The organism is Pseudomonas sp. EA_5y_Pfl2_R50 (assembly GCF_963970475.1).
In the GTDB taxonomy this organism is placed as follows: Bacteria; Pseudomonadota; Gammaproteobacteria; order Pseudomonadales; family Pseudomonadaceae; genus Aquipseudomonas.
In genome coordinates, this window is the sequence record NZ_CAXAPT010000006.1 from 55164 (window position 1) to 168813 (window position 113650).

The following is a 113650-nucleotide window of genomic DNA, read 5'->3' on the forward strand; positions in this document are numbered from 1 at the left end:
GCGACACGCATCTGGCCGAGCTGCCTGACGGGCCGTTGGTGCTGATTGCCGCCGGCACAGGCATGGGTCAGATTCACGCCTTGATCGAACACTGCCGCGCCAATGGCTTCAAACACCCGGTGCATCTGTACTGGGGCGTGCGTCGTCCGGAAGATTTCTATGAGATCGAACATTGGGACGAATGGCTGAAGTTGCCCAACCTGTTCCTGCACAAAGTCGTCAGCGATCAATGCGGCTGGGAAGGGCGCTGCGGCATGCTGCACGAGGCGGTCTGTGAAGACTTTCCCGATCTGAAACCCTTGCACGTCTACGCCAGCGGCTCACCGGCCATGGTCTACGGCACCCTCGACGCCCTGGTCGAAGCCGGGATGGACGCCCATCAAATGCGTGCCGACGTGTTCGCCTACGCCCCGCGCTCTTGAGCCGCGCTCTTGAGTCTCGTGCTGAATCCGTTATAACTCCGTATATAGCTGAACGGTATTTATGTAATTGCATAAATACCGCTAGGTTATATATCAATCAGGCTTTCAATTAAGAACCGTGCCATGGCACTTAAATTGCCTTAAAACATATGTGCCTTATTGTTACAGCGGTGCGTTCTATTAAGTAATTCTTCACCCGCGGGGAGCTGAACGCTATTCGCCATGAGCGCCATTGAAAACGCTTTTTTGAATCTGAATTACCCTCCGCGGCTCGATCTTGGGCCGCAGCTGACGCACGAACAACTGCTCGCTTCCATGCAATCGACTATGGCGCGCCACAAGGGCGGGCCGGTGTGGCTGTTCGCTTATGGTTCGCTGATCTGGCGGCCGGAGTGTTCGGCGGTGGAGCGGGTGCGCGGACGCGTGCATGGCTACCATCGCGGCCTCTACCTGTGGTCGCACGAGCATCGCGGCACACCGGAAATGCCGGGGCTGGTGTTTGGTCTGGATCGTGGCGGTTCGTGCAGTGGCTTCGCTTATCGCTTGCCGGAAGACAATCTCGACGCGGCGCTCTACGCCTTGTGGAAGCGCGAGATGCCGGTGCCCTCCTATCGGCCACACTGGCTCAACTGCCGTCTCGCCGACGGTAGCCAGGTGCAGGCCTTGGGATTTGTGCTGGAGCGACACCTGCCCAGCTATGCCGGCAACTTGCCGGATCATGTGCTGAGCCAGGTGTTCGAAAGCGCCAGTGGGCGTTACGGCACCACTCGCGATTATGTCGAGCAGACCGCTCACGCCCTGCGCAGCCACGCCATGCCAGACCGCAATCTGGAGGCGCGGCTCAAGCGCTGCAAGTCACAAAGCGATCAGGCGACCGCTTCACGGCTCTGACTGGCGACTTGCTTGTGCCACAAGGTCGGGGCCAGGAAGGCCATCGCCAACAGGCAGGCGCCGACCAGCAGCACAAAACCACCGTCCCAGCCGAAGTGGTCAACGGTATAGCCCATCGCGGCACTGGCCGCGACCGAACCACCCAGATAACCGAACAGACCGGTGAAGCCCGCCGCCGTACCGGCGGCTTTTTTCGGCGCCAGCTCCAGCGCCTGCAGGCCGATCAGCATCACCGGGCCGTAGATCAGGAAGCCGATCGACAGCAGGGCGATCATGTCGACCATCGGGTTGCCGGCCGGGTTCAGCCAGTAAACCAGGGTGGCGACAGTTACCAGCGCCATGAACACCATGCCGGTCAGGCCGCGATTGCCACGGAAGATCTTGTCCGACATCCAGCCGCACAGCAGCGTGCCTGGAATACCCGCCCACTCGTAGAAGAAATAGGCCCACGAGGTTTTATCCACGGTGAAACCCTTGGCCTCTTTCAGGTAGGTCGGCGCCCAGTCCAGCACGCCGTAGCGCAGCAGGTAGACGAAGACGTTAGCCAGCGCGATGTACCAGAGCATTTTGTTGCGCAGCACGTATTTGACGAAGATTTCCTTGGCGCTGAATTCGTCTTCGTGGCTGGAGTCGTAGCCTTCCGGGTAATCGTTCTTGTACTTCTCGATAGGCGGCAAGCCGACCGATTGCGGCGTGTCGCGCATGGTGATGAACGCGAACACTGCCACGCCCAACGCTACGGCGGCCGGTACATAGAACGCCGCGTGCCAGTCGTTGAACAGGCCCATGCCGATCAAGAACAGCGGGCCAATCAGGCCGCCGCCGACGTTATGCGCCACGTTCCACACAGAGACAACGCCACCGCGTTCCTTCTGCGACCACCAGTGCACCATGGTCCGTCCACTTGGCGGCCAACCCATGCCCTGGGCCCAGCCGTTGATGAACAACAGGATGAACATCATGGTCACGCTGGAGGTTGCCCAAGGCGCGAAACCGAACACGAACATCACCCCTGCCGAGACCAGCAGGCCGAACGGCAGGAAGAAGCGCGGATTGGAACGGTCGGACACCAGGCCCATGAGGAATTTCGACAAGCCATACGCGATGGCGATGGCCGACATCGCCAGCCCCAGATCACCGCGGCTGTAGCCTTCGTCGATCAGGTAAGGCATGGCCAGGGAGAAGTTTTTGCGCAGCAGGTAGTAACCCGCATAACCGATGAAAATACCGGCGAAGATCTGCCAGCGCAGGCGTCGGTACGTGCTGTCTATTTTTTCTTCAGGCAATGGAGCCTGATGTGCGGCAGGACGAAAGAAAGCAAACATTCAAGAGCTCCAGATTTCTTGTTTTGACTGCGGATGCGAATGTTACAGTTTCGTTACCGAAAATAGCACCGGTTCGCATCGACCAAATAGCGGAAATGTTGGAAGTCGCGCGTTCTTTTACGAACCTGTCGCTCAGCTGTAAGAACAGGGCGTTTTTGTAGCGGTCGAGGCGTTGTGTCTTAGACTCGCGATCAATCCACCGACTGATCGCGCAGAGATACAGGATGGCCCCGATGATTCGCAGGTTGGTACCACGACTGTTGATGGTGGTCGCCGTTACCGTTTCTGTTCTGGCATTGAGTTTTGCCCAGGGATCTGCGGCGCCAGGACTGCGTAATGTCACGGTATTGATCGTCCGCCATGCGGAAAAACCGGACGTCGGCCGTGAACTCAACGCTCAAGGCCAACGACGCGCCATGGCCTACGCCGACTATTTCGTTGCGCTCAAACTGCGCGACGAAACACTGACCCCGCAACGCCTGATCGCCACCGCGGACAGCGCGCAAAGCATCCGCCCCCGTCAGACGTTGATTCCGTTGTCGCAACGCCTGCAGTTGCCCATCGAACAGCCATTCGCCAATAACGACGTCGACAAACTGGTCTGTCTGCTGCGCAAGAGCAATCAAGCGAAAACCGTGCTGATTGCCTGGCACCACGGGCACATCAATAAGCTCATTGCCGCATTCGGCGGCAATGGCCCGGCATTGATCGGCCAGCCGAAATGGCCGGTGGGTATTTACGACTGGCTGATTGTTTTGCGTTTCGATGACAAGGGCCAGCTTGTTGAATCGCGTAGCGAGAAGGTTCAGGAGCAACTGATGCCGGGCGACATGGCTGCGTCGCCCGGTCGTTGAAGCGTCTCAGCGCACTTGCACGACCACTTTGCCTACAGCCTTGCGCTGCCCGAGGTCATTGATCGCCTGTGCTGCGTTGCTCAGCGGATAGACCTGCGACACCAGCGGCTTCAACTTGCCCTCGGCAAACCAGCCGAACAACTGCTGGAAGTTGGCGGCATTGTCCTGCGGCTGGCGCTGGGCAAATGAGCCCCAGAACACGCCGAGTACCGCCGCGCCTTTCAGCAGCGCGAGGTTGACCGGCAGTTCCGGGATGCGCCCACTGGCGAAACCGACCACCAGCAGACGACCGTTCCAGGCGATGGCGCGAATGGCCTGGTCGAACAGGTCACCACCGACCGGGTCGTAGATCACGTCGGCGCCCTGGCCGTCGGTGAGGCGTTTGATTTCGTCCTTGAGACCGGTTTCGCTGTAGTTGATCAGCTCATCGGCGCCGGCAGCCTTGGCCACTGCGAGTTTTTCCGCGCTGCTGGCGGCAGCGATGACGCGGGCACCCATGGCCTTGCCGATTTCTACGGCAGCCAGGCCGACACCGCCGGACGCACCGAGCACCAGCAGGGTTTCGCCCGGTTGCAGGTTGGCGCGTTGCTTGAGCGCGTGCATCGACGTGCCGTAAGTCATGCTGAAGGCGGCAGCGATGTTGAAGTCCATCGACGACGGAATCGGCAGCACGTTATAGCCCGGTACCGCGACCTGCTCGGCGAAACTGCCCCAGCCGGTCAGGGCCATGACCCGGTCGCCGACTTTCAGGTGACTGACCTTTTCCCCGACTTCGCGAACCACACCGGCTGCCTCACCGCCCGGCGAGAAAGGGAAGGGCGGCTTGAACTGGTATTTGCCCTCGATGATCAGCGTGTCGGGAAAGTTGACCCCGGCGGCGTGCACGTCCAGCAGGATTTCGTTCTTCTTCAGGGCGGGGCTGGCGACGTCTTCCAGCACCAGCGATTCGGCAGGGCCGAAGGCTTTGCACAGCACGGCTTTCATCAGGGCTATTCCTTTGGGAGTGATGGCCGATAAGTGTAGGTGTGTCAGTCATCGGGTCAACGAGCATGCCCGGCCCTGATAGTCAGCCATAAGCTTGTGCTTGCGCGGCGGGTCGTTATGCTAGGCCGCAAACCGGATAAGGAGCGAATTGTGAAAGCGTGGATCATGTTGTTGCTGGCCCTGTCTCTGCCTGTGGCAGCGCTGGCCGAAGAAGCCAAAGAAGGCGAAGCGCCGAAGGTCAATTACATCACCCTGAGCCCGCCGTTCGTGGGCAACTATGGGCTCGACGGCACGCCGAAGCTCAAAGTCTACAAGGCCGATGTCGCGTTGCGCGTGACCGGCGAAGAAGCGACCAAACTGGTCAAGGCCAACGAGCCGCTGATCCGCAATCAACTGGTGGCGCTGTTCACCCAGCAGACCACCGAGGCGATGGGCAGCATCGAAGGCAAGGAAAAGCTGCGTCAGGAAGCGTTGAAGCAAACGCAGCAAGTGATGAATGATGAGACCGGCAAGCCGGTGGTTGAGGATCTGCTGTTCAACAACCTGATCATTCAGTAAGACTACTGCTGTCCGGGCGGACCCTTCGCGAGCCTGCTCGCGAAGGCATTTTGTCAGGCGAAGGATAATTCAGGGTTTCAGCGCCATCACCGTAGCCCATTGTTCGGGCGTCACCGGCATCACCGACAGCCGCGACCCTTTCTGCACCAGCGGCATTTCGGCCAGCGCGGTCTGCTGCTTCAGGTAATCCAGCTTCAGCACCCGCGCAAACGTCTCGAGGTGTTCAACGTCAATCGCGCTCCAGGCGTTTTTCTCCGGGGTGGCCTTGGGATCGAAGTAATGACTGTCCGGCGCCAGTGCGGTGGGATCGGGGTAGGCGGCCTGAATAATTTTTCCGATACCGGCAATCCCCGGCTCCGGGCAGCTGGAGTGGTAGAAAAAGAACTCGTCGCCCACCGCCATCGCCCTCAGAAAGTTGCGTGCCTGATAGTTGCGAACCCCGTCCCAGCGCGCTTTGCCAAGCTTTTCCAGGCCTTTGATCGAGAGTTCATCGGGCTCGGACTTCATCAGCCAATAGGCCATGGTTTTTTGCTCCTGAAACGGTCATTGGGCAGGTTGTCGGGCAATTTTATGACAAACCGACGGTCGGTTGACGTCAGCGTTTGCGCAGAGGTTCACGTTGTCGCAAAATGCCGGCCTTTAAAGCTTGACGCTGCTGCACGGCCTACGAATGGAAACCGCTGCTGTCATCGTGATGATGTGCCTTGAGGGGGGCAATCGATGAAACGCAAACCGGATTTGCTATGGACATTGGTCATTTTGTTTGGCCTGGGCGTTGTGACCACCGGTTACGCGCAGAGCCTGTGGGCCAACAAGGCCGACGCGCCGATTGAAATCGCGCAACAGGTTCAACAGTCGACAGCCTTCAAACGCTGAAACTGCCTTCCCGACGCCGCTGATCTGCGCGGCGTCTATCTCGCGAAATACCATGCCTTGTCGGTGACCGTGCCTTGCAGCGGAACATCCCAACTCGCCTGCGCCAGGCGTTCGACCTTCTGACATTCATGGGCCAGGCCCAATAGGGTCGGCTTACGCCAGCATTGCCGGCGCGCCAGATAGGCAAGGCTGCGATCATAGAAACCGCCGCCCATCCCCAAACGTCCACCGACGTCGTCGAAGCCCACCAGCGGCAACAGCACCAGATCCAGAGTCCAGAGCCTGCGCTGCTGTGCGAGGTTAGCCCGTGGCTCGAGAATGCGAAAACGATTGGGTTTGAGCTTTTCCCCCGGACGAATGCGTTGGAAAACCATTTTGGTTCGCGGCCAGGCGCTGAGCACCGGCAGATAGGTGGCCTTGCCCCGACGCTGTGCTTCGCGCAGCAGCAGGCGCGGATCGATTTCACCGTCGTTGGGCAGATACAGAGAGATATGTTTGGCCCGGCGAAAATGCGGGTCTTGCGCCAGTTGCCGGAACAGGCCTTTGGCGGCCTGGCGTTGCTCGCTTTTGCTCAGTGAGCGGCGAGCCTTGCGCAGGAGGCGGCGGAGTTGCGGGCGGGGCAGCAGCGCGGGTTCGGTCATGGTTCGGCTTCGGCAGGTTGGACGAAAACGCACACATAAAAAATCCGATGTCGGTTTTCACCGACATCGGATTCGAATCAGGCTCCCCGGATGAACCGCTGTCAACTTAGCCCTTGAACCCGAAAGTTCAAGGTGGAAGATGCAGTAGACTTTAAGGCTTTCCGTCTAGCGGACATGCACACCAGCCCAACGTGCAACTTCCAGGGTAGTGCGAATCGGCTCAGGGACATCGTCAACTGGCAAGCACCCCAGGGAGTGCCGCGAGTATACCGCAAGCGGCCTGCCGAATCAGCCCTTGGTGGTGTTCTGATCGTCGGCGAGGACCAGATCGACACGATCAAGCAAGTCGCGCACCTGTTCACGGGTCGAGCCGCTGGCCTGAATGTCCGGGCGCTCTTCTTTGTGCAAGAGGTCGTGAGTGATGTTCAGCGCGGCCATTACGGCAATACGATCGGCGCCGATGACTTTGCCGCTGCTGCGGATCTCGCGCATCTTGCCGTCCAGGTAACGTGCGGCACTGACCAGATTGCTGCGTTCTTCCTGCGGGCAGATGATCGAATATTCTTTGTCGAGGATCTGCACGGTAACGCTATTGCTTGAACTCATGAGTCTTGCTCCAGGGCCTTGAGGCGCGAAATCATCGATTCGACCTTACGCCGGGCGATTTCGTTTTTTTCAATGAGGTGAGCGCGTTCCTCGCGCCAGGTCTTTTCCTGAGCTAGTAAGAGTGCGTTTTGACTCTTTAGTTGCTCGACTCGACCAATCAGCAGTTCGAGTCTGGCCATCAGCGCTTGCAGGTCGGTGTCTTCCATTGTGTCCACATGTTCGTCTGATGGGTGGTAGCTGGCGGACAGCCTTTAATAGTCTTGGCGAGTCTGTCGATGTAGGATACAAGGCCTTCATTCTAGACATAGCGCCGTCTGGCGCCTAGCTGCCCATGACCATTGCGAATTCCCCGTACCAAGCCTTTGCCACCCTGCTGACCTCCAGCGGCCACAACGTCTCGCCTGCAGAACTGCATGGCGTGCTGCTCGGACGCAGCTGCGCCGGTGCCGGCTTCGATCACGAAGGCTGGTTGATCGACGCCGCCGAACTGCTCGAAGGCGACATTCAGGACAACGTCCGCAACGCCCTGATCGGCCTGCAGGAAATGGTCAAAGGCGAACTGACCGGCGACGACGTGACTGTCGTTCTGCTGCTGCCGACCGATGACGCACCGCTGACCGACCGCGCCGCTGCGCTGGGCGAATGGTGCCAGGGTTTCCTCAGCGGTTTCGGCCTGAACTGCCGCGACAGCAGCATGCTCAGCACTGAAGCCACCGAAGTGCTGCAGGATCTGGCCGCGATTTCCCAAGTGCAAGACGCTCTGGAAGAGTCCGAAGACGGCGAAACCGACTACATGGAAGTCATGGAGTACCTGCGCGTCGCACCGCTGCTGCTGTTCTCGGAAACCCGCAAAGCCGACGTACCGCCAGCCGCCAAGCCGTCGCTGCATTAATCGCGTGCCAGGGAAAGCCATCTGCCCATGACCCATATCCCGAAAGCGGAATACAGCCGTCGCCGCAAGGCCCTGATGGCGCAGATGGAACCCAACAGCATCGCGATCCTGCCCGCCGCCGCGGTGGCTATTCGCAACCGCGACGTCGAGCACGTTTACCGTCAGGACAGCGATTTCCAGTACCTCAGCGGGTTTCCCGAGCCGCAGGCCGTCATCGTCCTGATGCCCGGCCGCGAGCATGGCGAGTACGTACTGTTCTGCCGTGAACGCAACGCCGAACGCGAATTGTGGGATGGCTTGCGTGCCGGCCAGGAAGGCGCGATTCGCGATTTCGGCGCCGACGACGCCTTCCCGATCACGGACATCGATGACATCCTGCCGGGCCTGATCGAAGGTCGCGACCGGGTGTATTCGGCGATGGGCAGCAACCCGGAATTCGACCGTCACCTGATGGACTGGATCAACGTGATCCGCTCCAAGGCGCACCTCGGCGCCCAGCCACCGAACGAATTCGTTGCCCTGGATCATCTGCTGCACGACATGCGCCTGTATAAATCGGCGGCAGAAGTGAAGGTGATGCGCGCAGCCGCACGGATCTCGGCACAAGCCCACATCCGCGCCATGCAAGCCAGTCGGGCCGGGCTCTACGAGTACAGCCTCGAAGCCGAACTCGATTACGAATTCCGCAAGGGCGGGGCGAAGATGCCGGCCTACGGTTCGATTGTCGCCGCCGGGCGCAACAGCTGCATCCTGCATTACCAGCAGAATGACGCGCTGCTCAAGGACGGCGATCTGGTGTTGATCGACGCCGGTTGCGAGATTGATTGCTACGCCAGCGACATCACCCGCACCTGGCCGGTCAACGGCAGGTTTTCGCCGGAGCAGAAAGCGATCTACGAACTGGTACTCGCCTCGCAGGAAGCCGCGTTCGCCGAAATCGCTCCGAACAAGCACTGGAATCAGGCGCACGAGGCGACGGTTCGGGTGATCACCTCCGGGCTGGTGAAACTGGGACTGTTGCAGGGCGAGGTCGACGAATTGATCGCCAGCGAAGCCTATAAAGCGTTTTACATGCACCGTGCCGGGCACTGGCTGGGCATGGATGTACACGACGTCGGCGAATACAAGGTCGGCGGCGAATGGCGTGTGCTGGAAGTCGGCATGGCGCTGACCGTGGAACCGGGCATTTACATCGCCCCGGACAATCAGAACGTAGCGAAGAAATGGCGTGGCATCGGCGTGCGCATCGAGGACGACGTGGTAGTGACAAAGACTGGCTGTGAAATCCTCACCAACGGCGTACCGAAAACCGTCGCTGAAATCGAAGCGCTGATGGCGCAAGCACGGACACACGCGGCATGAGTCGAGTCAATCTGGCAATCATCGGAGGCGGTCTGGTCGGCGCCAGTCTGGCGTTGGCTTTGCAGGCCGGGGCCAAGGCCCGGGGCTGGAAGATTGTCCTGATCGAACCGTTCGCCCCCGGTGACAGTTGGCAGCCGAGCTACGACGCACGTTCGTCGGCGCTGTCCTTCGGTTCACGGCAGATTTATCAACGGGTGGGCGTGTGGCAGGAAATCTCCCGCCGCGCCGAACCGATCAAACAGATTCACGTCTCCGACCGGGGCCGTTTCTCCACCGCGCGTTTATCGGCGATGGAAGAGGGCGTGCCAGCGCTCGGGTACGTTGTGGAAAATGCCTGGCTCGGCCAGTGCCTGTGGCAGCACCTCGACAAAGACGTGATCACTTGGCGCTGCCCGGCGGAAGTCACGCGCATGGAGCCGCTGCCCGACGGCTATCGCCTGACCTTGAATGATGAAACCACCCTTGAATGCGACCTCGCCGTGCTCGCCGATGGCGGGCGGTCCGGCCTGCGCGAACAACTGGGCATCAACGTGCGCAAGCGCCCGTACAACCAGAGTGCGCTGATCGCCAACATCAGCCCGAGCGAAGCGCACAACGGCATGGCCTTCGAGCGCTTTACCGACGAAGGGCCGATGGCGCTGCTGCCGCTGCCGGACAACCGCTGCGCCCTGGTCTGGACCCGTCTGGGCATGGATGCGCAGCGTTTGGCTGACGTGAGCGAACGCGAGTTCCTCAGCGAATTGCAGGGCGTGTTCGGTTACCGCCTCGGCACGCTGAAGCAGGTTGGCGCACGGCATCTGTATCCGCTGACGCTGGTCGAGGCTGAAGAGCAAGTGCGTTCGCATCTGGCCGTGCTCGGCAATGCGGCACACAGCCTGCACCCGATTGCCGGGCAAGGCTTCAACTTGTCCCTGCGTGACGCCGATGCCTTGGCTGCGGCGCTGTTGGCGAGCGACAAACCGCTGGGCGATTTCGCCACGCTGCAGGCCTATCGCGAGCGTCAGCGTCTCGATCAGGACCTCACCGTCGGTTTCTCCGATCAGGTCACGCGCCTGTTCGGCAGCACCCAGCCGCTGGTTTCGCTGGGGCGTAACATCGGCCTGCTCGGTCTCGATCTGTTGCCGCCGGCCAAGCGCTGGTTTGCCCGTCAGGCGATGGGTTTGGGAACGCGTCCGGATGCTTAAGTGGCTGACCGCTAAATTCGGCAAGGCGCGGCTGATGCGCTGGATCATGACGTTCTATCCGCCATACCTCGGCGCCGGGGTACGGGTTCGGCACATCAGCGATGACTTCCGCGACGTTCAGGTGTCGATGGGCCTTGGCTGGTACAACCGCAATTACGTCGGCACGCAGTTCGGCGGCAGCCTGTATTCGATGGTCGATCCGTTCTTCATGCTGATGCTCATGGAGAACCTCGGTTCGAAGTACATCGTCTGGGACAAAGCCGCCGACATCGATTTCATTGCGCCGGGCAAAGGCCCGGTGTTCGCCCGGTTCAGCATCGACGAGACGTTGCTCGCCGAGATCCGCCGGCAGACCGCCAATGGCGAAAAGTACCTGCCGCAGTTGCAGGTCGACATTCATGACGGCGCCGGCAATCTGGTGGCGCGGGTCGGTAAAACCCTTTACGTGCGGCTCAAGCCGCAAGCGAGACAGGCCTAAAGCATGGAAATGCGCGCAGATCTGCTGATAGTCGGAGCCGGAATGGTCGGCAGCGCCCTGGCGTTGGCGTTGCAGGACAGCGGGCTGGAAGTCCTGCTGCTGGACGGCAGCCCGCTGAGCGTCAAACCGTTCGACGCGCAAGCCGCGTTTGAACCGCGCGTGAGCGCCCTGTCAGCGGCGAGCCAGCGGATTCTCGAACGCCTCGGCGTGTGGGACGGCATCGCCAAACGCCGCAGCAGCCCCTACACCGACATGCACGTGTGGGACGGCAGTGGCACCGGGCAGATTCATTTCTCGGCGAGCAGCGTGCACGCCGAAGTGCTGGGGCATATCGTCGAAAACCGCGTGGTGCAGGATGCCTTGCTAGATCGTTTGCACGATTGTGATCTGGGCATGCTCGCCAATGCACGACTGGAACAGATGCGCCGCTCGGGCGATGACTGGTTGCTGACGCTGGCCGATGGTCGTCAGTTGCGCGCGCCACTGGTGATTGCCGCTGATGGTGCCAATTCGGCGGTTCGTCGCCTGACCGGTGTGGCGACACGAGAGTGGGATTATCTGCATCACGCCATCGTCACCAGCGTGCGCAGCAGCAAACCGCACCAGATGACTGCGTGGCAGCGCTTCACCGATCACGGGCCGTTGGCGTTCCTGCCGCTGGAGCGTGACGGTCAGCAGGATTGGTGTTCGATCGTCTGGTCGACTACGCCGAGCGAAGCCGAGCGCCTGATGGCGCTGGATGAGGCGGATTTCTGTCGGGCGCTGGAGCGCGCCTTTGAAGGTCGTCTCGGTGAAGTCATCAGTGCCGATCCGCGACTGTGCGTGCCGCTGCGTCAGCGCCACGCCAAGCGTTACGTGGCGCAAGGCCTGGCGTTGATCGGTGATGCGGCGCACACCATTCACCCGTTGGCGGGGCAGGGTGTGAACCTGGGTTTCCTCGATGCAGCGGTGCTGGCGCAGGTGCTGCTGCAGGCGGCGGAGCGCGGCGAACGCCTGGCGGATGTGAAAGTGCTGAGCCGTTACGAACGCCGGCGTATGCCGCATAACCTGGCGCTGATGGCGGCGATGGAAGGCTTTGAGCGGTTGTTCCAGGCCGATCCGTTGCCGGTGCGCTGGTTGCGCAATACCGGGTTGAAGCTGGTGGAGCAGATGCCGGAGGCGAAGGCGTTGTTTGTGCGCGAGGCGCTCGGGTTGACCGGTGATCTCCCGGCTTTAGCCAGGATTTGAGTTCAATATTGAGGCTGATGGCCTCTTCGCGAGCAAGCCCGCTCCCACAGTGGTCGGTGTGAAACATCAATTTTGTGAACACTTCAAACCCTGTGGGAGCGGGCTTGCTCGCGAAGGTGCCAGAACCGCCACGCCGGATTCCAGCCTGCGCAACATCTGGTAACTTCTTTCAAAAGAGTTCGATTGAGGTGGTAAATGTGAGTCCTTATCATTTGGCCCTCATTTCCCGACCGAGAGACTACTCCCATGTTGGCACCCAAGCGTCTTCTGACCGCACTGGCCCTGACCCTGATCGGTAGCACCACGGCCCAGGCCGCTGATGAGGTGGTGGTTTACTCGTCGCGCATCGATGAACTGATCAAACCGGTCTTCGATGCCTATACCGCCAAGACCGGGGTGAAGATCAAGTTCATCACCGACAAGGAAGCGCCGCTGATGCAGCGCATCAAGGCGGAAGGCGAAAACGCCACTGCCGACCTGCTGCTCACCGTCGACGCCGGCAACCTCTGGCAGGCCGAGCAGATGGGCATTCTCCAGCCGTTCACCTCGAAAACCATCGACGCCAATATCCCGCTGCAATATCGCTCGTCCACCCACGCCTGGACCGGCCTGAGCCTGCGCGCGCGGACTATCGCGTACTCCACCGAACGCGTGAAACCGGGCGAACTGACTACCTACGAAGCGCTCGCCGACAAGAACTGGGAAGGGCGCCTGTGCCTGCGCACGGCGAAAAAGGTCTACAACCAGTCGCTGACCGCGACCATGATCGAAGTCCACGGCGCCGAGAAGACTGAAAAGATCCTCAAGGGCTGGGTCAACAACCTGTCCACCGACGTGTTCTCCGATGACGTTGCTGTGCTTGAAGCGATCAATGCCGGCCAGTGTGACGTTGGCATCGTCAACACTTACTACTACGGTCGTCTGCACAAGCAGAAACCGGAGCTGCCGGTGAAACTGTTCTGGCCGAACCAGGCCGATCGCGGCGTGCACGTGAACCTGTCGGGCATCGGCCTGACCAAACATGCGCCGCATCCGGAAGCGGCCAAGGCGCTGGTCGAGTGGATGACCACACCTGAAGCGCAGAAGATTTTTGCTGACGTGAACCAGGAATTCCCGGCCAACCCGGCGGTGGCGCCTTCAGAAGAAGTGGCGGCGTGGGGCAAGTTCATCGCCGATACGTTGCCGGTGGAAGTCGCGGGCAAGCGTCAGGCAGAGGCAATCCGGATGATGGATCGGGCGGGCTGGAACTGAGTCGTTTCGAAAGATTCGTGTGATTTAAAATCCAGCCCCTCACCCCAGCCCTCTCCCAAGGGAGAGGGAGCCGATCTGAGTTGGCTTCGAAACCTGAGTTCGGCTCGGTGGTTCAGGTCGGCGTAATTCTCATAAACTACGCGGTCAATCCCCTCTCCCCTTGGGAGAGGGCCAGGGAGAGGGCCAGGGTGAGGGCAACAATCTCAACCTGAAACACTCAATCCAAGAACACCCCAATCCCCCAGAGACCCAAAAGTGGCCCATCCCGCCCAACGCCGCTGGTACCCCATCGTCTTCGCCATCGCCGCGCTGGTGCTGTTGCCCCTGAGCGTTCTGCTGCTCTCCTGGCAAACCATCGATCAACAGATCTGGTCTCACCTGTGGGAAACCCAGATGCCGCGTCTGCTCGGCAATACCCTGACGCTGATCCTTGGCGTCGGTGTCGGCGTGACGTTGCTCGGGGTCAGTCTGGCCTGGCTCACCAGCCTCTGCGAATTTCCCGGTCGGCGCTGGCTCGACTGGGCGTTGATGCTGCCCTTTGCCATCCCGGCCTACGTACTGGCGTTCGTCTTCGTCGGCCTGCTCGACTTCGCCGGCCCGGTGCAAACGCTGCTGCGCGAATGGTTCGGCAGCGGGCTGCGCCTGCCGCGCGTGCGTTCCACTGGCGGGGTGATTCTGGTGTTGGTGCTGGTCTTTTATCCCTACGTTTACCTGCTGGCACGCACGGCGTTCCTCGCCCAGGGCAAAGGCCTGATGGAAGCTGCGCGGGTGCTCGGCCAGTCGCCGTGGCAAGCCTTCTGGCGCGTAGCACTGCCGATGGCACGTCCGGCGATTGGCGCCGGTGTGGCGTTGGCCTTGATGGAAACCCTGGCGGATTTCGGCGCAGTCTCGGTGTTCAACTTCGACACGTTCACCACCGCGATCTACAAAACCTGGTACGGCTTCTTCAGTCTGCCGAGCGCCGCGCAACTGGCAAGCCTGTTGTTGTTGGTGGTGATGCTGGTGTTGTACGGCGAACGTCGCGCGCGCGGGGCGAATCGGGCAAGTAACGAGCGGCCACGGGTCAAAGCCCTGTATCACTTGCGCGGGTTCAAGGCCCTCGCGGCGATGAGCTGGTGCGGGTTGGTGTTTGCCTGCGCGTTCGTCATTCCGGTACTGCAACTGATCGTCTGGTTCTGGCAGCGCGGCCGTTTCGATCTAGATGAGCGCTACGCCGGGCTGATCCTGCACACCCTGTATCTGGGCGGCATGGCCGCGTTGATCACGGTCTGCGTCGCGCTACTGCTGGCCTTCGCCCGGCGTTTGGCGCCGACGCCGGCAATCAACTCGGGAGTGGGGCTGGCCAACCTCGGCTATGCCTTGCCGGGGTCGGTGCTGGCGGTGTCGATCATGCTGGCGTTCAGTTATCTGGATCGCGAACTGGTGATTCCGCTGTCCGCCTGGCTCGGAGGCGCCGGCAAGCCGTTGCTGCTCGGCAGTCTGGCGGCGTTGCTGATGGCCTATCTGGTGCGCTTCGTGGCTGTCGCCTACGGCCCGCTGGAAAACAGTCTGGCGCGTATACGGCCATCTTTGCCCGAAGCAGCACGAAGCCTGGGTGTCAGTGGGCCGCGACTGTTTTTCAAAGTGTATCTGCCATTGTTGCTGCCCGGCACCCTGAGCGCGGCGCTGCTGGTGTTCGTCGATGTGCTCAAGGAAATGCCCGCGACCCTGCTGATGCGCCCGTTTGGCTGGGATACGCTGGCGGTGCGGATCTTTGAAATGACCAGCGAAGGCGAATGGGCGCGGGCATCTTTGCCGGCGCTGAGCCTGGTTCTGGTCGGACTGCTACCGGTCATCGGCCTGATCCGTCGCTCGGCGCACCGAAACACTTAGTAGTGAGTCCCGAATCATGCGGCTACAATGCGCGGCATTCGGTGCGGTTAGTCTGACAGACCTGTTCGCTGGAATCGGCTGAGAACCTTCTATTTCAAGGCTTTCATTCGTGCAGCGACTGTCCGCACCTTCGCCACGCCCGGAAGGAGAAACCCATGGGACAGCGCACGCCTCTGTATGACCTGCATCTCGCCCTTGGCGCGAAAATGGTCGATTTTGGCGGTTGGGACATGCCACTGCATTACGGCTCGCAAGTCGAGGAGCACCACGAAGTGCGCCGCGATTGCGGGGTGTTCGATGTTTCTCACATGACCGTGATCGATGTCACCGGCACTCAGGCCAAGGCCTGGCTCCAGCATTTGCTGGCCAATGATGTCGACCGCCTGCACCGCCCCGGCCGTGCGTTGTACAGCACCATGCTCAATGAGCGCGGCGGCATCGTCGACGACATGATCGTCTACCGTCTCGACGACGCTTATCGACTGGTGGTCAACGCCTCCACCCGCGATCAGGATCTGGCCTGGATGCACGCCCAGCTCGGCGGCTTCGATGTGCAACTGCACGAACGTTCCGAACTGGCGATGCTCGCCATTCAAGGTCCGCAGGCCCGGCACAAGATTGCCGAGCTGGTGACTCAGTCACGCGCCACGCTGATCCAGCACCTCAAACCCTTCGAAGGCTATACCGACGGCGACTGGTTCATCGCCCGTACCGGCTATACCGGTGAAGATGGCTTGGAGATTTGCCTGCCGGCCAATCAAGCGCCGGGTTTCTTCAACGATCTGGTTGGCGCCGGCATTTCCCCGATTGGTCTGGGCGCCCGCGACACGCTTCGCGTTGAAGCCGGTATGAACCTCTACGGTCAGGACATTGATCAGCATGTTTCGCCGCTGGCCTCGAACATGGCCTGGAGCATCGCCTGGGAGCCAGCCTCGCGTCAGTTCATCGGTCGTCGTGCGCTGGAGGCGGAAAAAGCCGCTGGCGTTGCGCACAAACTGGTCGGCCTGGTACTGGAAGAACGCGGGGTTTTGCGCGCTCATCAAGTGGTTCGGATCGCCGATGTTGGCGAAGGGGAGATCACCAGTGGTAGTTTCTCTCCTACGCTAAGCAAATCGATTGCCCTGGCGCGTGTTCCGATGGCGACCGCCGACCGCGCCGAAGTGGAAATCCGTGGCAAGTGGTATCCGGTGCGGGTGGTCAAACCGACCTTCGTGCGCCATGGTAAAACGTTGATCTAACCTTTTTTTGGCGGGCACGACCGCTGACCTATTTCCTGAGGACACCGAAGATGAGCAATATCCCCGCTGAACTGCGTTATGCCGTGAGTCATGAGTGGGCACGTCTGGAAGCGGACGGCACCGTCACCGTGGGCATCAGCGATCACGCGCAGGAAGCGCTGGGCGACGTGGTGTTTGTCGAACTGACCGAAGTGGGCAAGGTATTCGCTGCAGGCGATATGGCAGGCGTCGTCGAATCCGTGAAAGCGGCGTCCGACATCTATTCGCCGGTCAGCGGTGAAGTCATCGCGATCAACGAAGAGCTGGGTGCCTCCCCGGAGCTGCTGAACTCCGATCCGTATGGTGCGTGGATCTTCAAGCTCAAGCCAAGCGACAAGGCTGAGCTGGACAAACTGCTGGATGCGGCGAAGTACCAGGCTGTCAGCGAAGAGTAAGTCGCCTGCCACACTGCAAAGCCCCGATCCGTCGGGGCTTTTTTGTGGGTGATGATTTCCCCCCCGTGGGAGCGGGCTTGCTCGCGAATACCTTGTGTCAGACACACTTGAATTGACTGACGCACCGCTTTCGCGAGCAAGCCCGCTCCCACAGGGTCAGTGTTGATCTGCAGAATTTGACCGGGGCACGGGCTGCTATGCTGGTTTGACCGTGTTGCATTGACGCCGAGCGCCAGCCAAGAGAGAGCCCGTCATGTCCCCATTGCCTTCCCTCAGCCAGTTACGCGACCCCGATGCCTTCCTGCGCCGTCACCTCGGCCCGGATGCCGCCGAACAGCAGGCGATGCTCGACAGCCTTGGCCTTGGCAGCCGGGCCGAGCTGATTGAACAGACCGTGCCGCCGGGCATCCGCCTTAATCGCGCACTGGATCTGCCGCCCGCGCTGGATGAGCAGGCGGCACTGGCCAGACTGCGCGGTTACGCCGAGCAGAATCAGGTCTGGACCAGCCTGATCGGCATGGGTTACTACGGCACACTGACGCCGGCGGTGATTTTGCGCAACGTGCTGGAAAATCCTGGCTGGTACACGGCCTACACGCCGTATCAACCGGAGATTGCCCAAGGCCGACTCGAAGCACTGCTGAATTTCCAGCAACTGACCATCGACCTCACCGGCCTTGAACTGGCGAATGCCTCCTTGCTCGACGAAGCCACCGCTGCGGCCGAAGCCATGGCTCTGGCGAAACGCGTTGCCAAGTCGAAAAGCAATCTGTTCTTTGTCGACGAGAACTGTCATCCGCAAACCATTTCCGTGGTGCAGACCCGCGCCGAAGGTTTCGGCTTCGAACTGGTCGTCGACGCTGTGGATAACCTCAAGCAACACCAGGTGTTCGGTGCGCTGCTGCAATATCCCGACACCCACGGCGAGATCCGCGACCTGCGGCCATTGATCGATCATCTGCACGCACAACAGGCACTGGCCTGCGTGGCCACGGATCTACTCAGTCTGTTGCTACTGACGCCGCCGGGTGAACTGGGAGCGGACGTGGTGTTCGGCTCGTCCCAGCGTTTCGGCGTGCCGATGGGTTACGGCGGCCCACACGCGGCGTTCTTTGCCAGTCGCGAGGAATACAAACGGGCGATTCCCGGGCGGATCATCGGCGTGTCGAAAGATACCCGGGGCAATATCGCCTTGCGCATGGCCCTGCAAACCCGCGAGCAACATATCCGTCGCGAGAAGGCCAATTCGAATATCTGCACGGCGCAAGTGCTGTTGGCCAATATCGCCAGTTTCTACGCGGTGTATCACGGGCCGGAGGGGCTGAAGCGCATAGCCCAACGCGTGCATCGACTGACCTGCATACTGGTGCTGGGGCTGGAGCGTCACGGCATCAAACGGCTCAATGCGCAGTTTTTCGACACCCTGACGCTGGACGTCGGCGGTGCACAAACCGCGATCATCGAAAGCGCTCGGTCGGCGCAGATCAACCTGAGGATTTTGGGGCGTGGTCGGTTGGGGCTGAGCCTCGACGAGAGCTGTGATGAAACCACCGTGGCGCGTCTGTTTGATGTCCTGCTCGGTTCCGATCATGGGCTGAACGTCGACGAACTCGATGAGGAAACCATCGTATCGGGCATTCCCGACAACCTTCAGCGCAAGACACCCTACCTGCTCCACCCGGTCTTCAATGCTCATCACAGCGAGACCGAGATGCTGCGCTACCTCAAGCAACTGGAGAACAAGGATCTGGCCCTCAATCAGTCGATGATCCCGCTGGGTTCCTGCACCATGAAACTCAACGCCACCAGCGAGATGATCCCGATCACCTGGCCGCAGTTCGCCAACCTGCACCCCTTTGTGCCGCGCGAACAGGCAGTCGGCTACACGTTGATGATCGAGGAACTGGAGCGCTGGCTGTGTGCGATCACCGGGTTTGATGCGATCTGCATGCAGCCCAACTCCGGTGCGCAAGGCGAGTACGCCGGATTGCTGGCGATCCGTAAATATCATGAGAGTCGTCAGCAGGGCGCGCGGGATATCTGCCTGATTCCGTCCTCGGCCCACGGCACCAACCCGGCCTCGGCACAGATGGCCGGGATGCGTGTGGTCATCGTCGAGTGTGACGAGGCAGGCAACGTCGATCTGGAAGATCTGAAGGCGAAAGCGGCGGAGGCGGGTGCAAGGTTGTCGTGCCTGATGGCGACGTACCCATCGACCCACGGTGTGTACGAAGAGGGCATCAGCGAGATTTGCGACATTGTCCACAAGCACGGCGGCCAGGTGTACATGGACGGCGCCAACCTCAACGCGCAGGTCGGGCTGGCGCGGCCGGCGGACATCGGCGCCGACGTGTCACACATGAACCTGCACAAGACCTTCTGCATTCCTCACGGCGGCGGTGGCCCCGGCATGGGGCCCATCGGCATTCGCGCGCACCTGGCGCCGTTTGTCGCCAATCATCCGGTGGTGCCGATTGACGGGCCGCTGGCGCAGAATGGCGCAGTCAGCGCAGCGCCGTGGGGGAGTGCGAGTATCTTGCCGATCAGTTGGATGTACATCGCCATGATGGGCCCACAACTGGCCGATGCCAGCGAGGTGGCGATTCTTGCGGCGAATTATCTGGCCCGGCATCTGGCTGGCGCGTTTCCCGTGCTGTACACCGGGCGTAACGAGCGGGTGGCCCACGAATGCATTCTCGACTTGCGGCCATTGAAGGTGCAGACCGGGATCAGTGAGGAGGACGTTGCCAAGCGTCTGATGGATTACGGCTTTCATGCGCCGACCATGTCCTTCCCGGTGCCGGGAACCCTGATGGTCGAACCGACCGAGAGCGAGTCCAAGGCTGAGCTGGACCGGTTTATCGGCGCCATGTTGAGCATTCGCGCGGAAATCACCGAAGTTCAGAACGGCAACTGGCCGGCTGAGGACAATCCCCTCAAACGCGCGCCGCATACGCTGGCGGATGTTACCGGGGTGTGGGAGCGGCCTTACAGCATTGAGCAGGCCATCACCCCGGATACGCACACCAAGGCGCACAAGTATTGGCCGGCAGTGAATCGGGTGGATAACGTTTACGGCGATCGCAACCTGTTTTGCGCGTGCGTGCCGGTGGACGATTACCGCTGATTTCCCGGCAAGCACACCTTCCCCTGTGGGACTGAAATCCAGGCAAAAAAATGCCGCTCGATTGAGCGGCATTTTTTGTTATTCGGAAGCCACCGCGTTCTTCGCCAGAATCGCGTTCGCCAGCTCCATGTCCGTGGCCTGCAGGCCCGGATTGTCGGCGCGGACTTTCTGCATCGCGGCTTCCAGGTATGGCCCGCGAATGCCGCCGTCACTGGCAACGAAACTGCCGGCATCGTCCTGCGCGGCAATGATCAGCTTGTGATCCTTGAAGGTCAGGTAGGTCGAGCCGGTGGTGGCGCCGGAGGAAATGACGTTACGCCAAAAGCTGTCCGCCATCGCCGAACCAACGGGAAGAGACAGCAAGGCCAGGGTGGCGACAGCAAGTTTGAGACGCATGATTGAGTGACTCCTGGGGGTTAACTACGGCGTTGGATCGTCATTTCCCCGATCCGGTTCCATACGCCGTTATTCGGCCCGCTCCACCAGCAGCACCGCGCCTTGCTGGCCGGTCACGCGCACGCGTTCGCCGAGCGGCGTGTCCGGTCCGCGCGCGATCCACACGCCGTCGGCGACCTTGATCTTGCCGTGCCCGTCGACAATCGCTTCGCTGACCACGAAGACTTTGCCGATCAACTCCTGCCCCCGCAGATTCAACAGCGGTTGATCGCTGCGGCGCACGGCGGTGCGTTGGCGGCGCCACCAATACAGCGCCGTCAGGATCGAGAACAGCGCGAACAGCAGCAGCTGGATTTCCCATGGCAGGCCGGGTGCCACAAATGTCGTGACGCCGACAGCGGCCGCCGCCATGCCGATCCACAACAGGTAGCCGCCTGCGCCGAACACTTCGAGGATCAGCAATACGGTGCCCAGCCCCAGCCAGCTCCAGAAGTTGAAGAGTTCGGTCGGCATGGCTCAGGCCTTCTTGCCGTCGAAAGTCGCTTTGACGATTTCGCCGATGCCGCCCACCGCACCGATCATCGAACTGGCTTCGAGCGGCATGAGGATCACTTTGCTGTTGTTGGCCGAGGCCAGTTTGCCCAGCGCATCGATGTATTTTTGCGCGACGAAGTAGTTGACCGCCTGCACGTTGCCGCCGGCGATGGCTTCGGACACCACTTTGGTTGCCTGGGCTTCGGCTTCGGCCTGACGCTCACGGGCCTCGGCTTCCAGAAATGCCGCCTGCCGGCTGCCTTCGGCTTCGAGAATCTGCGCCTGCTTTTTGCCTTCTGCAGTGAGGATCGCCGACGCGCGCAGGCCTTCGGCTTCGAGGATTTGCGCGCGCTTGATCCGCTCGGCTTTCATCTGCCCGGACATGGCGGCCATCAGATCGGTGGGTGGGCTGATGTCCTTGATCTCGATGCGGGTGATCTTGATGCCCCAAGGCGCGGTGGCTTCGTCGACGGTGCGCAGCAGGCGCTCGTTGATGTTGTCACGCTGGCTGAGCATGGCATCGAGCTCCATGGAGCCGAGCACGGTGCGGATGTTGGTTTGCAGCAGATTGCGAATGGCGTGCTCGAGGTTGTTCACCTCGTAGGCGGCCTGCGCGGTGTTGACCACCTGAAAGAAGCACACGGCATCGATCTGCACTGTGGCGTTGTCGGCGGTGATGACTTCCTGCGGTGGAATATCCAGCACGCTTTCCATCACGTTGATCTTGCGCCCGATGCGATCCATCACCGGAATAATGAGATTGAGGCCTGGCTTCAGGGTGTTGGTGTAGCGGCCAAAGCGCTCGACCGTCCACTCGAACCCTTGCGGCACGACTTTGAAACCCATGAACAGAATGGCGATGGCCAGGGCCACAAACAGTAAAAGCACACTTGCGGTCTGCATAACGATTCCTTGTTGGTTGGCGCATGAAGTTGTGATGGCCGAAGTGTACCGGCGTGGCCCGCGGTTAAACACAGATTGATGGCAATCTGGTTATTTCTGTTCGCTCTGCGGTGTCACTCGCAGCACCTCCTCAACGGTTGTCAGCCCCGCCGCGACTTTCTGCGCGCCGGACAAACGCAAGCTGCGCATGCCTTCCTTGAACGCCTGGCGGCGGATCGCCGTGAGGTCGGTGTCCGGGGTGATGAACCCCTTGAGGCTGTCACTCAGTTGCATGATTTCGTAGACCCCGGCGCGGCCGCGATAACCGGTGTCACGGCATTCCAGGCAGCCGATGGCGCGCTGGGCATTGCTTGGCATCGCTGCCTGCCACGGGCGGGTCAGGGTTTGCCAGTCGGCCTCTTCCAGAGTCAGGGGCGCCTTGCAGTGCGGGCACAAGGTACGCACCAGTCGTTGCGCCATCACGCCGAGCACGGTGGCCTTGATCAGGTAATGCGGCACGCCGAGTTCGAGCAGGCGACTGATCGCGCTGGGTGCGTCGTTGGTGTGCAGGGTCGAAAGCACCAGGTGCCCGGTCAGCGCGGCCTGAATCGCCATTTCTGCGGTTTCGAGGTCGCGGATCTCGCCGATCATGATGATGTCCGGGTCCTGTCGCATCAGCGCACGCACCCCGGCGGCGAAGCTCAGGTCGATGTTGTGCTGGACCTGCATCTGGTTGAATGCCGGCTCGACCATCTCGATAGGGTCTTCGATGGTGCAGAGGTTGACCTCCGGCGTCGCCAGTTTTTTCAGCGTGGTGTAAAGCGTGGTGGTCTTGCCTGACCCCGTTGGCCCGGTGACCAGAATGATGCCGTTGGGCTGGCGGGTCATGTCTTGCCAGCGCCGCAGGTCGTCGGCGGAGAAGCCCAGTTGATCGAAATCCTTGAGCAGCACGTCCGGGTCGAAGATCCGCATGACCATTTTTTCGCCAAACGCGGTCGGCAAAGTGGATAGGCGCAGTTCCACTTCGCCGCCGTCCGGGGTCTTGGTCTTGACCCGGCCGTCCTGGGGTTTGCGCTTTTCGGCGACATTCATGCGGCCAAGGCTTTTCAGGCGGCTGACAATCGCCATCGTCACCTGGGGCGGGAACTGATAGACGTTGTGCAGCACGCCATCGATGCGAAAACGCACCGTGCCTTGCTCGCGACGCGGTTCGATGTGGATATCGCTGGCGCGCTGCTGGAAAGCGTACTGGAACAGCCAGTCGACGATATTGACGATGTGCGCATCGTTGGCGTCCGGCTCCTGATCGCTGGCGCCGAGGTTGAGCAGTTGTTCGAAATTGCCGAGGTTGCCGCCCTGGGCGTCGGCAGTGCTGGCGCCGCTGACGGATTTTGCCAGGCGGAAAAACTCGACGCTGAAGCGCTGGATGTCCGCCGGGTTGGCCACCACCCGTTTGACTGGCAGCTTCAGCACGTGGGTCAGGTCGGCTTCCCATCCGGTGACGTAAGGCTGGGCGCTGGCCACGGTCACCGCATCGTGATCGATGGCTACGGCGAGAATCCTGTGGCGTTGCGCGAAGGCATAGGACATCAGCGGTGTGATGGCGGCAACGTTGATCTTCAGCGGATCGATGCGCAGGTACTGCTGTCCGGCCTGCTGCGCCAACCACAGCGTCAGGCTTTCCAGATCAAGATGTTTGCCCGGACGGCTGAGGTCGTCGAGTTGCTGACTGGCGATGAATTCCAGCGGATGCATCTGGCCGTGGGCTGCATGACGACGGCGCGCGTTCAGCGCCTGCTCCGCCGAGTCCTGGCAGATAAAACCTTGGGCGACCAGTTCACGCAATACGTCGTTGAGTTCCAGCCAGCGGTCCTGAGTGGCGAATTGAGCGGACATGCAGGCTTCCTTTTGAGCGACAGTGCGCAAAAGGATAGTCGCGGCCCCGCAGACCGTTGGGCCACTATCCGACAAAGGCGTTTCCGGATTTCTCAGCCGGCGGCTTGCGCGGGGGCATCCCAATCACTGTCGGCGTTTTGCAGGTTCACCGAGCAGACGCTGATCAGGTTACGAAGTTTTTCCGCGATCACTTGCGCCCGATGCCAGCTGAAACCACCCATGACGATGTCGATCGACATCAAGTCGTCCATCCGCTGCACGTTGACCTGCTCGGGCGTTAGAAATTGCAGTGCGAACAGGTTGAGCACCCGCACCAGCAGATCCGGCTCGGCCTCGGCGAGGATCTGATACTGCGCCAGGCAGTGGGCATTGCTGACGTTCCAGACATCGGTGCGGGTCGGGGCGTTATTGACGGCTTCAAGGTGGGGCATGGCAAGTCTCCAGAATTTCTGGAGAAATTTTTACATTCGGTGCCGGGTATTTCTTGGCTATGATCGGCGTTATGGGCGATTGATCGACTTGATCAATTTGCAGGATGTCCAATTAGAGGTTTTTCTATGCACAGCGAGCTGGACAGTTACGACCGCAAGATTCTCGCCCTGCTGCAAGAGGACGCTTCGCTGTCCAGCGCGCAGATCGCCGAGCAGGTGGGGCTGTCGCAATCGCCGTGCTGGCGGCGGATTCAGCGAATGAAGGAGGAGGGGATCATTCGTGGCCAAGTGACCTTGCTGGATCGCAAGAAGATCGGCCTGAACACGCAGATCTTTGCCGAGATCAAACTCAACGCCCACGGGCGTTCGAACTTCACCGAGTTCACCGAAGCGATTCGCGGCTTTCCGGAAGTGCTGGAGTGTTATGTGCTGATGGGGGCGGTGGATTTTTTGCTGCGGATTGTCGCGGCGGACATCGAAGCCTATGAGCGGTTCTTCTTCGAGAAGCTGTCGCTGGTACCGGGGATTCAGGAAGTGAACTCGATTGTGGCGCTGTCGGAGATCAAGTCCACTACAAGCCTGCCGGTCTGAGGCCAGGCAACCGGCCTCTTCGCGAGCAGGCTCGCTCCCACAGGAAATTGCATTCCAATGGATGAGCGAGCCTGCTCGTCAAAGCGGTTTTACATGCGCAGGAGCATTTTCCACGCGCGATTCTGGTAAACCGCAATCGCCTGATGCTTGCGAGCATCGAGCAGTTCGTCAGTGATCGTCGGCTCGCTGGCCAGTTGTGCCAGTTTGTTCAGTTCACCGTACAGGCGATCCATTTCCGGGATGTCCAACACGTTGCGGGCGTGGTGCAGCCAGACCTGAATGCGCTCGATACGCGGCAGTTGTTCGGCGAGATCTTCCGGCTGCTGCTGATAACGCTGCAGTTGCAAGGCCGTGGCTTCTTCACCGAGCAGGCGCGGCAACCAGCTGTGCAACTGCGCGTCGCCTTGACGGTTGCCCCGCACGTTGCGCTCGGCAGTCCAGCTGCGAGCCAGCAACCAGCGTGAAGCGCTTAGCGAGAACAGGCCCCAGCGCGGGTCTTCGAGTTCTTCGAGAAACTGTTCCGGCGCGGCTTTGCGCACGTCTTCGTCTTCGATACCGACCTGAACCAGCGGACGCCAGTCTTCCAGCAAGGCATCCAGGGCAACACGCAAGTCGTGGGTCGACTGACGCGGGGCAGCCTGGCCGAGGCTGCTGAGCAGGGCGCGCATTTCCGCGAGGTTCTCGACCCAGTCGAGCAACAGGCGCCAGTGGCCGTTGAAACGGTACTGTTCCGCCAGACGCTGGCTGCTGCCGAGCAAGTGCCAGCCCAACGCGGCAAAGGCGTCGTCGAGTTTCGTTTCGGGGGTCAGCTCCGGCGCCGGCAGGCTCAGCGAGTAGCTGTTGGCGTCGTACAGACGATAACCGCGCTCAGCCTTGCTGATGTCGCACGGCATCAGTGCCAGGGTTTCAGCCAGTTCGGCGGCCAGCTCCAGCAGTGCGGCTGGCTCGCCTTCGCGCAATTCCAGTTCCAGCTCGCAGATTTCTTCTTTCTGCTTGCCGACGACAACGTGACCGAGATCCAGAGCGGCTTCGATGACCACTTTGCTCTTGCCACGACCCCAGGCGATTTCGGCGTGCTCGCGGACGAAATCGGTGGTGAAGATGGGTTTCAGGGTTTTCTTGTCCAGCTCGGCCAGCGACTCGGGCCAGCATTCGCCGTCGAGTTTCTTCACGTCGAGCTTGGCTTTCGGCAATTTCCAGTCGTACTCGTTACGCTCGGACAGGCCGGCGACGCTCTGGCCACGGGTCTTGAGCGTTTGAATGACTTCGTCACCGTCCTTGCGCAGGCGCAGAGCGACTTTGGCGTGGGCCAGATCGCGCTCAAGGGTGTCGAAATACTGGTTCATCAACTCACGGCGTTCCCAGCCATTTTTGTTGCGTTTCTTCAATAACGGGTGCTCGCGCAGAGCCGCGAGGGTTTCGCGGCTGACGCGGAGTTTGATTTCGGTTTCTTTCTGCATGGCCGGAAAATCCAGGATCGGGAGCGCAGCCGGGGAAATGTGTGGCTGCCAAGGTCGTGCAGTGTACAGGACTGATTCGTCCTACGCCCTGCGGCGGTTTATTCCTGACGCCGGATGGCTCTATGATGGACTTCAAATCGGGAGTTGGAGTCAGCGATGCCTTTGCCGTCCATGCAAGACCAGTTCGCTGCGCTGATTGCCGCGCCGTCGGTCAGCTGTACCCAACCGAACCTCGATCAGTCCAATCGGGCGGTGATCGATTTGCTCGCCGGCTGGCTGGGTGATCTGGGTTTCAGCTGCGACATCCAGCAGGTCAGCCCCGGTAAATTCAATCTGCTCGCCAGTTTCGGCTCCGGCCCCGGTGGCCTGGTGCTGGCGGGACACAGCGACACCGTTCCTTACGACGATGCGCTGTGGCAGACCGACCCGTTGAAGCTCACCGAGGTCGATGGCCGCTGGGTTGGCCTGGGCAGTTGCGACATGAAGGGTTTCTTCGCGCTGATCATCGAAGCCGTGCAGCCGCTGCTCGACCAGCCGTTCAAACAACCCTTGCTGATTCTCGCCACCTGCGATGAAGAAAGCTCGATGTCCGGTGCCCGTGCGTTGGCCGAGGCTGGCCGTCCGCTGGGGCGCGCGGCGGTGATTGGAGAGCCGACCGGGCTCAAGCCGATCCGCATGCACAAGGGCATCATGATGGAGCGCATCGACATTCTCGGGCAGAGCGGTCACTCGTCGGACCCGCGTCTGGGCCATAGCGCTCTTGAAGCGATGCACGATGCGATGGGCGAACTGCGCGGTCTGCGCCTGCTGTGGCAACGCGAATTCAACAATCCGCAATTCAGCGTGCCGCAGCCGACGATGAACTTCGGTTGCATCCATGGCGGCGACAACCCGAATCGTATCTGCGGCCAGTGTTCGCTGGAATTCGACCTGCGGCCGTTGCCGGGCATGGACCCGAAAGTCCTGCGCGCGGAGATTCTGCGCAAGCTCAACCCGGTCGCCGAGCGGCATCAGGTAAAGATCGACTACAAGCCGTTGTTCCCGGAAGTGCCGTCGTTCGAGCAGGCCGAAGACGCCGAACTGGTGCGCGTCGCTGAAAGGCTTACGGGTCATAGGGCCGAAGCAGTAGCGTTCGGCACCGAAGCGCCTTATCTTCAGCGCCTTGGCTGCGAAACCATCGTGCTCGGCCCTGGCGACATCGCCTGCGCGCACCAGCCCGGCGAGTACCTTGAAATGTCACGTTTGCAGCCTACCGTGCATCTATTACGGCAGTTGATTGAACATTACTGCCTGAGCACAGACGAACGATGATGCCCTTTGTGGGAGCGAGCCTGCTCCCACAAGGGAAGTGTGTTTTGCTTGATCAAACGCTGTAAATTGCCAGCATTCCAACCCGTATTCATGAGGAGAGCGCGCGTGTCGCCAAGCCTGTTCCGACGATAACCATCAGCCCGCTGTGCGTTTTTCGTTTCGCCCCTTTTTAGGCTGCTATTTATTACAGGCCCAGGTACATGCCCGAATACGTCAATTGGCTTCGCCACGCGTCCCCTTACATCAATGCCCACCGCGATTGCACCTTTGTCGTCATGCTCCCCGGCGACGGCGTGGAGCACCCGAATTTCGGCAACATCGTCCACGACATCGTCCTGCTGCACAGCCTCGGTGTGCGTCTGGTGCTGGTGCACGGTTCGCGTCCGCAGATTGAAACCCGCCTCGCTGCGCGTGGCCTGACCCCGCATTACCACCACGGCATGCGCATCACTGATGCCGCGACCCTGGAATGCGTGATCGACGCCGTCGGCCAGTTGCGCATCGCCATCGAAGCACGCCTGTCCATGGACATGGCGTCGTCGCCGATGCAGGGCTCGCGTCTGCGCGTGGCCAGCGGCAACCTTGTTACTGCGCGGCCGATCGGCGTGCTCGAAGGCGTCGACTATCACCACACCGGCGAAGTGCGCCGGGTCGACCGCAAGGGCATCAACCGGTTGCTCGACGAGCGCTCGATTGTCCTGCTGTCGCCGTTGGGCTACTCGCCGACCGGTGAAATCTTCAACCTCGCCTGCGAAGACGTCGCGACTCGTGCCGCCATCGATCTGGGCGCCGACAAGCTGCTGCTGTTTGGCGCTGAACTCGGCCTTATCGACGAAAACGGCAAACTGGTGCGTGAACTGCGCCCGCAACAGGTGCCGACGCATCTTCAGCGTCTGGGCAGCAATTATCAGGCGGAACTGCTGGATGCCGCTGCCCAAGCCTGCCGTGGCGGCGTAGCGCGCAGCCATATCGTCAGTTACGCCGAAGACGGCGCGCTGTTGACCGAGCTGTTCACCCGTGACGGTGGCGGTACGCTGGTCGCGCAAGAGCAATTCGAACTGGTGCGCGAAGCGGCGATTGAAGACGTCGGCGGTTTGCTCGACTTGATCAGCCCGCTGGAAGAGCAGGGGATTCTGGTGCGGCGTTCGCGCGAAGTGCTGGAGCGCGAGATCGAGCAGTTCAGCGTGGTCGAGCGTGAAGGCATGATCATCGCGTGCGCGGCGCTGTATCAGATTGCCGATTCCGACGCCGGTGAACTGGCGTGCCTGGCGGTGAACCCGGAGTACCGCCATGGCGGTCGCGGTGATGAACTGCTGGAACGCATCGAAACCCGTGCGCGGGCACAGGGCCTGAAGACGCTGTTCGTCCTCACCACCCGTACCGCGCACTGGTTCCGCGAGCGTGGTTTCGAGCCGAGCAGCGTTGAACGCCTGCCGGCGGCGCGGGCGTCGCTTTACAACTATCAGCGTAATTCGAAGATCTTCGAAAAAACTCTCTGATTCAGCAGGGTGTGGCGAGTGGGGGCAGGCTGCAAAGCCCCCACATTGCTGCACCTGTTGTGCATTCCAGTCTGAACCTCTCGTTCCTGTTCCCCACCGCTGATTCCACGGTTGAAATGACGTAGTGCATGCCGGTTGGGACGGCGGCTGCGCCGTGCTCGAAAAAATACTGCTGACACACAAACTGTAACAATTGATCTGGATAGTGCGCTGGGCTGACTGCCGGGTGATGGAACTGTTACAGGATTGCTTCAGGGCAAATCAGTCTAAACAGGGCAGTTTAATACTCTTCAGGAATTAGCCGGCGCGTTGTAGTGGGGAGCACCAGGACGTGCAAATACGGGGTTGAAATTCCTAAAGGGTATTAGAAAAGAAGGTATTCATTCTTTTCAGATTCATGACGAACTCATGAACCTGCATGGACCAAAAAACCAGAGCTTAGACTATGGTCGTAGACACACAAAGTTACGATTGACTTGTGGGTCACGCTCTGGCGCTAATCGCATACCTTTGGAACCCGGGCGTCGATCCGGGCCAGGCAAACAAGAATTAGAAACGAGAGGAGCTTAACAATGAATAAGTCCACCTTGGCCGTGGCTGTGGCCTTTGGGGTATTGGCGCAGCAGGCAGGTGCCGCGGGTTTCATCGAAGACAGCAAGGCTTCCGTTAGTTCCCGCACCATGTATTTCAACAGCGATAACCGTGATGGCGGTGCAGATCAGAGAGAGACTGCCGAGGGGCTGAAGTTCGATTATCTGTCGGGCTTTACTCAAGGCACCGTCGGTTTCGGTTTCGATGCGCAGGCACTGGTGGGCATTCACCTTGATGGTGGCAAGGGGCATCACCCGGATTCCAACACATTCTTCCCGAGCGACAGCGACGGTTCGGCCGTTGACGAGTGGAGCCGCGTGGCAGGTAACGTCAAGGCGCGTTTCTCGAAGACCGAGGCTCACTACGGTGGTGCCTTGCAGCCAAGCATGCCGATTCTCGTTGCCAACGATAGCCGTCTGCTACCGCAGACTTTTGAAGGCGGGACCATCACTTCGAAGGAAATCGACAACGTCACCTTCAACGCAGGTCAATTGGAACATGCCGCAGGTCGCGCTTCTTCCAATACCACCGGCCTGGCGGTCGCAGGTGGTACCGAGGACAGCAACAAGTTCCGTTATGCCGGTGCAGACTGGAAAGTCACTAAAGACCTGACGCTGCAGTACTACTACGCGAACCTGGAAGACTATTACAAACAGAACTTCCTCGGTCTGGTACACGTCTTCCCGATCAGCTCGAACCAGTCGTTCAAGACCGACATTCGCTATTTCGACAGCAGCTCCGATGGCAAGAACGGCGACGCAGGCTATCGCTTCAATAATAACGGTGGTTATGCCAAGAACCCGGGCGAGGTCGATAACAAGACCTGGAGCGCCATGTTCACCTACACCTTGGGTGGCAATGCCTTCTTGCTTGGTCATCAACGCGTCAACGATGACGGTGGTTTCGTCTACCTGAACCAAGGCAACGTGGTCGATGGCAACGGTCGCCCTGAAGGTGCCGGTGGCGCCAGTTTCTACCTGTTCACCGACTCCATGATTAACGGTTTCGTTCGTGCCGGTGAAAACACCACCTTCGGCCAATATTCCTATGACTTCGCAGGGCTGGGTGTACCGGGCCTTAAAGCCTCGGTTGCTTATCTGTATGGCGACAACATCAAGGCAACGAACGGTTCCGGTAGCGATATGTCCGAGTGGGAACGAGACATGCGTATCGACTACACCGTTCAACAGGGCGCACTCAAAGGCTTTGGTGTGACACTGCGCAATGGTGTTTATCGCGGCAGCGAAATCAACATTGCCGATCAGGATCAGACCCGCCTGATCTTCAACTACACCTACAGCTTCCTGTAAGACGTCCTGAAAAAAAACCTTGCCGCCCGGCAGGGTTTTTTTTGCGTGTTTTTTGATATTCCAAAATATTAGCTTAAGAGATTTTTTTATTCTTTTTACGTTTTATGACGAAAGCCTAAAGTGGGCCTGTCCAGCGTTCAAAAACGCTGCGGTGTTTTGGCATTTTTGTCCCTCGACAATCTGAAGGGTTCAGGAATTGGCGTTGAAGCCGATACCTCCAGTCTGCACTGCCTTTATATATCTCTAGGCTCTGAAAAAGAGTGAAATAATTCTTTTAAGAACTATGCAGGGGTATCCTTTCGCGGCTTCGACAGGGGTAGTTGGCCGTCGCGATCAAGCAATCAAGCGTTCAGGATTTCGGGCAACAGACCCGGAACCGACAGTAAGAAAGCAAAAAATTAGAAACGAGAGGAGCGATACATGAACAAGTCCACCTTGGCCCTGGCTGTGGCCGTAGGGGTTATGGCGCAGCAGGCAGGCGCCGCCGGTTTTATCGAAGACAGCAAGGCAACTTTGGGGCTGCGTAACTTCTACATCAATAACGACAACCGTGACTCCGGTGCTCACTCCACTCAGAGCAAAGCTGAAGAGTGGGGCCAAGGCTTCGATCTTCGCTTCATCTCCGGTTATACCCAAGGTACCGTCGGTTTCGGTATCGATGCGATCGGCCTGCTGGGCGTGCGTCTGGACACTGGTGGCGGCACCAACGGTGCAACCAGCGCCACTTCGTATGGCGGCACGATTTTCCCGAGCAAATCCAATGGCGAAGCTGTTGATAACTACTCCAGCCTGGGCCTGACTGCCAAAGCCAAAATTTCTCAAACCGAATTGAAGCTGGGTACGCTGCAGCCAAAACTGCCGGTTATCGTCACCAACGACGGCCGTTTGTTGCCACAAACCTGGCAGGGTGGTCAGATCACTTCCGGCGAGATCAAGGACCTGACTCTGGTCGGCGGTCAGATCGAAGCAGTGAAAGGTCGTAACTCCAGCAACAACGAGAACCTGTCTATCAGCGGCGCTGCACCGCGTGCCGTTAACAGCAACAAGTTCATCTACGCCGGTGGTGACTACAAAATCACCAAAGACCTGACTGCCCAGTACTACTACGGCAACCTGGAAGATTTCTACAAGCAACACTTTCTGGGCCTGGTTCACAACTGGGCAATCGGTCCGGGCGTGCTGAAGTCTGACTTCCGTTACTTCAACAGCTCCGATGACGGCGCAAACGGCGACACCCCTGCTTACTACAGCACCGGGAGCTACGCCGGTTTCGCCAACGGTCGCGGTAAAGTCGACAACAACCTGTACAGCGGCTTGTTCCTGTACACCGTTGCCGGTCACACCTTTGGTGGTGGTTACCAGGTCAGCAACGGCAGCAGCGACTTCCCTTGGCTGAACCAGGGCGACGGTTCGTCGAACTACACCATCACCGACATGCAAATCCAGAAGTTCGGCCGTGCCGGTGAGCGCACCTGGCAAGCACGCTACTCCTATGACTTCGCCAAGGTGGGCGTACCTGGCTTGACCGCTGGTATGGTTTACCTGCGTGGCGACAACATCGATACCTACAACGCAGGTCGCGTGCAAACCTCCAACGGCGCCTCCGAGTGGGAACGCGATTTGACCGTAGCGTATGTGATCCCGGAAGGCCCGTTGAAGAACGTTGGCTTCATGTGGAAAAACGCTTCGTGGCGCAACGACATTGCTGGTCAGCGTGACCAGGACGAAAACCGCCTGATCGTCAGCTACTCGATCCCGCTGCTGTAATCGCGCGTCTCGATTCGTTGATGTAAAAAAAGCCCCGTCCGGCATCGCGCCGGACGGGGCTTTTGCGTTATCGAGTCAGGCTCACCCCCGTAAGCCCTCCCCGAAATTTCCCTCTTTACAGCAACTCAAGGCCTTCTCGAACCTTGCGGCCGATGTTCGTCGGGATGGCGTCCAGCGTCCAGTGAACAGATGTTTAATATTCTATTTGGTTCTAGATATCTTGTTATTTATTCTTTTTCATGAAGGCAAATCCCGAGCTACAGTTGAGGTCTCCAATACCTCATCAGGAGCAGCATCATGAGCCTCAGACTCGGCGACATCGCCCCCGATTTCGAACAGGATTCCAGCGCCGGCAAGATCCGTTTCCACGAGTGGCTGGGCGATAGCTGGGGCGTGCTGTTTTCCCACCCAGCGGATTTCACGCCGGTATGCACCACTGAACTGGGCTTCACCGCCAAGCTCAAGGATGAATTCTCCAAGCGTGGCGTCAAAGCCATCGCCCTGTCGGTCGACCCGGTGGATTCGCACCACAAGTGGATCGAAGACATCAATGAAACCCAGAACACTATCGTCAACTTCCCGATCCTGGCTGATGCCGATCGCAAGGTTTCCGACCTGTATGACCTGATCCACCCGAACGCCAGTGACACGCTGACCGTGCGTTCGCTGTTCGTGATCGATCCGAACAAGAAGATTCGCCTGACCATTACCTACCCGGCGAGCACCGGTCGCAACTTCCACGAGATTCTGCGGGTGATCGATTCGCTGCAACTCACCGACAACTACAAGGTGGCCACCCCGGCCAACTGGCAGGACGGTGAAGAGGTGGTGATTGTGCCGTCGCTGAAAGATGAAGAAGAGATCAAGCAGCGCTTTCCGAAGGGGTATCGCGCGGTAAAACCGTATCTGCGCCTGACGCCACAGCCGAACAAATGATCAGTGAGATATTTGTTGTAGCTGCCGGCGCTTTCGCGAGCAAGCCCGCTCCCACAGGGGGAACACATTCCAAAATGTGGGAGCGGGCTTGCTCGCGAAGGCGTTAGCGCTGGCAACCCGGAATTCAGCTTTCGGAACCAAGATGCAGGGGATTTCAGGCCGTCACGACGGCCTTTTTTTCGTCCCGGACAAAGCAATTTCTATATCTCCATAACGCATAACCAAATGAATAAATATGATTTATGGATATATAAATGAGCTGGTAAGGTCACTCCATTGAAGCGAGATCGCAATCCGCGAATCGCCTTGTGCTTAAGGAATTACCTGAATGCTGGTCGTCTCACTCGGTGGCAGTCCCAGCCTGCGTTCCCGTTCCGGGGTGTTGCTGGAACGCTCGCAACGCTGGTTACAGCAGCAAGGGGTGGAAGTGGTGAGTTATCAGGTGCGGGACTTCCCGGCTGAAGACCTGCTCCACGCCCGCTTCGACAGCCCGAAAGTGCTCGACCTGCTGCAGCAGATCGAAAACGCCGACGGTCTGCTGATCGCCACCCCGGTTTACAAGGCCTCGTTTTCCGGCGCGTTGAAGACGCTGCTGGATCTGCTGCCCGAGCGCGCCCTGAACCACAAGGTCGTTTTGCCGATGGCTACTGGCGGCAGCATCGCCCACATGTTGGTGGTCGATTACGCCCTCAAGCCCGTGCTGTCGGCGCTCAAAGCCCAGGAAATGCTCCAGGGGATTTTCGCCGAGGACAGCCAGATCGCCTACGGCGAGAGCAGTGCAGCGGCGCAACTGGCACCGGCGCTGGAGCAGCGTCTGCATGAAGCACTGGATCAGTTTTTCGGCGCCATGGCGCGCCGGCCGAAACCGCTGGAACCCGGCTTGTTGAATGAACGTTTGTTGAGTGCTCGCTGGAGCATTTAAGGCACACCCCAACTTGATGTAACTCACCTTACTTTGCCGCTAACGGCCAAGCAGGTGCAGCCAAAACCCAACAGCAAAAAAGGAGAGCGCTATGCGCACTGTATTTTTGCGTCGTGGTCTGGTCGCTCTGTTTGCTGCGGCTGTCACCTTCGGCGCCATCACTCAAGCTCAAGCCGAGACATTGCGGATCGGTTATCAGAAGTACGGCACGCTGGTGCTGCTCAAAGCCAAGGGCACGCTGGAAAAACGTCTGGCCGCCCAAGGCGTCGACGTGCAATGGACTGAATTCCCCGGCGGCCCGCAGCTGCTGGAAGGCTTGAACGTCGGCTCGATCGACTTCGGTGTCACCGGCGAAACCCCGCCGGTTTTCGCTCAGGCAGCCGGCGCCGATCTGCTCTACGTCGCCTATGAGCCGCCAGCGCCGAACAGCGAAGCGATCCTTGTACCGAAAGACTCGCCGATCAAATCGGTGGCCGATCTCAAGGGCAAGAAAGTCGTGCTGAACAAAGGCTCCAACGTCCACTACCTGCTGGTGCGCGCACTGGAAGATTCCGGTCTCAAGTACAGCGACATTCAAACCGTATTCCTGCCGCCCGCCGATGCCCGCGCCGCGTTCGAACGTGGCAGCGTCGATGCCTGGGTCATCTGGGACCCGTATCAGGCCGCCGCCGAGAAGCAACTGCAAGCCCACACCCTGCGCGACGGCAAAGGCATCGTCGACAACCACCAGTTCTACCTCGCGACCAAGCCTTACGCCGAGAAAAATCCTCAGGTGATCAAAACCCTTGTCGAGGAAGTGCGCGCGGTCGGCGAGTGGTCCAAAGCCAATCCTGAAGAGGTGACCCAACAAGTCGCGCCACTGCTCGGCCTGCCGGCGGACATCACCCGGACCTCGGTCAAACGCCAGGGCTACGGCGCGCTGTTCCTGACCCCGGAAGTGGTCGCCGCGCAACAGAAAATCGCTGACACGTTCTTCCAGCTCAAGCTGATTCCCAAGCCGCTGAGCATCAAGGATGTGATCTGGACACCACCGGCCGCTGTGGCCCAAAGCTCGGCCACCCAAGCCCGGTAACTCGAATTCGCAAGGAGACCACTCCATGAGCCTCAATATCTTCTGGTTCCTGCCTACCCACGGCGATGGCCATTACCTTGGCACCGCCGAAGGCGCTCGCGCCGTCGACCACGGTTATCTGCAACAGGTCGCGCAAGCGGCGGATCGTCTGGGTTTCGGCGGCGTGCTGATTCCTACCGGCCGCTCCTGCGAAGACTCGTGGCTGGTGGCAGCATCGCTGATCCCGGTGACCCAGCGCCTGAAATTCCTCGTTGCCCTGCGCCCCGGGATCATTTCACCGACGGTCGCGGCGCGGCAGGCTGCGACGCTGGATCGTCTGTCCGGCGGTCGTGCGCTGTTCAATCTGGTCACCGGCGGTGACCCGGAAGAACTGGCTGGCGACGGTTTGTTCCTCAGCCACGAAGAACGCTATCAGGCCTCGGTGGAATTCACCCGCATCTGGCGTCGTGTGCTGGAAGGCGAAACCGTGGACTACGACGGCCAGCACATCAGCGTGAAAGGCGCGAAGTTGCTCTATCCGCCGATCCAGCAACCGCGTCCGCCGCTGTATTTCGGTGGCTCGTCGGAAGCGGCGCAGGATCTGGCTGCCGAACAAGTGGAAATGGTCCTGACCTGGGGCGAGCCCCCGGCGGCGGTGGCAGAAAAGATCGCACAGGTGCGCGCCAAAGCCGCGAAGCTTGGCCGCACTGTGCGCTTCGGTATTCGTCTGCACGTCATCGTCCGCGAAACCAATGCTCAAGCGTGGCAAGCAGCGGATCGGCTGATCTCGCATCTGGACGACGACACCATCGCTCGCGCTCAGGCTTCACTGGCGCGGTTCGATTCGGTCGGCCAGCAACGCATGGCCGCACTGCACGGCGGCAGCCGCGACAACCTCGAAGTTAGCCCGAACCTCTGGGCTGGCGTCGGTCTGGTACGCGGCGGTGCCGGTACGGCGCTGGTCGGCGATGGCCCGACCGTGGCTGCGCGGGTCAAGGAATACGCCGATCTGGGCATCGACACCTTCATCTTCTCCGGTTATCCACACCTTGAAGAGTCGTATCGCGTCGCTGAGCTGCTGTTCCCGCACCTCGACGTCGAACGCCCGGAACTGCCGAAAAGCGCCGGTTATGTCAGTCCGTTCGGCGAGATGGTCGCCAACGACATTCTTCCCAAAGCCGCGTCGCAGAGCTGAGGCGCGTCATGAAGAAAATCATCCATAGCCTCGCGCCCTGGGCGCTGCCGGTGTTGTTGCTGACGGTGTGGCAGTTGTCGGTGTCGGCGGGTTGGTTGTCGACACGGATTCTGCCGGCTCCGGTGGCGGTGATCGAGGCCGGCGTGAGCCTGGTGCGCAGCGGCGAAATCTGGACACACCTGGCGATCAGCGGCTGGCGCGCGGCCCTCGGTTTCACTATCGGTGGCAGCATCGGTCTGGTCTTGGGGTTCATCACCGGCCTGTCGAAATGGGGCGAGCGCCTGCTCGACAGCTCGGTGCAGATGATCCGTAACGTGCCGCACCTGGCGCTGATTCCGCTGGTGATCCTGTGGTTCGGCATCGACGAGTCGGCGAAGATTTTTCTGGTGGCACTGGGCACGTTATTCCCGATCTACCTCAACACTTATCACGGCATCCGCAACGTCGACCCGGCGCTGGTGGAGATGGCGCGCAGTTATGGCTTGGGTGGTTTCAGCCTGTTCTGGCAGGTGATTCTGCCGGGGGCGCTGCCTTCGATTCTGGTCGGCGTGCGCTTCGCCCTGGGCTTTATGTGGTTGACGCTGATCGTTGCCGAAACCATCTCCGCCAGCTCGGGCATCGGCTATCTGGCGATGAATGCTCGCGAGTTCCTGCAGACCGATGTGGTGGTGCTGGCGATCCTGCTTTACGCGGTGCTTGGCAAACTCGCTGACCTCGCCGCCCGTGGACTTGAGCGTGTGTGGTTGCGCAGGCATCCGGCTTATCAGGTGGCCAAAGGAGGTGCGGCATGACCGCTCAACAACCTCCACGCCTGCTGCGCGGGAGTCCTCTGGTGGTGCGCAACCTGCAGAAAACCTTCGGTGCGCGGCAGGTACTGCGCGACATCGATCTGCACATTCCGGCGGGGCAATTCGTCGCCGTGGTCGGGCGCAGCGGTTGCGGCAAAAGTACCCTGCTGCGCTTGCTCGCCGGCCTCGATCAACCGACTGGCGGCGACCTGCTGGCGGGTGCTGCGCCGCTCAGCGAAGCGCGGCAAGACACGCGACTGATGTTCCAGGAAGCACGTCTGCTGCCGTGGAAAAAGATCATCGACAACGTCGGCCTCGGCCTCAAAGGCAACTGGCGCCCACAAGCGTTAGCCGCACTGGAAGCAGTGGGGCTGGCGGATCGCGCCCATGAGTGGCCGGCAGCGTTGTCCGGTGGACAGAAGCAGCGTGTCGCGCTGGCGCGGGCACTGATCCATCAACCGCGCCTGCTGTTGCTCGACGAACCCCTTGGCGCACTGGACGCGCTGACCCGCATTGAAATGCAGCAACTGATCGAACGTCTCTGGCAGCAACACGGCTTCACCGTGCTGCTGGTGACCCACGACGTCAGCGAAGCGGTAGCGATTGCCGACCGGGTGATTCTGATCGAGGACGGCGAAATCGGCCTTGATCTGCACGTCGAGCTGCCGCGCCCACGGGCGCGTGGCTCGCATCGCCTGGCAGCGCTGGAAACCGAAGTGCTCAACCGTGTTCTGTCCCTGCCCGGCGAGCCGCCGGCGCCGGAACCTGTTTCACCACTGCCTGCGCAACTGCGTTGTGCGCAATGAAGCCGCTGCGAGCCTCAAGCTACAAGCTACAAGTAGAAGCGCTGTGCTTTTGCTTGCCGCTTCAAGCTTGCCACTTGCCGCTTATTTCGATCTCAGGAGAAATATCATGACTATCAAAGCCATCAACGTCCGTAACCAGTTCAAAGGCTCGATCAAGGAAATCGTCCTCGGCGACGTGCTGTCGGAAATCGACGTGCAGACCGCTTCCGGCATCGTTACTTCGGTGATCACTACCCGTTCGGTCAAGGAGCTGGAGCTGGTTGTGGGCAGCGAAGTGATCGCCTTTGTGAAATCCACCGAGGTGTCGATTGCCAAGTTGTAATCCGGTGAGTAAAAACAACCCCGGAGGGCGTGAGCCCTTCGGGGTTTTTTGTGCCTGGCCTGAAATTGGCGGCGCGGCCTTCGCGAGCAAGCCCGCTCCCACATTGGAATGCGATCCCCTGTGGGAGCGGGCTTGCTCGCGAAGGGGCCGGTAAGGGCGCTAGAGAATTCTCTTGGGTAGATACGGCGGCAGATACAACCCGATATAGGCATCAAACACGCGCATCCCTTCCTCCGCCATGCGCGGCGTGATCTGCCCGTGCTGCTGCACCGAGCGTGCATACACCCGGTCGCCCAGTTCCATCGCCAAGGCAAACACGTCGACATCCTCCGGCAGTCTCGGCAACTCGAAGTGATGGTCGAACAGCTTGTGCATCAGGTCGCCCAGCTCGATATCGTGCTGACGGTCAGCCTGGGTCACTTCGGTCAAGCCGTGTTGAGCGAGTATCAACTGGCGCGCCGCCGCGTCTTCGTCGTAGATCTCCAGCATCCGTTGTTCGACCAGCCGCGACAGATCACGCCAGTCTCGCAGGGCTTCGTGATCGATCGGCGCTTGCAGGCAAGCGCGAAACGCGGCGTGCACGTCCGCCGTCAACGCTTCGAGCAGCGCGGGTACGCTGGCGAAGAAGTGGTACACGGAGGATGGCGGAATCTGCGCGCGCTCGGCGACGCTGTAGATCGACAGACTGGCCACACCCTCGGCAGCCAGCAGCGTGCGGGCGGCATCGAGTATCGAATCGATCCGCGCCTGACTGCGGGCACGGGGTTTGCGAACGGGGGCGGGACGCGTCATGGAAGTCTCCTGCGGGGCAGCGGGCATTGTACGAGCCGGCTCTTGTGTTGTCTTGTCGGCCGTCTTCGGGAGCAAGCCCCCTCCCACAAGGGATCTCCAGTGAATATGAATCATGCGTACACAGGCGTTTTATTGTGGGAGGGGGCTTGCTCCCGAACCGCCGCAGGCGGCCATAAAAAAACGCCGTCGGCTGCGCTAGCCAACGGCGTTTTCATGCAGCTGCAATCCGCTTAAACGGTGTGCAGATACCAGTTGTACTCAAGGTCGGAGATGGAGTGTTCAAACTCCTCCAGCTCACTTTCCTTGCAGGCGACGAAGATATCGATGTACTTCGGATCGATGTACTTGGCCATCACCTCGCTGTCGTCCAGCTCGCGCAGGGCATCGCGCAAGTTGTTCGGCAGGCTTTGCTCGTTCTGCTCGTAGCTGTTGCCTTCAACGGGCGCGCCCGGCTCGATCTTGTTGGTCAGACCGTGGTGCACGCCGGCCAGAACCGAAGCCATCAGCAGGTACGGGTTGGCGTCGGCACCGGCCACGCGGTGTTCGATACGCACGGCATCGGACGAACCGGTCGGTACGCGAATCGCTACGGTGCGGTTGTCCAGACCCCAGCTTGGCGAGTTTGGTACATAGAACTGTGCGCCGAAACGACGGTACGAGTTGACGTTCGGGCAGAGGAAAGCCATCTGCGCCGGCAGGGTCTCGAGCACACCGCCGATCGCGTGACGCAGCGCGGCGTTCTGCTCGGGATCCTCGCTGGCAAAAATGTTTTTGCCATCTTTGTCGAGTACCGAAATGTGTACATGCAGACCATTGCCCGCCTGGCCCGGATACGGCTTGGCCATGAAGGTGGTGTCCATTTCATGGTCGTAGGCGATGTTTTTGATCAGGCGCTTGAGCAGTACCGCGTAGTCGCAGGCCTTGATCGGGTCGGCGACGTGGTGCAGGTTCACTTCGAACTGCGCCGGGGCACTTTCCTTGACGATGGCGTCGGCCGGGATGCCTTGCTCTTTGGCGCCTTCCAGAATGTCCTGGAGGCAGTCGACGTATTCGTCGAGGTCGTCGATCAGGTAGACCTGAGTCGAGTGCGGACGTTTGCCGGAGATCGGCGAGCGTGGCGGCTGTGGACGGCCGTTCACGTTTTCCTGGTCGATCAGGTAGAACTCGAGTTCGAAGGCCGCGCAGATGGTCAGGCCCAGCTCGTCAAACTTTGCAACAACTTGACGAAGCACTTCACGGGGATCGGCGAAGAAAGGGTCGCCTTCGAGTTCGTGCATGGTCATCAGCAGTTGCGCGGTCGGGCGCTTCTGCCATGGCTCGTTGCACAGGGTATCGGGGATCGGATAGCAGATGCGGTCGGCGTCGCCGATGTCCAGGCCCAGGCCGGTGCTTTCCACCGTCGAACCATTGATATCCAGAGCAAATAGAGAGGCCGGAAGGTTGATGCCTTTCTCGTAAACCTTGTGGAGGCTGGTGCGTTCAATGCGCTTGCCGCGCACCACACCATTCATATCCGCAATCAGAAGGTCAACGTACAGAACCTCAGGATGTTCCTTAAGGAACGCGTTCGCTTCGTTAAGCTGAACGGCACGCGGGGGTACCGACATGATGCAACACCTTTGTTGTTAAAAATATCAATCATTGATCTTTTCTGGTTTCAGTCAACCCGAACGGCCTGCCGAAGTCAAGCGAGGCCTTTTTTGCCCTAAAAAAGCGCCGTGAGGGCATTTATGGGGCACTTTGGGGCGGTTTTTGCTCCCTGGGACGCTTGGCACCCGCAGGCTTGAGCAGGCCGTGTTGTATTTTTTACGGGGGTGTTGTGTAAAAAAATGAACAAGGCTAAGCTCGGTTCAAACCCATAACAGCAATAATACCGGGGTGCTTCATGTCTCGCCTGCCGTTAATCGGCATCACCGACTGCTCGCAACAGTCCGGTCTGCATGCTCATCACATCAGTGGCGAAAAATCCGTCCTTAGCGCAGCCAGCCTGCCTTGCGGATTGTTTACGACATTCTCGTCAGCGCCAGCCGAAACGGCAACGTCCGATATTCTGGACACACGGCACAGCACTCTGTTTATGGCGTCTCCTTTCAATATAGATCTCTTTCACTCTCAAAGCCTGTACCGCTCCGCACACCGTGCTCGTGATTCTGCACGGGCGCAATGTGCACAGGAAATGCAACGCCAGCGTAAAGGGCAGGTAAGCTCCTCTTTCATTGTCTATGCGCGGTGCCAGGCGTAAGCCGGCACTGCGCGAGCAAGCCCCCTTTAACGCGACGCAGCCGCGTCAAACTTTGCCTGACACCCTGTCAGGAGACTCAGCCCAGAGGCATTTATGAGTAACAACCTCGACCAGCTCACCGATTGGTTGAAAGACCACAAGATCACAGAAGTCGAATGCATGATCGCCGACTTGACCGGGATCACCCGTGGCAAAATTTCGCCGACCAACAAATTCATCGCCGAAAAAGGCATGCGCCTGCCAGAGAGCGTGCTGTTGCAGACCGTGACCGGCGATTACGTCGAAGACGACATCTATTACGAACTGCTCGACCCGGCCGACATCGACATGATCTGCCGTCCCGACCAGAACGCCGTGTACATGGTGCCGTGGGCCATCGAGCCGACTGCTCAGGTGATCCACGACACCTACGACAAGCAAGGCAACCCGATTGAGCTGTCGCCGCGCAACGTCCTCAAGAAAGTTCTCAAACTCTATGCCGACAAAGGCTGGCAGCCCATCGTCGCGCCGGAGATGGAGTTCTACCTGACCAAGCGCAGCGACGACCCTGACTATCCGTTGCAGCCGCCGATTGGCCGCTCGGGCCGTCCGGAAATCGGTCGTCAGTCGTTCTCGATCGAGGCGGCGAACGAATTCGATCCGCTGTTCGAAGACGTCTACGACTGGTGCGAACTGCAGGAGCTGGACCTCGACACGCTGATCCACGAAGACGGCACGGCGCAGATGGAAATCAACTTCCGTCACGGCGACGCGCTGTCGCTGGCCGACCAGATTCTGGTGTTCAAGCGCACCATGCGTGAAGCCGCGCTCAAGCACGACGTGGCCGCCACCTTTATGGCCAAGCCAATGACCGGCGAGCCTGGCAGTGCGATGCACCTGCACCAGAGCATCATCGATATCGAGACCGGCAAGAACGTCTTCTCCAACGAGGACGGGACCATGAGCCAACTGTTCCTGCACCACATCGGTGGCCTGCAGAAACTGATCCCGGAGTTGCTGCCGCTGTTCGCGCCGAACGTCAACTCGTTCCGCCGCTTCCTGCCGGATACCTCGGCTCCGGTAAACGTCGAGTGGGGCGAAGAAAACCGCACCGTGGGCCTGCGTGTACCGGATGCCGGTCCGCAGAATCGCCGCGTGGAGAACCGTTTGCCTGGCGCCGACGCCAACCCCTACCTGGCGATTGCCGCGAGTCTGCTCTGCGGTTACATCGGCATGGTCGAGGGCCTCAATCCGAGCGCACCCGTCGTTGGTCGTGGTTACGAGCGCCGCAACCTGCGCCTGCCGCTGACCATCGAAGACGCGCTGGAACGTATGGAAAACAGCGCCACCATCGAGAAGTACCTGGGCAAAACTTTCATCACGGGCTACGTCGCGGTCAAGCGGGCCGAGCATGAAAACTTCAAGCGCGTGATCAGTTCCTGGGAGCGTGAGTACCTGCTCTTCGCCGTCTGATACGCCAGGCGCGGCCCTGAAAAGCCGCGCCTTCACCGATAACAAGGAGAATTGGCATGACCAGCAACAACCCGCAAACCCGCGAGTGGCAAGCACTCAGCAATGATCACCACCTGGCCCCGTTCAGCGATTTCAAGCAGCTGAAAGAGAAGGGCCCGCGGATCATCACCAACGCCAAAGGCGTGTACTTGTGGGACAGCGAAGGCAACAAGATTCTCGACGGCATGGCTGGTCTGTGGTGCGTGGCCATCGGCTACGGTCGCGATGAACTGGCCGACGCGGCCGCCAGACAGATGCGTGAACTGCCGTACTACAACCTGTTCTTCCAGACCGCGCATCCGCCGGCACTGGAACTGGCCAAGTCGATTGCCGACGTGGCGCCGGAAGGCATGAACCATGTGTTCTTCACCGGTTCCGGCTCCGAAGGCAACGACACCATGCTGCGCATGGTTCGCCACTATTGGGCGATCAAGGGCCAGCCGAACAAGAAAGTCATCATCAGCCGCAAGAACGGTTATCACGGTTCGACCGTGGCCGGCGCGAGCCTCGGTGGCATGACGTATATGCACGAACAAGGCGACTTGCCGATCCCGGGCATCGTTCACATCGCGCAGCCGTACTGGTTCGCCGAGGGTGGCAACATGTCCCCGGAAGAATTCGGTATCTGGGCGGCCAATCAGCTGGAAGAAAAAATTCTCGAAGTCGGCGTCGACAACGTCGGTGCCTTTATTGCCGAGCCGATCCAGGGCGCCGGCGGCGTGATCATTCCGCCAGATACCTACTGGCCGCGCATCAAGGAAATCCTCGCCAAGTACGACATCCTGTTCGTTGCGGACGAAGTGATCTGCGGTTTTGGCCGCACCGGTGAGTGGTTTGGTAGCGATTTCTACGACCTCAAACCCGACATGATGACCATCGCCAAAGGCCTGACCTCCGGCTACATCCCGATGGGTGGCCTGATCGTTCGCGATTCCGTTGTTGCGGTGCTCAACGAAGGCGGCGATTTCAACCATGGCTTTACCTACTCCGGTCACCCGGTGGCGGCAGCGGTAGGCCTGGAAAACATCCGCATCCTGCGCGATGAAAAAATTATCGAGAACGTGCACAACGAAACGGCACCGTATTTGCAGAAACGTCTGCGGGAACTGAACGATCACCCGTTGGTGGGTGAGGTTCGCGGGGTCGGTCTGTTGGGCGCGATCGAGCTGGTGCAGGACAAGGCGACGCGCAAGCGTTACGAAGGCAAGGGCGTCGGCATGATCTGCCGCCAGTTCTGCTTCGATAATGGCCTGATCATGCGCGCTGTGGGCGACACCATGATCATCGCGCCGCCGCTGGTGATCAGCAAAGCCGAGATCGATGAGCTGGTTACAAAGGCACGCAAATGCCTGGACCTGACCCTCAGTGCGGTGCAGGGCTAAGTGCTAGGCTCTGAGCGGGAGAAGCTGCGGCGCTTTCGCTCAAAGCTGTCAGAAAGGCCGGTCTTTTCTTGAAAGACCGGCTCGGATCTTGCCAGACTAGCCGCGGTTCCAGTTGTCCGGGTTCGGCCGCTGAACAAAGTGGTTCAAAAAAGAAAAATTTGGAGCATGACGCATGAAGGCATTAGGTAAAAAGCTTGCTGGCAAGACACTTCTCGCGCTGTCCGTGGCGGGCATGATGGCGGGTGCGGTTCAGGCGGACGACAAGGTACTGCACGTCTACAACTGGTCCGACTACATCGCCCCGGACACCGTGGCCAACTTCGAAAAAGCCACCGGGATCAAAGTCGTCTACGACGTCTTCGACAGTAACGAAACCCTGGAAGCCAAGCTGCTGGCCGGCAAGTCCGGTTACGACATTGTAGTGCCTTCCAATAACTTCCTCGCCAAGCAGATCAAGGCCGGTGTTTACCAGGAGCTGGACAAGTCCAAGCTGACGAACTGGAAGAACCTCGACGAAGACCTGCTCAAGGCTGTTGGCGATGCCAGCGACCAAGGCAACAAGCACGCGTTCCCGTACATGTGGGGCTCGATCGGCATCGGCTACAACCCGGCCAAGGTCAAGGCAGCGCTGGGCATCGACAAGATCGATTCCTGGGACGTGGTATTCAAGCCTGAAAACATCGAGAAGCTCAAAAGCTGCGGCGTAAGCTTCCTCGACGCACCGACCGAAATGATTCCGGCGGCGTTGCACTATCTGGGCAAACCGACCAACAGCAAGGACAAGGCTGACCTGAAGGCCGCCGAAGACCTGTTCCTGAAGATTCGTCCTTCGGTGGCTTACTTCCACTCATCCAAGTACATCTCGGACCTGGCCAACGGCAACATCTGCGTCGCCGTCGGTTACTCGGGTGACCTGGAACAATCCAAGACCCGCGCGCAGGAAGCCGGTGACAAGGTCAAGCTGGACTACACCATTCCGAAAGAAGGCGCCGGCACGTTCTACGACATGGTCGCCATTCCCAAGGATGCCGAAAACGTCGAAGCCGCCTACAAGTTCATGAACTACCTGCTTGAACCGCAAGTCATGGCCGGCATCACCAATGCCGTGCGTTTCCCGAACGGTAACAAAGCTGCCACGGCACTGGTGGACAAAGACATCACCAGCGATCCGAGCATCTACCCATCGGCCGAAGTGAAGAAGCAGCTCTATGCGATCAGCGATCTGGACGCAGCGACCTTGCGTTTGATCACGCGCAGCTGGACCAAGATCAAATCCGGTAAATAACCCGGTTTGAGGCAACAACCACTGGCCGTCATTCCCCGCGAGGGCGGTCAGTGGATTAATTAAATGACAGGAAGTTTTGCAGGAACGGTTTTTCGAGGGTAAGTTGCGCGCCGGTTTGTTGCCGGGCAGCCATGGCTGTCATGCAGCGCGGGTAACTTGGGCCCAACTAATTTAGAGGACCTCCACTTGCCTATTTTTTCTTCTTTGCGCAAAGCCCTGCTGGCCACTGCCGGCCTGACGATTGCTGTCGGAGCCCAAGCCGCCGGTACGGTGCATATTTATAACTGGTCCGATTACATCGGCGAGAGCACCCTGGCCGACTTCGAGAAGGCCACCGGGATCAAACCGGTCTACGACGTCTTCGACTCCAACGAGACCCTGGAAGGCAAACTGCTGGCCGGGCGTACCGGCTACGACGTGGTCGTGCCGTCAAACCACTTCCTTGGCAAACAGATCAAGGCGGGCGCGTTCCAGAAGCTCGACAAGTCGCAGCTGCCAAATTATTCCAATCTCGACCCGGCGCTGCTCAAGCGTCTGGAGCAAAACGACCCTGGCAACCTGTACGCCGTCCCGTATCTGTGGGGCACCAACGGCATTGGTTACAACGTCGATAAAGTCAAAGCCGTGCTGGGCATCGACAAGATCGATTCCTGGGGTGTGTTGTTCGAGCCCGAGAACATCAAGAAGCTGCAGAGCTGCGGTGTGGCGTTCCTCGATTCGGCTGATGAAATGATGCCGACGATGCTCAACTATCTGGGCCTGAATGCCAATAGCACCAACCCGAAGGACTATGAAAAAGCCACCGACAAGTTGCTCGCGGTGCGCCCTTACGTGACCTACTTCCATTCTTCGAAATACATCGGTGATCTGGCCAACGGCGATATCTGTGTAGCCATCGGTTTTTCTGGCGATATCTTCCAGGCGAAGAACCGCGCAGCCGAAGCCAAGAAGGGCGTGAACATCGCCTATTCGGTGCCCAAGGAGGGCGGTGCGCTGTGGTTCGACATGCTGGCGATTCCGAAGGACTCGTCGAACGTGAAGCAGGCTCATGCCTTCATCAACTATCTGCTGAAACCTGAGGTAATTGCCCAGGTCAGTGATTACGTCGGTTACGCCAATCCCAACCCGGGGTCGGACAAACTGATGGAGCAGTCAATCCGTACCGATGCGTCGGTGTATCCACCGCAGGCCGTCATCGACAAGGCCTACGTATCGACCGAGTTGCCACCGAATATTCAGCGTCTGATGACCCGCAGCTGGACCAAGGTCAAGTCGGGAATGTAAGGCACACACTATCTGGGTTCGTCTTGCGGGGCGAACTGCACTCTTTTTTTTCTGGGAGTTTCGTAAATGGCAGTTGCCTCCGGCGCCTATAAGAAAGCCCTCGAGGGCGACCAGACACCTAAACAGGTGCTGGTCAAAATCGACCGGGTCACGAAGAAGTTCGACGAGACGATTGCCGTGGACGATGTGTCCCTGGAAATCAAGAAGGGCGAGATTTTCGCCCTGCTCGGCGGTTCGGGATCGGGCAAATCCACTCTGCTGCGGATGCTGGCAGGGTTCGAACGGCCCACGGAGGGGCGCATTTTTCTCGACGGCGTCGACATTACCGACATGCCGCCGTATGAACGACCGATCAACATGATGTTCCAGTCTTACGCCTTGTTCCCGCACATGACCGTGGCGCAGAACATCGCCTTCGGCCTCAAGCAGGACAAGATTCCGGCGGCTGAAGTCGACGCCCGCGTGGCTGAAATGCTCAAGCTGGTGCAGATGAGCCAGTACGCCAAGCGCAAGCCGCATCAACTGTCCGGTGGTCAGCGTCAGCGTGTGGCGCTCGCCCGTTCGCTGGCCAAGCGGCCGAAGCTGTTGCTGCTCGACGAACCGATGGGCGCACTGGACAAGAAACTGCGTTCGCAGATGCAGCTGGAGCTGGTCGAGATCATCGAGCGCGTCGGCGTGACCTGCGTGATGGTGACGCACGATCAGGAAGAGGCCATGACCATGGCCGAGCGCATCGCGATCATGCACCTGGGCTGGATCGCGCAGATCGGCAGCCCGATCGACATCTACGAAACCCCTACCAGCCGCCTGGTCTGCGAGTTCATCGGCAACGTGAACATCTTCGAAGGCGAAGTGATTGACGATGCCGAAGGCCACGCGACCATCACCTGCAAGGACCTCGACCGGCAGATCTACGTCGGCCACGGCATCAGTACCTCGGTGCAGGACAAATCGGTCACCTACGCGATTCGTCCGGAGAAGCTGCTGGTCACCGCCGATCAACCGACCTGCGAATACAACTGGTCGAGCGGCAAAGTCCACGACATCGCCTACCTCGGCGGTCACTCGGTGTTCTACGTTGAATTGCCGAGCGGCAAGCTGGTGCAGTCCTTCGTTGCCAACGCCGAGCGCCGTGGCGCACGTCCGACCTGGGGCGATCAGGTCTACGTGTGGTGGGAAGACGACAGCGGCGTGGTACTTCGCTCATGAACATGCGCAAATTCAAACGCCGCATCAACCGGATAATCCCCAATGGCCGGCAGTTGGTCATCGGGGTCCCGTTCATCTGGCTGTTCCTGTTCTTCATGTTGCCGTTCTTCATCGTTCTGAAGATCAGCTTCGCCGAAGCCGACGTGGCCATCCCGCCATACACCGAGATCTACACCTACGCCGAGCAGAAGCTGCAACTGCTGCTGAACCTGGGCAATTACGCGCTGCTGGCCGGCGACGAGTTGTACATCGCCGCTTACCTCGGCTCGTTGAAGATGGCATTTATCAGCACGCTGTTGTGCCTGCTGATCGGCTACCCGATGGCCTACGCCATCGCCACCGCCCGTAAAGAGCTGCAAACGGTGCTGGTGCTGCTGATCATGATGCCGACCTGGACCGCGATCCTGATCCGCGTCTACGCGTGGATGGGCATTCTCAGCAACAACGGGTTGCTCAACGGCTTCCTGATGAGCATGGGTCTGATCGACGAGCCGCTGCAGATCCTCAACACCAACCTCGCGGTGTACATTGGCGTCGTCTACTCGTACCTGCCGTTCATGATCCTGCCGCTGTACGCCAATCTGGTGAAGCACGATCACAGTCTGCTGGAGGCGGCTTCCGACCTTGGCTCGAGCACCTTCAACAGCTTCTGGAAAATCACCATTCCACTGTCCAAAAACGGCATCATCGCCGGCTGCATGCTGGTGTTCATCCCGGTGGTGGGCGAGTTCGTGATTCCGGAACTGCTCGGCGGCCCGGAAACCCTGATGATCGGTAAAGTGCTCTGGCAAGAGTTCTTCAACAACCGTGACTGGCCGGTGGCGTCCGCGCTGGCGGTGGTGATGCTGGCGATCCTGATTGTGCCGATCATTCTGTTCAACCGTAGTCAGGCCAAGGAAATGGAGGGCAAAGAATGAAGCGCATTCGTTTCTCCAGCCTGATGCTGGTCATCGGTCTGTTGTTCATCTACCTGCCGATGCTGATCCTGGTGATCTACTCGTTCAACGCCTCGAAACTGGTAACGGTGTGGGGTGGTTGGTCGATCAAGTGGTATGTCGGCCTGCTCGACAATACGCAACTGATGGGCTCGGTGCTGCGCTCGCTGGAAATCGCCTGCTACACCGCGGTGGCTGCAGTGGCGCTGGGTACACTGGCGGCATTCGTGCTGACCCGCATCACCCGCTTCAAGGGCCGCACGCTGTTCGGCGGCCTGGTGACGGCGCCGTTGGTAATGCCGGAAGTGATCACCGGTCTGTCGCTGTTGCTGCTGTTCGTGGCGATGGCGCAGATGATCGGCTGGCCGCAGGAGCGTGGCATCGTCACCATCTGGATCGCCCACACCACGTTCTGTGCGGCGTATGTGGCGGTGGTGGTGTCGGCACGTCTGCGTGAGCTCGACCTGTCGATTGAAGAGGCGGCGATGGACCTCGGAGCACGGCCGTGGAAGGTGTTCTTCCTGATCACCATCCCGATGATCGCGCCGTCGCTGGCGGCGGGCGGCATGATGTCGTTCGCGCTGTCGCTGGATGACCTGGTGCTGGCGAGCTTCGTCTCCGGCCCGGGCTCCACGACCCTGCCAATGGAAGTGTTCTCGGCGGTGCGTCTGGGCGTGAAACCTGAGATCAACGCCGTGGCGAGCCTGATTCTGCTGGCGGTGTCGATTGTGACCTTCATGGTCTGGTTCTTCAGTCGCCGTGCCGAAGAAGCCCGCAAGAAAGCCATCCAGCAAGCCATCGAAGAAAGCGCCGCCGATTCGTGGAAGCAACCGGACGTGCGCCGCGCACCGGCGCCGGAAGGGGCGTAAGCACTACCGGGTTGGCCTCAGTCTTGAGGCCACCACACATCAAAGGTGGGAGCGGGCTTGCTCGCGAATACGGGGTGTCAGTCGACTGAAGTGTTGCCTGGCACACCCTATTCGCGAGCAAGCCCGCTCCCACATGATTTTGCGTCGATCACAAATCATGTGAGCACCGGCGAAAGCTGTGGGAGCGGACTTGCCTGCGATGAGGTCAGCGCCAATCAGCGCAAAACTACTGAGCAGCCCGCATCGGCAACAGCTTCAAGGTACTGCGCGTATTCGCCGTCACTTCTTCTGCATTGAAGTGCGCTTGCACATACATCCCGTCGACATACGCTTCAGCCTGATCGTCATAGTGACTGTCGAACGGCACGCCGCTCTGGCCGACCGGGTTGATCGTCAGGGCGTGTGCCGGATCTGCAAAATCCACCAGCCGCCGCGTCGAAGGTCCGTAAGTTACCGGCCATGGCGCCGGGCCGATTTTCGCCGACAGGTTGTTCGGTACTTCATGACTGCCCGGCGCCGCAAACGGCCCGACGTTGAAAATCCGCTCCAGCGGCTTCTGCTGTCCCAGCGGGTGCCCGTGGGTCAGGGTATGCGCCGCGCCCCACTTCCACTCGACAGCGTTATCGCCGAGGGTCAGCTTCAAGTGCTGCAGGCTTGCCTGCCACGCGGCGCGGACGATATCGGCGCGGGTCTCCTTGTTCGGCGTGCTGCGGTTGTCCCACCACGGCGAATCGGCATTCGCCGCCAATTTCGGCAGCGCTGCATCGATCACCCGTGTCGACAGTAATGTGTCGAAGAAGTCATTGCCCAACTCATCACGCATCGCCGCATCGGCCAGGTCGTAGAGGAACTGGTTGAACACCGTCGCGCTGACTGAATCCAGCGGATAGTCGCCCGGCCACTGCGCCAGTTGCTCGACCAGTTTCAGTTGCGCCGGATCGCTGACCACCTCACGCAACACCGGCAGCAATGGCGCCAGCACGCGCGGGCCATAACCGGTCGCCGTGCCCAATTGCAGTTTCTGGTTGGCTTCATTGGTCCACTTCACGTTTTTGTCGCTGAGCTGCCGGTTGAGCTGTTGGCCGCGATCGGCGAGGTTGTAGTAACCGGGAATCTCCATGCCGGTCGGTGAGAGCGGCTGGAAGTTGGCCGAGACGATGTAGCCGCGCGCCGGGTTTTCTTCCTGCGGGTTGGCGCTGAACGGGTAGAAACCGTCCTTGTCCGCCTGGCGGCTGCTGCCGTCGAGAATGAACTCCGGTCTGACCCCGGCCGGGCGCTTGGGCAGCAACGCCGAGGCCCACCAGGCGATGTCACCCTTGGCGTTGGCGTAAACCAGGTTGAGGCCCGGTGCCTGGACTTTCGCAGCGGCGGCGCGGGCCTTGGCCAATGTGTCGGCGCGGTTGAGCTGGTAGAAGCCTTCGAGGATCGGGTTCGGCGTTTCGAGAAACGCCCACCACATTGCAATCGGGGTTTTCCCGGCGGCAGTACCCAGCGCGTCGTTGACGATGGGGCCGTGAGGCGATTGGCGCAGGGTGACCGTCACCGGGGGCTGGCCCTTCACATTGATCTGCTGCTCGGTGACGACCATGTCCGTCCACTGGCCGTGATACCAGACCTGATTCGGGTTATCCGGATTGACCTTCTCGGCAATCAGGTCCAGATCGTCGTTCTGGAACATGGTCAGGCTCCAGCCGAAATCGAGGTTGTGGCCGAGGAAGGCGAAGGGCACCAGCGCCTGATGATGGCCGTACAATTCGAATCCAGGCGCCGACAGCTGTGCTTCGTACCACACCGACGGCACTGAGAAACGAATGTGCGGGTCGCCGGCCAGCAGCGGTTTGCCGCTCTGGCTGCGGCTGCCGGCAATCACCCAGGCATTGCTGCCTTCGAACTGCGGCAGGCCGTTGTCTGGCAGCGTCTGTTCGCTGAGGCGGGCGAGGGCGTTGAGGTCGTGCCAGTCGCCGGCGGCGAGCGCTGGCGCCTGCTTGGCGTGACTGTTGACCAGCACGCCTTTGGGTTGCCAGTCGAGGTCGAAGACGTTGAGGTAATCGGCGCCCAATTGATCGCGCACGTAAGTCAGCAGCGGTTCGGTGCGAAACGCCGCAGCAAAGCTGTACGCCATGTAGCCGGAGACGCTGATGCTGTCTTCAGCGGTGAACGGCCGTTTGGGGATGCCCAGCACGTCGAACTCCACCGGGGCGGCGTGCGTGTCCTGATATTGGTTGATGCCGTCCAGATAGGCTTGCAGAGCCTTCCATGCCGGCGACTGTTTATCGAGGCCGGCGACGTAACTGGCGGCGCGTTCGCGGATGCGCAGGCTGCGGAACAGTTTGTCGGTGTCGAGCAGTTTCGGCCCGAGCACTTCGGCCAGTTCGCCACGGGCGAGACGGCGCATGGCTTCCATCTGGAACAGGCGATCCTGGGCGTGCACGTAGCCGAGGGCGCGGTAGAGGTCGGTTTCGTTCTCGGCGCGAATGTGCGGCACGCCGCGTTCGTCGTAGCGCACGGTCACCGAACCTTGCAGGTTGCGCAGTTCGACCTGGCCCTGTCGCGTTGGCTGCTTGCTGTAGACGTACCAGCCGCCTGCGCCGAGCAGGACAACGATGAGCAGGGCAAGAGCGGTGAACACGCGTTTCATGGTGACTCCTTGTGCATGCGGGATTGCCGCCCGTCGGGCTGCAAACAATTAGCACAGACCTTCCGTGTCGTGCAGTGCTGTCTTTGAAAAGTCCGGAATGCCTTACTTCGCCTCCACCGGCCACGGGCAGTAACAGCCGACCGCCAGGGTGTGCGTGGCGTTGACCGGGCGATCATCCGTCAGGGCGTTGAGAATCGGTTCGATGAAGCTGTTGCTGGAGTTGCAGGTCAGGCCTTCGCTGTACGGGCCGAAATACGCCAGTTTGCCGCTGCGGTCCCAGATCGCCACGGCGGGGCTGGCGGGGACCTGTTCGGAACCGGGCAGCACGGGGATGGTTTTCAGGCGGCCGAGGGTGGCGGGCAACTGGCCGTGGCTGCCGGTTTTCTGCACGGCGAAGAACTCGACGCCCTTGGCGCTGAATTGCTCGACCATCTCGGTGAGGTGCTGTTGATTGCCGACGTTGCAGGGGCAGGCCGGGTCCCAGAAGTGCACAAGACGAATATTGCCGGGGCCGGCGAGATCGTTCGGCAGGCGCAGCGGATCGCCGGAAAACACTGCGGTGTGTTCGCTGAACGCGCGCAGATAACGCCCCTGAAACCAATTGTACGCGGCCCACAGCACCCCGGCGCATACAAGCGCGAGCAGGCTGGCAAACAGTGCAGTGCGGTAGGGCGAACGCATGGATTTGGTTCCTCAGAGGCGGGCTAGCTTGCCATGCTTGCTCCGACAGATGAATATCGCAGGCCGATAAAGTCTGTTTACCGTTTTGGAATTCGCGCATGCCTGCCACTTTCGACCCCGATCAAATCCGCGCCAGCCTCAAGCCTTTGGCCGAGTGGCAGCCGTTGTCGGACGAGGCCAAGGCTTATCAACGCTTTTACCAGACCGATTTTCCCGAGCGTGATGTCTGGCGTGGCATGGGCCGTTTCGAAGTCGATGGCTATGAACTGGTCAGCCATTGCTGGTGGCCGGAGAAGGTCAAGGCGACGCTGTTTTTGCTGCACGGCTACTACGATCACACCGGGCTGTATCGGCATGTGATCGAGTGGGCGCTGGATCAGGATTTTGCCGTGATCGCCTGCGACTTGCCGGGGCATGGTTTGTCGAGCGGTCCCCGGGCGAGCATCCGCGATTTCTCGGAATACCAGGACGTTCTGCAAGCCTTGTTCGCCGAGGCGCAATCGATCGCGCTGCCGCAGCCGTGGCACTTGTGTGGACAGAGCACTGGCGGGGCGATTGTGGTCGATCACCTGCTCAACCATGCGCAAAACAGCCCGGCGCAGGGGCAGGTGATTTTGCTCGCACCGTTGGTACGGCCACGGGCGTGGGGCTGGTCGCAATTGAGCTATTACTTGCTCAGGCCTTTTGTCAGAGGCGTCGCGCGCCGCTTCAGCGAGAACTCCAACGATCCGGATTTTCTGCCGTTTCTTCAGACCGATCCGTTACAGCCGCGGCGCTTGCCCACGCAATGGGTCGGGGCGTTGTCGCGCTGGATCATTCGCGTTGAGCACGCGAAAAAAAGTCCGCGGCGGCCACTGATCATTCAGGGGCAGGCGGACATGACCGTGGACTGGCAGCACAATCTGCAGGTGTTGAAGTGGAAGTTTGATCGACCGCAGATTCTGCTGCTGGCCGAGGCGCGGCATCATCTGGCGAATGAGACGGCGCAGATGCGCGAGGAGTATTTCGAGTTCCTGAGCAAGCGGATCAGGGGCCGGAATCTCTAGCGCGTTGGAGGGCCTCTTCGCGAGCAAGCCCGCTCCCACACTGGGTCTTCAATGGACACAAAATGTGTGAGCATCCCGAACTCTCTGTGGCAGCGGGCTTGCTCGAGAAGGCGGTCGGTCAGGCGCTGAAGATCATTGCCCGACCGCCAGTCCTGCGCGAATCGCCGCCAGTGCCGCCTGATAATAAGCCTTGCCTTCCGCCGATTCGGCGAACGTCGCAAATTCTTCCAGCTCTTCATCCGACAGATCGCGATAGACGTAGAGCAGGGTGTTGTTGAGGTCTGCGCCAATCTGCTCCATCAGGCGTTGGCGCTGACCGTTCAACATGCCTTGCGCCTGACCACCACCGAGCAGGCCGGGGATCATCGAACTCAGACTGTCCGCCGCGACGCCGGCAATCGCCAGACTGACTTCGGCGCCAGCCTCACGGGCCGGCAGCGCCTGAGCAAGGTGGCCGATGATCAGCAGGCGGCTGTCGCTGACCTGCATCTTCGGCAGGCCCTTGGCGTTCTTCGCCAGTTGATCGCGACGCGTCGCCAGCAATTCGGCGGCGACGATTTTCCTGCCCAGCGGCGACTGGAAGAAGGTCAGGGCCGGTTTTGGATCGGCGAGGTGCTGACGCAATTGCGCTTCGGCGCGCTGGTCCATCGCCTGCGGGGCGAAGCGCTGGTTGCTGTTGTTGACCAAAGCCTGGAAAACGGCGGGCGGCAGGCTGTTCTGATAGCGCTGCTGCGCAGCACTCAGGGCATCGTTGAAATGCGCACGTTGATCTGGCCAGCCGGCGACCTTGTACAACTGATCGTGGCCGTCCGCCCAGGCGGGCAAAACGCAGAACATCAACAGTGAAAAAAGCAAACGGCGCATAGGGACTCCTGTCAGCAGCGGACTATTCTCCGTGCGGTGCCGGTACTTGTCGAGAATTCGTAGCGAGCCGCCGCGTGGCTCTGTCGGATTTCTTGCCGCCGACATACTATGCGCGCCATGCAAATATCCTCTGAACACCCACTGCTGTTACGCATTGTCGACGACCTCGCCGAGCATGGCTGGTCGCAGCAGAACCTATTCCTGCCCGCCGGTTTGACCCGCGAGTTGGCGGACGAGTGCCGCAAACGTGAGGCCGAGGGCGAACTGGCGCCAGCGGCGGTGGGGCGCGGACCGTTTTCGGAGATCCGCGAGGGGATTCGTGGCGACCATATTCAGTGGATCGACCCCGGTCAGGCCGAGGCCAGCGACCGTTATCTGAGCCTGATGGACTGCCTGCGCGAGGCACTCAACCGTGGTCTGTTCCTCGGTCTTGAAGACTTCGAATGCCATTTCGCCCTGTACCCGCCCGGCGCGTTCTATCGCAAGCACGTCGACCGATTCCGCGACGATGATCGGCGCATGGTCTCGGCGGTGGTCTACCTCAATGACGCGTGGCAGCCGGAGGACGGTGGTCAGTTGCGCATGTACCTGAGCGATGAGCGTGTCCACGACGTGCAGCCTGCCGGTGGCTGCCTGGTGGTATTTCTCTCCGGCGAAGTGCCGCATGAAGTCCTGCCGGCGAATCGCGAACGCCTGTCGTTGACCGGCTGGTTCCGTCGCCGTGGCAACGAGCCGTTCTGATCATGGAAAAGATTCTGGTCAGCCGCTGCCTGTTGGGCCACCGCGTGCGTTACGACGGTGGCGCGAGCGGGCCGTTTGATTTGCTTGAACGGTGGATCGCCGAGGGGCGGGTGGTGCCGTTGTGTCCCGAGGTCGCGGGAGGATTGCCGACGCCACGGGCGGCGGCGGAAATCCCGGGCGGGCAGGGTGGTGAAGTGCTTGATGGCGTCGCGGCGGTCATCACTACCGAGGGTGAGGATGTCAGTGCGCAGTTTCTCGACGGGGCACGGCAGGCGCTGGCGCTGGTGCAGAAGCACGACATTCGGATTGCGGTGCTGAAGGCAAACAGCCCGTCGTGCGGAAACCTGCTGACCTATGACGGCACGTTCAGTGGTGTCAAAGTCAGCGGTGAAGGCGTAACAGCCGCGTTGCTCAGGCGCCATGGTGTGCAGGTTTTCAGTGAGCTTGAATTGACTGAGGCTGCGCTAGCTCTGGCGGCTTTGGATTGATCCGGAATCGTTGCCCTCACCCCAGCCCTCTCCCTCTGGCAGAGGGTTAGGGTGAGGGGCTTTCAAGGCTTCAACCACTTCTCGGTCAGCGCCGCCAGGCGCCCATCCGCCTTGATCCGCTGCATCGCGCTCGCAAGGCTGGCCTGGAACGCCGGATTGCCCTTCTGAAACGGTATCGTCAATTCCACTGGCTGCGCCGCTTTCGGCTTCTCTTCAGTCAACGCCTGGACCAACACCATCGGCCGCGGCTGTTCATCTTTCTTTGCCAGCAACTGTGAATCGACCTTGCCGTAAGGCTCGCTGACGTCGAAACGATCCTTGAGTTCAGGTGTCAGTGCTATGTGGTTGAGCGCGACGTCGTACTTGCCGCTTTCGACGCCCTGGAGCAGATCGCCTTCGTCCGTGACGATGAAGTCGGCACGCACATCCAGCTCATTGGCGAGAAGCTGACCAAGCTCGACTTCGAACCCCGTGAGTCTGTTGTCAGCGTCCTTGTAATTGAAGGGCGGTGTATTAGCCTCAAGGGCTATGCGCAGCTCGCCACGGTCGTTGACATCATCAATCAGTTCGGCGTGAACCACAGGGCTCAGAAGGGGAAGCAGGCAGATCAGGCCAGGCAAAAAGCGCATGGTCACTCCTTTGAAATCGTTATCGCGACGCTCTGAGTCAGGCTCGCTTTGCTATGGTTGTCGAGTGCCTTCGACAACGAATGGTCATGAAGTTGTCATGATCAGGCGGATTTTACGGAAAAACTGGAGAAGAAAATGAAAAGCTTTATGTCACGTGCAGCGTTGGCCGGTGTGCTGATGGGTGTTTCGGTGCTGGCCAGTGCGGCAACACCGGCGCCAAAGGGCGCCGAAGTGTTCATCGTTTCTCCCGAGGACGGGGCCACGGTTTCGCAGACCTTCACCGTCAAGTTCGGGACCAGGGACGTCGCGCTGGCTCCGGCCGGTGACGTCACCAAGAACACGGGTCACCACCATTTGCTGATCGACGTCGACAAGATGCCAGCCGCTGGCGCGCCGATCCCGAACGACGCCAACCACATGCACTTCGGCAAGGCGCAGACCCAGGCCGACATCAAGCTCGCTCCGGGCAAGCACACCTTGCAACTGGAACTGGGCGACAGCGGCCACATGCCGTTCGATCCGCCGATCGTCTCGAAGAAAATCACCGTCAACGTCGAATAAAAAAAGGGAGCCCTCTGGGGGCTCCCTTTTTTTAAAGCTGCAAGCATCAAGCTGAAAGCCTCAAGTTAGAGCAAAAGCGAACATCACTTGCCGCTTGTAGCTTGAGGCTTGTAGCCGTTCTTAAAAAAGAACCCGGCTACGGATCGTGCCGTTGATGTGCTGCAGCTTCTCTTGCGCCAGGTCCGAATACTCGGCATCGACGTCGATCACCACGTAGCCAACCTTTTCGTTGGTCTGCAGGAACTGGCCGGAGATGTTGATACCGTTTTCGGCGAAGACCTTGTTGATCTCGCTCATCACACCCGGGATGTTCTCGTGGATGTGCAGCAGGCGGTGCTTGCCAGGGTGAGCCGGCAGGGCCACTTCCGGGAAGTTCACCGACGAAACCGAAGTACCGTTGTCGCTGTACTTGACCAGTTTCTCAGCCACTTCCAGACCGATGTTGGCTTGCGCTTCGGCGGTCGAGCCGCCGATGTGCGGGGTCAGGATCACGTTGTCGAGGCCACGCAGCGGGCTTTCGAACTCTTCGTCGTTGGAACGTGGTTCCACCGGGAATACGTCGATGGCCGCGCCGATCAGGTGCTTGTCCTTGATCGCGTCCGCCAGGGCGTCCAGCTCGACCACGGTGCCGCGCGCCGCGTTGATCAGAATGCCGCCCTTCTTGATCGCGCGGATTTCCTTCTCGCCGATCATCCACTGAGTCGCCGCGGTTTCCGGAACGTGCAGGGTGACGATGTCGGACATGCCCAGCAGCTCGTGCAGGTTGCCGACCTGAGTGGCGTTGCCCAGTGGCAGCTTGGTCACGGTGTCGTAGAAGAACACCTGCATGCCCAGACCTTCCGCCAGAACCGACAGCTGAGTACCGATTGAGCCGTAGCCGACGATGCCCAGTTTCTTGCCACGGATCTCGAAGGAGTTGGCTGCGGATTTGATCCAGCCGCCACGGTGGCAGGAAGCGTTTTTCTCCGGGATGCCGCGCAGCAGCAGGATCGCTTCGGCCAGCACCAGCTCGGCAACGGAGCGGGTGTTGGAGTACGGCGCGTTGAACACGGCGATACCGCGCTCGCGGGCAGCACTCAGGTCAACCTGGTTGGTGCCGATGCAGAAACAGCCGACCGCGACCAGCTTCTTCGCGTGATCGAAGATCTCTTCGGTCAGTTGGGTGCGCGAACGAATGCCGATGAAGTGAGCGTCAGCGATCTTTTCCTTGAGCTGGGCTTCCGGCAAGGAACCTGTCAGGTATTCGATGCTGGTGTAGCCCGCCGCCTTGAGGACGTCGACAGCCGATTGGTGGACGCCTTCGAGAAGAAGGAACTTGATCTTGCTCTTATCGAGAGAAGTCTTGCTCATCTGCGTAAACCTGTATCCCGGAGAAAAATGGCAGGGAGGGGAGCAGCCTGGAGCTGACCCAAACGGCAGGAAAGCCGTTACCGCAGAACTGGCCTTGGGCACTGGCCTGCGGGGTCGGTATGCTAGCATAGCCGCCCCGCTAAACACCTATTCCTGCGACGTGAAGCGTTCTCAGGATGACCATGAATTGTTCGAGAGTTCTGTCGATGACCAATCCTGCCCTGATTGATGAACTGAAGACCCTGGTCGAGCCTGGCAAGGTCCTGACCGACGCCGACTCCCTGAATGCGTATGGCAAGGACTGGACCAAACATTTCGCCCCGGCACCCAGCGCCATCGTGTTTCCCAAGACCATCGAACAGGTCCAGGCAGTGGTCCGCTGGGCCAATACGCACAAGGTTGCTCTGGTGCCATCGGGCGGGCGCACCGGGCTTTCCGCTGCTGCGGTGGCCGCCAATGGCGAAGTGGTTGTCTCATTCGACTACATGAACCAGATTCTCGAGGTGAACCTCACCGACCGCACCGCCGTTTGTCAGCCAGGCGTGGTCACCGAGCATTTGCAGAACGTCGCCGAAGAAAAAGGCCTGTACTACCCGGTCGACTTCGCTTCGGCAGGTTCCAGCCAGATTGGCGGCAATATCGGCACCAATGCCGGCGGGATCAAGGTGATTCGCTACGGCATGACCCGCAACTGGGTCGCCGGCATGAAAGTCGTCACCGGCAAGGGCGATGTGCTGGAACTGAACAAGGACCTGATCAAGAACGCCACCGGTTACGACCTGCGGCAACTGTTCATTGGCGCGGAGGGCACCCTCGGTTTCGTCGTCGAAGCGACCATGCGCCTTGATCGCGCGCCGAAAAACCTCACCGCGATGGTGCTCGGCACCGCCGATTTCGACTCGATCATGCCGGTGCTCCACGCCTTCCAGGGCAAGCTCGACCTGACCGCATTTGAATTCTTCTCCGACAAGGCCTTGGCCAAAGTCTTGGGCCGTGGCGACGTGCCGGCGCCGTTCGAAACCGATTGCCCGTTTTATGCGTTGCTGGAATTCGAAGCGACCACGGAGGAAGTGGCCAACAGCGCGCTGGAAACCTTCGAGCACTGCGTCGAACAGGGCTGGGTGCTGGATGGCGTGATGAGCCAGAGCGAAACCCAGTTGCAGAACCTGTGGAAGCTGCGCGAGTACATCTCCGAGACCATCTCGCACTGGACACCCTACAAGAACGATATATCGGTCACTGTGTCGAAAGTGCCGGCGTTCCTGCAGGAAATCGACGCCATCGTCGGCAAACACTACCCGGACTTCGAAATCGTCTGGTTCGGCCACATTGGCGACGGCAACCTGCACTTGAACATCCTCAAACCGGATAACCTGAGCAAGGACGAGTTCTTCGCCAAGTGTGCAACCGTCAACAAGTGGGTGTTCGAAACCGTCGAGAAGTACAACGGTTCGATCTCTGCCGAACACGGCGTGGGCATGACCAAGCGTGATTACTTGACCTACAGCCGTTCGCCGGTCGAAATCGAGTACATGAAGGCGGTCAAAGCGGTGTTCGACCCGAATGGCATCATGAACCCGGGCAAGATTTTCGCGGTTTGATCGGCAATCTTTGATGAATCAATGAAGGCAGGAGTCGGTAAATGAGCTATCAGCACCAGTACGTCGACGGCACGCGCATTCACTTCCCGATCGGGAAAGTCGTGTGCATTGGCCGCAATTACGCCGAACACGCCAAGGAGCTGGACAACCCGGTGCCTACCGAGCCGTTGCTGTTCATCAAACCGGGCAGTTGCGTGGTGCCGCTGGAAGGCGGCTTCAGCATTCCGACCGAACGCGGCTCGGTGCACTACGAAGCGGAAATCGCCGTATTGATCGGCAAGCCACTGTCGACCAAGCCGAGCCGGGAAGAGGTGCTCGACGCCATCTCCGGTTTCGCCCCGGCACTGGACCTGACCCTGCGGGACAAGCAAGCCGAACTGAAAGCCAAGGGCCTGCCGTGGGAAATCGCCAAGTCGTTCGACGGCGCAGCGGTGATCGCGCCGTTCGTGGTTGGCAGCACCTTTGCTGATCTGACGGACATCGGCATTCGCCTGACCATCAATGGCGAAGTCCGCCAGGACGGTAACAGCAGCGCGATGCTCAACCCGATTGTGCCGATGATCCAGCACATGGCCGGCTGCTTCTCGCTGCAGGCTGGCGACGTGATCCTGACCGGCACGCCAGTGGGCGTCGGCCCGCTGAACGTGGGCGATGACATCGTCCTCGAGCTGTTGGGTGCAAGCCGCTTCACCAGCAGCGTGCGCTAACCGCTACACCGCAAATCCCTGTGGGAGCGGGCTTGCTCGCGAACGCGGAGTGTCAGGCCATTCAGATGTGTCTGACACACCGCTTTCGCGAGCGAAGCCCGCTCCCACATTGGTTTGCGGCGCTCTCATGACGGGTGGCAACATACGGCAATCCCGCCATTTGCCGTTTTTTTCACATTCTGTCTGGATAATTTCCGTAATTCTGGCGTCTGAGCCGGCCTCTTTATGCTATTACCCATAGCCTGAATTTTCGGAAAGCGTCCCTTGATGTCCTCTCAAACTCAGCTCAAACCCGCCCGTCGTTCCCGTTTCGCCCTGCGTTGGTATTCATGGCTGTTGCTGGCCATTGCCGCCGCCTATGGTCTGGCGTTCGCCATGCATTGGGATGATCGTGGCGTGCTCTGGGTGCTGGAGCGTTTCGAGAGCCCGGCGGAGCAGAAAGAAAGCGTCTGGCTCCCGGACTATCGCGTGGTGATCGACGCGAAGCTGCTGCCAGGGATGGAAAAGGACGAAGCCTCCGACCTGGCCTATAACTCGCAGACCAAAACGCTGTTTTCGGTGATGGGCAAAAATCCGTTCCTGGTCGAACTGAGCCTGCAAGGCGATGTTCTGCGCAAGATGCCGCTCAAGGGCTGGAGCAATCCGGAAGGCTTGACCGTTCTGGAAAACGGCCTGATGGCCATCGTCGATGAGCGCGAGCACCTGTTGTCGATCGTCAAGGTCGACGCCGACACCCGCGAGCTGAACATCGCCGATTTCCCGAAATACGACCTCGGCCCGTCGAAGGATCAGAACAAGGCGTTTGAAGCCATCACCTGGGATTCGCGCAACCAGCAACTGCTGCTGGGTGAGGAGCGACCGCCGGCACTGTTCACCTGGCAAAGCGACGGCAGCCAGACGCTGAAGGGCGACAAGCAGAAGCTGGACAGCAATGAGCTGGATATTCGTAATCTTTCAGCCCTGGCCATTGATCCGCGTACCGGGCATACATTGGTGCTGTCCGCCGATTCGCATCTGCTGCTGGAACTGGACGAGAGGGGCGAACAGGTCAGCTTCATGACCCTGCTTGGCGGATTCAACGGCCTGAAGAAAACCATTCCTCGCGCTGAAGGCGTCACCATGGACGACGCGGGCACCATGTACATGGTCAGCGAGCCGAACCTGTTCTATCGCTTCGAAAAGCATAAGTAACTTTCCCTAAGACAATTGCAGATTTGTGCGGTTGTCCTGACAGGCAAGTGGCCATTAAGCTTCAGTTCAGACGGGCGTGATATTTCATCCGCCTGTTTTGACTCCGAGCCCTCCCGAATGCGTCGACTTGCCCGTCCCAAGCCTCTGTTTATCCTTCTGTCGGTGATTGCCCTTATTGCGTTGATTGCGATCGGCCAGTACCTGCGCCTGTTCGAGCGTGCGTGGTTCAACCTGCATACGCTATGGCAGCCGCAGAGCACTGAATCCATTGCTCTGGATCAATATCGGGTGGACATAGAAGCGCGGGTCATCGAAGGGCTGGACGATGATGTTTCGGCGCTGACCTTCGATCCGGTGCGCAAAAGCCTGTTCACCGTAACCAACAAGAATGCCGAACTGGTCGAGTTATCGCTGGAGGGCAAGATCCTGCGACGCATCGCCCTGATCGGCTTCGGCGATCCTGAAGCGGTCGAGTTCATCAGTGCCGACACCTACGTGATCACCGACGAGCGCCAGCAGCGGCTGATCAAGATTCATCTGGAAGCCGACACGGCATTCCTCGACGCTGCCGACGCCGAGCAGATGACCCTTGGCGTTCATATGGCCGGCAACAAGGGGTTTGAAGGTCTGGCTTACGACTCGGTGGGCAAGCGTCTGTTTGTTGCGAAAGAGCGCGATCCGATGCTGATCTACGAAGTGCATGGCTTTCCGCACTTCAATCCGGAGAAGTCCTACGCGGTGCACGTCATCAACAACCCCAAGCGCGATGCCGGGATGTTCGTGCGTGATCTGTCGAGTTTGCAATACGACGAGCGCAGCGGGCATTTGCTAGCGCTCTCGGATGAGTCGCGGCTGATTCTGGAGCTGGATGTGGGCGGGCGCCCGTTGAGCACGATGTCCATCAGTGGTGGCCGCCAGGGTCTGAAGAAAACCGTGCCACAGGCGGAAGGGATTGCGATGGATGACGATGGCGTGTTGTATCTGGTGAGTGAGCCGAACCTGTTTTACGTCTTCAAGAAACCTGCGCCGAACTGAAGGGCAACCGAACACCAATGTGGGAGCGGGCTTGCTCGCGAAAGCGTCAGGTCAGTCGAGATTTACTCTGACTGATCCATCGCATTCGCGAGCAAGCCCGCTCCCGCATTTTGAGTTCCATCTGCCCACTGCAATGTGGGGCAGACTGGATTTACTCGGCCTTGAGGGTTTTCACGCCTTCGCTGGTGCCGAGCAGCAACAGATCCGCCGGACGCGCCGCGAACAAGCCATTGGTGACCACGCCGACAATCGCATTGATCTGCGCTTCCAGCTCCACCGGGTTGGTGATCTGCAGGTTGAACACATCCAGAATGATGTTGCCGTTGTCGGTCAGCACGCCTTCGCGGTAAACCGGGTCGCCGCCCAGTTTCACCAGTTGACGCGCGACGTGGCTGCGGGCCATCGGGATCACTTCGACCGGCAGCGGAAACTCGCCCAGCACCGGCACCAGCTTGCTGGCGTCGGCGATGCAGATGAAGGTCTTGGCGACGGCCGCAACGATCTTCTCGCGGGTCAGGGCCGCGCCACCGCCCTTGATCAGGTTCAGGTGCGCATCGCTTTCGTCGGCGCCGTCGACGTAGAACTCCAGGTCGCTGACAGTGTTCAGCTCATACACCGGAATCCCGTGGCCCTTCAGGCGCGCGGCGGTGGCTTCGGAGCTGGCGACCGCGCCATCGAATGCGCCCTTGTGCTGGGCCAGAGCGTCGATGAAGCAATTGGCGGTGGAGCCGGTGCCGACTCCGACGATGCTTTTGTCGTCGAGTTTCGGAAGGATGAAGTCGACGGCGGCCTGAGCCACTGCCTGTTTGAGTTGATCCTGGTTCATGCGGGCTCCGGAAGCGGGCAAGGAGAGAACGGAAAGGCCGGCATTATAGCCGCAAGCGCGGCTAAAACCTCTGGATTCGTGTGGTCGTGCGGGCAAAAGCCGGGTTAGACTCCCCGGTCCCGCTCAACCGCTCAGTGATGCTTTCCGATGCTCGAACAGTACGTCAAAAAGATCCTCACCTCGCGCGTTTATGACGTTGCCGTAGAAACCCCGCTGCAGAACGCTCGCCAGCTCTCCGAGCGGCTGGGCAATGACATCTGGCTCAAGCGTGAAGACTTGCAGCCCGTGTTCTCGTTCAAGATTCGCGGCGCCTACAACAAGCTGACGCAACTGAGCGATGAAGAGCGCGCCCTTGGCGTGGTCACGGCGTCGGCGGGCAACCATGCGCAGGGGCTGGCTCTGGCGGCGAAAGTGCTGGGCGTCAAAGCCACCATCGTCATGCCCAAGACCACTCCCGAGATCAAGGTCGAAGGCGTGCGTTCGCGCGGCGGTAAAGTGGTGCTGCACGGTGATTCGTTCCCGGAAGCACTGGCCTACTCGCTGAAACTGGTCGATGAAAAAGGCTACGTCTATATCCACCCGTATGACGATCCGCACACCATTGCCGGCCAGGGCACCGTGGCGATGGAGATTCTGCGCCAGCACCCGCAGCCGCTGGACGCGATTTTCGTACCGGTCGGCGGCGGTGGGCTGATCGCCGGTATCGCTGCCTACGTGAAATACCTGCGCCCGGACATCAAGGTCATCGGCGTCGAGCCGGACGACTCCAACTGCCTGCAAGCGGCGATGGCCGCCGGTGAGCGCGTGGTGCTGCCGACTGTGGGGATCTTCGCCGACGGCGTCGCGGTGGCGCAGATCGGTCAGCACACTTTCGATATCTGCAAAGATTACGTCGATGAAGTGATCACCGTCAGCACCGACGAGATCTGTGCAGCTATCAAGGACATCTACGACGATACCCGCTCGATCACCGAACCTGCCGGCGCGCTGGGCGTGGCCGGGATCAAGAAATATGTCGAGCAGCGCGGTGTCAGCGGTCAGACCCTGGTTGCCATCGACTCTGGTGCCAACGTCAACTTCGACCGTCTGCGCCACGTCGCCGAGCGCGCCGAACTGGGCGAGGGCCGCGAAGCGATCATCGCCGTTACCATTCCCGAGAAGGCCGGCAGCTTCAAAGCGTTCTGCGAAGCCGTGGGCAAGCGCCAGATCACCGAATTCAATTACCGCTACAACACTGGCAGCGAAGCGCACATCTTCGTCGGTGTGCAGACCCACCCGGAAAACGACCCGCGCAGCGCACTGCTGGCGAGCCTGACCGAGCAGGGTTTCCCGGTTATCGACCTGACCGACAACGAGTTGGCCAAGCTGCACATCCGTCATATGGTCGGCGGTCACGCGGCGCATGTGATTGATGAGATGGTGTTCCGCTTCGAGTTTCCGGAACGTCCGGGGGCGCTGTTCAACTTCCTTAACAAGCTCGGTGGGCGCTGGAATATCTCGATGTTCCATTACCGCAACCACGGTGCAGCTGACGGCCGCGTGGTCGCCGGCCTGCAAGTGCCACACGATGAGCGTCATCTGGTGCCGACAGCGCTTGAGGAAATCGGCTACCCGTACTGGGACGAAAGCGAGAACCCGGCCTATCAGCTGTTTCTTGGCTGAGCGGCTACGCTGAGGGGCAGGCAATAAGGAAATCTGACAATGGAAACGTTATCTGCCCTGAAAGCGGCGCACATGGTTGCCACCGTGGTGTTGTTGGCCGGCGCACTGGGGCTGGGCATTTGGGTTTTTCTGGCAAAACGCAGAGGTGACGCGACGGCGGGCAGCCGCACGTTGCAGCGGCCACGGGTGTTTGTCTGGCTGCTGATGGGCCTGGCGTTGGTGAGCATGCCGTTTACTGGCTGGGGGATGGTGCATCTGGTCGGCTGGCCGCTGGGGCAGACCTGGTTGCTGGCCTCCAGCGTGCTGTACACCGTGGCGGCGCTGGCGTGGTTCTGGTTGCTGGTGCGTTTGAATCGGTTGCGCAAGGCGCCGGGCGGGGTGGGCAAGTTCAGCGTTGCCTTGGCTTTGTTCAGCTTTCTCTGCTTTGTGGCGATTGCCGGGTTGATGGGTGCCAAGCCTGTTTAAGGCTTCACACCGCGTTGCCCCATTCGCGAGCAGGCTCGCTCCCACAGGGGATTTGTGAACGACACAGATCCAATGTGCGAGCGGGCTTGCTCGCGAAGACGTAATCAGCCGCGCAACGAAATGACCGGCCAGCCACGCTTCTCGGCCTCGGCACGCAGATTCGGATCAGGATCAACCGCCACCGGGTTTGCCACCTGCTCCAGCAACGGCAAATCATTCATCGAATCACTGTAGAAATAGCTGTCGTCCAGCGAATACCCGGTCTCTTCCAGCCAACGATTCAGGCGCGTTACCTTGCCTTCACGGAAGCACGGAATGTCGGTGCTGCGCCCGCTGTAACGGCCATCAACCATTTCGCACTCAGTGGCGATCAGGGTTTCAACGCCCAGGCGCACAGCAATCGGCGCGGTCACGAAGCGGTTGGTCGCGGTAATGATCACCAGTGTGTCGCCGGCATCGCGGTGTTGTTTCAACAGCTCCAGCGCTTTCGGCAGCACGATCGGTTCGATGCAGTCGCGCATGTAATCGTTGTGCCATTGCTCAAGCACGGCCATTTCGGTGCGGCCGAGGATCTCCAGGCAGAAGTTCAGGTACGCGGCGTTATCCAGTTTGCCGGCCAGGTAATCCTGATAGAACTCGTCGTTGCGCGCTTTGTACGCAATCGGATCGAGGAAGCCGCGTTCACACAGATAGTCACCCCAGGCGTGATCGCTGTCGCCGCCCAGAAGGGTGTTGTCCAAATCGAAGAGTGCCAGGCGCATTGCAGTTACCCGCTGATAAGTCTGTAAAAAGGCGACAAGAATACGGTCTTTTCACAAGAGTGCACATAAGGTAGGAACCTTCGTTGCCGCCTTATCAAGCTTTGTGGAACAATGCGGCGACATGCGTTTGCGAGGTTGTTGCCGTGATCGACCCCGATGGTTTCCGCCCCAATGTCGGGATCATTCTGACGAATGACGCCGGCCAGGTGCTATGGGCTCGCCGTATCAATCAAGATGCCTGGCAGTTTCCACAAGGGGGAATCAACCCTGAAGAGACGCCGGAAGACGCCTTGTACCGCGAGCTGAACGAAGAAGTTGGCCTGGAACGTGAAGATGTAGAAATACTGGCCTGTACTCGGGGCTGGTTGCGCTATCGTTTGCCGCAACGTCTGGTGCGTACCCACAGCCAACCGCTGTGCATCGGCCAGAAACAGAAATGGTTTCTCCTGCGCCTGATCTCCAACGAGCAGCGGGTGCGGATGGATTTGACCGGTAAACCGGAGTTCGATGGCTGGCGCTGGGTCAGCTATTGGTATCCGTTGGGCCAGGTGGTGACATTCAAGCGCGAGGTGTATCGCCGCGCCCTCAAAGAGCTTGCCCCGCGCCTTTTAGCGCGCGACTGACGACGGAGTTCGACCCCGAGCCATGCTCAATACGCTGCGCAAGATCGTCCAGGAAGTTAACTCCGCCAAGGATCTCAAGGCGGCGTTGGGGATTATTGTGTTGCGCGTCAAAGAGGCCATGGGCAGCCAGGTCTGCTCGGTCTACCTGCTTGATCCCGAGACCAACCGCTTCGTGCTGATGGCCACCGAGGGCTTGAACAAGCGCTCGATCGGCAAGGTCAGCATGGCGCCCAACGAAGGTCTGGTCGGTCTGGTCGGTACGCGTGAAGAACCCCTGAACCTCGAAAACGCTTCGGTTCACCCGCGCTACCGCTACTTCGCCGAAACCGGTGAAGAACGTTACGCTTCGTTCCTCGGCGCCCCGATCATTCATCACCGTCGCGTCGTCGGCGTGTTGGTCATCCAGCAGAAAGAACGCCGCCAGTTCGATGAAGGTGAAGAAGCCTTCCTCGTGACCATGAGCGCGCAACTCGCCGGCGTCATCGCCCACGCCGAGGCCACCGGTTCGATCCGGGGTCTGGGCCGTCAGGGCAAAGGGATTCAGGAAGCCAAATTTGTCGGCGTACCGGGTTCGCCGGGCGCCGCGGTCGGCACTGCGGTCGTCATGCTGCCGCCGGCCGATCTCGACGTGGTGCCGGACAAGACCATCACCGACATCGACGCTGAACTGGCGTTGTTCAAGACCGCCATCGAAGGCGTGCGCGCCGACATGCGCGCCTTGTCCGCCAAGCTCGCGACCCAGCTGCGCCCGGAAGAGCGTGCACTGTTCGACGTCTACCTGATGATGCTCGACGATGCCTCGCTGGGCAGCGAAATCACCACCGTGATCAAGACCGGCCAGTGGGCCCAGGGCGCGCTGCGTCAGGTGGTCACCGAACACGTCAACCGTTTCGAACTGATGGACGACGCCTACCTGCGTGAGCGTGCGTCGGACGTCAAAGACCTCGGTCGCCGCTTGCTCGCCTATTTACAGGAAGAGCGCCAGCAGAACCTGGTCTACCCGGAAAAAACCATTCTGGTCAGCGAAGAACTGACGCCGGCGATGCTCGGCGAGGTGCCGGAGGGCACGCTGGTCGGTCTGGTCTCGGTGCTTGGTTCGGGTAACTCCCACGTCGCGATCCTTGCCCGGGCCATGGGCATTCCGACGGTAATGGGTCTGGTCGACCTGCCGTATGCCAAGGTCGACGGCATCGAGATGATCGTCGACGGTACACGTGGCGAGGTCTACACCAACCCGAGCGAAGTGCTGCGCAAGCAGTTCACCGAAGTCGTCGAAGAAGAGAAACAACTGGCGCTGGGCCTGGACACCCTGCGCGACCTGCCGTGCGTGACCCTCGACGGTCACCGCATGCCGCTGTGGGTCAACACCGGTCTGCTGGCGGATGTGGCGCGGGCACAGAAGCGTGGCGCCGAAGGCGTCGGCCTGTACCGCACCGAAGTGCCGTTCATGATCAACCAGCGCTTCCCGAGCGAGAAGGAACAACTGGCGATCTACCGCGAGCAGCTCGCCGCGTTCCACCCGCAACCGGTGACCATGCGCAGTCTCGACATCGGCGGTGACAAGTCGCTGTCGTACTTCCCGATCAAGGAAGACAACCCGTTCCTCGGCTGGCGCGGCATTCGCGTCACCCTCGATCACCCGGAAATCTTCCTGGTGCAGACCCGCGCGATGCTCAAGGCCAGCGAAGGCCTGAACAATCTGCGGATTCTGTTGCCGATGATCTCCGGCACTCACGAACTCGAAGAAGCCCTGCACCTGATCCACCGCGCCTGGGGCGAAGTGCGCGACGAAGGCACCGACGTGCCGATGCCGCCAATTGGCGTGATGATCGAGATTCCAGCAGCGGTGTACCAGACCAAGGAGCTCGCGCGGCAGGTGGACTTCCTGTCGGTCGGCTCCAACGACCTGACCCAATACCTGCTGGCGGTCGACCGTAACAACCCGCGCGTGGCCGACCTCTACGACTACCTGCACCCGGCGGTGCTGCAAGCCCTGCAAACCGTGGTGCGCGACGCCCATGCCGAAGGGAAACCGGTGAGCATCTGCGGCGAAATGGCCGGTGATCCAGCGGCGGCAGTGCTGTTGATGGCGATGGGTTTCGACAGTCTGTCGATGAACGCCACCAACTTGCCGAAGGTGAAGTGGATGCTGCGTCAGGTCAATCTGAGCAAGGCCAAGGAGTTGCTGGCGGAGTTGATGACCATCGATAACCCGCAAGTGATCCACAGCTCGCTGCAATTGGCGCTGAAGAACCTTGGCTTGTCGAAGATGAATCCGCCGGCGGTCAACAAGGCTCTCTGACACCTCGGTCGGCGCCCTCTCCCTCCGGGAGAGGGCGGGGGTGAGGGTAAGCTCTCAAGCTGTTATCTCAACCTCGCCCAAATGGCCGCCATACGGCCCGAAACTGCGCTCCACCATCCGCCGCGTCCCGTCCGCCTGCACAATCAACGCCGTACTCGCCCGCGTCCCGTAACTCTGGCTGGCGATAAACACACTCGACAACAATGACTCCGTCGCCAGACCCACCCCGGTATCCGGCAACTCGGCAAACGGCGCGGTCTGCGCATCGCCCAGCAGCTCCAGCAACCGCTCAGGCTGCGGATCATCCAGCACCGTGCTCAAGGCTGCCTTGGCCTTGAGCAACTTCGGCCACGGCGTATCCAGTCCGGCATTCGACAGTCCATAAACCCCCGGCTCCAGCATGACCGGCTCGCACGTTCGCGCATTGAAGTGCCACAGCTCATGGCTGTTGCCCAGCAGCAGGTTGAACCCGGCATATTCCGGCGCACGTCCGACCACATCGCTCAAATAATCATCAATCGACGCGTCAGCGGTCAGAAACCGCGCCACCAACTCACCCCGTGACTTGCGCGCCGGCGGTTGTTGGGGGTCGCGAATATTGGTCAGCGCAGCAAAACGTCCGTGGGCACCGATCCCCAGCCAGGTACCGCCGGCCTCAAGATCACGTCCGGCATGGACATGCGGCGACTGCGGCCATTGCCCCAACGGCAGGCTGGGGCGCGCGTAGAATTCGTCGCGGTTGGCCGCGACGACCAGTGGCTGAGCATGGCCCGGGCGCCAGGCGAAAACGATCAGGCACATAAGGTGGTCCTTGTGTGTTTTTTGCCCACTCTACGCATCCTGCGTCCGTGCATCCATCGGCAGTTCCGCCCAAGGCCATGCATCCGTTAACATGCCGCTCCTATTCGAGGACGCGGACATGGAATTTCTGCTCTATCTGGCGCTGGGCGCCTGTGCGGGCGTGCTGGCCGGTCTGTTCGGCGTCGGCGGCGGGATCATTATTGTCCCGGTGCTGGTGTTCAGTTTCACTTTGCAGGGCTTTGATCAGTCGATTCTCACGCATCTGGCGGTCGGCACGTCGCTGGCGACGATCATCTTCACCTCGGTGAATGCCGTGCGTGAGCATCACCGTCGCGGCGCGGTGCGCTGGCCGATTTTCATGTGGATGACTGTCGGCATCTTGCTCGGCGCCGGTTTCGGTGCGTTGACCGCCGAAGCGATCTCCGGGCCCAACCTGCAAAAAATCATCGGTGTGTTCGCCCTGGTGATCGCCGTGCAGTTGGCGCTTGAGGTCAAACCCAAGGCCAGCCGAACGGTGCCGGGCAAACTCGGTCTGACCGTGGCCGGTAGTGTGATTGGCTGGGCGTCGGCGATTTTCGGCATTGGTGGCGGCTCGCTGACCGTGCCGTTCCTGACGTGGCGCAGCGTGCCGATGCAGCAAGCCGTGGCGACGTCATCGGCCTGCGGTCTGCCGATTGCCGTGGCCAGTGCATCAAGTTTCATGATTCTGGGCTGGCACGATCCGTTGCTGCCGCCGCATAGTCTCGGTTTTGTGTATTTGCCGGCGTTGCTGGGCATCGCCCTGACCAGCATGGTCTTCGCCCGCATCGGCGCGCGATTGGCGCATAGGTTGTCGCCGCGCTTGCTGAAACGGCTGTTCGCCGCTTTGCTGTTCTGCGTGGGTTTGAGCTTTCTGCTCTGACCGCGCCGCAATCCTGGCTTAATCCTGAGGTGGCAGCGTCGCCCGGGAATTTTGGTTTCAACTCTAACGAGGAGTCGCAATGCTGCCTTACCCGCAGATCGACCCGGTGGCCCTGGCCATCGGTCCGCTGAAAATCCACTGGTACGGTCTGATGTACCTGATCGGCATTGGCGGCGCGTGGCTGCTGGCGTCGCGCCGGCTCAACCGTTTCGACCCGACCTGGACCAAGGAGAAGCTCTCCGACATGGTCTTCTGGATGTCGATGGGCGTGATTGTCGGCGGGCGTCTGGGTTACGTGCTGTTCTACGATCTGAGCGCTTATCTGGCCAACCCGACGCTGATTTTCGAAGTGTGGAAGGGCGGCATGTCGTTCCACGGCGGCTTCATCGGCGTGATGCTGGCCGCGTTGTGGTTCGGCAAGCGTAACGGCAAGTCGTTCTTCCAGCTGATGGACTTCGTTGCGCCGATGGTGCCGATTGGCCTGGGCGCCGGGCGCATCGGTAACTTCATCAACGCCGAGTTGTGGGGTAAAGCCACCGACGTGCCGTGGGCCATGGTCTTCCCGCCGTTCAGCGATCCTGCGCAACTGCCGCGTCACCCGTCGCAGCTGTATCAGTTCGCCCTTGAAGGCGTGGCGCTGTTCCTGATCCTGTGGATTTTCTCGCGCAAGCCGCGTCCGACCATGGCGGTATCGGGCATGTTCGCGCTGTTTTACGGCATCTTCCGTTTCATCGTCGAGTTCGTCCGCGTACCGGACGCGCAGCTGGGTTATCTGGCGTGGAACTGGCTGACCATGGGTCAGGTGCTGTGCGTGCCGATGATCGTCGGCGGGCTGTTCCTGATCTGGCTGGCCTATCGTCGCGCACCGGCAGCACCGCTCGCACCGACGGCTTAAACTACGAACCCCGGCGCGCGACGCCGGGGCTCAAAGGACACAGGTAATTCATGAAGCAATATCTCGAACTGGTCTCGCACGTCATCAAAAACGGCACCAAGCAGGCCAACCGCACCGGCATCAACACCATCAGCTTCCCGGGTGCGATGCTGCGTTTTGATCTGCAGGAAGGTTTCCCGGCGATCACCACGCGCAAAATGGCCTTCAAGTCGGCCATCGGCGAGATGTGCGGATTTCTCCGTGGCGTGAACAACGCCGCTGAATTCCGTGCGCTGGGCTGCAAGGTCTGGGATCAGAACGCCAACGAAAACGCGCAGTGGCTGGCCAACCCGTTCCGTCAGGGCGACGACGACCTCGGCGAAATCTACGGCGTGCAATGGCGCAAATGGCCGGCGTACAAACAGATCCCGCTGAGCAACACCGCCGCCATCGAACAAACCTTGAGCAACGGCTACAAGCAGATCGCTCAGGGCGAAGAAGACGGCCAGGCTTATGTGGTGCTGTACAAAGCCATCGATCAGGTGCGCCAGTGCGTCGACACGATCATCAACGATCCGGGCAGCCGCCGTATTCTGTTCCACGGCTGGAACGTCGCCCAGCTGGATGAAATGGCCCTGCCACCGTGCCACCTGCTGTACCAGTTCCACCCGAATGTCGAGACCAAAGAGATTTCTCTGACCCTCTACATTCGCTCCAACGATCTGGGTCTGGGCACGCCGTTCAACCTCACCGAAGGCGCCGCACTGCTGAGCCTGATCGGTCGCCTGACCGGTTACACGCCGCGCTGGTTCACCTATTTCATCGGTGATGCACACGTCTACGAAAACCACCTGGACATGCTCAACGAACAGCTCAAGCGCGAACCGTTCGCCATGCCCAAGCTGAAAATTTCGGATCGTGTGCCGGAGTTTGCCAAGACGGGCGTGTATCAGCCGGAGTGGCTGGAGCTGGTCGAACCGAGCGACTTCTCACTGGAAGGCTACGAGCACCACGCGCCAATGACTGCGCCGATGGCGGTCTGAGCCACTACGCAATCATCCCTGTGGGAGCGGGCTTGCTCGCGAAGGCGGTGTATCCGTTGACGACGATGTCGAAAGATATACCGCCTTCGCGAGCGAGCCCGCTCCCACATTGGGTTCTGCGTAAGCCTTAGTGGCCGTGGCTGCGGCCTACGTGGGAGTGTTCCACCTCCGTCGCTACAACCCCGCCACTTACTTCCAGCCGCTGCAAAATCCCGCATTGATCAGCCAGCGGCCCTTCGCCACAGCGTTGTCGCAGGTCGAGCAGTTGTGTCTGCAACGCCAACAACCCATCGATCCGCGCCTTCACATGGTTGATGTGCTCGTCGATCAACGCATTGACGCTTTCGCACTGATCCTGCGGGCTGTCGCGCAAGGCGAGCAGGCTGCGGATCTCTTCGAGGGTCATGTCGAGGGTGCGGCAGTTGCGGATGAAGGTCAGGCGCTCGGCGTGGGCCTGGGTGTAGACGCGGTAGTTGCCGTCGCTGCGGGCCGGTTCCGGCAGTAATTTTTCACGCTCGTAATAGCGGATGGTTTCCACGGCGCAATCGGTCAGCCTGGCCAGTTCTCCGATCTTCATGACGGCAATCTCCAAAAGGGTGCTTGACCCTATAGTGGCTACAGGGTCTTTACTTGGCAACAGGCACCTTCATGGACGTGACCAATGAGCGATTCCCAGCACACCCACAAGCCCGGCGACGGGCACGATCACAGTCATAAACTGCAGCCTGTGCATAAGCATTCACATGGCGGCGATTCCTGCTGCTCGTCGAAAGCGGCTGCGCCTGCGCTGGTGCAATTGAGCAAAAAGACCAGCGCCGACGCGCGGCTGAGCAGTTTCCGCATCGAGGCGATGGACTGCCCGACCGAGCAGACGCTGATCCAGAACAAGCTCGGCAAGCTCGCCGGCGTACAGCAACTGGAATTCAACCTGATCAACCGCGTGCTCGGTGTGACCCACAATCTGCCGGGTACCGAGCCCATCACCGAGGCGATCAAATCCCTCGGCATGCACGCCGAGCCACTGGAGGCGGGCGTTGAAGCGCCGGCCCCGGCGCCGGTGAAAAAACACGGGTGGCTGCTGGCGCTGTCCGGTGTCGGCGCACTGGCCGCCGAAGTTGTCCACTTCACCAGCGCCGCACCCACCTGGGTGGTGGCGATCATCGCGCTGGTGTCGATCCTCAGCGGTGGCCTGACCACGTACAAAAAGGGCTGGATCGCCCTGAAGAACCGCAACCTCAACATCAATGCGCTGATGAGCATCGCCGTGACCGGTGCCATCCTCATTGGCCAATGGCCGGAAGCGGCGATGGTGATGTTTTTGTTCACCGTCGCCGAACTGATCGAGGCGCGCTCGCTGGACCGTGCACGCAATGCAATCAGTGGACTGATGCAGATGACGCCCGAGCAGGCGACGGTATTGCAGGCTGACGGCACGTGGATTGAGCAGGAGGTGAAAAACGTCGAACCCGGTGCCCGCGTGCGGGTGAAACCTGGCGAGCGCATTGCGCTGGACGGCGAAGTGCTCAGCGGCAGTTCGACCATCGATCAGGCGCCGATCACCGGGGAAAGCCTGCCGGTGGAAAAAGCCGTCGGCGACAAAGTCTTCGCCGGCACCATCAACCAGGCCGGTTCGCTGGAATACGCGGTCACCGCCGCAGCGAACCATTCGACCCTGGCGCGGATCATCCACGCCGTGGAACAGGCTCAAGGCGCGCGCGCACCGACCCAGCGCTTCGTCGATCAATTCTCGAAAATCTACACGCCCGTGGTGTTCGTGTTTGCCTTGGCCGTGGCGATCATTCCGCCGCTGTTCATGGGCGCTGTGTGGTTCGACTGGATCTACCGCGCGCTGGTGTTGCTGGTGGTCGCGTGCCCATGTGCACTGGTGATTTCCACCCCGGTGACCATCGTCAGCGGCCTCGCCGCAGCGGCGCGCAAAGGCATTCTGGTCAAGGGCGGTGTGTACCTGGAAGGGGGGTTCAAGCTCGATTATCTGGCGCTGGATAAAACCGGCACGATCACCCACGGCAAACCGGTGCAGACCGATTACCTGTCCCTCGACCCGACGGCCGATGCTACGGCACCGGCAATTGCTGCTGCATTGGCCGGTCGTTCCGATCACCCGGTGTCGCTGGCCATCGCCAACGCCGCTGTGGATAAAAACTTCGCAGCGCTTGTTGTGGATAATTTCGAAGCACTGGGCGGGCGTGGCGTCAAAGGTCAAATCAACGGCCAGACCTACCATTTAGGCAACCATCGTCTCGTTGAAGAGCTCGGCCTGTGCTCGCCCGCGCTGGAAGAGAAACTCTTCGCGCTGGAGAAGCAGGGCAAATCCGTGGTGCTGCTGCTCGACAGCTCTGGCCCGTTGGCGTTGTTCGCCGTGGCCGACACCGTCAAGGACAGCAGCCGTGAAGCGATCCGCCAGTTGCATGCACTGGGCGTGAAAACCCTGATGCTCACCGGTGACAACGTTCACACCGCGCAGGCGATTGCGGCGCAGGTCGGCATCGACGAGGCCCGTGGCGACTTGCTGCCGACTGACAAGCTGCAAGCCATCGAAGACCTCTATGCACAAGGTCGGCGAGTCGGCATGGTCGGTGACGGCATCAACGATGCCCCGGCACTGGCCCGTGCCGAGATCGGTTTTGCCATGGCCGCTGCCGGCACCGATACGGCAATCGAAACCGCTGATGTCGCCTTGATGGACGATGATCTACGCAAGATCCCCGCGTTCATCAGCCTGTCGCGCAATACCGCGAGCATCCTGAAACAGAACATCGCGCTGGCCCTGGTGATCAAGGCTATCTTTCTTGGGGTAACCTTCGCCGGGCTCGCCACCATGTGGATGGCGGTGTTCGCCGACATGGGCGTGAGCCTGTTGGTGGTGTTCAATGGTTTGCGCCTGCTGCGCAAATAGATGAGGAAAGGTTGTGCTGAGTGCCGAGCTGAAAGCGTTTTACATGGTCGCCCGCCTGGGCAGCATCACGCTGGCGGCGAAAAAACTCGGCCTCAGCCAACCGACCGTGACCACGCAGATCCGCCATCTGGAAAGCCAGTATTCGGTGGAACTGTTTTATCGCGGCGGTCGACGCCTGAGTGTCAGTGACGAAGGTGCACGGTTGTTGCCGATGGTCAAAATGCTGTTGCAGCAGGAAGCCGATATCGAGTTTTTCCTGCGTAACAGCGGCCAGGTGCAAGGCACGTTGCGCATCGCCGCGACGGCGCCGTATTACATCCTCGATCTGGTGAAGACCTTCCGCGAACGCTTGCCGCACGTTGAAGTGTCGGTGGAAATCGGCAACTCGCAGCAGGTGCTCGAAGCGCTGGAGGATTACCGGGTGGACATCGCCGCATCCTCGCAATTGCTCGATGATGCGCGGTTGATTCGTCGCGTGCTGGGCTCTGATCCACTGGTGCTGGCGGTGCATCGCAATCATCCGCTGGCGGCGCAGGAGCATGTGGCGTTGAGCGCGCTGGCCGGGCATACGTTGTTGATGCGCGAGTCGGGCTCGACCACGCGCAGGTTGACCGAAGAGTTACTGGCGACTGCCGGGGTGAGTTTCGGGCCGTTGCTGGAGATCGGCAGCCGTGAGTCGATCCGCGAGGCGGTGCTGCGCAATATCGGCATCAGCATCATTGCGCGGCAGGAAGTGCCGCATGATCCGCAGTTGCGCGTGCTGACCATCGAGAATGCGCCGCAGATTCCCGAGTACCTTTATTGCCTCAAGGAGCGCAAGGGCGCGCGGTTGCCGGCGGCGTTTCTGGGGTTGGCGCAGGAAATGTCCCCGGCCTGAATCTTGGGGTGAACAGGCGGGCCTCTTCGCGAGCAAGCCCGCTCCCACATTGGAATGCGTTCCCCCTGTGGGAGCGGGCTTGCTTGCGAAGGCGTCCGCCCAGGCAACACACGATCTGAACCAGAATCCCCGAATATCCCTATCGACTCTGCGCTCATGTAAGCCTCGCGGTTAAATCGCGCAGCCTTCAGATGTACGAATCGATATCCAGCGTATGGGGTGAGCCCACAGTATGGCCGTAGATCGACGTCAACAGTCGGTCGTCACTTCTGCTGACCGGCGCCATGGCCAACTGCTCGACGACTCTGTTTTCCGCATGGGCAAGCCAGCGCGACAGGCTTGCAGATAACTGTTCAGGTTGAGTCGAAAGCGATCCGTAGACTTTTTGTTCGGTGGTGCGCTCGCGCTGCAATTTTTGCAGCCGCTCGACTGTCACCTGTATCCGGTCGATCTCGAGGTTTAGCGCTACGTTGATTTTTTCATCATTGCGAACGTAAGCATCGGGGCGTGTTTGCCCACGCTTCTGCCGCAACTGCGCGGTGATGCTCACCAGTGCTGTTTGTACCCACTTGAACTCCGCGTCACTCACGATGGAGCGGTTCTCCGTGTGCGCTTCCTGCCAGCGTTTCAGCGTTGCCCAGCACGCCGGAATGTAGCTGCCGACCATCGAGTGGCTGCCGGCACTGAACAGTTGAGCCAGCAACGAAGGTCGATCCGGCAGGCCGTTTTGTTGCTGGATGGCCACCGAGCAGGCGGCATGCTGCGCGACGGTGTCGCAACCGGGCCGCCACAGGATCATGGACTTTTCCTTGCGATCAAACTGCACCTGCATCGCGTGGTACAGCGTGCCGTGATGGTCGTAGGGTTCGCCGGTCCAGTTGGTGATGCCGGCGACAAACACCGACAGGCCGACGGGTACGTTGACGAAGGTCAGCGCTGCGCCCGTGCCGAAAACAGCCGCTTTGGTGTTCATCCAGGTGCCCGGCACACTCGGCACGGGGTCGTTATGGGCGACCATGCGGTGATGTTCCAGATCTTTTGCGCCGAGGGTGAAATTCGCGTCACCGGCGCGGGGGGCGCCGTAGGTGTAGAGCTGGATGTTGTAGCCTTCCGGTCTTCGACGAAGCATTTCCGCGAGCAGCAATGCCACTGCACCCCCGAGGCTGTGGCCGCAGATTAGTAGTTTTTGGCCGGCATAGAACCTGTCGAGGTATCTCGCGACGAAATCGTAGGCTTTCTGCGCAGCCTCGTAGAAACCACGGTGGACCTTGCTGTCGGTGTCTTCGAACGGCACTTGGAAGGCGTCGGCGTCACGCAGGCCATCCGCGATGATTTCAAAGGTGCCACGTACCGAAATCAGGATCACACCTTCGTGGTGGGTGATGAAGGCCTGAGTATCGGTGGACTGCTTACCTGAGATCCTGTCGTCAAAGAAGTGGACCTTGGCGGGGTGCTCCTGATCTTCACCCAGTTGCGGATCGTTTACCGAATAGAGACCCGGGTCGAAAGGCACGATCTCCAGTCGCCTGGAATACGGCACATCTTCAAAAAGCGGGTAATACGCATTTGTCTGCGTTGCATCGACTTTCCCAAGCTCTTCGAATTTGGCCAGTGCATCCCCGAACCAGTTACCGACAGTGGGTTTCACCCGGAAGCTTACGGTTTCTGTTTCGACGGGATGTTTACCCGGCTCCTGACCAAAGGGGCAATAGCTCAACGTGGACATCAGCGCCAGTTGGTACAGGTTCAACGCGCAGAACCCAGGATCGATTGACAGCATGGGGCGCAACGCCCGCATCGGGCGCACCTCCAGCACCGTGTGCTGTAGCGGCATCAGGGCAACCCCGCGTTCATAATGCTTGCCCATGATTTTCGCCGGCCCCGACCCGGGCGGGTAATGGCTGTAAACCTGCGGTGGCAGATGCGAAACATGCTTGACCAGATGGCGCACTTCCACCTGAAAGAATTCATCGGCGCAGGCTTGTGCGGGGTTTTGTTTAATGCGAGTGGAGTTGTGGTTCAGGTAGCGGGTTTGTTCGGCACGGACCTGGAGTTCAGTGATTTTGAGAGGGTAATGCGGTCGTTCGATCGCACGCACGTACACCATTTCCTCACCTTGGTATTTTTTATCCAATACGAGCGCAATCGGGCCAGCGAAATGGTCTCTGACTTTGCCAGAACCTGTGGCATCCAGATCGCCCTCATAAATCTTCCCTTCCGAATCGGTTACAACGTAGGCTAACCCGGCATAGGGTTCACCAGAACCGAACTCGTCGACCAATTGAAAGCTGCTCCATCGACCCTGTGCCGGACACGTCAATACTCGGCTGCTGAGCGGCGATTCCAGTTCTTTTTGCATTGATGTCATGTCGAATCCTCCTATTCCGTGCAGCCCGGGTAGATAGTGCATTGCCGTCCGTCCGGCATTTGAAAACCGCTGAAGTCTTTGTAATTGCCAAAGCAATACGCGTCCTGGTCTTCGAAACCCTTGCCCATACAGCGCTTCCAGCCATTCGGAACTTTGACCCAGGTATCTCCGATAGCGGGCCTGTCTTCGTCAGCCAATTTGATGTGCATCCTCACGGTCTTACCCGCTAGTTGCTCTGGGGTATAAGCCGCGGAAGGCTTGCCTCGTTTCAGCTCGCCCTGAGCATCAACAGTCTTGCAATCGAGGAGTTTTCTGAGGATTCGGGGCTTGCCCGAAGTGCGAAACAGCTGTTGGCATTCACCAAAGAAGGTACTTTCACCCGTTTGGTTAAAAACACTTTTGTGCTCGTCTTTCACTTCATCCCGAATGAACACCATGGCGCTGTCGGCGCCAAAATCACCCCGATCCTTACCGTAAACTGCATAGATATCCAGCTCGACGCGGCGGATCACCAGCGGACAACCGCTGACTGTTCTGCGCAGTGCTATCTTGGAGTTCGGCTGATAGTTTTCACGCCATTTCCGGTTGTAACCAACCCCAGTCCCTCGGCCGCCCGGCACAGTGCAGGTTTCACCTTTGGCTGGCACATACACTGCGATGGCCTCATAGCTAAAGTTAGGCGGCATATCAGCGGTAAAGGTGAACGTATTCGGTTTGCTGCTGGCGCAGCCTGCGACGCCGATGTAGCAACAGCCCAAAACGGCGCTTCTAAACAGGGGATACAAACTAGTCATCAGGTATGTCCTTATTCCGTACAACCGGGGTAGATGGTGCATTGCCGGCCGTCTGGCATTTGAAAGCCGCTGAAGTCTTTGTAATTGCCAAAACAGAACGCGTATTGGTCTTCGAAGTTATCGCCCATACAGCGCTTCCAGCCGTTAGGAACTTTGACCCACGTATCTCCAATAGCGGGCCTGTCCTCGTCAGCCAATTTGATGTGCATCCTCACGGTCTTACCCGCTAGTTGCTCTGGGGTATAAGCCGCGGAAGGCTTGCCTGGTTTCAGCTCTCCCTGAGCATCAATAGTCTTGCAATCGAGAAGTTTCACGATCCGTCGTTTGGGGCCCACTGTTCGAAACAGCTGTTGGCATTCACCAAAGAAGGTGCTTTCACCCGCTTCGTTAAAGACGCTTTTGTACTGATCTTTCACCTCGTCCCGAATGAATACCCTGGCGCTGTCGGCGCCAAAGTCACCCCAGTCTTTACCGTAAACTGCATAGATATCCAGCTCGACGCGGCGGATCACCAGCGGACAACCGCTGACTGTTCTGCGCAGGGCGATCTCGGAGTTTGGCTGATAGTTTTCACGCCATTTTCGGTTGTAACCAACCCCAGTCCCTCTTCCGCCCGGCACAGTGCAGGTTTCACCTTTGGCTGGCACATACACTGCGATGGCCTCATAGCTAAAGTTAGGCGGCATATCAGCGGTAAAGGTGAACGTATTCGGTTTGCTGCTGGCGCAGCCTGCGAGGCCGATGTAGCAACAGCCCAAAACGGCGCTTCTAAAGAGGGCACGCGAGGTAGTCATTTACCAATGTCCTTATTCAGTGATAGCAGGATCATCAGTGGTATTCGAATGAGGGAGAGATCTTTCGAATTCAGATCGTCTACCTCTGACGATGCGTTTCGCTGACTTACCATGACAGTGCCTGCGCAATCTGATTCGCCTCCGTCGCGCTCTGCCCATCGTTCAGGATGGGGGCCCGTAACAATGACAGCCGCCCCTCGTGGTTCACGATCCAGAACACCATTTTTTTTGGTGCTTTAAGCAGGACGCCGGTAACGAAATCCTCTTCAGAAATGGCTTTTTCTCCGGGTAATTGCGTCACGTCGAATTCCCATTTTCGGCCCGTTGTCTTCTGCTTGGCAGACTTGGGCGAAAACTCTGTTTTGCGCACGTCTCCACTTTGTAGCTGCAAATTTTTTGCTAGGAAGGAGCGCATGACTTGCTCAAGGTCCTCATCAGATGACTGAGGCAATGCCACGGTCAGTCCAAGTCGCGCCCCTGTTTGCAGGTTTTCATAGAAAAAACGATTTTCGCTGTCTTGCCTCAGACGGTATTCGCCCACACGCAGGGGGAGCTGCACATCGCTCCAGACGTTGAACAATGCCTTTTTATTATCTGGGACGTGCCAAGCGGTCGCGCCGCTCTGCCGATCCATCAGAATTCGGTTTAAAGCGACGGCTTCGTGATCTCGGCCTTGTCGGTATGCGATATCCGCAGCATGATCTAGCGCGACTTGATAGAGATCCTCTTCGAAAGAATGATGCCCTTGGCCAGATAGGGCCAAATCTAACGACCTGCGGGCAGCATCCATGGCGCCGTGACGGTATTGCGAAACACCGATGTATGTATGTAAACGCATGATTTCATCTGGGAAATAGGCATCGGGCAGCGCCTGGGTTGCCAGCTCGGCGGACTTGCGCCAGCCGCCAGCAACCTTCCATGACGACTCCATGTTGCGGATCTGCTCGGCCATACTGCGGTCGCGAAACAGCGGTGGTGCGGTTCGCCATTTCAGCGCTCCGAACAATTTGTGCAATTGCTCCGCTGCGTGCGCCCTATCCTCCGAAGGGAAGGTCGCTTCAATTTCCATTCGCCAGTCTCCGTGGCGCACCAACCAATTGACACCGACGCATTGAGCACCATCACATCCCCACTGCCGATCAATTTTTACGAATGTCACTCCAGCAAATGGTAGATCGGGCATCGCCGAAGCAAGCGCCGATGCAGTAGAAATTTGTTGGTAAGAAACTCGCCATTCCTGCCGTTGCGCTGCATCCTGTAGGCGTTGTAATTCGTCATAAGATAGGAAAATCTCGGCACTCAGGATGCCGTCCGGCAGTACCTGTGTGTAGCGTAGGCGTGAGGGAATCTCCCGAGTGTGCGCTGGCTCGAAAGCTGTCAATTTCCAATGTCCCAGCACGAGTGGCACCGAGAAGTCAGCCAGTTCGTAATGCAAACGTGGCTCGTCCGTCGACAGCTGCCATAGAGGAGGATAGGGATTGCCAATAGCAAAGAGACTTTCCTGCAGGCGTGTGACTTCAGCTTGATCCCCCGCCATCGTGCTGGCCTCTATTGCCAGACCAAGCTGTCTCATGACCCTAGTGTCACCTTTGAGCGTTTGCCCGAAAAAAGCTGCTTGCTGTTCCCAATAAGAAATCTGTTCTTCGGCGGCAATCCTCGCCTCAACATATCTCCCCTGCTTGTGCAGTAGGTTCACCAGCAGGGTGCCAGCATCCAGTTGTATGTTATCGCCGCTTTCGCGGGATGCCTCCATCGCCGCCCGTGACAAAGGCGTGGCCTCAGCCAACGATCCCTCATCGTTCAGGCGTTGTGCCTCATGCATCAGTCCAATCGAGCTTAGTGCCCGGCTTTCGGCTTGAACCATTGGCGCAGCCCATGCGACCGTGCAGATTAAGAACAGAATCGGGGCAACGAGAGCGCTGGTTTGACGTCCTATAGAACTCTTCATATTTATCTCTTGTGCATTTTCATTGGGCGCACCGCGCATTGGGGATTTCATAAAGGGTCGTCGTTCTGCCAAAACGCGAGGCCCCGATGCACCCGTTCAAAGTGTTCAGTCGGTCCCTCATTGGGGCGAACCTGCCAATCCGGCGCCAACGTGTAGCCCTGCGCTCGCAGGCTTTGGGTCAACAGAAACTCCAGCTGCTCCGGCGCCAGCCATCCCCACACATCTGCCTGTGCCAGTCGGTCGCGCAGCCAGGTATCAGGATCATGTTGTTCGGCAAGTTGCGCATAGGCCCGGACATGCTCCGCCAGCAGGTAGCGATGTGCATTGGTCAGGCGAATTTCAGCGGCCTGTGTGTCAGGTATTGGGACTTGGTGCCATAGCGGCTGCGCCGGCACTGGATAGCTAGCGGGGGCAGGATTGTTCGTGCTTTGCCAGTGTGTGCCCTGCCAGTAACACACGCTGATCGCTGGTCCGAGAAAGGCCGGATACGCTTCCTCGGGCAGATGCGCGAGGGCGCGGTTCAGCACGCGGTTATCGTGAAAGCGATACAGCGCCTGATGTGGCCGCGCGCCGATGATCAGGCGCGCCTGCCAATGCTTGACCAGGCTTTTCAAATCGCCCTTTTGAATGCTGGCAAACCAGCCCCAGTTACGTTGCGCGCTTTTCAGCAGTTCCTGGATGCGGGTGTCATCAGGCTGATTGAAGGTGAAGACAAATGGCCCGGCATCAGCCAGATCCGCCACTGGCGTGTCGTTATAGACGCTCAGGTAGTCGTCGAATTGGCAGGTTTTCAGTAGCGACTGGCGCCTATCACGCTCGCTCTCTGCGTTCAGAACGATACACAACGTGTGGCCCAGTCTCTGTTGTTCCTTCATCCACTGGCGCGCTGGCGATTCAGTCATGCGGCGGCTCCCTGGGGCCGGCAAATCCCCTCGCGACAGGCTTCGCAGATTGGGCAGAAGTCCGATCCCATGGCATTGCTGACGGTCATCAATTGGTTTTGGCTGAGTGCGATCATGGCCGGCAATTCTGCGGGCGCCGCCAAGGCATCATTGGCGCCTGGCATTGACAATGCGGCAGTGGAACCTGCCACCGGGACACCACCGATCTGTATTTCGCTACTGCTGAAAATGCCAGCGTGGCCGATCACGATGTGCTGCCCACCGGCCTTGAGGCTGATGCTCGCGCCAGCATCCAGCGTCAGGTGCGCGCCCGCCTTGATGTGCACTTGCTGGCCGGCCTCAACGACCAGCGTTTGGTCGACTCGTGTCTGGCTATTGCTCGCGACGTGGAGATAGTCATTGGCCTTGAGCTGCACTTTGCGGTCGGCAGTGATGGTTCGGTGTTCTTCGGCTTCCAGCACGGTAATGCTGTTGCCCTTGATGGTTTCCCGGCGTTCGTTGCCTACCTCCAGGCGACTGTCGTGTTCGACCTTTTGCTCCATATCGCGTTGGGCACGCAGGTAGATCAGCTCTTGGCCGGCTCGATCTTCAATGTGCAATTCGTTGAATCCACCATTGTCCGGCGAACTGCGAGAGCGAAAAATGCTGCGGGTTTTGTGCGCGGGCAATTCGTAGGGCACGGGGTTGGCGCTGTTGGCCAGACACCCACTGATCACGGGTTGATCAGGATCGCCCTCAAGGAAACTGACCAGTACCTCCATGCCCACCCTCGGGATGGTCACGCTGCCATAGGCGTTGCCAGCCCAATTGGACGACACCCGCAACCAGCAACTGCAGTTGTCGTCATTGCGACCTTCGCGGTCCCATACGAATTGCGCTTTGACCCTGCCCCATGGATCGCAGTGGATTTCCTCGCTTTTCGGGCCGGTGACTACGGCGGTCTGGCTGCCCAGCACTCGTGGCTTTTGGTAGTGGTGTGGCGGACGATAGAAAACGTCCCAAGGGATCGCGACAAACTGATTTCGGTAGCCTTGAACAAAATCACTTTCATGAGCGGACGCTTCGCTGGTGAGACTTTCTTCCAGCACTTGCGGCTGTTTGCACTCGTGGCGTACCTCCGTCAGCAACCAAAGGTCATTCCACTCTGTGCGGGAGTGCTCGGTCATCTCCAGAAAATGCCCGGAGACCAGCGCTTGCTGATCACTTTTTCCTTCGGCCTGGCGAAAGTCGGCACGGTGGCGTTCCAATGCTCGTTTGGTTAAAGATTTGCCCCGCTCACGGAGGGTAAAACGGCCAGGGCAGGCGTAATCCTCCAGGTCAGGTTGTGCCTGACTGACCTGAGGTTCGTAACGGGACTCCAGCAGAATACGGGCCTTTTCGAAGTCGTAATCACGGCGGGTTGTACGGCTTGTGCGCGCTTCAATTCGCAGGTCGAATTGTTTGATTACCGATCGTTCGGCAACCATGCCGCTGTCCTGTTTGTAGGGGGTTGGACGGTCAAGCTTGGGGAACACGGTTTGATCGTCACCAAACACTATCTGGTGTTTCTCACGACTGTGCCGAAAGTGGTAATGAATACCTTCCTCTTGGCAAAGTCTTTGGATGAAATGCAAATCTGACTCGTCGTGCTGCACGCAGTACTCACGATCTGGATAAACGGAACCCAACTCAAACAGATGAAAGTTGCGATGGATGCCGTGTTCTTCCAGCACTTGCGCAATGATTTGCGGCACTGTGGTCTGTTGAAAAATACGTTGGTTCTTTCTATGCCCCAAATAAGCGATCCGTGGGACAAGCGTGATGCTATAACGAGTCAGGCGCTTGCCTGAGTCGCCTTGCGCAACGCGATGGATTTGTCCGTGGATACCATTGCGACCTTCACTGAATGCCAGAAACGCTTGTTTATGCAGCAGGCTTTCAAGGTCGAGATTCGGCCTCTCGCTGACCAGCACCACATCGAAGGCATAGGGCGTGCTTATCGCTTCTCGACCACTGAACTCGAGGACTTGAAGATCGTGCTCCAAACCTTCAATGATCAGTTTGGAACGGGTGAGCGGGTCGGGGCTATGCATCCTTAGTTCCTTCGACGGTTATTTGTATCTGAACGTGTTGATTCAGAGGCAATGACCGAAAGCTAACAAATGCATCGAAGTGAAAATGTAGGAGGCATCTTTTAAGGTTGAAGGAAAAAACTGTGATTGTTTATAGGGTTCGGATATCGCTTCACCGACGTCATTGCGAGACTGGTAGTCCTGACATGTTTGTAGGTCGAATACGACAGATAAATCGTAAGTTCATTTTTGCAAATTAAACTCATGTAGTTGTATGCGTTTAAATTCTGTTGATCTTCCTGAGTATCTTTATTGCCTGAGTGAAAGAAAGGGCGCGCGGTTGCCGGCGGCGTTTCTGGGGGTGGCGCAGGAAATGTCCCCGGCCTGAATCTTGTGGTGAACAGGCGGGCCTCTTCGCGAGTAAGCCCGCTCCCACATTGGAATGCGTTCCCCCTGTGGGAGCGAGCTTGCTCGCGAAGGCGTCGGTTCAAACAACCCAAGACCTGAATCTTCTGAACCAAAATCCCCGAATACCACTATCACCAGTTTTTGCTTCGCTGCCACATGACGGACGCATTACAACTTTAGGATTGGCCCCATCTGCTTGATGAGGCCTGTCCCATGAATCCTGCCATCGCAACCACTCTGACCAACCCCGGCGCACCGATGAAAGTGCGCGGCGTGCAGAAACGCTTTGGTGCGTTCACTGCCCTGGATAATGTCTCCCTCGACGTCGCCGCCGGTGAACTGGTGTGCCTGCTCGGCCCGTCGGGCTGTGGCAAGACCACCTTGCTGCGCTGCATCGCCGGTCTGGAAAAACAGGACAGCGGCGAACTGTACCTCGGTGACCGCGACGTTTCGCACCTCGCCCCACAAGCCCGCGACTACGGGATTCTGTTCCAGTCCTACGCGTTGTTCCCCAATCTGACGGTCGAGGCGAACATTGCCTACGGCCTCGCCGGCAGTGGTCGCGAGGAAGTACGCCGCCGCGTCAGTCAGATGCTGGAACTGGTCGGCCTCACCGGCAGCGAGAAAAAGTACCCCGGCCAATTGTCCGGCGGCCAACAGCAACGCGTTGCCCTGGCCCGCGCTCTGGCGCCGGCACCATCGTTGCTGTTGCTCGATGAACCGATGTCGGCCCTCGACGCTCGTGTCCGCGAGCATCTGTGCACCGAACTGCGCCAACTGCAGCGCAACCTCGGCATCACCACCCTGATGGTCACGCACAATCAGGACGAAGCCATGCTGATGGCCGACCGCATCGCCGTGATGAACAACGGCCGTGTCGAGCAGTACGCCACCCCGCAGGACATCTACAACCGCCCGGCCACACCGTTCGTGGCCGAGTTTGTCGGTCAGGGCAACTGGCTGCCGTTCCAGCGCAGCAGCGCCAGCCATGCCCGGGTTGGCGGGATGGACGTGCGTCTGGCGGATGGCAGTGTGAGCGGCGCCTCAGGCCGTTTGTTCTGCCGCCCGGAAGCGATCAACGTCAATCCACCGGTGCACGAAGAAAACCTGTTCCCGGCCAAGGTCCGCGAGATCACCTTCCTCGGCAATCGTTGCCGCATGAGCTTCGAACTCGACCAGCTACCGGGCCATTCCCTGCTCGCCGAACTCGCCCCGGAAGCCATGCCGCGCCTCGGCGCGCAGCAGATCATGGTTGCCTTGCCGCCGCGCAGCTTGCAGGTGTTTGCCTGATGAACAGCAACCTCGCGCTGCCGCTACCGCACAAGCAGGTGCGCCAGACTTCGAAAGCCGAGATTGGCGACCGCATTTTTGTCGTCGGCGGCAAAGTGCTCTTGCTGCTGTTGCTCGGCGTCGCTGTGTTGATGCCGTTGCTGGCGATCTTCTGGCGCGGCTTCAGCAGTGAAGCCGGGCAGGGCGGTGGCTGGCTCGCGGCGCAGGAGTTGGTGACCAGCGAGAATTTTCACTGGTTGCTCGGCAACAGCCTGAAGGTTTCCCTCAGCGTCGCGGCCATCGTCGTACCGCTGGCCTATCTGTTTGCCTACGCGCTGCAACGCACGCTGATTCCGGCCAAGGGCATCTGGCGCGGCATTTCCTTGCTGCCGCTGATGGCGCCGTCGATGCTGCCGGGGATTGCGCTGGTCTATCTGTTCGGCAACCAAGGCATGTTGCGTGGCCTGCTCTCGGACAACATCTACGGCTTCTGGGGGATTGTGCTGGGTGAGGTGATCTACACCTTCCCCCATGCGCTGATGATTTTGCTCTCGGCGTTGTCGCTGGCCGATGCGCGCTTGTTCGACGCGGCGTCGAGCATGGGCGCCAGTCCGGCCAAGGCGTTTCGCAGCATCACCTGGCCGGCAACCCGCCAGGCCGTGTTCGCCGCGTTCTGTCTGGTGTTCACCCTGACCATCACCGACTTCGGTGTGCCAGTGGTGGTCGGTGGCGACTATCAAGTGCTGGCACTGGAGGCCTACAAAGCCGTGGTCGGCCAGCAGCAATTCGGGCGCGGCGCGTTGATCGGCATGGTGCTGTTGCTGCCGGCGCTGTTCAGCTTCGGTGTCGATGCCTGGTTGCGTCGGCGTCACGGCGACTCCATGAGCGGTCGGGCGCAGGTGTTCAAACCGGCACCGTCGAAACTGCGCGATGGCTGCTATCTGGCGATTGTTTTGCTGATCAGCGCAGCATTGATTCTGGTGTTCGGCATGGCAGTGTTCTCGTCGCTGGTGAAGTTCTGGCCGTACAACCTGTCGCTGTCGCTCAATCACTATCAGTTCAACGAAACCGCTGGCGGTGGCTGGCTGGCCTACAGCAACAGTCTGAAAATGGCGCTGGGCACAGCGTTGATCGGCAGTGTGCTGATCTTCACCGGCGCCTACCTGATGGAGAAAACCCGCAGCCAGCGCGGCCTTAACCTGACCTTGCGCATGCTCAGTTTTGTGCCGATGGCGGTGCCGGGGCTGGTGCTCGGTCTGGGTTACGTCTTCTTCTTCAACCTCACCGGTAATCCGCTGCATGTGCTGTACGGGACGATGACGCTGCTGATCGTCTGCACCATTGCGCACTACCTGACCACCGCGCAAATGACCGCGACCACCGCGCTGCGCCAACTCGACGCCGAGTTTGAAGCCGCCGCGCTGTCGCTGAAGGCGCCGCTGTACCGCCACTACCTGCGCGTCACCGTGCCCATCTGCCTGCCGGCGCTGCTGGACATCGTGCGCTACCTGTTCGTCTCGGCGATGACCACCGTGTCGGCGGCAATCTTCCTCTACAGCCCTGACACCATCCTCGCGGCAGTGGCGGTGCTGAACATGGATGACGCCGGCAATGTCGGCGGCGCGGCGGCGATGTCGACCCTGATTCTGTTCACCTCGGCGGGCGTGTCCTTGCTGCTGGCGTGGGCTTCGCGCGGCTTGCTGCGCCGTTCCCAGGCCTGGCGACAAACTGCGCCCGGCCACTGATCCCAACCCCGTTCAACTCACTACAGGAAATCGATCATGTTCAAGCCCTTGGCCCTGGCCGCTGCTGTGCTCGCTACTTTCAGCCTGAATGCCTTCGCGGCAAAAACCGAGTTGACGGTGTACACCGCCCTCGAAGCCGAGCAACTGAAGTCCTACAAGGAAGCATTTGAAAAGGCCAACCCGGACGTCGAGATCAAATGGGTGCGCGATTCCACCGGGATCATCACCGCCAAACTGCTCGCCGAAAAAGCCCGCCCGCAGGCCGACGCGGTGTGGGGGCTGGCCGCTTCGAGCCTGGCGATTCTCGATCAGCAAGGCATGCTGCAAAGCTACGCGCCGAAGGACCTCGGCAAGATCGGCGCGAACTACCGCGACGCCGCCAACCCGCCAGCCTGGGTCGGCATGGACGTCTGGGCCGCGACCATCTGCTTCAATACCGTCGAGGCCGAGAAGCAGGGCCTGACCAAGCCAGTGAGCTGGCAGGATCTGACCAAGCCCGAGTACAAGGGCAAGATCGTCATGCCCAACCCGGCGTCGTCCGGCACGGGTTTCCTCGACGTCAGCGCCTGGTTGCAAACCTTCGGCGAGAAACAGGGCTGGGCGTACATGGACGGCCTGCACCAGAACATCGGCCAGTACGTTCACTCCGGTTCCAAGCCTTGCAAACTGGCGGCGGCGGGCGAGTTCCCGATCGGTATTTCCTTTGAATACCCAGCGGTACAGCTGAAGCGCCAAGGCGCGCCGCTGGACATCATCCTGCCGAAGGAAGGCCTGGGCTGGGAGATCGAAGCGACTGCCGTGATCAAAGGCACACCGCATGAAGACGCGGCGAAGAAACTCGCGGACTTCTCCGCCAGCGCCGAGGCAATGGATCTGTACAAAGAGAACTTCGCGGTGCTCGCGCAACCGGGTATCGCCAAGCCACAGACCGAACTGCCAGCCGATTACGAGCAGCGCCTGATCAAAAACGATTTTGCCTGGGCCTCGAAGAATCGCGACGAGATCCTTGCCGAGTGGCGCAAGCGTTATGACGGCAAGTCCGAGAAAGTCGCCGCCAAGTAAGATCTTTATCGACTGACAGGGCCCCTTCGCGAGCAAGCCCGCTCCCACATTGGATCTCCAGTGAACACACATTTTGTGGGCACAAAAAATCCCCTGTGGGAGCGGGCTTGCTCGCGAAAGCGGTCTCTCATGCAGGACACTTCCAAATGACACACCACAAAGACCTGCTCATCGTCGGCGCCGGCATCCTCGGCCTGTCCCACGCCTACGCTGCCGCCAAACGCGGCCTCAAGGTCGCCGTTTTCGAACGCACCGCCACTCCCCTCGGCGCTTCGGTGCGCAACTTCGGCCAGGCCCTGGTCACCGGCCAACCACCGGGGCCGATGCTCGAACTGGCCAAGGCCAGCCGCGAGATCTGGGGCGATTGGGCGCAACTCGTCGGCCTGCAAATCAAGCGCAACGGCTCGTACCTGTTCGCAAGAACCGAAGCCGAAGAACACCTGCTCGATACCTTCTGCGCCGGCCGCGCCGTTGAACACGGCTACAACGTCGACCTGCTACGCGGTGCCGCTCTTCGCGATCTCTACAGCGGCCAGTTCAGCCACCACCGCGCTGCCCTTCACGGCATCGACGATCAACAGCTGTACTCGCGCGAAGCGATCCCGGCGCTGATCGACTACCTGCGCCGCGACCTCGGCGTCGAGTTCCACTTCTCCACGCTGGTGCGCGACGTTGAACCCCAGCGCCTGCTCAGCACCGCTGGCACCTTCACGGCGAAGCAGATCATCGTCTGCTCCGGCCACGATTATCAAACCTTGCTGGCCGAGCCGATTGCGGCACTCGATCCACAAATCTGTCGCTTGCAAATGCTTCGCGCCAAACCGCAGATCGATCTCAATCTGCAGCATGCGTTACTCACCGGGCTTAGTTGCGTGCATTACGGCGCCTTCGCCGATCTGCCGGAAGCGGCGGCGGTGCAGGCGCAAATCCTCCGCGAGCAACCGCACCTGCATGACAACGGCATCCACCTGCTGATCAGCCCAACGCCCTACGGCGAACTGATCATCGGCGACTCACACCATTACGGCAGCGATCCGTCGCCGTTTAACGCCGAGCAAGTGGACGACTGGATGCTCGAACTGGCCGAGCACACCCTTGGCTGCACAGTGCAGGTGGTCGAGCGCTGGCAGGGCGTCTATGGTTCTCGGGGGCCGTGGCCGTTTTCTTTCTTGCGCCCGGCGCCGGGGCTGAGCGTGGCGCTGATGCACACCGGCGTCGGCATGAGCATCGGCCCGGCCATGGCCGAGCGCAACGTTGCGCAACTGCTGGAGGAAGTTTGATGACAGGTCGCGAGCAAGTCGTCGCCCGCGTGTTTGGGCTGTATGAGCGTTTCGGCAGCAGCGATTACATCGGTGAACCGGTGTCGCAGATCGAGCACATGTCTCAGGCCGCCGAACTGGCGATGGCTGAGGGCTCTGATGATGAAGTGGTGCTGGCGGCGTTCTTCCATGACATCGGCCATTTGTGTGCCGAAGGTGCGGAGAACATGGGCGGGTATGGCGTGATCAGCCACGAACGCCTTGGCGCGGACTATTTGCGCGAGGCCGGATTCAGCGAGCGCCTGGCGCGGTTGGTGGAGTATCACGTGCAGGCCAAGCGGTATCTCACCTTGCGTGAGCCGGGGTATTTTGATCGGCTGAGTGAGGCGAGTCGGCGGACGCTGGAGTATCAAGGTGGCGTGATGAGCGAGGCTGAGGCGGATGAGTTCGAGCGCGATCCGTTGTGTGCCATCAGCCTGCGGATGCGGCAGTGGGATGAGTTGGCCAAGGAGAGGGCGGTGCCGGTGATGGATTTGGGTGTGCTGAAGCGTAAGGCTGAGGTTTTGTTGTTGGCTGAGTGATTGTCTCCCTCACCCCAGCCCTCTCCCAGAGGGAGAGGGGGCCGACCGAGTGAACTTCTGTCATACGCCGACCTGAAATATCCAGCCGAACTCAGGTTTGGACAGCATGCAGATCGGCTCCCTTTCCCCCTCGCCCCCTTGGGGGAGAGGGCTGGGGTGAGGGGGTAGCGATCTAAAGCTCAAGCACCCGATCAACCAATTCCTCAATCTGCTCCTGCCTTTCCGCCTGATTCAACTTCGCCTGCGGATTCAGCGACGACCACTGCGGATGCGCCCGCGCCTTGCTCAATGCCTCCGGCAACTTGCCCTCGCGCCAGGTCTTGTCTTGCGGCGTCGCCACTTGAACCGCATCCATCGCCGCATGCCCACGTTGATCCAGTGCCAGCAGCAACTGACGCTGACGCAACGCCAGTAACCGCAACACACCATCATCCACCGTCAGCTCTCGCTGGCCTTTGATCTTGCCGAGCAGGCGACTGCCATAACTGCGCGCGGTCTGCAGCGCACCGCCCGCAATTGCCCCCGCCAACGCCGCCGCACCGAGGGTGATGCCGCCGACCAGCAAATCCACGCCTGCGCCGGCGGCCGCACCGGCAGCAATGCCGCCGCCCACGCGCACGCCGAGTTGCTTCAAGGTTTCCGGGTTGAACAGGTCGTCGCCCCAGCGTCCATCGAGCAACGGCAAATCACTCGCCGCCGCATCCTGCGGGCGAAACGCGTAGAGCTTGAGCAACGCCTCCACGCACTTCTGTTCACGCTGACGCACAGCCTTGCGCAGCTCGCTGATGGCTTGCTGTTCCTGCGCCGCCTCGCTGACCACGCTGCGTCGACAAGACGCACAGTCGATCAACAATTCAGCGATCAAACGCGCCGCACTTTGCTGGCGTGCAAGGCGCTGAGCCTGTTGATCGGCAATCAACCGTTCAAGTTGCGGTCGGGCATTTTCCAGCAGCAGCGCGAGGCTTTCATACAGCCGCCGCTCGCCATCCTCCGGCGGCGCAACGCTGTCGAAGCGCACCAGCGCATGCAGCCCGAGTCGCGCCAACGCCTCGCGCCAATCCGGCTCGCGATGGTTGGCGCTGCTGACGAAATTCAGCACCGGCAGCAGCGGTTTGCCGCAACTGGCGAGCACTTCCAGCTCATCACGATATTTGGCCAGCACCGGTTCGCGGGCGTCGATCACATACAAACCGGCGTCGGAGGCCAGCAGTTGCCGCAGCACTTTGGCTTCCTGTTCGAAGCGCTGGCGCGCCTCGCTGCCGTCGAGAAACCGCGCCAGCCGTGCCGGGCCATCGAGGCGTTCGCCGGGGCGTTCCAGACGCTCGAGAAAATCCAGCAAGGCGATGGCGTCTTCCAGCCCCGGCGTGTCATAGAGATCGAGCAATGGCTCGCCGTCCACCGACAATCGCGCGCCTTCGACATGCCGCGTGGTGCTCGGGCGATGGGACACTTCGCCGAAGCCGACATCGCGGGTCAGCGTGCGCAGCAGCGAGGTCTTGCCGACGTTGGTGTGACCGACCACCGCGAGTTTCAGTGGCGCTTTCCTGGCATCAGTCATGGCCGCTCTCCAACCAGTTCAACGGCGCGCAATCGGCGAAGCGCAGCTCAAGCTGTTGCAGCGCTACGTGCCAGTCGCCGAGGCGTTCACCGTCCAGTGCTTCGCCCGGCGGCGCTTGCAGCAGCCACACACGGGTTTCTCCGGCGCTGCGCGCCAGTTCGGCGATCAAGGCGAGGCTGCCACGATCCGGTGAACGTCGCGGGTCGCAGGCAATCGCCAAGCGTGCCGGCGGAAAACGACTGAGTTGTTCGAGAAGCTTGTGGCGTGATTCGCGGCTGTCGAGGATGCCGGCGTTGCTGACGTTTTTCGGCAGTGCGGGTGGCCATGGGCGCTGTTCGTCGAGTTCGATGGCGACCAGCAACGCACCTTCGCTGGTGAGTTCGCTGACACTGCTTTCGACACGGTGCAGTTGTGCTGGCTCCGGGTCATTGACGCCGAGGCGTTCGCTGGTCGGCATCAGGCGCTCGCGCAGTTGCGCGTAGCCGGGGAGGTTCAGGTCCAGTCGCAGGGAAGCTTTTCCGCTGTTCCAGCGCCAGAAGCAAAACAGGGCGAGCAGCAAACGCGGCAGCACACCGTAGACCACCAACACCCCAACCAGCCAGGTAGCCCAGGCCTGACGAGCGCTTTCGATGTCGAGTGCGCCGTCGCCGCTGGCGCGGATCATTTCCACGGTTGGCACGTTGAAACCGAGCAGCGACGGCAGATAGCCGAGCGCATGGGTGACCTGGATAAAGGTGTCGGCACTGAGAATCGTGGTTTCCCAGACGAAGCCGTAGCGCCGGGTCGCCATCAGCGTGAGCACCAGGATCAGGGCGCTGAGCATCGCCAGCAACCACAGGCTGTTGACCAGCGCACCGAGCGCCCAGCGATTGAGTTTCTTGCGTTGCAGCATCAGCAACAGGGCGGGCGCCAGTTGCGCCGCTTTCGCGTCGCGAGCCATTTTTTCGCTGAGCCATAACCACAATCGTCCAAGTGTGGCGCCGTGTTCGCTGGCAAAAATCAGCCCCAGCGCCCAGCTCAGCAGCAGAATCAGGTTCAGTCCGAGCAGACTGCCCAAGGCCCAGAACACATTGACCGGCGTTTGACCGAGTGCGGCGAAGGCCAGGCCGGCGCCGCTCAGTACCGCGAAGATCATCAACAGCACCAGCGCCAGGCGCGCGCCTTGCAGCCAGTGTTTCAAGGCGTTGGCCAGACCGTCACGTTCGGCCAGCCACAACGCCCGACGCTGAATGCGGCTCGGCAGATCGCCGCCGGCGGTGCGGGCCAGTCGGTTGGCTTCCAGGTCTTCCAGGGGGCCTGCGTGTTCTTCGCGCAGGCGAATGGTTTCGGTGAGCCAGAGGTTTTGCAGTGGAGTCAGTTCAGTCACGCGGCATCCCGTCGCTTAATTGAACGCTGAGCATAACCGCTGTGGCGCTTATCGGGGTATGCGAGGCTCTGGTATCCTCGCCGGCATGACTAAATCACTCCCCCTCAGCCTGATTGCGGCCCTCGGTGAAAACCGCGTGATCGGCGTCGACAACAGCATGCCCTGGCACCTGCCGGGGGACTTCAAATACTTCAAGGCCACGACCCTGGGCAAGCCGATTATCATGGGTCGCAAGACCTGGGATTCGCTCGGCAGGCCGTTGCCGGGACGCCTGAACATCGTGGTCAGTCGTCAGGCCAGTCTGGTGCTGGACGGCGCCGAGGTGTACCCGTCGCTGGAAGCCGCGGTGGTTCGCGCCGAGGAATGGGCGAAGGCGCAGGGCGTCGATGAATTGATGCTCATTGGCGGCGCGCAGTTGTATGCGCAGGGGCTGGCGCAGGCGGACCGTCTGTATCTGACCCGCGTGGCATTGAGCCCGGACGGCGATGCCTGGTTTCCGGCGTTTGATTTGAAGCAGTGGAAGCTGGTGTCGAACGTGCCGAATCCGGCTGAGGGCGATAAACCCGCGTACAACTTCGAGGTTTGGGAAAGAGCCTGAAAGCATCGTCGGAACGCCGCCCGGAGCAAGCTCGCTCCCACAGGGGAAACGCATTCCAATGTGGGAGCGAGCCTGCTCGCGAAGAGGCCAGATCAGGCAAAGAAGAGCTTAAGCCTGCGCCAACTCCGCATGCTCATCAGCATCCAGCAACGCTTTATCCGTCTGCTGCATCACCTGACTGGTAATCGCCCCAGCGGTAATCGAACCACTCACGTTCAACGCCGTGCGGCCCATATCAATCAGCGGCTCAACCGAAATCAGCAATGCGACCAGTGACACCGGCAAACCCATCGCCGGCAGCACGATCAGTGCCGCGAACGTTGCGCCACCACCGACACCGGCCACGCCAGCCGAACTCAGCGTCACAATCGCCACCAGCGTCGCGATCCACAGCGGATCGAGCGGGTTGATGCCGACCGTTGGCGCCACCATCACAGCCAACATCGCCGGGTACAGACCGGCGCAACCGTTCTGGCCGATGGTCGCACCGAACGACGCCGCGAAGCTCGCCACCGATGGCGGAATCCCCAGACGACGGGTTTGCGCTTCAATGCTCAGCGGAATGCTCGCCGCGCTGGAACGGCTGGTGAACGCGAACGTCAGCACCGGCCAGATCTTGCGGAAGAAGCGCAGCGGGTTGATTCCGGCGGCCGATACCAGCAAGCCATGCACGACAAACATCAGGCCCAGTCCGAGGTACGAAACCACCACGAAACTGCCGAGCTTGATGATGTCCTGCAGGTTGGAACCGGCAACCACTTTGGTCATCAGCGCCAGCACGCCGTAGGGGGTCAGCTTCATCACCAGACGCACCAAACGCATCACCCAGGCTTGCAGAGTGTCGATGGCGTTGATCACTTTCTGACCTTTTTCGACGTCATCCTTGAGCAGTTGCAGCGCGGCAACCCCGAGGAACGCGGCGAAAATTACCACACTGATGATCGAGGTCGGCTTGGCTCGCGCCAGATCGGCGAACGGATTCTGCGGGATGAACGACAGCAGCAGTTGCGGCACATTCAGGTCAGCAACCTTGCCGGCATAGTCGCTCTGAATGGTTTGCAGACGGGCCATTTCCTGGGTGCCGGCGACCAGACCTTCGGCGGTGAGGCCGAACAGGTTGGTCAGGCCGATGCCGATCAGCGCCGCAATCGCGGTAGTGAACAGCAGGGTGCCGATGGTCAGGAAACTGATCTTGCCCAACGACGACGCGTTATGCAGACGCGCCACGGCGCTGAGGATCGAGGCGAACACCAGCGGGATAACGATCATTTGCAGCAATTGCACGTAACCGTTGCCGACCAGATCGAACCAGCCAATCGAGGCTTTGAGCACCGGATGACCGGCACCGTAAACGGTGTGCAGGGCGATGCCGAACGCGACGCCCAATACCAGTGCGAGCAGGACTTTTTTCGCCAGGCTCCACGTGGTGTGGCGGGTTTGCGCCAGGCCGAAGAGCAGGGCGAGGAACACCAGCAGGTTGAGAATCAACGGTAGATTCATGAGAACTCCAGGAAAGACTGTGCCAACAGCCTTCCGGGGCTGCTGCGAACCGGTAAGCCTAACAGTTTGATTTCTATTGATTTAATACCAAAATTGCAGGGTGTCCGTCGTTTTTGGAATAAGCGCGTGTCGCTCTCGGCAATGCATCTGACGCAAACAGGGACGTGAGCGGTCGCTGACAGACGAGGACTGTCACACTTATTTGTTAGCGTCGATCTCTTTGAATCAGGGAGAAAGCGTCGATGAAGTTCGCACCGAAATTTCTGGCTGTCGCACTGACCGTGGGCATGGGCCTGGCCACTCAGGCCTTCGCTACCGACTTGAAACACTGGCCGGCGGATCAGGCCAAGGCGCTGGACGCGATGATCGCCGCCAACGCCAACAAGGGTAACTACGCGGTGTTCGACATGGACAACACCAGTTACCGCTACGACCTCGAAGAATCGCTGCTGCCGTTCATGGAAAACAAGGGCCTGATCACCCGCGACAAGCTCGACCCCTCCCTGAAACTGATGCCGTTCAAGGACACCGCCGACCACAAGGAAAGCCTGTTCAGTTACTACTATCGCCTTTGCGAAATCGACGACATGGTTTGCTACCCGTGGGTGGCACAGGTGTTCTCCGGCTTCACCCTCAAAGAACTCAAAGGCTACGTCGATGAACTCATGGCCTCGGGCAAACCGGTGCCGGCGACGTATTACGAAGGTGATGTGGTGAAGAAGCTCGACGTTAACCCGCCGAAAATCTTCACCGGCCAGCAAGAGTTGTACAACAAGCTGATGGAGAACGGCATCGAGGTCTACGTGATGACCGCCGCTTCTGAGGAACTGGTGCGCATGGTCGCAGCGGACCCGAAGTATGGCTACAACGTCAAACCGCAGAACGTCATCGGCGTTTCGATGTTGCTGAAGAATCGCGAAACCAACGAACTAACCACCGCGCGCAAGCAGATCACCGCTGGCAAGTATGACGAGAAGGCCAACCTGGGCCTGGAACTGACCCCGTACCTGTGGACCCCGGCCACCTGGATGGCCGGCAAGCACGCAGCGATCCTGACTTACATCGACGAGTGGAAAAAACCGGTACTGATTGGCGGCGATACCCCGACCAGCGACGGCTACATGCTGTTCCACGATGTTGATGTGGCCAAGGGCGGCATTCACTTGTGGATCAACCGCAAGGACAAGTACATGACGCAATTGAACGGCATGATGGCCAAGCACGCAGCGGCGCAGGCCAAGGAAGGTTTACCGGTGACGGCGGACAAGAACTGGGTGATCGTCAAGCCTGAAGAAATTCAGTAACAGACACCGGGCCAGTGTGGGAGCGAGCCTGCTCGCGAAAGCGTAGTGTCAGTCGCCATCTCTGTTTCTGACATACCGCATTCGCGAGCAGGCTCGCTCCCACAGTTTGATCTGCCGTAACTTTGGGATTTCGGTCAGACAAAAAAATGCCCCGCACTTTGGCGGGGCATTTTTGTATCGGCGATTTGACGCTTACAGCCCGTCAAGCATCGCTTTGTTACGCACAGCACCTTTGTCGGCGCTGGTCGCCAGCAAGGCGTAGGCCTTAAGGGCGGTGGTGACTTTACGTGGACGAATTTCGACCGGTTTCCAGCCTTTCTTGTCCTGCTCGGCGCGGCGTGCCGCCAGTTCTTCGTCGCTGACCAACAGGTTGATCGAGCGGTTCGGAATGTCGATCAGCACCTTGTCGCCGTCCTGCACCAGGCCGATCGCGCCACCGGCTGCGGCTTCTGGCGAAGCGTGACCGATGGACAGACCTGACGTACCGCCAGAGAAACGACCATCGGTGAGCAGTGCGCACGCTTTGCCCAGGCCTTTGGATTTCAGGTACGAAGTCGGGTAGAGCATTTCCTGCATGCCCGGGCCGCCTTTCGGGCCTTCGTAACGAATGATCACGATGTCGCCGGCCTTCACTTCATCAGCGAGGATGCCGCGTACTGCGCTGTCCTGGCTTTCGAAGATCTTCGCGTTGCCTTCGAAGACATGGATCGACTCGTCGACACCTGCAGTCTTCACCACGCAGCCGTCGAGGGCGATGTTGCCGTACAGCACGGCCAGGCCACCTTCCTGCGAATAGGCGTGTTCGAAGCTGCGGATGCAGCCGTTTTCGCGGTCGTCATCCAGGGTTTCCCAACGGGTCGACTGGCTGAACGCGGTCTGGGTAGGGATACCGGCAGGACCGGCCTTGAAGAAGTGATGCACGGCTTCATCGGTGGTCTGGGTGATGTCCCACTTGGCGATGGCCTCTTCCATGCTGCGGCTGTGCACGGTCGGCAGGTCGGTGTGCAGCAGGCCGCCACGGGCCAGCGAACCGAGGATGCTGAAGATGCCGCCGGCACGGTGCACGTCTTCCATGTGGTACTTCTGGATGTTCGGCGCAACTTTGCACAACTGCGGAACGCTGCGCGAGAGACGGTCGATGTCGCGCAGGTCGAAATCAATCTCCGCCTCTTGAGCGGCAGCGAGCAAGTGCAGGATGGTGTTCGTCGAACCGCCCATGGCGATGTCGAGCATCATCGCGTTCTCGAACGCCTTGAAGTTGGCGATGTTGCGCGGCAATACCGATTCGTCGTTCTCGCCGTAGTAACGCTTGCACAGCTCGACGATGGTGCGGCCGGCCTGCAGGAACAGCTGTTCGCGGTCGCTGTGGGTCGCGAGGGTCGAACCGTTGCCCGGCAATGCCAGACCCAGTGCTTCGGTCAGGCAGTTCATCGAGTTGGCGGTGAACATGCCGGAGCACGAGCCGCAGGTCGGGCAGGCGCTGCGCTCGTACTCAGCGACTTTCTCGTCAGAAGCGCTTTCGTCGGCGGCGATGACCATGGCGTCGACGAGGTCGAGGCCGTGGGACGCGAGTTTGGTCTTGCCGGCTTCCATCGGGCCGCCGGAAACGAAGATCACCGGAATGTTCAGGCGCAAGGCAGCCATCAACATGCCTGGGGTGATCTTGTCACAGTTGGAAATGCACACGATGGCGTCGGCGCAGTGGGCGTTGACCATGTACTCGACGGAGTCGGCGATGATTTCGCGGCTCGGCAGCGAATACAGCATGCCGTCGTGACCCATGGCGATACCGTCATCCACGGCAATGGTGTTGAATTCTTTCGCTACTCCACCGGCGCGTTCGATTTCACGGGCGACCAGCTGGCCCAGGTCCTTCAGGTGCACATGGCCCGGTACGAACTGGGTGAACGAGTTGGCAATGGCAATGATCGGCTTTTTGAAGTCGTCATCTTTCATCCCCGTGGCGCGCCACAGTGCGCGGGCGCCGGCCATGTTGCGGCCGTGGGTGGATGTTTTCGAGCGGTAATCTGGCATGGAGCACTCCGGGCGGCTAATCAGGTACTAAATGGGAGTGAGCTTCTATTGACCTCTGGAACACTCAGAAATGGCCGTGTGTCCGGAAGTTGCCGATGACGTTGCGGGATCGCCGCTGGTCTCAGCCTGAGCTCATAAACCCGCCGGGGATGAATGGCGATGAATCTGCCGATTCTACACCGCTGGCGTCTGGAGGGAATGGCGCAAAGTGTTGTTCCAGTGCAGACGATGTGTGTGGGATGACGACCGGCGGGCTTAATCCCCATTCGGGGCATTGGCCTCAATGATTCTGCTGCGGTGGCTGATCAGGCTGTTCAGCCCCAGCGCCAGGCCACTGAGCAGGATGAAGCAGTAGCCAAGGGTTGTTTGCAGGTTGGTGGGGCTCAAACTGATCAGGGCGCTGATCAAACCGCCACAGATGAACACGAGGGTGCTGCCCGCCGAGGCCGAAGTACCGGCGATCTCCGGAAACAGCCCCATCGCCCGGGACGTGGCGGCAGGCCGGACAATGGTGGTGCCGGCGGTGCAGATGAGCATCGGAGTCAGAACGGTGGCGGGTTGCAGCGCGAAGTTCGCTGACAGGTAGAGCATTGACAGCCCGGAGAGCAGGATCAGGCCCCACCCGCCGATAATCTGCTGCCCAGGCGTAATTCGCCGGCTCAGCACGGTGGCAACGATGCCCCCCACCACATAGGCAGCACCGTAGATGAGCAGGATCAGCGAGAAGTCATAGGGCGCCAGTTGCAGTCGATCCATGAAAATCAGCGGTGAAATCACGATGAATGAAAAGTGGCAGGCGAACGCGAACGCGGAGATCAGCCAGTAGCCGACGAACTCGACATCCCCCAGCACTCGCCGGTACGAGCGAATGAATCCCGGACGCCAGCCACTGTGAGCCGGTGGTTTGTTGTCCAGAAACAGCCAGGCCTTGACCAGCACGACGGTAGCGAGCGCCGCGAACACCCAAAAGCTGCCACGCCAGCCGAGGGTGGCTTGCAGGAAGGTGCCCGCCAGCGGAGAGACCGAGATGAATACCCCCGTCGCCGTCACCATGAGGATACGCAGACGATCACGCTGCACGCCTTCGAACAAGTCCTGCACCAAGGCCTGGGACAGTACGAAACAGCCGCAGCCTAGGGCCTGCATTACGCGGAATACCAGGAACAGCGTGTAGTCGGAAGTGGCTGCGCAACCCAGCGCGCCGAGCATCGATACCGACATGCCCACCAGCAACAGGCCCTTGCGCCCCATGACATCCGACAACGGGCCGATCAACAGTTGAGCGAACGCGATGCCCACGGCGAACAGGCTGATCGAAAGCGCAATGTCTGCCGGGGTGTTGTGAAAATGTTCGGCCAGGGCGGGAAACGATGGCAGCAGGACGTCCAGTGGAAACACGCCCAGCAACACCATCGCCATTAACAGGCTGACAGCCCCACGTTGTTGTCGGGCATTTACCGCAGACGTTCCTTTATCCATCGATCAATCCTGCCCTGGCGAAAAGTTTCCGATTGTTGGGAAGGGCGAAGAAACCGGCCTTGTTCAGTGCATCGAGGGTTGCTGTTGCACCGGATTTGGCACGTTGACGGCTGGCCAGCGGCTCGATCAGGGCATCGACTATCTCCTTGATGGCAGCGTCAGCAATGCCGGCGCCCCGCAGGCTCTGTTGCAGCCAGCGCTGATCGGTCTCGAAAAACACAGCGATGATTTCCACCAGCATCTTCGTGCTGAACATGCGCTGGCGGCCGTTCAGCGTCATCCACAGGTAATGGAACACGTCAGCGAAATAGCGGCTGTGTCGGGCTTCGTCCGCCAGGTGATCGCGCAACATGTCGCTGACACTGCTCACCAGACTGTCACGACAGACTTCAAGGAGCTCCCGGGCAATGATGGTTTCCGAGACGAATCCAAGCAGAAACCAGGCCAGCGGGCGGTTGTGTTGTGGCGTGCGGGCGATCAGGGCGTTCAGACGGGTAATCCTTAACGGCATCACCGGGCGCTCGACAAAGCCGTGGAGACTGGCGATCTGTTCGGCGAGCCGATTGGAGAACAGCGCGTGGTAACCCTCATCGGTGTACAGCTGCAGGGCAGCGGTTTTCATCGCTGGCGGTATATAGAGGGGCAGTTCGCCATGGACGATGGTTTCGACGGCCCGGTTGACGATGCGGTGTTCGAGCATTGTTGTGTAGTCGAGAAAATGCACGAGGTGATTGGCCGTCAGGCGATGCATGACGTTGGTGCCTGCCTGTCTGATGGCGGGGTGCGACAGATACGGCAAAAACGCCGGCGGAAACCAGTGGCGAGTCTCCAGTTGCTGCTGCACGTCATCCGGCAATTGGTAATCGTGCTGGCTGGTTCGGACCGAGGCGCGATTGTTCCAGTCACCCAGGGTGAAGCGCAGCGCCCAGGACACCGGGACTTCCTGCGGATCGGCGCTCAGCGTATTCATGTCGGCGACTCCTGCAACAGATCCTGCATTTCCTGACACATTGCCCGGCCATCGCTGGCGCCGCAGCCGACAAAGAACAGCGGTTGTTCTGGGCTGCCGGCAATTTTCAGCAGCTTTTCGATCTGATCGTCGGCGAATGCCCCGGTCAGCCATGTGCCCAGGCCCAGTGCGGTGGCAACCAGTTGAAAGGTTTGTGAGAGATGCCCGGCCTCGACGAACGCCATGCGGTAGGCGCGCGAGTGTTCGTACTTCCACCAGAGCTTGTCGAAACGCGCGGTGATGAACAGCCCGAACGGCAGGTTATTGATGAAGTGTTGCCCACCGAGTACGTGTCCCAACGGCAGTTCGGGCAAGGGGTTAATCAGTTCCAGGCTGTGTTCGTCGGGGTGATAGGCATAAATACCGGGTTCGAGACCACGCAGGTTTTGCGCGAGGACAAACCCCTCGCACGCATTCAGGCCGCCGCCGGAAGGGCTGCTGCGCCGGGCGTGCAAGCCATTCGCGACGCTGTCGTCATGTTCACGTTCGTGCAGATAGCCGAGGGAAAGGTAGAGCAGGGTGGCAACGTCCTCCAGCGTGATCGCCTCACCTGTGTAGGAGCGGCAGGTTTTGCGCTGACGCAGAGCGTCGTCCAGATTGTCACCGTTGAGTGCTCGCGGCGCCGGCAAAGCAATGCGTTGCGCGCTGGTCATTAACGACCTCTCCTTGCCCGGAGCAGGTTTGCTCAGTACTTCATCGCAGTGGCTCAGGTACTGTCTGGACCACTCCTGAATATTCTGTGGGGGGTGTTCGCACGGGATGTTTTGCGTGCCGATATGATAAATCTTCGATAGCTCGTCCCAGCCCCAAGGCGGACTGTCTATCTTCGTAATAGTTAATATGCCGGCTTCAAGTAGTTGTATGTCTATTATGTTGCGGCTGTCGAAGAGATTCGGGTTGGCAATAAGCTTTGTCAGGCGGGAGGCATAATCAAGATCAAGTTCGTATTGAACATGGTCTTTGTAATTCCAGACTATTTGTCCTGGCGTGCGCGGCAATATGAATAAGTACGGATTTATATGCATGTTCAATGCTTCACTCTGGATTGGCTTTACGGACGCTGGAGGGCCGGCACTCCCCAGCGTCCTGCATTACTTAACGAGCTTTAGGCGCAACCAGAAAAGCCAGGTTTGCGATTTTGTTGGTTTCCAGAGTAATTGCTTTCATAGTGTGAACTCCTTGTTCATCAAGATTGAATGTCACCTCGTGGTGACAGCTCAATAATAGTTTGTAATCAGTTATTGGCAAGCGAATATGAGTAGGAAAAATCCTAATTTTTCTGGAGGGGTCAAGCTGTTCTCGGCTGCTTGTAAGTTGTTTTTCGTTAAATTAAAAGTGCAGGGAAATTTCCTGCAAGATAGTGAGAAATTAATTGTAGGAAGTTGGGCTGTGTGAGCGGCAGCAGGCGGCATTGCACCGCCTGCAAAACAAACGGGGAGCCCAAGGGCTCCCCGTTTGTTTCAGCGACCAATCAGCTGTTAGGCAGCAGTCGGCAAGTGATGCTCTTGATGTAGCGGGTTTCGGCGATGGCCGGGTGCACCGGATGGTCCGGACCCTGACCGCCACGCTCGAGCATCTGGATGTTGCGATCCAGATGGCGGGCGCTGGTCAGCAGAATGTTCTGCAGATCATCTTCCGGCAGGTGCATCGAACACGATGCGCTGACCAGGATGCCGTCCTTGGTCAGCAGGCGCATGGCCTGTTCGTTCAGGCGGCGATAGGCGCCTTCACCGTTCTTCATGTCTTTCTTGCGTTTAATGAACGCTGGCGGGTCCGCCACGATCACGTCGAAACGCTCTTCGCTGGCCTTCAACTCTTTCAGTGCTTCGAAGACGTCGCCTTCGATGCAGGTCATTTTCTCGGCGAAGCCATTCAGGGCGGCGTTGCGCTCGACGCCGTCGAGGGCGAAGGCCGACGCATCGACGCAGAACACTTCGCTGGCGCCGAATGCGGCAGCCTGTACGCCCCAGCCACCGATGTAGCTGTAGAGGTCAAGTACGCGTTTGCCCTTGGCGTAAGGCGCCAGACGTGCGCGGTTCATGCGGTGGTCGTAGAACCAGCCGGTTTTCTGGCCTTGAATGACCGGCGCTTCGAACTTCACGCCGTTCTCTTCCAGCGCCACCCATTCCGGCACCAGGCCGAACACGGTTTCGACGTAGCGGTTGAGGCCTTCGGCATCACGCGCAGCGGAGTCGTTCTTGAACAGGATGCCGCTTGGCTTGAGCACTTGGGTGAGTGCCGCGATCACGTCATCTTTATGCGCTTCCATGGTCGCCGAAGCGATCTGTACCACGAGGATGTCGCCGAAACGGTCGACAACCAGACCAGGCAGCAAGTCGGAATCGCCGTAGACCAGGCGATAGAACGGTTTGTCGAACAGGCGCTCGCGCAGCGACAGGGCCACGTTCAGGCGATGCACCAGCAACGATTTGTCCAGCGACAGCTTGATATCGCGCGACAGCAGGCGGGCGCAAATCAGGTTGTTCGGGCTCATGGCCACGATGCCCAGCGGCTTGCCGCTGGCCGCTTCGAGAATGGCCTGATCCCCGGCCTGGAAGCCATGCAGTGGTGTGGCGGCCACGTCGATTTCGTTGCTGTAGACCCACAAGTGGCCATTTCGCAGGCGTCGGTCGGCGTTGGCTTTGAGGCGCAGGCTAGGCAGGGACATGACGTCGCTCCGGAAAAAAGAGCGGGAGTATAGCGTGTTGGGGCTGGTGTCGGGATTGGCGTGCGATGAAACGCAGGTGACCTCTTCGCGAGCAGGCTCGCTCCCACAGGGGATTTGTGACTGACACAAGACCAATGTGGGAGTGACGATTCGACTTGCTCGCGAAGGCGGTTTTGACTTCTACGCAGACAGTGCGTCGATCAACTCTTTGTTGAACGCCGGAATATCATCAGGCTGACGACTGCTGATCAGGTGACCGTCCTTGACCACTTCTTTATCGACCCAATTGGCCCCGGCATTGACCAGGTCATCCTTGAGTGTCTTGTAACTGGTCATGCTCTTGCCGTTGACCAGCCCCGCCGAGATCAGCAGCCAGCCGCCATGGCAGATCACCGCAATCGGTTTGCCAGCAGACGCGCCGGTCTTGACCAGGTGCTGGGCATCCTGATCGATGCGGATGGTGTCGGAATTCTGTACGCCTCCGGGCAGTACCACCGCGTCGTATTGCTCGATGCTGGCGGCCTGGAATGTCTGGTCGACGGTGAAGTCGTCCGCCGGTTTGTCGTGGTTCCAGCCTTTGACCTTGCCAGTTTCGGTGGAAAGGATGTCGACCTGCGCGCCAGCCTGCTCCAGTGCCTGCTTTGGACCTGTCAGTTCGACCTGTTCGAAACCGTCTGTTACCAGAATGGCGACGCGTTTGCCGTTGAGGATAGTGGCCATCGATAAGCTCCTGAGTCTGTGGGAGTTTGCCGCCGCAACGGGCCGGAGGGACCCGATGGGCATTACAGATTCCGAAGCCGGAGCGCGAATGAAAGTTCCTGACAATTGCCCACTGGTGTGTCGTCGTGCGGTTTTTAAAGGTTAGAATCGCCGCCTGACCCAGAGTGTGTACTTATGTCCCAAGAGCTGACCACCGAACAGATTCAACAATCGCTGCAAGGCATCAGTGTGCCGGCGCAACCGCAGATCATGGTGGATCTGCAAATGGAGCAGTACATGCCCGACCCCGACCTTGAGGTGATCGCCAAGCTGATCGCTCAGGACCCGGGTCTGTCCGGCTCGCTGTTGAAAATCGTCAACTCGCCGTATTACGGCCTGAGCAACAAGATCACCTCGATCCAGCGTGCGGTGAACCTGCTGGGCAGCCGTTCGATCATCAACCTGATCAACGCGCAGTCGATCAAGGGCGAAATGAACGATGACACCATCGTCACCCTCAATCGTTTCTGGGACACCGCGCAAGACGTGGCCATGACATGTCTGACGCTGGCCAAGCGCATCGGCACTCAGGCCGGTGACGAGGCGTATGCCTTGGGTCTGTTCCACGATTGCGGCGTGCCGTTGATGCTGCAGCGTTTCCCCAACTACATGTCGGTGCTGGAAAAGGCTTACGCCAACGCCAGCGGCGAATGCCGGGTAGTGGACACCGAAAACAGCGAGTTCAACACCAACCACGCCGTGGTCGGTTACTACACCGCCAAGTCGTGGCGTTTGCCAGAGCACGTCAGCGCCGCCATCGCCAATCACCACAATGCTTTGGCGATCTTCAGCGATGAATCGTCGCGTAACAGTCAGTTGAAAAACCTGCTGGCGATCCTGAAGATGGCCGAACACATTTGCGCTTCGTATCGAGTGCTGGGCAACCAGACCGAAGATTTCGAATGGAGCGCTGTCGGGCCATTGGTACTCGACTATGTAGGGCTGTCGGATTACGACTTCGAAACGCTCAAACAAACGATCCGCGACCTCGGCGCGCATTGATTCGAGGACTCCATGCCTGAACTGCCGGAAGTCGAAACCACTCGCCGGGGCATTGCTCCGCACCTGGAAGGCCAGCGCGTCAGCCGGGTGATCGTGCGGGATCGCCGGCTGCGCTGGCCGATCCCGGACGACCTCGATGTACGCCTGTCCGGGCAGCGCATCGTGTTGGTCGAGCGACGTGCCAAGTACCTGTTGATCAACGCCGAAGCCGGCACCTTGATCAGTCACTTGGGCATGTCGGGCAATCTGCGCCTGGTCGAGGTCGGCCTGCCGGCGCTCAAGCATGAGCATGTCGATATCGAACTGGAGTCGGGGCTGGCCCTGCGTTACACCGATCCGCGACGTTTCGGCGCGATGCTGTGGAGTAACGATCCGTTCAATCACGAATTGCTGATTCGACTCGGACCGGAGCCGCTGACCGATCTGTTCGACGGCGAGCGTTTGTTTCAGTTATCGCGCGGGCGCTCGATGGCGGTGAAGCCGTTCATCATGGATAACGCGGTGGTGGTCGGGGTCGGCAATATTTATGCGACCGAGGCGCTGTTCGCCGCCGGGATTGATCCGCGTCGCGAGGCGGGGGGCATCTCCCGGGGGCGATACCTGAAGCTGGCGATCGAGATCAAACGCATCCTCGCCGCCGCCATTGAACGGGGCGGCACTACGTTGCGCGACTTCATCGGTGGCGACGGGCAGCCGGGGTATTTCCAGCAGGAACTGTTCGTCTATGGCCGTGGCGGTGAACACTGCAAGGTCTGCGGCACCGGTCTGCGGGAAGTGAAGCTCGGCCAGCGCGCCAGCGTGTTCTGCCCGCGCTGCCAGACCTGAGGCAATCGGCTGAAAAAGTCCTACGGTCTATAGTGAGTTGTCTCACTGTTCAGCCCGAAGGATCGTGCCATGAAATCCTCGCCAGCCCTCGTTCTCGCACTGCTGCTGTGTTCCAGTCTGGCCGCTCAGGCCTCGGAGCGCGGCAGCGGTGATCCGCGCTACACCATCCAGAATCCACCGGCCTATGCCATGCTCGGCGATTTGCTGATTGCCCGACCGTTATTGGTGGTGGCGACGGTGATTGGTGCGGGTGCGTTTGTCGTGTCGTTGCCGTTTACCGCATTGGGTGGCGGTATTGGCGATGCGGGGCAGGCGTTGGTGGTCGATCCGGCGAAAGCCGCGTTTGTGCGATGCCTGGGGTGTACAGGAGAGGGGTTTGAACAGCGTGAGTGAGCTGATCACGGTTTTGCGCTGTTGCTGATGGCGCTTTCGCGGGCAGGCTTGCTCCCACAATTTGAAATGCATTCCAATGTGGGAGCGGGCTTGCTCGCGAAGAGGCCCGGAAGAGCGCTATAAAACTGCCAGATCAGGCCTTGCCGGTGATCTTGCGGTACTTTTCCATCAACTGTTCTTCAGTCTCTGGATGCGCCTCGTCCAGCGGAATGCAATCCACCGGGCAGACCTGTTGGCACTGCGGTTCGTCGTAATGGCCGACGCACTGGGTGCACAGGTTCGGGTCGATCACGTAGATCTCTTCGCCTTGGGAAATGGCGGCGTTCGGGCACTCGGGTTCGCAGACGTCGCAGTTGATGCAATCGTCGGTGATGATCAGGGACATGCTAACTCCAGCCGGGGCGGCAGGCCCGGGCGCTATAAATCAATGCGCGCAATTGTGCCGCATTGGCGAGCGCAGTGCACGTTGCTGCGATCAAGGGCTGCAATCAAAAGCCAGGATCGCAGCCTTCGGCAGCACCTATTTTTTGAAGCGCAGGGTCAGCGCGTCGGCCACGGCCGGGTGCACGAACTTGCTGATATCCCCGCCAAGAGCCGCGATTTCGCGGACCAACGTCGAGGAAATGAACGAATAACGCTCAGACGGGGTGAGAAACAGGCTCTCCACGTCCGGCGCCAACTGGCGGTTCATGTTGGCCAGCTGGAATTCGTACTCGAAGTCCGACACCGCACGCAGGCCGCGCAGGAACACGTTGGCATTCTGCTCTTTGGCGAAATGCGCCAGCAGCGTCGAGAAGCCGACCACTTCCACGTTCGGCAGGTGTTTGGTGACCTCACGAGCCAGTTCGACCCGTTGTTCCAGCGGGAACAGCGGGTTCTTCTTCGGGCTGGCGGCGACCGCAATGATCACGTGATCGAACAGGCGCGAGGCGCGTTCGACCAGATCGCCATGGCCCTTGGTAATAGGGTCGAAGGTACCTGGGTACAACACTCGGTTCATCGCGTCGTCCTGGCGGGAGTCCGTTGGGGAGTCGGATGGTATCGCAGCCGTCCCGGTCGGCCAAGTCGACTTTTGCGTAAGAAAGCACTATAGACGATGGCAATAATCGGCTTTTTCACGGGTTTTTCAACCGTTCAGCGAGGGCCGTCGCCAGCTGTGCGGTCAGGCCATACACCGACAATTGCGGGTTGGCGCCGATGCTGGTGGGGAACAGCGAGCCGTCGTGAATCGACAGATTGCGCAGTTGATGATGGCGTCCGAGGCTGTCAGTGACGGCGCTTTTCGCGTCTTCACCCATCGCGCAGCCGCCCATGACGTGGGCGCTGCCCAGGCGCGTGCGATACAACTCCAGACTCAAGCCATCGATCAGCGTGCGCGCTTGGGCCAGGGTGTTCACGTAGCGCGCGTCGGCGTGCATCGGCATCACCGATTTCGCGCCACCGGCGAACTGGATCTCGGCCATGACATGGAATGCACGACGCAACCCTTCCCAGGCATAAGACGAGACCTGATAGTCGAGCACCGGCGAACCGTCGCCACGCAATTCGACTGAGCCGCCAGTGCTGTCCGGGTGAAAACCGTCACGCAGCAGGGCGAGCATGGCGTGGGTGTGCGGCAGGTCGGCCAGGTGTTGCGCATTCTCCTGGCCAAAACCGCCGAGCAGCGTCGCGGCCAGCGCCGGATGCAGCGGCGGGACTTCGAGTTTGAACGCCATCGGCCCGGTGGTGCCGTCCTTCCACTGGAAATGGTCGGAGTAGATCGACTGCGGCGCGCCATAAAACGGGTTGACCACGTCGTCGAAGCGCGCAGCGGACATGTTCACCGGGTGCAGGAAGGTGCGTTTGCCCAGGCATTTGTGCGGGTCCGGCGCGTCTGAGCGCAACAACAGCGCCGGGCTGTTGATGCCGCCGCCGGCCAGCACGTAATGCCGCGCCTTGACGGTAATCCTGCGCCCGGTCGGCTCGACGCAACGTTCGTCCATCGCCACACAGTGCAGGCCAGTGACCTGATCGCCGCTGCTGATCAGCAGTTTCTCTGCGCGGGCCAGATAAAGCAGCTCGCCGCCCTTTTCCAGCGTCGCCGGAATGGTCGTGACCAGCATCGACTGCTTGGCATTGGTCGGACAGCCCATGCCGCAATAACCGAGGTTCCAGCAGCCACGCACGTTGCGCGGGATCACGTGCCAGCTGTAGCCGAGTTGCTCGCAGCCTTTGCGGATCACGTCGTTGTTGGGGTTGGGTGGCACCATCCATGGGGCGACGCCGAGGCGCTGCTCCATTTTCTCGAACCACGGCGCCATCTCGGCGGGGCTGTGGCCTTTGACGTTGTGCTCCCTGGCCCAGTGTTCGAGAGTCGGTTCGGGGGTGCGAAAGCTTGATGTCCAGTTGATCAATGTCGTGCCGCCGACTGCGCGACCTTGCAGAATGGTGATCGCGCCGTCCTTGCTCATCCGGCCGATGCCTTCCTGATAGAGACTGCTGTAGGCCTTGTCCTCAAGCATTTTGAAGTCGGAGCTGGTTTTCAGCGGGCCTTCTTCGATCAGCAGAACCTTGTAACCGGCGGCGCTGAGGATCTCTGCCGTGGTGCCGCCGCCGGCGCCGCTGCCGATGATGGCAACATCGGCTTCGAGGATCAGGTCATCGCTCAGTTGCGCGCCGTTGTAGGTTTTCCAGCCTCGGGCGAGGCCTTCGCGGAACGGGTCGGGTACGGGCATCGGTCAAATTCTCTTTGTTATTCTGGATGCAGGCGTGGCGGCTGGCTCTGTGGGAGCGAGCCTGCTCGCGAAGGGAGCGATACGGTTTCAGACGGTAGGCGGGCCGGGATACCCGCAATGCGCCCACGATTGCGCGCGGGTGTACCAAGCCATCATCACCATCTGCTGCAAGGAGCTGTGGCCCATGCGCAGCAAGCTCAGCGAGCTGTTCTCCCAGCGCTCGAGAAAATGCCCCATCGCCTCGGGCGTGGCGTTTTCCCAACTGCCCCAGATCCCGGTGAGCGGCCCGCGCGTCACGGCCATGCCGAGCACATCGAACAGTTGTCGGGTGAGCTTGAGCATTTCCGGCGACAAATGGTCGAGGCTGTAATCCAGCGATTTGAGCGTACCCTCAGTGGCGGTGGGCATTTTTTGCGCCGCGACGGCGCCGTCGAGCATCACCGGAATCAAGGCGCGCAGAAACAGCAGATCGCCGTCGCGCAGCGTGGTGAAACCCTTGGCGGCGATGCTGGAAGAGCAGCCACTGAGGCTGGCGCCGAGACCGGCGGTGGCGAGAAACGCGGTGGCGCCGAGGCTGAATTTCAGCAGGCCACGGCGCGACAGGGCGGGTGTTTCGGTCAGGCTTGGGTGCATTGTTTTTATTACCCGGCAGTGACGAGCGTTTAGCGAATGAACAGCTTCTGGATCAGTTTCTGAATCGATTTGCCATAAGGCGGGTAAATCAGTCTGGCCGCGTTGAAGCGCTGTTTAGCCAGTACGCCTTTGGCCTTGCTGAACGTCAGGAATCCTTCGTGACCGTGGTAGTGGCCCATGCCCGAAGGGCCGATGCCGCCAAAGGGCATATCGTCCTGGGCCACATGCAGCAAGGTGTCGTTCAGGCAGACGCCGCCGGAATGGGTTTCGTTGAGCACGCGGTTCTGCTCGCGTTTGTCATAGCCGAAGTAGTAAAGCGCCAGAGGACGAGGCCGCTGATTGATGTAAGCGAATGCCTGCTCCAGATCCTGGTACGGCACGATGGGCAGCAACGGGCCGAAGATTTCATCTTGCATGAGGGTCATGTCGTCGCTGACATTGAGCAGCACGCTATGGGGCATGCGCCGACCCTGGCCCTGATCGAACAGGGGAATCAGCAGCGCGCCCTTGCTGGTGGCGTCGCTGACGTAACCGTTGAGCCGTGCCAGTTGGCGATCATTGATGATGGCGGTGTAATCCGGGTTGTCAGCCAGGGTTGGGTAAAACCCCTGCACGGCCTGGCGGTAGGCTTCGACGAAAGCGCC

104 protein-coding genes, 1 other RNA gene and 1 pseudogene (2 of these 106 only partly in view) are annotated in these 113650 nt (G+C 59.9%); 62 read left to right on the forward strand and 44 right to left on the reverse strand.

The features are described 5' to 3' along the window. Both AACY19_RS11995 and AACY19_RS12000 read left to right on the forward strand, forming a co-directional pair. Positions 1–422 carry the end of a CDP-6-deoxy-delta-3,4-glucoseen reductase gene (locus AACY19_RS11995; protein WP_339450439.1) on the forward strand. Its footprint begins 547 nt before the window's first position, so only the last 422 of its 969 coding nucleotides appear in the window; the start codon falls outside the window, past its left edge; it ends in the stop codon at positions 420–422. Positions 423–644: 222 nt separating this feature from the next. Beyond that, positions 645–1313: a gamma-glutamylcyclotransferase gene (locus AACY19_RS12000; protein WP_339450440.1), complete on the forward strand. Its 669-nt coding sequence runs from the start codon at positions 645–647 to the stop codon at positions 1311–1313. Here the strand turns inward: AACY19_RS12000 and glpT are convergent. Next, a complete protein-coding gene (glpT, locus tag AACY19_RS12005) occupies positions 1289–2638 on the reverse strand; it encodes a glycerol-3-phosphate transporter (protein WP_339450441.1) in 1350 nt (449 codons plus the stop codon). The genes AACY19_RS12000 and glpT overlap by 25 nt on opposite strands. Before the next feature lie 224 nt (positions 2639–2862). On the opposite strand from glpT, the gene AACY19_RS12010 reads away from it, so the two are divergent. Then, the gene (locus tag AACY19_RS12010) at positions 2863–3492 is read left to right on the forward strand and encodes a flagellar basal body-associated protein FliL (RefSeq protein WP_339450442.1); all 630 of its coding nucleotides are present in this window, start codon (positions 2863–2865) and stop codon (positions 3490–3492) included. 6 nt (positions 3493–3498) lie between these two features. Here the strand turns inward: AACY19_RS12010 and AACY19_RS12015 are convergent, their stop codons facing one another. Further along, complete coding sequence (locus AACY19_RS12015) at positions 3499–4476, reverse strand: NADPH:quinone oxidoreductase family protein (protein ID WP_339450443.1); 978 nt, start codon at positions 4474–4476, stop codon at positions 3499–3501. A 150-nt stretch (positions 4477–4626) separates the two neighbouring features. Between AACY19_RS12015 and AACY19_RS12020 the strand changes: the two genes are divergently transcribed. Next, positions 4627–5034, forward strand: coding sequence for a flagellar basal body-associated protein FliL (locus AACY19_RS12020; RefSeq protein WP_027610485.1), 408 nt, complete (start codon positions 4627–4629; stop codon positions 5032–5034). A 69-nt stretch (positions 5035–5103) separates the two neighbouring features. On the opposite strand, the gene AACY19_RS12025 is transcribed toward AACY19_RS12020, so the two are convergent. Next, on the reverse strand, positions 5104–5556 hold the full coding sequence (locus AACY19_RS12025; RefSeq protein WP_339450444.1) for an EVE domain-containing protein: 453 nt from the start codon (positions 5554–5556) through the stop codon (positions 5104–5106). 198 nt (positions 5557–5754) lie between these two features. On the opposite strand from AACY19_RS12025, the gene AACY19_RS12030 reads away from it, so the two are divergent. Then, positions 5755–5910, forward strand: coding sequence for a hypothetical protein (locus tag AACY19_RS12030; protein WP_090287349.1), 156 nt, complete (start codon positions 5755–5757; stop codon positions 5908–5910). 35 nt (positions 5911–5945) lie between these two features. Here the strand turns inward: AACY19_RS12030 and AACY19_RS12035 are convergent, their stop codons facing one another. The 4 genes from AACY19_RS12035 to AACY19_RS12050 form a co-directional block, all read right to left on the reverse strand. Then, the gene (locus AACY19_RS12035; RefSeq protein ID WP_339450445.1) at positions 5946–6551 is read right to left on the reverse strand and encodes a 5-formyltetrahydrofolate cyclo-ligase; all 606 of its coding nucleotides are present in this window, start codon (positions 6549–6551) and stop codon (positions 5946–5948) included. Between the two features lie 79 nt (positions 6552–6630). Further along, positions 6631–6809: non-coding RNA, 6S RNA (gene ssrS / locus AACY19_RS12040), on the reverse strand. Positions 6810–6839: 30 nt separating this feature from the next. After that, positions 6840–7157: a cell division protein ZapA gene (locus AACY19_RS12045; protein WP_034151990.1), complete on the reverse strand. Its 318-nt coding sequence runs from the start codon at positions 7155–7157 to the stop codon at positions 6840–6842. Beyond that, positions 7154–7363 (reverse strand): TIGR02449 family protein, encoded by a 210-nt coding sequence (locus AACY19_RS12050; RefSeq protein WP_007911197.1) that lies wholly within the window; start codon positions 7361–7363, stop codon positions 7154–7156. Before AACY19_RS12050 ends, AACY19_RS12045 begins: the two co-directional genes overlap by 4 nt. Positions 7364–7488: 125 nt before the next feature. On the opposite strand from AACY19_RS12050, the gene AACY19_RS12055 reads away from it, so the two are divergent. From AACY19_RS12055 to gcvP, 10 genes are all read left to right on the forward strand, one after another. After that, entirely contained in the window at positions 7489–8049 is a 561-nt protein-coding gene (locus AACY19_RS12055; protein ID WP_339450446.1) for a YecA/YgfB family protein, read from the forward strand. Positions 8050–8076: 27 nt separating this feature from the next. Then, positions 8077–9411: a Xaa-Pro aminopeptidase gene (gene pepP, locus AACY19_RS12060; RefSeq protein ID WP_339450447.1), complete on the forward strand. Its 1335-nt coding sequence runs from the start codon at positions 8077–8079 to the stop codon at positions 9409–9411. Beyond that, positions 9408–10595 (forward strand): 2-octaprenyl-6-methoxyphenyl hydroxylase, encoded by a 1188-nt coding sequence (ubiH, locus tag AACY19_RS12065; protein ID WP_339450448.1) that lies wholly within the window; start codon positions 9408–9410, stop codon positions 10593–10595. Before pepP ends, ubiH begins: the two co-directional genes overlap by 4 nt. Continuing rightward, positions 10588–11073, forward strand: a complete 486-nt coding sequence (locus AACY19_RS12070) for a DUF4442 domain-containing protein (protein WP_339450449.1) — start codon at positions 10588–10590, stop codon at positions 11071–11073. The genes ubiH and AACY19_RS12070 overlap by 8 nt, the downstream gene beginning before the upstream one ends. A gap of 9 nt (positions 11074–11082) precedes the next feature. Next, a complete protein-coding gene (locus tag AACY19_RS12075) occupies positions 11083–12300 on the forward strand; it encodes a 2-octaprenyl-3-methyl-6-methoxy-1,4-benzoquinol hydroxylase (RefSeq protein WP_339450858.1) in 1218 nt (405 codons plus the stop codon). Between the two features lie 246 nt (positions 12301–12546). Further along, positions 12547–13551: an extracellular solute-binding protein gene (locus AACY19_RS12080; protein ID WP_016772637.1), complete on the forward strand. Its 1005-nt coding sequence runs from the start codon at positions 12547–12549 to the stop codon at positions 13549–13551. Between the two features lie 255 nt (positions 13552–13806). Then, entirely contained in the window at positions 13807–15423 is a 1617-nt protein-coding gene (locus tag AACY19_RS12085) for an ABC transporter permease (RefSeq protein ID WP_339450450.1), read from the forward strand. Between the two features lie 155 nt (positions 15424–15578). Then, a complete protein-coding gene (gene gcvT, locus AACY19_RS12090; protein WP_339450451.1) occupies positions 15579–16661 on the forward strand; it encodes a glycine cleavage system aminomethyltransferase GcvT in 1083 nt (360 codons plus the stop codon). 50 nt (positions 16662–16711) lie between these two features. After that, positions 16712–17095 (forward strand): glycine cleavage system protein GcvH, encoded by a 384-nt coding sequence (gene gcvH, locus AACY19_RS12095; RefSeq protein ID WP_339450452.1) that lies wholly within the window; start codon positions 16712–16714, stop codon positions 17093–17095. Between the two features lie 253 nt (positions 17096–17348). Then, positions 17349–20222, forward strand: coding sequence for an aminomethyl-transferring glycine dehydrogenase (gcvP, locus tag AACY19_RS12100; protein ID WP_339450453.1), 2874 nt, complete (start codon positions 17349–17351; stop codon positions 20220–20222). A 78-nt stretch (positions 20223–20300) separates the two neighbouring features. Here the strand turns inward: gcvP and AACY19_RS12105 are convergent, their stop codons facing one another. The 5 genes from AACY19_RS12105 to AACY19_RS12125 form a co-directional block, all read right to left on the reverse strand. Next, positions 20301–20621: a DUF2388 domain-containing protein gene (locus tag AACY19_RS12105; protein ID WP_171057234.1), complete on the reverse strand. Its 321-nt coding sequence runs from the start codon at positions 20619–20621 to the stop codon at positions 20301–20303. A gap of 66 nt (positions 20622–20687) precedes the next feature. Next, a complete protein-coding gene (locus AACY19_RS12110) occupies positions 20688–21131 on the reverse strand; it encodes an NfeD family protein (RefSeq protein WP_339450454.1) in 444 nt (147 codons plus the stop codon). A gap of 3 nt (positions 21132–21134) precedes the next feature. After that, entirely contained in the window at positions 21135–22055 is a 921-nt protein-coding gene (locus tag AACY19_RS12115) for an SPFH domain-containing protein (protein ID WP_339450455.1), read from the reverse strand. Positions 22056–22145: 90 nt separating this feature from the next. Next, positions 22146–23930: a GspE/PulE family protein gene (locus tag AACY19_RS12120; RefSeq protein WP_339450456.1), complete on the reverse strand. Its 1785-nt coding sequence runs from the start codon at positions 23928–23930 to the stop codon at positions 22146–22148. Between the two features lie 92 nt (positions 23931–24022). Further along, positions 24023–24361 (reverse strand): hypothetical protein, encoded by a 339-nt coding sequence (locus tag AACY19_RS12125; protein ID WP_339450457.1) that lies wholly within the window; start codon positions 24359–24361, stop codon positions 24023–24025. Between the two features lie 126 nt (positions 24362–24487). Here AACY19_RS12125 and AACY19_RS12130 point away from each other — a divergent pair, with 126 nt between their 5' ends. Beyond that, the gene (locus AACY19_RS12130) at positions 24488–24952 is read left to right on the forward strand and encodes an Lrp/AsnC family transcriptional regulator (RefSeq protein ID WP_016983809.1); all 465 of its coding nucleotides are present in this window, start codon (positions 24488–24490) and stop codon (positions 24950–24952) included. Between the two features lie 89 nt (positions 24953–25041). On the opposite strand, the gene AACY19_RS12135 is transcribed toward AACY19_RS12130, so the two are convergent. Next, on the reverse strand, positions 25042–26412 hold the full coding sequence (locus tag AACY19_RS12135) for a CYTH domain-containing protein (protein WP_339450458.1): 1371 nt from the start codon (positions 26410–26412) through the stop codon (positions 25042–25044). A gap of 156 nt (positions 26413–26568) precedes the next feature. Here AACY19_RS12135 and argE point away from each other — a divergent pair, with 156 nt between their 5' ends. From argE to AACY19_RS12190, 11 genes are all read left to right on the forward strand, one after another. Further along, positions 26569–27723 (forward strand): acetylornithine deacetylase, encoded by a 1155-nt coding sequence (gene argE / locus AACY19_RS12140; protein WP_339450459.1) that lies wholly within the window; start codon positions 26569–26571, stop codon positions 27721–27723. Between the two features lie 200 nt (positions 27724–27923). Further along, positions 27924–29222 (forward strand): amino-acid N-acetyltransferase, encoded by a 1299-nt coding sequence (argA, locus tag AACY19_RS12145; protein WP_339450460.1) that lies wholly within the window; start codon positions 27924–27926, stop codon positions 29220–29222. A 572-nt stretch (positions 29223–29794) separates the two neighbouring features. Then, complete coding sequence (locus tag AACY19_RS12150; RefSeq protein WP_339450461.1) at positions 29795–31123, forward strand: OprD family porin; 1329 nt, start codon at positions 29795–29797, stop codon at positions 31121–31123. Between the two features lie 420 nt (positions 31124–31543). Continuing rightward, positions 31544–32890, forward strand: coding sequence for an OprD family porin (locus tag AACY19_RS12155; RefSeq protein ID WP_339450462.1), 1347 nt, complete (start codon positions 31544–31546; stop codon positions 32888–32890). 297 nt (positions 32891–33187) lie between these two features. Further along, complete coding sequence (locus AACY19_RS12160; RefSeq protein WP_339450463.1) at positions 33188–33826, forward strand: peroxiredoxin; 639 nt, start codon at positions 33188–33190, stop codon at positions 33824–33826. Between the two features lie 328 nt (positions 33827–34154). Next, positions 34155–34748 (forward strand): NADPH-dependent FMN reductase, encoded by a 594-nt coding sequence (gene ssuE, locus AACY19_RS12165; RefSeq protein WP_339450464.1) that lies wholly within the window; start codon positions 34155–34157, stop codon positions 34746–34748. 91 nt (positions 34749–34839) lie between these two features. Further along, on the forward strand, positions 34840–35820 hold the full coding sequence (locus tag AACY19_RS12170; protein WP_339450465.1) for a sulfonate ABC transporter substrate-binding protein: 981 nt from the start codon (positions 34840–34842) through the stop codon (positions 35818–35820). 25 nt (positions 35821–35845) lie between these two features. Beyond that, positions 35846–36994 carry an FMNH2-dependent alkanesulfonate monooxygenase gene (ssuD, locus tag AACY19_RS12175; RefSeq protein ID WP_339450466.1) on the forward strand — a complete coding sequence of 383 codons (1149 nt, stop codon included), beginning with the start codon at positions 35846–35848 and terminating at the stop codon, positions 36992–36994. 8 nt (positions 36995–37002) lie between these two features. Next, a complete protein-coding gene (gene ssuC / locus AACY19_RS12180) occupies positions 37003–37785 on the forward strand; it encodes an aliphatic sulfonate ABC transporter permease SsuC (RefSeq protein ID WP_339450467.1) in 783 nt (260 codons plus the stop codon). After that, a complete protein-coding gene (ssuB, locus tag AACY19_RS12185; RefSeq protein ID WP_339450468.1) occupies positions 37782–38588 on the forward strand; it encodes an aliphatic sulfonates ABC transporter ATP-binding protein in 807 nt (268 codons plus the stop codon). The genes ssuC and ssuB overlap by 4 nt, the downstream gene beginning before the upstream one ends. 106 nt (positions 38589–38694) lie before the next feature. Further along, positions 38695–38910, forward strand: coding sequence for a TOBE domain-containing protein (locus tag AACY19_RS12190; protein WP_003229256.1), 216 nt, complete (start codon positions 38695–38697; stop codon positions 38908–38910). Positions 38911–39069: 159 nt separating this feature from the next. Here AACY19_RS12190 and AACY19_RS12195 read toward each other — a convergent pair whose 3' ends face one another. Both AACY19_RS12195 and AACY19_RS12200 read right to left on the reverse strand, forming a co-directional pair. Beyond that, on the reverse strand, positions 39070–39702 hold the full coding sequence (locus AACY19_RS12195; protein ID WP_311884157.1) for a TetR/AcrR family transcriptional regulator: 633 nt from the start codon (positions 39700–39702) through the stop codon (positions 39070–39072). A gap of 230 nt (positions 39703–39932) precedes the next feature. Continuing rightward, entirely contained in the window at positions 39933–41309 is a 1377-nt protein-coding gene (locus AACY19_RS12200) for a glutamine synthetase family protein (RefSeq protein WP_339450469.1), read from the reverse strand. A 728-nt stretch (positions 41310–42037) separates the two neighbouring features. Here AACY19_RS12200 and AACY19_RS12205 point away from each other — a divergent pair. The 7 genes from AACY19_RS12205 (at position 42038) to AACY19_RS12235 (ending at position 50399) form a co-directional block, all read left to right on the forward strand. Beyond that, positions 42038–43396, forward strand: a complete 1359-nt coding sequence (locus AACY19_RS12205) for a glutamine synthetase family protein (protein WP_007913846.1) — start codon at positions 42038–42040, stop codon at positions 43394–43396. Positions 43397–43452: 56 nt separating this feature from the next. Continuing rightward, positions 43453–44817: an aspartate aminotransferase family protein gene (locus tag AACY19_RS12210; RefSeq protein WP_339450470.1), complete on the forward strand. Its 1365-nt coding sequence runs from the start codon at positions 43453–43455 to the stop codon at positions 44815–44817. Positions 44818–44989: 172 nt separating this feature from the next. Beyond that, positions 44990–46102, forward strand: coding sequence for a polyamine ABC transporter substrate-binding protein (locus AACY19_RS12215; protein ID WP_339450471.1), 1113 nt, complete (start codon positions 44990–44992; stop codon positions 46100–46102). Positions 46103–46288: 186 nt separating this feature from the next. Beyond that, positions 46289–47386 carry a polyamine ABC transporter substrate-binding protein gene (locus tag AACY19_RS12220; RefSeq protein ID WP_339450472.1) on the forward strand — a complete coding sequence of 366 codons (1098 nt, stop codon included), beginning with the start codon at positions 46289–46291 and terminating at the stop codon, positions 47384–47386. A gap of 66 nt (positions 47387–47452) precedes the next feature. Beyond that, positions 47453–48595, forward strand: a complete 1143-nt coding sequence (locus tag AACY19_RS12225) for an ABC transporter ATP-binding protein (RefSeq protein WP_007913856.1) — start codon at positions 47453–47455, stop codon at positions 48593–48595. Between the two features lie 35 nt (positions 48596–48630). Then, complete coding sequence (locus AACY19_RS12230; protein ID WP_339450860.1) at positions 48631–49512, forward strand: ABC transporter permease subunit; 882 nt, start codon at positions 48631–48633, stop codon at positions 49510–49512. After that, complete coding sequence (locus tag AACY19_RS12235; RefSeq protein ID WP_339450473.1) at positions 49509–50399, forward strand: ABC transporter permease subunit; 891 nt, start codon at positions 49509–49511, stop codon at positions 50397–50399. The genes AACY19_RS12230 and AACY19_RS12235 overlap by 4 nt, the downstream gene beginning before the upstream one ends. A 226-nt stretch (positions 50400–50625) precedes the next feature. On the opposite strand, the gene AACY19_RS12240 is transcribed toward AACY19_RS12235, so the two are convergent. Together AACY19_RS12240 and AACY19_RS12245 are read right to left on the reverse strand one after the other, a co-directional pair. After that, positions 50626–53037, reverse strand: a complete 2412-nt coding sequence (locus AACY19_RS12240) for a penicillin acylase family protein (protein WP_339450474.1) — start codon at positions 53035–53037, stop codon at positions 50626–50628. A 102-nt stretch (positions 53038–53139) separates the two neighbouring features. Beyond that, positions 53140–53718, reverse strand: a complete 579-nt coding sequence (locus tag AACY19_RS12245; RefSeq protein WP_339450475.1) for a DUF6436 domain-containing protein — start codon at positions 53716–53718, stop codon at positions 53140–53142. A gap of 98 nt (positions 53719–53816) precedes the next feature. Here AACY19_RS12245 and AACY19_RS12250 point away from each other — a divergent pair, with 98 nt between their 5' ends. Continuing rightward, the gene (locus AACY19_RS12250) at positions 53817–54764 is read left to right on the forward strand and encodes an alpha/beta hydrolase (protein WP_339450476.1); all 948 of its coding nucleotides are present in this window, start codon (positions 53817–53819) and stop codon (positions 54762–54764) included. A gap of 132 nt (positions 54765–54896) precedes the next feature. Here the strand turns inward: AACY19_RS12250 and AACY19_RS12255 are convergent, their stop codons facing one another. After that, positions 54897–55628: a DUF2059 domain-containing protein gene (locus AACY19_RS12255; protein WP_339450477.1), complete on the reverse strand. Its 732-nt coding sequence runs from the start codon at positions 55626–55628 to the stop codon at positions 54897–54899. A 108-nt stretch (positions 55629–55736) separates the two neighbouring features. Between AACY19_RS12255 and AACY19_RS12260 the strand changes: the two genes are divergently transcribed. Beyond that, positions 55737–56369 (forward strand): 2OG-Fe(II) oxygenase, encoded by a 633-nt coding sequence (locus AACY19_RS12260; RefSeq protein WP_339450478.1) that lies wholly within the window; start codon positions 55737–55739, stop codon positions 56367–56369. A 2-nt stretch (positions 56370–56371) separates the two neighbouring features. After that, entirely contained in the window at positions 56372–56857 is a 486-nt protein-coding gene (locus tag AACY19_RS12265; RefSeq protein ID WP_339450479.1) for a DUF523 domain-containing protein, read from the forward strand. A gap of 62 nt (positions 56858–56919) precedes the next feature. Here the strand turns inward: AACY19_RS12265 and AACY19_RS12270 are convergent, their stop codons facing one another. Beyond that, positions 56920–57486: a transporter substrate-binding domain-containing protein gene (locus tag AACY19_RS12270; RefSeq protein WP_339450480.1), complete on the reverse strand. Its 567-nt coding sequence runs from the start codon at positions 57484–57486 to the stop codon at positions 56920–56922. Between the two features lie 135 nt (positions 57487–57621). Between AACY19_RS12270 and AACY19_RS12275 the strand changes: the two genes are divergently transcribed. Next, on the forward strand, positions 57622–58047 hold the full coding sequence (locus tag AACY19_RS12275) for a DUF4399 domain-containing protein (protein WP_339450481.1): 426 nt from the start codon (positions 57622–57624) through the stop codon (positions 58045–58047). Between the two features lie 120 nt (positions 58048–58167). On the opposite strand, the gene serA is transcribed toward AACY19_RS12275, so the two are convergent. Continuing rightward, positions 58168–59397 carry a phosphoglycerate dehydrogenase gene (gene serA / locus AACY19_RS12280; protein ID WP_064116317.1) on the reverse strand — a complete coding sequence of 410 codons (1230 nt, stop codon included), beginning with the start codon at positions 59395–59397 and terminating at the stop codon, positions 58168–58170. A gap of 206 nt (positions 59398–59603) precedes the next feature. Here serA and AACY19_RS12285 point away from each other — a divergent pair, with 206 nt between their 5' ends. From AACY19_RS12285 to AACY19_RS12300, 4 genes are all read left to right on the forward strand, one after another. Beyond that, positions 59604–60998, forward strand: a complete 1395-nt coding sequence (locus tag AACY19_RS12285; protein WP_339450482.1) for an FAD-binding oxidoreductase — start codon at positions 59604–59606, stop codon at positions 60996–60998. Positions 60999–61039: 41 nt separating this feature from the next. After that, positions 61040–61705 carry a fumarylacetoacetate hydrolase family protein gene (locus tag AACY19_RS12290; RefSeq protein ID WP_339450483.1) on the forward strand — a complete coding sequence of 222 codons (666 nt, stop codon included), beginning with the start codon at positions 61040–61042 and terminating at the stop codon, positions 61703–61705. Positions 61706–61972: 267 nt separating this feature from the next. Further along, positions 61973–62896 (forward strand): SdiA-regulated domain-containing protein, encoded by a 924-nt coding sequence (locus tag AACY19_RS12295; protein WP_339450484.1) that lies wholly within the window; start codon positions 61973–61975, stop codon positions 62894–62896. A gap of 117 nt (positions 62897–63013) precedes the next feature. Next, positions 63014–63931 (forward strand): SdiA-regulated domain-containing protein, encoded by a 918-nt coding sequence (locus AACY19_RS12300; protein ID WP_339450485.1) that lies wholly within the window; start codon positions 63014–63016, stop codon positions 63929–63931. 151 nt (positions 63932–64082) lie between these two features. Here AACY19_RS12300 and rpiA read toward each other — a convergent pair whose 3' ends face one another. Continuing rightward, on the reverse strand, positions 64083–64757 hold the full coding sequence (gene rpiA / locus AACY19_RS12305) for a ribose-5-phosphate isomerase RpiA (protein ID WP_339450486.1): 675 nt from the start codon (positions 64755–64757) through the stop codon (positions 64083–64085). A gap of 147 nt (positions 64758–64904) precedes the next feature. Here rpiA and ilvA point away from each other — a divergent pair, with 147 nt between their 5' ends. Next, a complete protein-coding gene (gene ilvA, locus AACY19_RS12310; protein WP_339450487.1) occupies positions 64905–66419 on the forward strand; it encodes a threonine ammonia-lyase, biosynthetic in 1515 nt (504 codons plus the stop codon). Between the two features lie 39 nt (positions 66420–66458). Beyond that, entirely contained in the window at positions 66459–66884 is a 426-nt protein-coding gene (locus tag AACY19_RS12315) for a DUF2269 domain-containing protein (RefSeq protein ID WP_339450488.1), read from the forward strand. Positions 66885–66988: 104 nt separating this feature from the next. Here the strand turns inward: AACY19_RS12315 and AACY19_RS12320 are convergent, their stop codons facing one another. Further along, the gene (locus AACY19_RS12320) at positions 66989–67645 is read right to left on the reverse strand and encodes an HAD family hydrolase (RefSeq protein ID WP_339450489.1); all 657 of its coding nucleotides are present in this window, start codon (positions 67643–67645) and stop codon (positions 66989–66991) included. Between the two features lie 143 nt (positions 67646–67788). Between AACY19_RS12320 and AACY19_RS12325 the strand changes: the two genes are divergently transcribed. Beyond that, complete coding sequence (locus AACY19_RS12325) at positions 67789–68268, forward strand: RNA pyrophosphohydrolase (protein ID WP_003229203.1); 480 nt, start codon at positions 67789–67791, stop codon at positions 68266–68268. 22 nt (positions 68269–68290) lie between these two features. Then, positions 68291–70570, forward strand: a complete 2280-nt coding sequence (gene ptsP / locus AACY19_RS12330; RefSeq protein ID WP_339450490.1) for a phosphoenolpyruvate--protein phosphotransferase — start codon at positions 68291–68293, stop codon at positions 70568–70570. Positions 70571–70624: 54 nt separating this feature from the next. On the opposite strand, the gene AACY19_RS12335 is transcribed toward ptsP, so the two are convergent. After that, positions 70625–71371 carry an NRDE family protein gene (locus AACY19_RS12335; RefSeq protein ID WP_339450491.1) on the reverse strand — a complete coding sequence of 249 codons (747 nt, stop codon included), beginning with the start codon at positions 71369–71371 and terminating at the stop codon, positions 70625–70627. Between the two features lie 118 nt (positions 71372–71489). On the opposite strand from AACY19_RS12335, the gene AACY19_RS12340 reads away from it, so the two are divergent. The 3 genes from AACY19_RS12340 to AACY19_RS12350 all read left to right on the forward strand — a co-directional run bounded on the left by AACY19_RS12340 (position 71490) and on the right by AACY19_RS12350 (position 74189). Beyond that, positions 71490–72272, forward strand: coding sequence for a sulfite exporter TauE/SafE family protein (locus AACY19_RS12340; protein ID WP_339450492.1), 783 nt, complete (start codon positions 71490–71492; stop codon positions 72270–72272). 79 nt (positions 72273–72351) lie between these two features. Next, the gene (gene lgt, locus AACY19_RS12345) at positions 72352–73167 is read left to right on the forward strand and encodes a prolipoprotein diacylglyceryl transferase (protein ID WP_007913003.1); all 816 of its coding nucleotides are present in this window, start codon (positions 72352–72354) and stop codon (positions 73165–73167) included. Positions 73168–73217: 50 nt separating this feature from the next. Continuing rightward, positions 73218–74189, forward strand: coding sequence for a thymidylate synthase (locus tag AACY19_RS12350; RefSeq protein ID WP_316917280.1), 972 nt, complete (start codon positions 73218–73220; stop codon positions 74187–74189). A 127-nt stretch (positions 74190–74316) separates the two neighbouring features. Here AACY19_RS12350 and cadR read toward each other — a convergent pair whose 3' ends face one another. Further along, positions 74317–74766, reverse strand: a complete 450-nt coding sequence (cadR, locus tag AACY19_RS12355; RefSeq protein ID WP_339450493.1) for a Cd(II)/Pb(II)-responsive transcriptional regulator — start codon at positions 74764–74766, stop codon at positions 74317–74319. Between the two features lie 84 nt (positions 74767–74850). Between cadR and AACY19_RS12360 the strand changes: the two genes are divergently transcribed. Further along, positions 74851–77106 carry a heavy metal translocating P-type ATPase gene (locus AACY19_RS12360; RefSeq protein ID WP_339450494.1) on the forward strand — a complete coding sequence of 752 codons (2256 nt, stop codon included), beginning with the start codon at positions 74851–74853 and terminating at the stop codon, positions 77104–77106. A 13-nt stretch (positions 77107–77119) separates the two neighbouring features. Further along, complete coding sequence (locus tag AACY19_RS12365; protein WP_339450495.1) at positions 77120–77983, forward strand: LysR family transcriptional regulator; 864 nt, start codon at positions 77120–77122, stop codon at positions 77981–77983. Positions 77984–78170: 187 nt separating this feature from the next. Here AACY19_RS12365 and AACY19_RS12370 read toward each other — a convergent pair whose 3' ends face one another. The 6 genes from AACY19_RS12370 to AACY19_RS12395 all read right to left on the reverse strand — a co-directional run bounded on the left by AACY19_RS12370 (position 78171) and on the right by AACY19_RS12395 (position 86861). Then, entirely contained in the window at positions 78171–80351 is a 2181-nt protein-coding gene (locus AACY19_RS12370) for a lipase family protein (RefSeq protein ID WP_339450496.1), read from the reverse strand. Positions 80352–80362: 11 nt separating this feature from the next. Continuing rightward, positions 80363–81145, reverse strand: coding sequence for a hypothetical protein (locus AACY19_RS12375; protein WP_339450497.1), 783 nt, complete (start codon positions 81143–81145; stop codon positions 80363–80365). Positions 81146–81156: 11 nt separating this feature from the next. Beyond that, positions 81157–81939 (reverse strand): hypothetical protein, encoded by a 783-nt coding sequence (locus tag AACY19_RS12380; RefSeq protein ID WP_339450498.1) that lies wholly within the window; start codon positions 81937–81939, stop codon positions 81157–81159. Between the two features lie 106 nt (positions 81940–82045). Beyond that, the gene (locus AACY19_RS12385; RefSeq protein WP_339450499.1) at positions 82046–83938 is read right to left on the reverse strand and encodes a hypothetical protein; all 1893 of its coding nucleotides are present in this window, start codon (positions 83936–83938) and stop codon (positions 82046–82048) included. Beyond that, positions 83935–84789, reverse strand: coding sequence for a DUF4123 domain-containing protein (locus tag AACY19_RS12390; RefSeq protein ID WP_339450500.1), 855 nt, complete (start codon positions 84787–84789; stop codon positions 83935–83937). Before AACY19_RS12390 ends, AACY19_RS12385 begins: the two co-directional genes overlap by 4 nt. After that, complete coding sequence (locus tag AACY19_RS12395; RefSeq protein WP_339450501.1) at positions 84786–86861, reverse strand: type VI secretion system Vgr family protein; 2076 nt, start codon at positions 86859–86861, stop codon at positions 84786–84788. Before AACY19_RS12395 ends, AACY19_RS12390 begins: the two co-directional genes overlap by 4 nt. A gap of 262 nt (positions 86862–87123) precedes the next feature. Here AACY19_RS12395 and AACY19_RS12400 point away from each other — a divergent pair. The 6 genes and pseudogenes from AACY19_RS12400 to AACY19_RS12425 form a co-directional block, all read left to right on the forward strand. Next, positions 87124–87228: pseudogene (locus AACY19_RS12400) on the forward strand (LysR family transcriptional regulator); the annotation flags it as partial. Between the two features lie 233 nt (positions 87229–87461). Further along, positions 87462–88538 carry a putative 2-aminoethylphosphonate ABC transporter ATP-binding protein gene (locus AACY19_RS12405; protein ID WP_339450502.1) on the forward strand — a complete coding sequence of 359 codons (1077 nt, stop codon included), beginning with the start codon at positions 87462–87464 and terminating at the stop codon, positions 88536–88538. After that, entirely contained in the window at positions 88538–90262 is a 1725-nt protein-coding gene (locus AACY19_RS12410) for a putative 2-aminoethylphosphonate ABC transporter permease subunit (protein ID WP_339450503.1), read from the forward strand. Before AACY19_RS12405 ends, AACY19_RS12410 begins: the two co-directional genes overlap by 1 nt. Positions 90263–90298: 36 nt before the next feature. Continuing rightward, entirely contained in the window at positions 90299–91324 is a 1026-nt protein-coding gene (locus AACY19_RS12415; RefSeq protein WP_339450504.1) for a putative 2-aminoethylphosphonate ABC transporter substrate-binding protein, read from the forward strand. Between the two features lie 146 nt (positions 91325–91470). Continuing rightward, on the forward strand, positions 91471–92604 hold the full coding sequence (locus tag AACY19_RS12420; protein ID WP_339450505.1) for a TIGR03364 family FAD-dependent oxidoreductase: 1134 nt from the start codon (positions 91471–91473) through the stop codon (positions 92602–92604). Further along, positions 92604–93164, forward strand: coding sequence for a phosphonate degradation HD-domain oxygenase (locus AACY19_RS12425; protein ID WP_339450506.1), 561 nt, complete (start codon positions 92604–92606; stop codon positions 93162–93164). The genes AACY19_RS12420 and AACY19_RS12425 overlap by 1 nt, the downstream gene beginning before the upstream one ends. Positions 93165–93336: 172 nt before the next feature. Here AACY19_RS12425 and AACY19_RS12430 read toward each other — a convergent pair whose 3' ends face one another. Together AACY19_RS12430 and AACY19_RS12435 are read right to left on the reverse strand one after the other, a co-directional pair. Then, positions 93337–94722, reverse strand: coding sequence for a GTPase/DUF3482 domain-containing protein (locus AACY19_RS12430; protein ID WP_339450507.1), 1386 nt, complete (start codon positions 94720–94722; stop codon positions 93337–93339). After that, entirely contained in the window at positions 94715–96088 is a 1374-nt protein-coding gene (locus AACY19_RS12435) for a DUF2868 domain-containing protein (RefSeq protein WP_339450508.1), read from the reverse strand. Before AACY19_RS12435 ends, AACY19_RS12430 begins: the two co-directional genes overlap by 8 nt. A gap of 85 nt (positions 96089–96173) precedes the next feature. On the opposite strand from AACY19_RS12435, the gene AACY19_RS12440 reads away from it, so the two are divergent. After that, on the forward strand, positions 96174–96686 hold the full coding sequence (locus AACY19_RS12440) for a dihydrofolate reductase (RefSeq protein WP_339450509.1): 513 nt from the start codon (positions 96174–96176) through the stop codon (positions 96684–96686). Positions 96687–96794: 108 nt separating this feature from the next. Here the strand turns inward: AACY19_RS12440 and AACY19_RS12445 are convergent, their stop codons facing one another. Next, entirely contained in the window at positions 96795–98186 is a 1392-nt protein-coding gene (locus tag AACY19_RS12445) for an L-cystine transporter (RefSeq protein WP_339450510.1), read from the reverse strand. Between the two features lie 242 nt (positions 98187–98428). On the opposite strand from AACY19_RS12445, the gene AACY19_RS12450 reads away from it, so the two are divergent. Next, entirely contained in the window at positions 98429–99490 is a 1062-nt protein-coding gene (locus tag AACY19_RS12450) for a haloacid dehalogenase-like hydrolase (RefSeq protein WP_339450511.1), read from the forward strand. A 192-nt stretch (positions 99491–99682) separates the two neighbouring features. Here the strand turns inward: AACY19_RS12450 and ilvD are convergent, their stop codons facing one another. The 6 genes from ilvD to AACY19_RS12480 all read right to left on the reverse strand — a co-directional run bounded on the left by ilvD (position 99683) and on the right by AACY19_RS12480 (position 107400). Beyond that, positions 99683–101524 (reverse strand): dihydroxy-acid dehydratase, encoded by a 1842-nt coding sequence (ilvD, locus tag AACY19_RS12455; protein WP_102358734.1) that lies wholly within the window; start codon positions 101522–101524, stop codon positions 99683–99685. Positions 101525–101779: 255 nt separating this feature from the next. After that, positions 101780–103003: an MFS transporter gene (locus AACY19_RS12460; protein ID WP_339450512.1), complete on the reverse strand. Its 1224-nt coding sequence runs from the start codon at positions 103001–103003 to the stop codon at positions 101780–101782. Next, complete coding sequence (locus AACY19_RS12465) at positions 102996–103973, reverse strand: diiron oxygenase (protein WP_339450514.1); 978 nt, start codon at positions 103971–103973, stop codon at positions 102996–102998. The genes AACY19_RS12460 and AACY19_RS12465 overlap by 8 nt, the downstream gene beginning before the upstream one ends. Then, positions 103970–105037 (reverse strand): SagB family peptide dehydrogenase, encoded by a 1068-nt coding sequence (locus tag AACY19_RS12470; protein WP_339450862.1) that lies wholly within the window; start codon positions 105035–105037, stop codon positions 103970–103972. Before AACY19_RS12470 ends, AACY19_RS12465 begins: the two co-directional genes overlap by 4 nt. A gap of 446 nt (positions 105038–105483) precedes the next feature. Continuing rightward, positions 105484–106680 (reverse strand): class I SAM-dependent rRNA methyltransferase, encoded by a 1197-nt coding sequence (locus tag AACY19_RS12475; RefSeq protein WP_339450516.1) that lies wholly within the window; start codon positions 106678–106680, stop codon positions 105484–105486. A gap of 180 nt (positions 106681–106860) precedes the next feature. Next, positions 106861–107400 (reverse strand): type 1 glutamine amidotransferase domain-containing protein, encoded by a 540-nt coding sequence (locus AACY19_RS12480; RefSeq protein WP_339450518.1) that lies wholly within the window; start codon positions 107398–107400, stop codon positions 106861–106863. A 228-nt stretch (positions 107401–107628) separates the two neighbouring features. On the opposite strand from AACY19_RS12480, the gene AACY19_RS12485 reads away from it, so the two are divergent. The 3 genes from AACY19_RS12485 to AACY19_RS12495 all read left to right on the forward strand — a co-directional run bounded on the left by AACY19_RS12485 (position 107629) and on the right by AACY19_RS12495 (position 109659). Then, complete coding sequence (locus AACY19_RS12485) at positions 107629–108441, forward strand: HDOD domain-containing protein (RefSeq protein WP_339450864.1); 813 nt, start codon at positions 107629–107631, stop codon at positions 108439–108441. Between the two features lie 12 nt (positions 108442–108453). Continuing rightward, positions 108454–109266 carry a bifunctional DNA-formamidopyrimidine glycosylase/DNA-(apurinic or apyrimidinic site) lyase gene (mutM, locus tag AACY19_RS12490; protein ID WP_339450520.1) on the forward strand — a complete coding sequence of 271 codons (813 nt, stop codon included), beginning with the start codon at positions 108454–108456 and terminating at the stop codon, positions 109264–109266. A 69-nt stretch (positions 109267–109335) separates the two neighbouring features. After that, entirely contained in the window at positions 109336–109659 is a 324-nt protein-coding gene (locus AACY19_RS12495) for a multidrug transporter (protein WP_339450521.1), read from the forward strand. A gap of 133 nt (positions 109660–109792) precedes the next feature. Here the strand turns inward: AACY19_RS12495 and AACY19_RS12500 are convergent, their stop codons facing one another. The 5 genes from AACY19_RS12500 to AACY19_RS12520 form a co-directional block, all read right to left on the reverse strand. Beyond that, positions 109793–110044, reverse strand: a complete 252-nt coding sequence (locus AACY19_RS12500; protein WP_003195146.1) for a YfhL family 4Fe-4S dicluster ferredoxin — start codon at positions 110042–110044, stop codon at positions 109793–109795. Between the two features lie 135 nt (positions 110045–110179). Next, positions 110180–110659, reverse strand: coding sequence for a pantetheine-phosphate adenylyltransferase (gene coaD, locus AACY19_RS12505; protein WP_003229157.1), 480 nt, complete (start codon positions 110657–110659; stop codon positions 110180–110182). 115 nt (positions 110660–110774) lie between these two features. Further along, positions 110775–112373 (reverse strand): GMC family oxidoreductase, encoded by a 1599-nt coding sequence (locus AACY19_RS12510; protein ID WP_339450523.1) that lies wholly within the window; start codon positions 112371–112373, stop codon positions 110775–110777. A gap of 87 nt (positions 112374–112460) precedes the next feature. Next, complete coding sequence (locus AACY19_RS12515) at positions 112461–113006, reverse strand: twin-arginine translocation pathway signal protein (RefSeq protein WP_339450525.1); 546 nt, start codon at positions 113004–113006, stop codon at positions 112461–112463. A gap of 29 nt (positions 113007–113035) precedes the next feature. Further along, positions 113036–113650, reverse strand: the end of a protein-coding gene (locus AACY19_RS12520) for a coniferyl aldehyde dehydrogenase (RefSeq protein WP_339450527.1). It continues 816 nt past the right edge of the window; the window shows 615 of its 1431 coding nt (coding positions 817–1431); its start codon lies beyond the right edge, outside the window; its stop codon occupies positions 113036–113038.

What these genes read in the sequence shown, in the direction of transcription:
- AACY19_RS12000 (WP_339450440.1), top strand. Translation starts at nt 645, where the DNA reads ATGAGCGCCATTGAAAACGCTTTTTTGAATCTGAATTACCCTCCGCGG.
- glpT (WP_339450441.1), bottom strand. Translation starts at nt 2,638, where the DNA reads ATGTTTGCTTTCTTTCGTCCTGCCGCACATCAGGCTCCATTGCCTGAA.
- AACY19_RS12010 (WP_339450442.1), top strand. Translation starts at nt 2,863, where the DNA reads ATGGCCCCGATGATTCGCAGGTTGGTACCACGACTGTTGATGGTGGTC.
- AACY19_RS12015 (WP_339450443.1), bottom strand. Translation starts at nt 4,476, where the DNA reads ATGAAAGCCGTGCTGTGCAAAGCCTTCGGCCCTGCCGAATCGCTGGTG.
- AACY19_RS12025 (WP_339450444.1), bottom strand. Translation starts at nt 5,556, where the DNA reads ATGGCCTATTGGCTGATGAAGTCCGAGCCCGATGAACTCTCGATCAAA.
- AACY19_RS12030 (WP_090287349.1), top strand. Translation starts at nt 5,755, where the DNA reads ATGAAACGCAAACCGGATTTGCTATGGACATTGGTCATTTTGTTTGGC.
- AACY19_RS12035 (WP_339450445.1), bottom strand. Translation starts at nt 6,551, where the DNA reads ATGACCGAACCCGCGCTGCTGCCCCGCCCGCAACTCCGCCGCCTCCTG.
- AACY19_RS12045 (WP_034151990.1), bottom strand. Translation starts at nt 7,157, where the DNA reads ATGAGTTCAAGCAATAGCGTTACCGTGCAGATCCTCGACAAAGAATAT.
- AACY19_RS12050 (WP_007911197.1), bottom strand. Translation starts at nt 7,363, where the DNA reads ATGGAAGACACCGACCTGCAAGCGCTGATGGCCAGACTCGAACTGCTG.
- AACY19_RS12055 (WP_339450446.1), top strand. Translation starts at nt 7,489, where the DNA reads ATGACCATTGCGAATTCCCCGTACCAAGCCTTTGCCACCCTGCTGACC.
- pepP (WP_339450447.1), top strand. Translation starts at nt 8,077, where the DNA reads ATGACCCATATCCCGAAAGCGGAATACAGCCGTCGCCGCAAGGCCCTG.
- ubiH (WP_339450448.1), top strand. Translation starts at nt 9,408, where the DNA reads ATGAGTCGAGTCAATCTGGCAATCATCGGAGGCGGTCTGGTCGGCGCC.
- AACY19_RS12070 (WP_339450449.1), top strand. Translation starts at nt 10,588, where the DNA reads ATGCTTAAGTGGCTGACCGCTAAATTCGGCAAGGCGCGGCTGATGCGC.
- AACY19_RS12075 (WP_339450858.1), top strand. Translation starts at nt 11,083, where the DNA reads ATGCGCGCAGATCTGCTGATAGTCGGAGCCGGAATGGTCGGCAGCGCC.
- AACY19_RS12080 (WP_016772637.1), top strand. Translation starts at nt 12,547, where the DNA reads ATGTTGGCACCCAAGCGTCTTCTGACCGCACTGGCCCTGACCCTGATC.
- gcvT (WP_339450451.1), top strand. Translation starts at nt 15,579, where the DNA reads ATGGGACAGCGCACGCCTCTGTATGACCTGCATCTCGCCCTTGGCGCG.
- gcvH (WP_339450452.1), top strand. Translation starts at nt 16,712, where the DNA reads ATGAGCAATATCCCCGCTGAACTGCGTTATGCCGTGAGTCATGAGTGG.
- gcvP (WP_339450453.1), top strand. Translation starts at nt 17,349, where the DNA reads ATGTCCCCATTGCCTTCCCTCAGCCAGTTACGCGACCCCGATGCCTTC.
- AACY19_RS12110 (WP_339450454.1), bottom strand. Translation starts at nt 21,131, where the DNA reads ATGCCGACCGAACTCTTCAACTTCTGGAGCTGGCTGGGGCTGGGCACC.
- AACY19_RS12115 (WP_339450455.1), bottom strand. Translation starts at nt 22,055, where the DNA reads ATGCAGACCGCAAGTGTGCTTTTACTGTTTGTGGCCCTGGCCATCGCC.
- AACY19_RS12120 (WP_339450456.1), bottom strand. Translation starts at nt 23,930, where the DNA reads ATGTCCGCTCAATTCGCCACTCAGGACCGCTGGCTGGAACTCAACGAC.
- AACY19_RS12125 (WP_339450457.1), bottom strand. Translation starts at nt 24,361, where the DNA reads ATGCCCCACCTTGAAGCCGTCAATAACGCCCCGACCCGCACCGATGTC.
- AACY19_RS12130 (WP_016983809.1), top strand. Translation starts at nt 24,488, where the DNA reads ATGCACAGCGAGCTGGACAGTTACGACCGCAAGATTCTCGCCCTGCTG.
- AACY19_RS12135 (WP_339450458.1), bottom strand. Translation starts at nt 26,412, where the DNA reads ATGCAGAAAGAAACCGAAATCAAACTCCGCGTCAGCCGCGAAACCCTC.
- argE (WP_339450459.1), top strand. Translation starts at nt 26,569, where the DNA reads ATGCCTTTGCCGTCCATGCAAGACCAGTTCGCTGCGCTGATTGCCGCG.
- argA (WP_339450460.1), top strand. Translation starts at nt 27,924, where the DNA reads ATGCCCGAATACGTCAATTGGCTTCGCCACGCGTCCCCTTACATCAAT.
- AACY19_RS12150 (WP_339450461.1), top strand. Translation starts at nt 29,795, where the DNA reads ATGAATAAGTCCACCTTGGCCGTGGCTGTGGCCTTTGGGGTATTGGCG.
- AACY19_RS12155 (WP_339450462.1), top strand. Translation starts at nt 31,544, where the DNA reads ATGAACAAGTCCACCTTGGCCCTGGCTGTGGCCGTAGGGGTTATGGCG.
- AACY19_RS12160 (WP_339450463.1), top strand. Translation starts at nt 33,188, where the DNA reads ATGAGCCTCAGACTCGGCGACATCGCCCCCGATTTCGAACAGGATTCC.
- ssuE (WP_339450464.1), top strand. Translation starts at nt 34,155, where the DNA reads ATGCTGGTCGTCTCACTCGGTGGCAGTCCCAGCCTGCGTTCCCGTTCC.
- AACY19_RS12170 (WP_339450465.1), top strand. Translation starts at nt 34,840, where the DNA reads ATGCGCACTGTATTTTTGCGTCGTGGTCTGGTCGCTCTGTTTGCTGCG.
- ssuD (WP_339450466.1), top strand. Translation starts at nt 35,846, where the DNA reads ATGAGCCTCAATATCTTCTGGTTCCTGCCTACCCACGGCGATGGCCAT.
- ssuC (WP_339450467.1), top strand. Translation starts at nt 37,003, where the DNA reads ATGAAGAAAATCATCCATAGCCTCGCGCCCTGGGCGCTGCCGGTGTTG.
- ssuB (WP_339450468.1), top strand. Translation starts at nt 37,782, where the DNA reads ATGACCGCTCAACAACCTCCACGCCTGCTGCGCGGGAGTCCTCTGGTG.
- AACY19_RS12190 (WP_003229256.1), top strand. Translation starts at nt 38,695, where the DNA reads ATGACTATCAAAGCCATCAACGTCCGTAACCAGTTCAAAGGCTCGATC.
- AACY19_RS12195 (WP_311884157.1), bottom strand. Translation starts at nt 39,702, where the DNA reads ATGACGCGTCCCGCCCCCGTTCGCAAACCCCGTGCCCGCAGTCAGGCG.
- AACY19_RS12200 (WP_339450469.1), bottom strand. Translation starts at nt 41,309, where the DNA reads ATGTCGGTACCCCCGCGTGCCGTTCAGCTTAACGAAGCGAACGCGTTC.
- AACY19_RS12205 (WP_007913846.1), top strand. Translation starts at nt 42,038, where the DNA reads ATGAGTAACAACCTCGACCAGCTCACCGATTGGTTGAAAGACCACAAG.
- AACY19_RS12210 (WP_339450470.1), top strand. Translation starts at nt 43,453, where the DNA reads ATGACCAGCAACAACCCGCAAACCCGCGAGTGGCAAGCACTCAGCAAT.
- AACY19_RS12215 (WP_339450471.1), top strand. Translation starts at nt 44,990, where the DNA reads ATGAAGGCATTAGGTAAAAAGCTTGCTGGCAAGACACTTCTCGCGCTG.
- AACY19_RS12225 (WP_007913856.1), top strand. Translation starts at nt 47,453, where the DNA reads ATGGCAGTTGCCTCCGGCGCCTATAAGAAAGCCCTCGAGGGCGACCAG.
- AACY19_RS12235 (WP_339450473.1), top strand. Translation starts at nt 49,509, where the DNA reads ATGAAGCGCATTCGTTTCTCCAGCCTGATGCTGGTCATCGGTCTGTTG.
- AACY19_RS12240 (WP_339450474.1), bottom strand. Translation starts at nt 53,037, where the DNA reads ATGAAACGCGTGTTCACCGCTCTTGCCCTGCTCATCGTTGTCCTGCTC.
- AACY19_RS12245 (WP_339450475.1), bottom strand. Translation starts at nt 53,718, where the DNA reads ATGCGTTCGCCCTACCGCACTGCACTGTTTGCCAGCCTGCTCGCGCTT.
- AACY19_RS12250 (WP_339450476.1), top strand. Translation starts at nt 53,817, where the DNA reads ATGCCTGCCACTTTCGACCCCGATCAAATCCGCGCCAGCCTCAAGCCT.
- AACY19_RS12255 (WP_339450477.1), bottom strand. Translation starts at nt 55,628, where the DNA reads ATGCGCCGTTTGCTTTTTTCACTGTTGATGTTCTGCGTTTTGCCCGCC.
- AACY19_RS12260 (WP_339450478.1), top strand. Translation starts at nt 55,737, where the DNA reads ATGCGCGCCATGCAAATATCCTCTGAACACCCACTGCTGTTACGCATT.
- AACY19_RS12265 (WP_339450479.1), top strand. Translation starts at nt 56,372, where the DNA reads ATGGAAAAGATTCTGGTCAGCCGCTGCCTGTTGGGCCACCGCGTGCGT.
- AACY19_RS12270 (WP_339450480.1), bottom strand. Translation starts at nt 57,486, where the DNA reads ATGCGCTTTTTGCCTGGCCTGATCTGCCTGCTTCCCCTTCTGAGCCCT.
- AACY19_RS12275 (WP_339450481.1), top strand. Translation starts at nt 57,622, where the DNA reads ATGAAAAGCTTTATGTCACGTGCAGCGTTGGCCGGTGTGCTGATGGGT.
- serA (WP_064116317.1), bottom strand. Translation starts at nt 59,397, where the DNA reads ATGAGCAAGACTTCTCTCGATAAGAGCAAGATCAAGTTCCTTCTTCTC.
- AACY19_RS12285 (WP_339450482.1), top strand. Translation starts at nt 59,604, where the DNA reads ATGACCAATCCTGCCCTGATTGATGAACTGAAGACCCTGGTCGAGCCT.
- AACY19_RS12290 (WP_339450483.1), top strand. Translation starts at nt 61,040, where the DNA reads ATGAGCTATCAGCACCAGTACGTCGACGGCACGCGCATTCACTTCCCG.
- AACY19_RS12295 (WP_339450484.1), top strand. Translation starts at nt 61,973, where the DNA reads ATGTCCTCTCAAACTCAGCTCAAACCCGCCCGTCGTTCCCGTTTCGCC.
- AACY19_RS12300 (WP_339450485.1), top strand. Translation starts at nt 63,014, where the DNA reads ATGCGTCGACTTGCCCGTCCCAAGCCTCTGTTTATCCTTCTGTCGGTG.
- rpiA (WP_339450486.1), bottom strand. Translation starts at nt 64,757, where the DNA reads ATGAACCAGGATCAACTCAAACAGGCAGTGGCTCAGGCCGCCGTCGAC.
- ilvA (WP_339450487.1), top strand. Translation starts at nt 64,905, where the DNA reads ATGCTCGAACAGTACGTCAAAAAGATCCTCACCTCGCGCGTTTATGAC.
- AACY19_RS12315 (WP_339450488.1), top strand. Translation starts at nt 66,459, where the DNA reads ATGGAAACGTTATCTGCCCTGAAAGCGGCGCACATGGTTGCCACCGTG.
- AACY19_RS12320 (WP_339450489.1), bottom strand. Translation starts at nt 67,645, where the DNA reads ATGCGCCTGGCACTCTTCGATTTGGACAACACCCTTCTGGGCGGCGAC.
- ptsP (WP_339450490.1), top strand. Translation starts at nt 68,291, where the DNA reads ATGCTCAATACGCTGCGCAAGATCGTCCAGGAAGTTAACTCCGCCAAG.
- AACY19_RS12335 (WP_339450491.1), bottom strand. Translation starts at nt 71,371, where the DNA reads ATGTGCCTGATCGTTTTCGCCTGGCGCCCGGGCCATGCTCAGCCACTG.
- AACY19_RS12340 (WP_339450492.1), top strand. Translation starts at nt 71,490, where the DNA reads ATGGAATTTCTGCTCTATCTGGCGCTGGGCGCCTGTGCGGGCGTGCTG.
- lgt (WP_007913003.1), top strand. Translation starts at nt 72,352, where the DNA reads ATGCTGCCTTACCCGCAGATCGACCCGGTGGCCCTGGCCATCGGTCCG.
- AACY19_RS12350 (WP_316917280.1), top strand. Translation starts at nt 73,218, where the DNA reads ATGAAGCAATATCTCGAACTGGTCTCGCACGTCATCAAAAACGGCACC.
- cadR (WP_339450493.1), bottom strand. Translation starts at nt 74,766, where the DNA reads ATGAAGATCGGAGAACTGGCCAGGCTGACCGATTGCGCCGTGGAAACC.
- AACY19_RS12360 (WP_339450494.1), top strand. Translation starts at nt 74,851, where the DNA reads ATGAGCGATTCCCAGCACACCCACAAGCCCGGCGACGGGCACGATCAC.
- AACY19_RS12370 (WP_339450496.1), bottom strand. Translation starts at nt 80,351, where the DNA reads ATGACATCAATGCAAAAAGAACTGGAATCGCCGCTCAGCAGCCGAGTA.
- AACY19_RS12375 (WP_339450497.1), bottom strand. Translation starts at nt 81,145, where the DNA reads ATGACTAGTTTGTATCCCCTGTTTAGAAGCGCCGTTTTGGGCTGTTGC.
- AACY19_RS12380 (WP_339450498.1), bottom strand. Translation starts at nt 81,939, where the DNA reads ATGACTACCTCGCGTGCCCTCTTTAGAAGCGCCGTTTTGGGCTGTTGC.
- AACY19_RS12385 (WP_339450499.1), bottom strand. Translation starts at nt 83,938, where the DNA reads ATGAAATCCCCAATGCGCGGTGCGCCCAATGAAAATGCACAAGAGATA.
- AACY19_RS12390 (WP_339450500.1), bottom strand. Translation starts at nt 84,789, where the DNA reads ATGACTGAATCGCCAGCGCGCCAGTGGATGAAGGAACAACAGAGACTG.
- AACY19_RS12395 (WP_339450501.1), bottom strand. Translation starts at nt 86,861, where the DNA reads ATGCATAGCCCCGACCCGCTCACCCGTTCCAAACTGATCATTGAAGGT.
- AACY19_RS12405 (WP_339450502.1), top strand. Translation starts at nt 87,462, where the DNA reads ATGAATCCTGCCATCGCAACCACTCTGACCAACCCCGGCGCACCGATG.
- AACY19_RS12410 (WP_339450503.1), top strand. Translation starts at nt 88,538, where the DNA reads ATGAACAGCAACCTCGCGCTGCCGCTACCGCACAAGCAGGTGCGCCAG.
- AACY19_RS12415 (WP_339450504.1), top strand. Translation starts at nt 90,299, where the DNA reads ATGTTCAAGCCCTTGGCCCTGGCCGCTGCTGTGCTCGCTACTTTCAGC.
- AACY19_RS12420 (WP_339450505.1), top strand. Translation starts at nt 91,471, where the DNA reads ATGACACACCACAAAGACCTGCTCATCGTCGGCGCCGGCATCCTCGGC.
- AACY19_RS12425 (WP_339450506.1), top strand. Translation starts at nt 92,604, where the DNA reads ATGACAGGTCGCGAGCAAGTCGTCGCCCGCGTGTTTGGGCTGTATGAG.
- AACY19_RS12430 (WP_339450507.1), bottom strand. Translation starts at nt 94,722, where the DNA reads ATGACTGATGCCAGGAAAGCGCCACTGAAACTCGCGGTGGTCGGTCAC.
- AACY19_RS12440 (WP_339450509.1), top strand. Translation starts at nt 96,174, where the DNA reads ATGACTAAATCACTCCCCCTCAGCCTGATTGCGGCCCTCGGTGAAAAC.
- AACY19_RS12445 (WP_339450510.1), bottom strand. Translation starts at nt 98,186, where the DNA reads ATGAATCTACCGTTGATTCTCAACCTGCTGGTGTTCCTCGCCCTGCTC.
- AACY19_RS12450 (WP_339450511.1), top strand. Translation starts at nt 98,429, where the DNA reads ATGAAGTTCGCACCGAAATTTCTGGCTGTCGCACTGACCGTGGGCATG.
- ilvD (WP_102358734.1), bottom strand. Translation starts at nt 101,524, where the DNA reads ATGCCAGATTACCGCTCGAAAACATCCACCCACGGCCGCAACATGGCC.
- AACY19_RS12460 (WP_339450512.1), bottom strand. Translation starts at nt 103,003, where the DNA reads ATGGATAAAGGAACGTCTGCGGTAAATGCCCGACAACAACGTGGGGCT.
- AACY19_RS12465 (WP_339450514.1), bottom strand. Translation starts at nt 103,973, where the DNA reads ATGAATACGCTGAGCGCCGATCCGCAGGAAGTCCCGGTGTCCTGGGCG.
- AACY19_RS12470 (WP_339450862.1), bottom strand. Translation starts at nt 105,037, where the DNA reads ATGCATATAAATCCGTACTTATTCATATTGCCGCGCACGCCAGGACAA.
- AACY19_RS12475 (WP_339450516.1), bottom strand. Translation starts at nt 106,680, where the DNA reads ATGTCCCTGCCTAGCCTGCGCCTCAAAGCCAACGCCGACCGACGCCTG.
- AACY19_RS12480 (WP_339450518.1), bottom strand. Translation starts at nt 107,400, where the DNA reads ATGGCCACTATCCTCAACGGCAAACGCGTCGCCATTCTGGTAACAGAC.
- mutM (WP_339450520.1), top strand. Translation starts at nt 108,454, where the DNA reads ATGCCTGAACTGCCGGAAGTCGAAACCACTCGCCGGGGCATTGCTCCG.
- AACY19_RS12495 (WP_339450521.1), top strand. Translation starts at nt 109,336, where the DNA reads ATGAAATCCTCGCCAGCCCTCGTTCTCGCACTGCTGCTGTGTTCCAGT.
- AACY19_RS12500 (WP_003195146.1), bottom strand. Translation starts at nt 110,044, where the DNA reads ATGTCCCTGATCATCACCGACGATTGCATCAACTGCGACGTCTGCGAA.
- coaD (WP_003229157.1), bottom strand. Translation starts at nt 110,659, where the DNA reads ATGAACCGAGTGTTGTACCCAGGTACCTTCGACCCTATTACCAAGGGC.
- AACY19_RS12510 (WP_339450523.1), bottom strand. Translation starts at nt 112,373, where the DNA reads ATGCCCGTACCCGACCCGTTCCGCGAAGGCCTCGCCCGAGGCTGGAAA.
- AACY19_RS12515 (WP_339450525.1), bottom strand. Translation starts at nt 113,006, where the DNA reads ATGCACCCAAGCCTGACCGAAACACCCGCCCTGTCGCGCCGTGGCCTG.